Source organism: Oceanicella sp., assembly GCF_056449545.1.
The window spans coordinates 1-113104 of record NZ_JBWOMN010000064.1; the positions used below are offsets into that span (position 1 = coordinate 1).

100 protein-coding genes, 1 tRNA gene and 2 riboswitches (1 of these 103 cut by a window edge) are annotated in these 113104 nt (G+C 69.7%); of the genes, 51 read left to right on the forward strand and 50 right to left on the reverse strand.

Annotated features, from left to right (window positions below; translation table 11 throughout):
* The 8 genes from AC1HC7_RS08625 to AC1HC7_RS08660 form a co-directional block, all read right to left on the reverse strand.
* Positions 1-252: biopolymer transporter ExbD (locus AC1HC7_RS08625; RefSeq protein ID WP_479498934.1), on the reverse strand; the 252-nt coding region annotated here is incomplete at its 3' end.
* A gap of 77 nt (positions 253-329) precedes the next feature.
* The gene (locus AC1HC7_RS08630) at positions 330-719 is read right to left on the reverse strand and encodes an ExbD/TolR family protein (protein WP_479495581.1); all 390 of its coding nucleotides are present in this window, start codon (positions 717-719) and stop codon (positions 330-332) included.
* Positions 716-1450, reverse strand: a complete 735-nt coding sequence (locus tag AC1HC7_RS08635; protein WP_479495580.1) for a MotA/TolQ/ExbB proton channel family protein — start codon at positions 1448-1450, stop codon at positions 716-718. The genes AC1HC7_RS08630 and AC1HC7_RS08635 overlap by 4 nt, the downstream gene beginning before the upstream one ends.
* Positions 1437-1766 (reverse strand): hypothetical protein, encoded by a 330-nt coding sequence (locus AC1HC7_RS08640; protein WP_479495579.1) that lies wholly within the window; start codon positions 1764-1766, stop codon positions 1437-1439. Before AC1HC7_RS08640 ends, AC1HC7_RS08635 begins: the two co-directional genes overlap by 14 nt.
* A 94-nt stretch (positions 1767-1860) precedes the next feature.
* Positions 1861-2077: riboswitch (cobalamin riboswitch) on the reverse strand.
* A gap of 114 nt (positions 2078-2191) precedes the next feature.
* A complete protein-coding gene (locus AC1HC7_RS08645; protein WP_479495578.1) occupies positions 2192-2962 on the reverse strand; it encodes an SDR family NAD(P)-dependent oxidoreductase in 771 nt (256 codons plus the stop codon).
* A gap of 3 nt (positions 2963-2965) precedes the next feature.
* A complete protein-coding gene (locus AC1HC7_RS08650) occupies positions 2966-3523 on the reverse strand; it encodes a phosphoheptose isomerase family protein (protein WP_479495577.1) in 558 nt (185 codons plus the stop codon).
* 13 nt (positions 3524-3536) lie between these two features.
* Positions 3537-4916, reverse strand: a complete 1380-nt coding sequence (locus AC1HC7_RS08655; RefSeq protein WP_479495576.1) for an iron-containing alcohol dehydrogenase — start codon at positions 4914-4916, stop codon at positions 3537-3539.
* 14 nt (positions 4917-4930) lie between these two features.
* Positions 4931-5959, reverse strand: a complete 1029-nt coding sequence (locus AC1HC7_RS08660) for an ABC transporter ATP-binding protein (protein WP_479495575.1) — start codon at positions 5957-5959, stop codon at positions 4931-4933.
* A 166-nt stretch (positions 5960-6125) separates the two neighbouring features.
* On the opposite strand from AC1HC7_RS08660, the gene AC1HC7_RS08665 reads away from it, so the two are divergent.
* The 5 genes from AC1HC7_RS08665 to AC1HC7_RS08685 all read left to right on the forward strand — a co-directional run bounded on the left by AC1HC7_RS08665 (position 6126) and on the right by AC1HC7_RS08685 (position 10505).
* The gene (locus tag AC1HC7_RS08665; RefSeq protein WP_479495574.1) at positions 6126-7463 is read left to right on the forward strand and encodes an ABC transporter substrate-binding protein; all 1338 of its coding nucleotides are present in this window, start codon (positions 6126-6128) and stop codon (positions 7461-7463) included.
* 69 nt (positions 7464-7532) lie between these two features.
* A complete protein-coding gene (locus tag AC1HC7_RS08670) occupies positions 7533-8408 on the forward strand; it encodes a carbohydrate ABC transporter permease (protein ID WP_479495573.1) in 876 nt (291 codons plus the stop codon).
* Between the two features lies 1 nt (position 8409).
* Complete coding sequence (locus AC1HC7_RS08675) at positions 8410-9240, forward strand: carbohydrate ABC transporter permease (protein ID WP_479495572.1); 831 nt, start codon at positions 8410-8412, stop codon at positions 9238-9240.
* A 35-nt stretch (positions 9241-9275) separates the two neighbouring features.
* Entirely contained in the window at positions 9276-10238 is a 963-nt protein-coding gene (locus AC1HC7_RS08680) for a sugar-binding transcriptional regulator (protein ID WP_479495571.1), read from the forward strand.
* Between the two features lie 78 nt (positions 10239-10316).
* Positions 10317-10505, forward strand: coding sequence for a hypothetical protein (locus AC1HC7_RS08685; protein WP_479495570.1), 189 nt, complete (start codon positions 10317-10319; stop codon positions 10503-10505).
* A gap of 40 nt (positions 10506-10545) precedes the next feature.
* On the opposite strand, the gene AC1HC7_RS08690 is transcribed toward AC1HC7_RS08685, so the two are convergent.
* From AC1HC7_RS08690 to AC1HC7_RS08720, 7 genes are all read right to left on the reverse strand, one after another.
* Entirely contained in the window at positions 10546-11745 is a 1200-nt protein-coding gene (locus tag AC1HC7_RS08690) for a hypothetical protein (RefSeq protein WP_479495569.1), read from the reverse strand.
* Positions 11742-12875 (reverse strand): amidohydrolase/deacetylase family metallohydrolase, encoded by a 1134-nt coding sequence (locus AC1HC7_RS08695; protein ID WP_479495568.1) that lies wholly within the window; start codon positions 12873-12875, stop codon positions 11742-11744. Before AC1HC7_RS08695 ends, AC1HC7_RS08690 begins: the two co-directional genes overlap by 4 nt.
* Complete coding sequence (locus AC1HC7_RS08700) at positions 12865-14316, reverse strand: amidase (protein WP_479495567.1); 1452 nt, start codon at positions 14314-14316, stop codon at positions 12865-12867. The genes AC1HC7_RS08695 and AC1HC7_RS08700 overlap by 11 nt, the downstream gene beginning before the upstream one ends.
* A 4-nt stretch (positions 14317-14320) precedes the next feature.
* Positions 14321-15409 carry a Gfo/Idh/MocA family protein gene (locus AC1HC7_RS08705; protein ID WP_479495566.1) on the reverse strand — a complete coding sequence of 363 codons (1089 nt, stop codon included), beginning with the start codon at positions 15407-15409 and terminating at the stop codon, positions 14321-14323.
* A 64-nt stretch (positions 15410-15473) separates the two neighbouring features.
* Entirely contained in the window at positions 15474-16628 is a 1155-nt protein-coding gene (locus AC1HC7_RS08710; RefSeq protein ID WP_479495565.1) for an ABC transporter substrate-binding protein, read from the reverse strand.
* Positions 16629-16690: 62 nt separating this feature from the next.
* Positions 16691-17542: an ABC transporter permease gene (locus AC1HC7_RS08715; protein WP_479495564.1), complete on the reverse strand. Its 852-nt coding sequence runs from the start codon at positions 17540-17542 to the stop codon at positions 16691-16693.
* A gap of 5 nt (positions 17543-17547) precedes the next feature.
* Positions 17548-18315, reverse strand: a complete 768-nt coding sequence (locus AC1HC7_RS08720; RefSeq protein WP_479498935.1) for an ABC transporter ATP-binding protein — start codon at positions 18313-18315, stop codon at positions 17548-17550.
* Positions 18316-18550: 235 nt separating this feature from the next.
* Between AC1HC7_RS08720 and AC1HC7_RS08725 the strand changes: the two genes are divergently transcribed.
* Both AC1HC7_RS08725 and AC1HC7_RS08730 read left to right on the forward strand, forming a co-directional pair.
* Entirely contained in the window at positions 18551-19504 is a 954-nt protein-coding gene (locus tag AC1HC7_RS08725) for a MurR/RpiR family transcriptional regulator (RefSeq protein WP_479498937.1), read from the forward strand.
* A gap of 15 nt (positions 19505-19519) precedes the next feature.
* Positions 19520-21304 carry a flavin-containing monooxygenase gene (locus tag AC1HC7_RS08730; RefSeq protein ID WP_479498938.1) on the forward strand — a complete coding sequence of 595 codons (1785 nt, stop codon included), beginning with the start codon at positions 19520-19522 and terminating at the stop codon, positions 21302-21304.
* On the opposite strand, the gene AC1HC7_RS08735 is transcribed toward AC1HC7_RS08730, so the two are convergent.
* Positions 21289-21651, reverse strand: coding sequence for a RidA family protein (locus AC1HC7_RS08735; RefSeq protein WP_479495560.1), 363 nt, complete (start codon positions 21649-21651; stop codon positions 21289-21291). The two genes, AC1HC7_RS08730 and AC1HC7_RS08735, sit on opposite strands and share 16 nt — an antisense overlap.
* Positions 21652-21728: 77 nt before the next feature.
* Here AC1HC7_RS08735 and AC1HC7_RS08740 point away from each other — a divergent pair, with 77 nt between their 5' ends.
* Positions 21729-22508 carry an SDR family oxidoreductase gene (locus tag AC1HC7_RS08740; RefSeq protein WP_479495559.1) on the forward strand — a complete coding sequence of 260 codons (780 nt, stop codon included), beginning with the start codon at positions 21729-21731 and terminating at the stop codon, positions 22506-22508.
* Positions 22509-22589: 81 nt separating this feature from the next.
* Here the strand turns inward: AC1HC7_RS08740 and AC1HC7_RS08745 are convergent, their stop codons facing one another.
* From AC1HC7_RS08745 to AC1HC7_RS08760, 4 genes are all read right to left on the reverse strand, one after another.
* Entirely contained in the window at positions 22590-24176 is a 1587-nt protein-coding gene (locus AC1HC7_RS08745) for an aldehyde dehydrogenase (NADP(+)) (protein WP_479495558.1), read from the reverse strand.
* Positions 24177-24219: 43 nt separating this feature from the next.
* A complete protein-coding gene (locus AC1HC7_RS08750; protein ID WP_479495557.1) occupies positions 24220-25350 on the reverse strand; it encodes a mandelate racemase/muconate lactonizing enzyme family protein in 1131 nt (376 codons plus the stop codon).
* 2 nt (positions 25351-25352) lie between these two features.
* On the reverse strand, positions 25353-26252 hold the full coding sequence (gene kdgD / locus AC1HC7_RS08755) for a 5-dehydro-4-deoxyglucarate dehydratase (RefSeq protein ID WP_479495556.1): 900 nt from the start codon (positions 26250-26252) through the stop codon (positions 25353-25355).
* A gap of 160 nt (positions 26253-26412) precedes the next feature.
* A complete protein-coding gene (locus tag AC1HC7_RS08760; RefSeq protein WP_479495555.1) occupies positions 26413-27153 on the reverse strand; it encodes a FadR/GntR family transcriptional regulator in 741 nt (246 codons plus the stop codon).
* A gap of 208 nt (positions 27154-27361) precedes the next feature.
* Here AC1HC7_RS08760 and AC1HC7_RS08765 point away from each other — a divergent pair, with 208 nt between their 5' ends.
* From AC1HC7_RS08765 to araD, 4 genes are all read left to right on the forward strand, one after another.
* The gene (locus tag AC1HC7_RS08765) at positions 27362-28351 is read left to right on the forward strand and encodes a TRAP transporter substrate-binding protein (RefSeq protein WP_479495554.1); all 990 of its coding nucleotides are present in this window, start codon (positions 27362-27364) and stop codon (positions 28349-28351) included.
* Positions 28352-28500: 149 nt separating this feature from the next.
* A complete protein-coding gene (locus AC1HC7_RS08770) occupies positions 28501-29040 on the forward strand; it encodes a TRAP transporter small permease (RefSeq protein ID WP_479495553.1) in 540 nt (179 codons plus the stop codon).
* Positions 29040-30320 carry a TRAP transporter large permease gene (locus tag AC1HC7_RS08775; RefSeq protein WP_479495552.1) on the forward strand — a complete coding sequence of 427 codons (1281 nt, stop codon included), beginning with the start codon at positions 29040-29042 and terminating at the stop codon, positions 30318-30320. The genes AC1HC7_RS08770 and AC1HC7_RS08775 overlap by 1 nt, the downstream gene beginning before the upstream one ends.
* Before the next feature lie 92 nt (positions 30321-30412).
* On the forward strand, positions 30413-32137 hold the full coding sequence (araD, locus tag AC1HC7_RS08780) for an L-arabinonate dehydratase (protein ID WP_479495551.1): 1725 nt from the start codon (positions 30413-30415) through the stop codon (positions 32135-32137).
* 109 nt (positions 32138-32246) lie between these two features.
* On the opposite strand, the gene AC1HC7_RS08785 is transcribed toward araD, so the two are convergent.
* From AC1HC7_RS08785 to AC1HC7_RS08805, 5 genes are all read right to left on the reverse strand, one after another.
* The gene (locus tag AC1HC7_RS08785) at positions 32247-33110 is read right to left on the reverse strand and encodes an ABC transporter permease (RefSeq protein ID WP_479495550.1); all 864 of its coding nucleotides are present in this window, start codon (positions 33108-33110) and stop codon (positions 32247-32249) included.
* Positions 33107-34057 (reverse strand): ABC transporter permease, encoded by a 951-nt coding sequence (locus AC1HC7_RS08790; RefSeq protein WP_479495549.1) that lies wholly within the window; start codon positions 34055-34057, stop codon positions 33107-33109. The genes AC1HC7_RS08785 and AC1HC7_RS08790 overlap by 4 nt, the downstream gene beginning before the upstream one ends.
* Positions 34058-34148: 91 nt before the next feature.
* Positions 34149-35921: an ABC transporter substrate-binding protein gene (locus AC1HC7_RS08795; protein WP_479495548.1), complete on the reverse strand. Its 1773-nt coding sequence runs from the start codon at positions 35919-35921 to the stop codon at positions 34149-34151.
* Positions 35918-36964, reverse strand: a complete 1047-nt coding sequence (locus AC1HC7_RS08800) for an ABC transporter ATP-binding protein (protein ID WP_479498939.1) — start codon at positions 36962-36964, stop codon at positions 35918-35920. The genes AC1HC7_RS08795 and AC1HC7_RS08800 overlap by 4 nt, the downstream gene beginning before the upstream one ends.
* The gene (locus AC1HC7_RS08805; RefSeq protein ID WP_479495546.1) at positions 36961-37953 is read right to left on the reverse strand and encodes an ABC transporter ATP-binding protein; all 993 of its coding nucleotides are present in this window, start codon (positions 37951-37953) and stop codon (positions 36961-36963) included. The genes AC1HC7_RS08800 and AC1HC7_RS08805 overlap by 4 nt, the downstream gene beginning before the upstream one ends.
* 111 nt (positions 37954-38064) lie before the next feature.
* Between AC1HC7_RS08805 and AC1HC7_RS08810 the strand changes: the two genes are divergently transcribed.
* The 7 genes from AC1HC7_RS08810 to AC1HC7_RS08840 all read left to right on the forward strand — a co-directional run bounded on the left by AC1HC7_RS08810 (position 38065) and on the right by AC1HC7_RS08840 (position 46988).
* Entirely contained in the window at positions 38065-38793 is a 729-nt protein-coding gene (locus AC1HC7_RS08810) for a GntR family transcriptional regulator (protein WP_479495545.1), read from the forward strand.
* A gap of 16 nt (positions 38794-38809) precedes the next feature.
* A complete protein-coding gene (locus tag AC1HC7_RS08815) occupies positions 38810-40603 on the forward strand; it encodes a gamma-glutamyltransferase family protein (RefSeq protein ID WP_479498940.1) in 1794 nt (597 codons plus the stop codon).
* A gap of 163 nt (positions 40604-40766) precedes the next feature.
* The gene (locus AC1HC7_RS08820) at positions 40767-41663 is read left to right on the forward strand and encodes an ABC transporter permease (protein ID WP_479495543.1); all 897 of its coding nucleotides are present in this window, start codon (positions 40767-40769) and stop codon (positions 41661-41663) included.
* A complete protein-coding gene (locus AC1HC7_RS08825; RefSeq protein ID WP_479495542.1) occupies positions 41663-42583 on the forward strand; it encodes an ABC transporter permease in 921 nt (306 codons plus the stop codon). Before AC1HC7_RS08820 ends, AC1HC7_RS08825 begins: the two co-directional genes overlap by 1 nt.
* A 27-nt stretch (positions 42584-42610) precedes the next feature.
* Positions 42611-44239 carry an ABC transporter substrate-binding protein gene (locus tag AC1HC7_RS08830; protein WP_479495541.1) on the forward strand — a complete coding sequence of 543 codons (1629 nt, stop codon included), beginning with the start codon at positions 42611-42613 and terminating at the stop codon, positions 44237-44239.
* A 2-nt stretch (positions 44240-44241) separates the two neighbouring features.
* Positions 44242-45186: an acetamidase/formamidase family protein gene (locus AC1HC7_RS08835; RefSeq protein WP_479495540.1), complete on the forward strand. Its 945-nt coding sequence runs from the start codon at positions 44242-44244 to the stop codon at positions 45184-45186.
* Positions 45183-46988, forward strand: a complete 1806-nt coding sequence (locus AC1HC7_RS08840; protein ID WP_479495539.1) for an ABC transporter ATP-binding protein — start codon at positions 45183-45185, stop codon at positions 46986-46988. The genes AC1HC7_RS08835 and AC1HC7_RS08840 overlap by 4 nt, the downstream gene beginning before the upstream one ends.
* Before the next feature lie 87 nt (positions 46989-47075).
* Here AC1HC7_RS08840 and AC1HC7_RS08845 read toward each other — a convergent pair whose 3' ends face one another.
* The 5 genes from AC1HC7_RS08845 to AC1HC7_RS08865 all read right to left on the reverse strand — a co-directional run bounded on the left by AC1HC7_RS08845 (position 47076) and on the right by AC1HC7_RS08865 (position 52329).
* A complete protein-coding gene (locus AC1HC7_RS08845) occupies positions 47076-48026 on the reverse strand; it encodes an ABC transporter permease (RefSeq protein ID WP_479495538.1) in 951 nt (316 codons plus the stop codon).
* A 1-nt stretch (position 48027) separates the two neighbouring features.
* Complete coding sequence (locus tag AC1HC7_RS08850; RefSeq protein ID WP_479495537.1) at positions 48028-48969, reverse strand: ABC transporter permease; 942 nt, start codon at positions 48967-48969, stop codon at positions 48028-48030.
* Positions 48966-50447, reverse strand: a complete 1482-nt coding sequence (locus AC1HC7_RS08855) for a sugar ABC transporter ATP-binding protein (protein WP_479498941.1) — start codon at positions 50445-50447, stop codon at positions 48966-48968. Before AC1HC7_RS08855 ends, AC1HC7_RS08850 begins: the two co-directional genes overlap by 4 nt.
* Positions 50448-50504: 57 nt before the next feature.
* A complete protein-coding gene (locus tag AC1HC7_RS08860; protein WP_479495535.1) occupies positions 50505-51509 on the reverse strand; it encodes a substrate-binding domain-containing protein in 1005 nt (334 codons plus the stop codon).
* A gap of 73 nt (positions 51510-51582) precedes the next feature.
* Complete coding sequence (locus AC1HC7_RS08865; RefSeq protein ID WP_479495534.1) at positions 51583-52329, reverse strand: FadR/GntR family transcriptional regulator; 747 nt, start codon at positions 52327-52329, stop codon at positions 51583-51585.
* A 343-nt stretch (positions 52330-52672) separates the two neighbouring features.
* Between AC1HC7_RS08865 and AC1HC7_RS08870 the strand changes: the two genes are divergently transcribed.
* The 3 genes from AC1HC7_RS08870 to AC1HC7_RS08880 all read left to right on the forward strand — a co-directional run bounded on the left by AC1HC7_RS08870 (position 52673) and on the right by AC1HC7_RS08880 (position 55362).
* On the forward strand, positions 52673-53626 hold the full coding sequence (locus AC1HC7_RS08870) for an SPFH domain-containing protein (RefSeq protein ID WP_479495533.1): 954 nt from the start codon (positions 52673-52675) through the stop codon (positions 53624-53626).
* Position 53627: 1 nt separating this feature from the next.
* Complete coding sequence (locus AC1HC7_RS08875; protein ID WP_479495532.1) at positions 53628-54101, forward strand: NfeD family protein; 474 nt, start codon at positions 53628-53630, stop codon at positions 54099-54101.
* A 199-nt stretch (positions 54102-54300) separates the two neighbouring features.
* The gene (locus tag AC1HC7_RS08880) at positions 54301-55362 is read left to right on the forward strand and encodes a LysM peptidoglycan-binding domain-containing protein (protein WP_479495531.1); all 1062 of its coding nucleotides are present in this window, start codon (positions 54301-54303) and stop codon (positions 55360-55362) included.
* A 218-nt stretch (positions 55363-55580) separates the two neighbouring features.
* On the opposite strand, the gene AC1HC7_RS08885 is transcribed toward AC1HC7_RS08880, so the two are convergent.
* Together AC1HC7_RS08885 and AC1HC7_RS08890 are read right to left on the reverse strand one after the other, a co-directional pair.
* Positions 55581-55889: a putative quinol monooxygenase gene (locus tag AC1HC7_RS08885; protein WP_479495530.1), complete on the reverse strand. Its 309-nt coding sequence runs from the start codon at positions 55887-55889 to the stop codon at positions 55581-55583.
* A gap of 34 nt (positions 55890-55923) precedes the next feature.
* Entirely contained in the window at positions 55924-56478 is a 555-nt protein-coding gene (locus AC1HC7_RS08890; protein ID WP_479495529.1) for a gamma-glutamylcyclotransferase, read from the reverse strand.
* Positions 56479-56626: 148 nt separating this feature from the next.
* Between AC1HC7_RS08890 and AC1HC7_RS08895 the strand changes: the two genes are divergently transcribed.
* Entirely contained in the window at positions 56627-57643 is a 1017-nt protein-coding gene (locus AC1HC7_RS08895; protein ID WP_479495528.1) for a DUF2125 domain-containing protein, read from the forward strand.
* A gap of 92 nt (positions 57644-57735) precedes the next feature.
* Here the strand turns inward: AC1HC7_RS08895 and queG are convergent, their stop codons facing one another.
* Positions 57736-58935 (reverse strand): tRNA epoxyqueuosine(34) reductase QueG, encoded by a 1200-nt coding sequence (gene queG / locus AC1HC7_RS08900; protein WP_479495527.1) that lies wholly within the window; start codon positions 58933-58935, stop codon positions 57736-57738.
* Positions 58936-58976: 41 nt separating this feature from the next.
* Positions 58977-59214: riboswitch (cobalamin riboswitch) on the forward strand.
* Between the two features lie 119 nt (positions 59215-59333).
* On the opposite strand from queG, the gene AC1HC7_RS08905 reads away from it, so the two are divergent.
* The gene (locus AC1HC7_RS08905) at positions 59334-60008 is read left to right on the forward strand and encodes an energy-coupling factor ABC transporter permease (RefSeq protein WP_479495526.1); all 675 of its coding nucleotides are present in this window, start codon (positions 59334-59336) and stop codon (positions 60006-60008) included.
* An 82-nt stretch (positions 60009-60090) separates the two neighbouring features.
* Here the strand turns inward: AC1HC7_RS08905 and fzlA are convergent, their stop codons facing one another.
* Positions 60091-60759: an FtsZ-binding protein FzlA gene (fzlA, locus tag AC1HC7_RS08910; protein WP_479495525.1), complete on the reverse strand. Its 669-nt coding sequence runs from the start codon at positions 60757-60759 to the stop codon at positions 60091-60093.
* 229 nt (positions 60760-60988) lie between these two features.
* Here fzlA and AC1HC7_RS08915 point away from each other — a divergent pair, with 229 nt between their 5' ends.
* Positions 60989-61393 (forward strand): hypothetical protein, encoded by a 405-nt coding sequence (locus AC1HC7_RS08915; protein ID WP_479495524.1) that lies wholly within the window; start codon positions 60989-60991, stop codon positions 61391-61393.
* 86 nt (positions 61394-61479) lie between these two features.
* Here the strand turns inward: AC1HC7_RS08915 and gltB are convergent, their stop codons facing one another.
* From gltB to AC1HC7_RS08930, 3 genes are all read right to left on the reverse strand, one after another.
* The gene (gltB, locus tag AC1HC7_RS08920) at positions 61480-66012 is read right to left on the reverse strand and encodes a glutamate synthase large subunit (protein WP_479495523.1); all 4533 of its coding nucleotides are present in this window, start codon (positions 66010-66012) and stop codon (positions 61480-61482) included.
* 75 nt (positions 66013-66087) lie between these two features.
* Positions 66088-66519: a GFA family protein gene (locus AC1HC7_RS08925; RefSeq protein WP_479495522.1), complete on the reverse strand. Its 432-nt coding sequence runs from the start codon at positions 66517-66519 to the stop codon at positions 66088-66090.
* Positions 66520-66628: 109 nt separating this feature from the next.
* Positions 66629-68074: an NAD(P)-dependent oxidoreductase gene (locus AC1HC7_RS08930; RefSeq protein WP_479495521.1), complete on the reverse strand. Its 1446-nt coding sequence runs from the start codon at positions 68072-68074 to the stop codon at positions 66629-66631.
* Positions 68075-68404: 330 nt separating this feature from the next.
* Between AC1HC7_RS08930 and AC1HC7_RS08935 the strand changes: the two genes are divergently transcribed.
* Positions 68405-69220, forward strand: coding sequence for an undecaprenyl-diphosphate phosphatase (locus AC1HC7_RS08935; RefSeq protein WP_479498942.1), 816 nt, complete (start codon positions 68405-68407; stop codon positions 69218-69220).
* 13 nt (positions 69221-69233) lie between these two features.
* Here AC1HC7_RS08935 and AC1HC7_RS08940 read toward each other — a convergent pair whose 3' ends face one another.
* Positions 69234-70232: a complex I NDUFA9 subunit family protein gene (locus AC1HC7_RS08940; protein WP_479495519.1), complete on the reverse strand. Its 999-nt coding sequence runs from the start codon at positions 70230-70232 to the stop codon at positions 69234-69236.
* A gap of 377 nt (positions 70233-70609) precedes the next feature.
* Between AC1HC7_RS08940 and AC1HC7_RS08945 the strand changes: the two genes are divergently transcribed.
* From AC1HC7_RS08945 to AC1HC7_RS08985, 9 genes are all read left to right on the forward strand, one after another.
* Positions 70610-70696, forward strand: a tRNA-Leu gene (locus AC1HC7_RS08945).
* A 74-nt stretch (positions 70697-70770) separates the two neighbouring features.
* Positions 70771-71382, forward strand: a complete 612-nt coding sequence (locus tag AC1HC7_RS08950) for a ribonuclease D (protein ID WP_479495518.1) — start codon at positions 70771-70773, stop codon at positions 71380-71382.
* A 209-nt stretch (positions 71383-71591) separates the two neighbouring features.
* The gene (locus AC1HC7_RS08955; protein WP_479495623.1) at positions 71592-72545 is read left to right on the forward strand and encodes a KpsF/GutQ family sugar-phosphate isomerase; all 954 of its coding nucleotides are present in this window, start codon (positions 71592-71594) and stop codon (positions 72543-72545) included.
* Positions 72546-72548: 3 nt separating this feature from the next.
* Positions 72549-73196 (forward strand): LPS export ABC transporter periplasmic protein LptC, encoded by a 648-nt coding sequence (gene lptC / locus AC1HC7_RS08960; protein WP_479495517.1) that lies wholly within the window; start codon positions 72549-72551, stop codon positions 73194-73196.
* A gap of 205 nt (positions 73197-73401) precedes the next feature.
* Positions 73402-73965, forward strand: coding sequence for a lipopolysaccharide transport periplasmic protein LptA (gene lptA / locus AC1HC7_RS08965; protein ID WP_479495516.1), 564 nt, complete (start codon positions 73402-73404; stop codon positions 73963-73965).
* A 6-nt stretch (positions 73966-73971) separates the two neighbouring features.
* Positions 73972-74757 (forward strand): LPS export ABC transporter ATP-binding protein, encoded by a 786-nt coding sequence (gene lptB / locus AC1HC7_RS08970; RefSeq protein ID WP_479495515.1) that lies wholly within the window; start codon positions 73972-73974, stop codon positions 74755-74757.
* 81 nt (positions 74758-74838) lie between these two features.
* Positions 74839-76467, forward strand: coding sequence for an RNA polymerase factor sigma-54 (gene rpoN / locus AC1HC7_RS08975; protein WP_479498943.1), 1629 nt, complete (start codon positions 74839-74841; stop codon positions 76465-76467).
* Between the two features lie 159 nt (positions 76468-76626).
* On the forward strand, positions 76627-77202 hold the full coding sequence (gene hpf, locus AC1HC7_RS08980; protein WP_479495513.1) for a ribosome hibernation-promoting factor, HPF/YfiA family: 576 nt from the start codon (positions 76627-76629) through the stop codon (positions 77200-77202).
* Between the two features lie 94 nt (positions 77203-77296).
* On the forward strand, positions 77297-77761 hold the full coding sequence (locus AC1HC7_RS08985; protein ID WP_479495512.1) for a PTS sugar transporter subunit IIA: 465 nt from the start codon (positions 77297-77299) through the stop codon (positions 77759-77761).
* 174 nt (positions 77762-77935) lie between these two features.
* On the opposite strand, the gene AC1HC7_RS08990 is transcribed toward AC1HC7_RS08985, so the two are convergent.
* The 4 genes from AC1HC7_RS08990 to AC1HC7_RS09005 form a co-directional block, all read right to left on the reverse strand.
* Positions 77936-78163, reverse strand: coding sequence for a DUF1150 family protein (locus AC1HC7_RS08990; RefSeq protein WP_479495511.1), 228 nt, complete (start codon positions 78161-78163; stop codon positions 77936-77938).
* An 11-nt stretch (positions 78164-78174) separates the two neighbouring features.
* Positions 78175-78597, reverse strand: coding sequence for an Hsp20 family protein (locus AC1HC7_RS08995; RefSeq protein WP_479495510.1), 423 nt, complete (start codon positions 78595-78597; stop codon positions 78175-78177).
* Positions 78598-78755: 158 nt separating this feature from the next.
* Positions 78756-79214: an META domain-containing protein gene (locus AC1HC7_RS09000; protein ID WP_479495509.1), complete on the reverse strand. Its 459-nt coding sequence runs from the start codon at positions 79212-79214 to the stop codon at positions 78756-78758.
* A 93-nt stretch (positions 79215-79307) separates the two neighbouring features.
* On the reverse strand, positions 79308-81053 hold the full coding sequence (locus tag AC1HC7_RS09005; RefSeq protein ID WP_479495508.1) for an acyl-CoA dehydrogenase family protein: 1746 nt from the start codon (positions 81051-81053) through the stop codon (positions 79308-79310).
* A 226-nt stretch (positions 81054-81279) separates the two neighbouring features.
* Here AC1HC7_RS09005 and AC1HC7_RS09010 point away from each other — a divergent pair, with 226 nt between their 5' ends.
* Positions 81280-82059, forward strand: coding sequence for a sulfite exporter TauE/SafE family protein (locus AC1HC7_RS09010; RefSeq protein ID WP_479498944.1), 780 nt, complete (start codon positions 81280-81282; stop codon positions 82057-82059).
* Positions 82060-82062: 3 nt separating this feature from the next.
* Here the strand turns inward: AC1HC7_RS09010 and AC1HC7_RS09015 are convergent, their stop codons facing one another.
* Positions 82063-83598, reverse strand: coding sequence for a gamma-glutamyltransferase (locus AC1HC7_RS09015; protein ID WP_479495506.1), 1536 nt, complete (start codon positions 83596-83598; stop codon positions 82063-82065).
* A 160-nt stretch (positions 83599-83758) separates the two neighbouring features.
* On the opposite strand from AC1HC7_RS09015, the gene AC1HC7_RS09020 reads away from it, so the two are divergent.
* The 4 genes from AC1HC7_RS09020 (at position 83759) to AC1HC7_RS09035 (ending at position 85830) form a co-directional block, all read left to right on the forward strand.
* Positions 83759-84511 carry a heme ABC transporter permease gene (locus AC1HC7_RS09020; RefSeq protein ID WP_479495505.1) on the forward strand — a complete coding sequence of 251 codons (753 nt, stop codon included), beginning with the start codon at positions 83759-83761 and terminating at the stop codon, positions 84509-84511.
* Entirely contained in the window at positions 84501-84665 is a 165-nt protein-coding gene (gene ccmD / locus AC1HC7_RS09025; protein ID WP_479495504.1) for a heme exporter protein CcmD, read from the forward strand. Before AC1HC7_RS09020 ends, ccmD begins: the two co-directional genes overlap by 11 nt.
* 11 nt (positions 84666-84676) lie before the next feature.
* On the forward strand, positions 84677-85249 hold the full coding sequence (locus AC1HC7_RS09030; RefSeq protein WP_479495503.1) for a DsbE family thiol:disulfide interchange protein: 573 nt from the start codon (positions 84677-84679) through the stop codon (positions 85247-85249).
* 341 nt (positions 85250-85590) lie between these two features.
* Positions 85591-85830: a DUF2799 domain-containing protein gene (locus tag AC1HC7_RS09035; RefSeq protein ID WP_479495502.1), complete on the forward strand. Its 240-nt coding sequence runs from the start codon at positions 85591-85593 to the stop codon at positions 85828-85830.
* 76 nt (positions 85831-85906) lie between these two features.
* On the opposite strand, the gene AC1HC7_RS09040 is transcribed toward AC1HC7_RS09035, so the two are convergent.
* Both AC1HC7_RS09040 and speB read right to left on the reverse strand, forming a co-directional pair.
* Positions 85907-86488: a septation protein A gene (locus AC1HC7_RS09040; protein WP_479495501.1), complete on the reverse strand. Its 582-nt coding sequence runs from the start codon at positions 86486-86488 to the stop codon at positions 85907-85909.
* 122 nt (positions 86489-86610) lie between these two features.
* Complete coding sequence (gene speB, locus AC1HC7_RS09045) at positions 86611-87594, reverse strand: agmatinase (RefSeq protein ID WP_479495500.1); 984 nt, start codon at positions 87592-87594, stop codon at positions 86611-86613.
* Between the two features lie 80 nt (positions 87595-87674).
* Between speB and AC1HC7_RS09050 the strand changes: the two genes are divergently transcribed.
* A complete protein-coding gene (locus AC1HC7_RS09050; protein ID WP_479495499.1) occupies positions 87675-88325 on the forward strand; it encodes a GntR family transcriptional regulator in 651 nt (216 codons plus the stop codon).
* A gap of 101 nt (positions 88326-88426) precedes the next feature.
* On the forward strand, positions 88427-89821 hold the full coding sequence (locus AC1HC7_RS09055; protein WP_479495498.1) for an aspartate aminotransferase family protein: 1395 nt from the start codon (positions 88427-88429) through the stop codon (positions 89819-89821).
* Positions 89822-90134: 313 nt separating this feature from the next.
* On the opposite strand, the gene AC1HC7_RS09060 is transcribed toward AC1HC7_RS09055, so the two are convergent.
* Positions 90135-90350, reverse strand: a complete 216-nt coding sequence (locus AC1HC7_RS09060; RefSeq protein ID WP_479495497.1) for a hypothetical protein — start codon at positions 90348-90350, stop codon at positions 90135-90137.
* Positions 90351-90556: 206 nt separating this feature from the next.
* The gene (locus AC1HC7_RS09065) at positions 90557-94177 is read right to left on the reverse strand and encodes a hydantoinase B/oxoprolinase family protein (protein ID WP_479498945.1); all 3621 of its coding nucleotides are present in this window, start codon (positions 94175-94177) and stop codon (positions 90557-90559) included.
* 462 nt (positions 94178-94639) lie between these two features.
* Between AC1HC7_RS09065 and AC1HC7_RS09070 the strand changes: the two genes are divergently transcribed.
* Positions 94640-95086, forward strand: coding sequence for a DoxX family protein (locus AC1HC7_RS09070; protein ID WP_479498946.1), 447 nt, complete (start codon positions 94640-94642; stop codon positions 95084-95086).
* Here the strand turns inward: AC1HC7_RS09070 and ychF are convergent.
* The 3 genes from ychF to AC1HC7_RS09085 form a co-directional block, all read right to left on the reverse strand.
* Positions 95076-96173, reverse strand: a complete 1098-nt coding sequence (gene ychF / locus AC1HC7_RS09075; protein WP_479495494.1) for a redox-regulated ATPase YchF — start codon at positions 96171-96173, stop codon at positions 95076-95078. The two genes, AC1HC7_RS09070 and ychF, sit on opposite strands and share 11 nt — an antisense overlap.
* A gap of 184 nt (positions 96174-96357) precedes the next feature.
* Positions 96358-97044: an aminoacyl-tRNA hydrolase gene (gene pth / locus AC1HC7_RS09080; RefSeq protein WP_479496226.1), complete on the reverse strand. Its 687-nt coding sequence runs from the start codon at positions 97042-97044 to the stop codon at positions 96358-96360.
* A 142-nt stretch (positions 97045-97186) separates the two neighbouring features.
* The gene (locus AC1HC7_RS09085; RefSeq protein WP_479496227.1) at positions 97187-97831 is read right to left on the reverse strand and encodes a 50S ribosomal protein L25/general stress protein Ctc; all 645 of its coding nucleotides are present in this window, start codon (positions 97829-97831) and stop codon (positions 97187-97189) included.
* 206 nt (positions 97832-98037) lie between these two features.
* Between AC1HC7_RS09085 and AC1HC7_RS09090 the strand changes: the two genes are divergently transcribed.
* From AC1HC7_RS09090 to AC1HC7_RS09125, 8 genes are all read left to right on the forward strand, one after another.
* The gene (locus AC1HC7_RS09090; RefSeq protein ID WP_479496228.1) at positions 98038-98841 is read left to right on the forward strand and encodes a (Fe-S)-binding protein; all 804 of its coding nucleotides are present in this window, start codon (positions 98038-98040) and stop codon (positions 98839-98841) included.
* The gene (locus AC1HC7_RS09095) at positions 98838-100259 is read left to right on the forward strand and encodes a lactate utilization protein B (protein WP_479496229.1); all 1422 of its coding nucleotides are present in this window, start codon (positions 98838-98840) and stop codon (positions 100257-100259) included. The genes AC1HC7_RS09090 and AC1HC7_RS09095 overlap by 4 nt, the downstream gene beginning before the upstream one ends.
* The gene (locus tag AC1HC7_RS09100; RefSeq protein WP_479496230.1) at positions 100259-100933 is read left to right on the forward strand and encodes a LutC/YkgG family protein; all 675 of its coding nucleotides are present in this window, start codon (positions 100259-100261) and stop codon (positions 100931-100933) included. Before AC1HC7_RS09095 ends, AC1HC7_RS09100 begins: the two co-directional genes overlap by 1 nt.
* A 291-nt stretch (positions 100934-101224) precedes the next feature.
* Positions 101225-104671: a pyruvate carboxylase gene (locus AC1HC7_RS09105; protein WP_479496231.1), complete on the forward strand. Its 3447-nt coding sequence runs from the start codon at positions 101225-101227 to the stop codon at positions 104669-104671.
* Positions 104672-104738: 67 nt separating this feature from the next.
* Positions 104739-105761 carry a class I SAM-dependent methyltransferase gene (locus AC1HC7_RS09110; protein WP_479496232.1) on the forward strand — a complete coding sequence of 341 codons (1023 nt, stop codon included), beginning with the start codon at positions 104739-104741 and terminating at the stop codon, positions 105759-105761.
* A 201-nt stretch (positions 105762-105962) separates the two neighbouring features.
* Complete coding sequence (locus AC1HC7_RS09115; protein WP_479498947.1) at positions 105963-107888, forward strand: autotransporter assembly complex protein TamA; 1926 nt, start codon at positions 105963-105965, stop codon at positions 107886-107888.
* A gap of 14 nt (positions 107889-107902) precedes the next feature.
* Positions 107903-112717 carry a translocation/assembly module TamB domain-containing protein gene (locus AC1HC7_RS09120; protein ID WP_479498948.1) on the forward strand — a complete coding sequence of 1605 codons (4815 nt, stop codon included), beginning with the start codon at positions 107903-107905 and terminating at the stop codon, positions 112715-112717.
* Positions 112718-112887: 170 nt separating this feature from the next.
* Positions 112888-113104, forward strand: partial view of an N-acetylmuramidase domain-containing protein gene (locus AC1HC7_RS09125; RefSeq protein WP_479498949.1) — the 5' end (the start) only. The gene runs 599 nt beyond the window's last position; 217 of the gene's 816 nt are visible here — the first part of the coding sequence; it begins with the start codon at positions 112888-112890; the stop codon falls past the right edge of the window.

The window sequence follows — 113104 nt, forward strand, 5'->3', positions numbered from 1 at the left end:
GCCGCGGCGGCCCGCGCCAGCGTGCGGCGGCGTCGCGGCGGCGATCGTGGCGGCGATCGCGGCAAAGACCGCGTCGCCGCGCGCCGCGCCATAGGCGAGGCGGCCGTCGGCGGCCAGATGCAACGCCGCCCCCGGCGTCGGCCTCGCAGGAGCGCCCTCGGCCTCGGGCGGCGTGATTTCAAGGGGATCCGGCGGCGCCAGCGTCGCGGTCATCAGGAAAAAGATCAGCAGCAGGAACACCAGGTTGATCATCGGCGCGATGGCGTCGGCACGGGGGGCACGGGGGGCACGAGGGGCGCGGGGGGCGCGGATGGGGGCGTCGAAATGGATCATCGCGCCAGCACCAGCGTCGCGACGCCCCCGGCGCGCAGCAGCGCGGCGACCGACAGCAGATCCTGCAGCCGCGCATCCGGTCCGGCGCGCAGGATCACCGGCGCATCCGGCCCGGGCAGCATCGCCGTCAGCCGCCGGGCGAGCCGCGCCGGGTCCAGCGCCACGCCGTTCAGCCGCACGTCGCCGGAGCCCAGCACCGTCACCAGCCGCGGCGGCCCGCGCCAGCGTGCGGCGGCGTCGCCGCCCGTGGCCAGCGGCGCCGCGACTTGCGCGCCGAATCGCGCCGCGAGCATGAAGAACACCAGCAACAGGAACACCACGTCGATCATCGGCGTGAGGCTCGGACGGCGCGACCGTCGGTCCTCGCCGAAGCTGACGGCGCTCACGCCGCCGCCCCCGGCGCGGCGGCGCGCGCCAGCGCCGCCTGATGCGCCGCATGGGCGAGCACGCGCACCGCCATGTCCTCCATGTCGCGGCGCAATCGGGCAATCACGCTTTCGAACCAGGTCAGCGCCGCCGAAGCGGGAATGGCCACCGCCATGCCCGCCGCGGTGGTCAGCAGCGCCTCCCATATGCCGCCGGCAAGCTGCGCGGGATCGGCGCGGGCGCCCGTCGCCTGCAGGGCCTGAAAGGCGGCGATCATGCCAAGCACCGTGCCCAGCAGCCCCAGAAGCGGGGCGATGGTCGCGATCAGCTCCAGCGCGCGCAGGCCGCTTGCGGCCCGCGCCAGAACCGCTTTCGCCGTCCGCGTCGCCTCGTCGCCCGCCAGAGCGGCGTCATAGCCCTGCGCATGCAGCGCCCCGAGGGTCGCGGCCAGCATCTGCGCGCAATGTCCTGGCGCCGCGCGCGCCGCCGTCAGCGCCGCGTCGCGGCGATCGTCGAGCCAGAGCGCCACCGCCGCTTCGGCCCCGGCCCTGCGCCACGCGCCCGATGCGGCCAGGCGCCAGAGTTTCCAGAGAACGAGCGCGAGCGCGGCGACGGAAAGCGCCGCGATGGCCCAGATCGCCGGACCGCCGCGCGCCAGCAACTGGACCATGTCGCTCAGGCCCGGGAACATGGCGAACGCCGGGGCGACGCCCGGGGCAAGCGCCGGGTCGGGGGCGTCAATGGCGGCCATGGGAGAGCCCGGTGTCCGGCGCCAGCGGCGCGCGTCGGTCGCCGCGCCCGCGGCGGGCGGCTTTCGGGCGGCGTCCCGCGACCGGCGGCAACGGCAGGCTCGCCAGCCAGATCAGCCGCCGAAAACCGCCCACCGCCGGCGCCGAGGCCACGAAGGCGTGCATCCGGATCGCCGCTTCGAAAGCCGCGGCGGCGACGCTTTGCCCGGGCGGCAGGCTGCCCAGCCATTCCAGGAATCCGAGGCGGGCCATGCGATCGGCGTCGTCGCCGCGCGCATCGCTCGCCGAAAGCGAGATCAGTATTCCAGACAGGACCATGGCGCCCTCCGCGCATGGGCGGGCGATTCGGGCGGGAGCGGTTTTCGGGCGTGACCGCGGTCACATCGAAGCTCCGGCCGGGGCGCCCCGCCCGGGTTGCATCGTTGCGATGGCAGGTTTCCTGACTCGCGGGTCGCCGCTTCCCCGATCCTTCCCGGGCCTTTCGGTCCAGTGGTGATCCTCAGGGTCGCTCGCCGCCTACAGTTGCGGGGGCAGTCGCGGTATTGGCGCCAGTTCGCGGCGCCGCACCGCGTTCCCTTTTTCATCCCCGAGTCGATCGGACCCGGCGAACCATCGGCGCGCAGGGTCTGCGCCGGGCCGGCGAAAGTCAAGCGCCGGGCGGGGGCCGGGCAGGGGGTCGGGCGGGGGGCCGGGCGGGGGGCCGGGCGGGGGGCGGTTCCACGGCCCGCCCCCGGTTCGATGCTTCAGACGGCGGAGTAGCCGCCATCGATCATGATGGTGGCGCCGTTCACCAGTTCGGCGGCGGGAGAGGCGAGGTAAAGGGCCAGGTCGGCCACCTCCACCGGCTCGCCGAACCGGCCCAGCGGCAGCTTGGCCAGGAACGGCTTGCTGCGTTCCTCGGGGCTCCAGACCTCGATGCCCATGGGGGTCATCACAACCGTCGGGCAGATGGCGTTGACCTGCACGTTGTGCTGCGCCCATTCCGCCATCAGCGATTTGGTCAGCGCGTTGAGCGCCCCCTTGGAACTGGTGTAGGCGGCGTGATCCTGCAGCGCGATGACCCCGGTCTGGGACGAGATGTTGATGATCTTGCCCCAGCGCCGGGCGATCATCCCCGGGGCCAGCGCCTGGGACAGCAGGAAGGGGGCGCGCAGGTTGACGGCCATGGTCTCGTCCCACTGCGCCAGCGTCAGATCCAACGCCGGGGCGACCAGCGCCACCCCCGCCGAATTGACCAGAATGTCGATCCGGGGGGCCGCCGCCAGCGCCGCTTTCGCCGCCGCGCCGGGGCCCTCGGGGGTTGCCAGATCGGCGGTGACGACGGCGCATTTGCGCCCCTTGGCGCGCACCTCTTCGGCGACGCGCTCCAGCGCCTCGGCGTTTCGCGCCTGCGCGACGATGTCGGCGCCGGCGTCGGCGAACACCCGGCAGATCTCGGCCCCGATGCCGCTGGAGGCGCCGGTGACCAGCGCCGTGCGCCCCTCGATGGAAAATCGTTTCTGCCAGTCAGACATGGGTCACTCCAGATTGGTGTGGTTGGCGCGCATGGCCGCCGCGTCGATCCCCAGCCGCTCGGCCAGCATGAGCACCAGGATTTCGCAGGCCAGGAACTGGACGCCCTCGTAGAGCGAGCCCATGGGCAGGACCGAGCGGGAGTCGCCGCGATCGTCGGCCATGGTCTGCGCCGGCAGGATCATCGCCGTGTCGCATGTCAGCGCCGCCGCGCCGCCCGGCTGCGCGGTGAAGCAGGCGGTGGCGGCCCCCGCGTCCCTCGCGACCCCCAGCAGCCCCGCCACGGTGGAAAACATCCCCGGCCCGGCGCTGACGATCAGCAGATCGCCCGGCCCCACCGGCGGCGTCGTCATGGCGCCCACCACATGCGCGTCCAGCCCCAGATGGAAAAGCCGCATGGCGAAGGCCTTCATCATCAGCCCCTCGCGCCCGACGCCGTAAAGCGCGATTCGCCGCGCCGCGGCGACGGCCGCGACCATGGCCTCGGCCCCGGCGGGGTCGGTCGCGGCGAGGCCGGCGGCGATTTCGGCGGCCGCCTCGGCGCCTGTGCGGTTGAAATCCATGGCGTTTTCTCCTTCAGGGCGGGCCGGCGGCGATCGGCGGGTCCGTCCTCGCATCCTGTCCCGCGATCATCGCCGCGACCGCCTGATCAAGAAGCCCGGTCTCATCGAGCAGATCAAGCAGCGTGTAGCGGCTGCGGATGAACCGGGCGGCGCGCACCGTCGCCGCAAGCCGTCCGGGGCCGACGCCGATATCGGCGGCGCGGGCCGGGGCGCCGGCGGCGCGCAGCAGCCGGGCCATCTGCGGCCCGCGCAGCAGTCGGGCGCGCAGACGGTCGCGCAGCGCCGGCCAACCTGCGCGCAGCGCTGCCAACCGCTGTTCCAGCGCGGCGCGGGTCGGGTGCTTGCGGCTGGTTTCCTCATGGGCGCGGGCGGCGATGCGCGGGTCGGGGAAGGCGGCGTCGACGGCGGCGCGCCTTTGCGCCGGATCCGGGGCGGCGCGCGCCAGCGCCGCCGGGTCGATGGCGCCCAGATCCTGGTCGATCAGCCAGTCGAACAGCCCCAGCATGGCGACGCAGCCGACCGAGACGCAGGCCCCGTGAGACACCTTTCGCCCGGCGAATTCCAACCCCTGCATTTCCCACAGATGCGCGATCTGGTGATCGGCGCCCGAAGCCGGGCGGGAGGAGCCGTGAAACTCCATCGCCAGCCCGACCAGCGTCAGCCCCGCGAACAGCCGCGCGACGGCGCCCGGGTCGCCCCGCGCCAGCGCCCCCGGATCGGCGAGCCAGCCGCGCAGATTGTCCTGCACCAGCGGCCAGGCCACGTCGTCGAGCGCCTCGACCCCCAGCGCGTCGGCGATGATCCAGTCGCCGCCGGCGGGGACCTTGCCCGCCAGATCCCCATAGCCCCAGCTTGTCATGGCGCCTGGCGCGGATGCGATCACGTCGAGATCGGCGAGGATGGCGCGCGGGGCGCGCGCGGGGACGGTCATCTTGAACCCGTCCCGGATCAGCGGCGCCCCCGCCGAGGCGTAGCCGTCCATGGAGGCCGCCGTGGCGATCGAGAAATACGGGCGATTTTCGAGGAAGGCGGCGTATTTGACCAGATCGTTCACCACCCCCGAGCCCAGCGCCACCGGGATCGTATCCGGCGCGAAACCGTCGCGAAAGCTCTGCGCCAGCGCCACATCGGGCTTTGGCAGCGGGTCGGCGGGGATCACGCGACGCGTCACCGCCAGGCCCGCCGCCGCAAGGCTGCGCTCGGCGCCCGCGCCGGCGGCGGCGAACCCGGCGTCGTCGGCGAAGATCACCGCATGCCGGCCCGCGAAACGCCGCCGCGCCACGGCGCCCGCCCGGTTCAGCGCCCCGCGTCCCAGCGACACCTCGGCGAGGGTCGCGGAACGGGCCACCGCCGGGGCCAGCACCTGCTCAAGCTCGTTCTGCCAATCGCTCATGCGCGGCGCCTTCGTCAGTCGCGGGCGATGGTCAGCCCGGCCCGGTCGAACTGATGCAGGCGCTGGACCGGGAGAACCACGCCCCTGCGCGCGCCGACCTCGGTGGCGTCGTCGCCGTCGGTCTTGACCACGACGTCCCGCCCCGCGTCGGTGCGCATGTAAAGAAAACTTTCGCCGCCAAGCTGTTCCTTGACCGCCACCGTCGCGTCGAACGCCCCGGCCCCGCAATCGGCGAGGTCAACATGTTCGGGCCTGACCCCGACGCGCACGGCGTTCGCGCGCAGCGCGTCGCCGAGGCCGCCCATCTGCGCCCGGTCGATGAAATTCATCGACGGAGAGCCGATGAACCCGGCGACGAATTCGGTTCGGGGATGGTGATACAGTTCCAGCGGCGGGCCGATCTGTTCGATCCGGCCCTGATGCAGCACGACGATGACGTCGGCCATGGTCATGGCCTCGACCTGATCATGGGTCACGTAGATCATCGTGGCGCCGAGCTGCTTGTGCAGCGCCTCAAGTTCGATGCGCATCTGGATGCGCAGCTTGGCGTCGAGATTGCTGAGCGGTTCGTCGAACAGGAACACCTTCGGATCCTTGACGATGGCGCGCCCGATCGCCACCCGCTGGCGCTGGCCGCCGGACAGCTGCGCGGGCTTGCGTTCGAGGTAATCCTGCAGCTGCAGCACCCGCGCCGCCTCGGCCACGCGCCGGTCGCGCTCGGGCTTTGGCACCTTGTTGACCTTCATGCCGAATTCGACGTTCTGGCGCACGGTCATATGCGGAAACAGCGCGTAGGACTGGAACACCATGGCCACGTCGCGCGCCGAGGGCGCCACGTCGGTCACGTCCCGCCCGTCGATGCGGATGCGCCCGGAATCGACGCCTTCAAGCCCGGCGATCGAGCGCAGCAGCGTCGATTTCCCGCAACCCGAGGGCCCGACGAACACCACGAAGGCGCCGTCCTCGACCGTCAGCGAGACATCGCTCAGCGCCGGCGTCCCGGAAAACGACTTGTTGACCCCTTCAAGGGCGATTTCCGCCAATTGGTTCCTCCCGATCCCCGCCCTGTCGCCGTCCCGTATTCGCGCGGCAGGCGTCGCGCGGCATTCGCCGATGTCAGATTCTTGTTGACATGGGATCGCGCATTTACATTTGTATGAATTGCTATACAAATGGATGTCAATGAAAAACAGACGCAGGGAGGAAATTATGAAGCTCGACAAACTCGTCAGCGGCGCGGCGCTTGTCGCGGGTCTGACTTTCGGGGCCGGTCAGGCCGGCGCCTGGACGCTGGAGGAGGCGGCCAAGCCCTATGCGGGGACCACCGTCGACGTGGTGTTCCTGCTGCGGCCCGGCTACGAGGCCGCCGAGGCGATGCTGCCGGAATTCGAAGCCAAGACCGGCATCAAGGTCAACATCGTCAAGCACCCCTATGAAAACGCGCTCGGCCAGCAGGTGCGGGACTTCGTCGCCGACGGCGATTTCGACATCGCGCTGATCGATCTGGTCTGGATCGGCAACTTCGCCGAGAACGAATGGATCGTGCCGGTGTCCAAGTTCACCTCGAACCCGGATCTGGCCGACCCGGATCTCGACATGGAGGATTTCTTTCCGCTGGTGCTGAACGCGTTCGGCGGCTGGAACGGCGTGGTCTACGGCCTGCCCTTCGACAACTATTCGGGGCTGCTGTTCTACAATGAATGCATGCTCAAGGACGCCGGCTTCGACGGGCCGCCCAAGACCTGGGGCGACCTCAAGGACGTTTACGGCCCGGCGCTGACCAAGGACGGCAAATACGCCTTCGCGCTGCAATCCAAGCGCAATGAAACGCAATCCGCCGACAGCTTCGCGCGCATGCTGTGGCCGTTCGGGGGGTCGTTTCTCAACGCGGATTTCCGCTCCAACCTGCTGTCGACGCAAAGCCAGACCGGGCTGAAGTTCCGTCAGGATCTGATGAAATACATGCCCGAAGGCATCGTGTCCTATGACCATGCGGAAACCGTGAACGCCTTTGCCCAGGGCGACGTGGCCATGATCACCGAATGGTCGGCCTTCTATTCGTCGCTGAAGAACCCCGAGACCTCGAAAGTGGTCGACTGCATGAAGATCGCCCCCGAGCCCATGGGCCCGGCCGGGCGCAAGCCGGCGCTTGGCGGGTTCTCGCTGGCGGTGGCCTCGCAAGCCGACGAGAAGGAGCAGGCGGCGGCCTGGCTGTTCATCCAGTGGGTGACCTCCAAGGCCAACGCCCGCGAATATCTGGAGCGCGGCGGCGTCCCCGCCCGCCAGTCGGTCTATGAGCAGCCCGGCGTGGCCGAGAAGTTCGACTTCGTCCCGGCGCTGGTGGAAAGCTGGCAGGACGGCGTGCCGGAATTCCGCCCGCGCTTCGCCGAATGGCCCGAGATCACCGAGATCGTGCAGGAATGGGGCACCAAGATGATGCTCGGCGACGTCACCACCGAAGAGGGGGCGAAGATGATCGGCGAGCGCATGGAGGCGGTGCTCGAGGAGGCCGGCTACTATTCGGGCGACAAGCCGCTCGCCCAGTAGACGGTTCGCGACATCGGGGGGCGCCGGCGGCGGCGCCCCCCTCCAGCAATTCATTCGGATCGCGGCTTGATGCTCATCAAAACCCCTCGTTCAACGCTGTTGGGCTTTCTTGGGCCGGCGGTGATCGCGCTGGCGGTCATCGGCATCGGGCCGCTGATCTACGCGATCTACACCAGCCTGCATTTCTTCAACCTGACCAAGCTGCGCAAGGTCCGCTTCGTCGGGCTGGAGAATTACGGCGACGTGCTGTCCGACCCGGTGTTCTGGGAGGCGATGGGCCGCACCATGACCATGCTGGCGATCGCGCTGCCGCTGCAGATCGGCATCGGGCTGGGCATCGCGCTGGTGCTGCACCTGCCGGGGCTGGGGATCCTGCGGGTGCTGACGCGGCTGTCGCTGGTGCTGCCCATGGCCACCACCTACGCGGTGGTCGGTCTGCTGGGGCAGGTGATGTTCAACCTGAAATTCGGCGTGGTCAACCAGCTGATCGGGTTTCTCGGCGTCGCGCCGGTGAACTGGATCGGCGATCCGTTCAACGCCTTTGCCATGATCATCTTCTGGGACGTGTGGCAATGGACGCCTTTCGTCGCGCTTGTGCTGCTGGCGGGCCTGACCACGGTGCCCGGCGAGGTCGAGGAGGCGGCGCGGCTCGAAACCCGCAAATGGTGGGTGATCCTGCGCCATGTGCAGCTGCCCTTCCTGCTGCCGGGGCTGGTGGCGGTGCTGATCCTGCGCACCGCCGACACGCTGAAGCTGTTCGACATGGTGTTCACGCTGACCCGCGGCGGCCCGGGATCGTCAACCGAGCTGATATCGCTGATGATCCAGCGCGTCGGCTTCAGGGCGTTCGATCAGGGGGTGGCTTCGGCGCAGGCGATCATCCTGCTGGCGATCACCATCGTGCTGGCGCAGTTCTACATCAAGCTGCTTTACAAGGAGGTCTGAGATGACCGCCGCCCCCGGCGCATCGCGCTCCCTCCCCGCCCAGATCCTGCTGATGGTCGCGATCATGGCGTTCTGCGTGTTTCCGTTCTACTGGATGGTCACCACCTCGCTGAAAACCCAGGTGCTGGCGCTGGAAAGCCCGCCGGTCTGGCTGTTCGAACCGACGCTGGCCAACTACACCGCCGCGCTGTTCGAGGACGGCGTGCTGAAGACGCTGATCAATTCGCTGGTCATTGCGGTCTCGACCACCATCCTCGCGGTGCTGCTGGGGCTTCCGGCGGCCTTCGCGCTGGCCCGGTTCGAATTTCGCGGCAAGAAGGATCTGTGGTTCTGGTTCATCACCAACCGCATGGTCTCGCCCATCGTGCTGGCGCTGCCGTTCTTTCTGATCGCGCGCCAATTGGGCATGCTCGACAAGCACATCACCCTGATTCTGATCTACCTGACCTTCAACCTGCCCATCGTGATCTGGATCTGCACCGACCAGTTCCGATCGATCCCGTTCGAACTGGACGAGGCGGCGGCGCTGGAGGGCGCCTCGCAATGGCGGATATTCCGCTCCATCTGCCTGCCGCTGGCAATGCCGGGCGTGGCGGTGTCGGCGATCTTTTCATTCATCTTTTCGTGGAATGAATTGATGTTCGCGCTGGTCCTGACCCGCAACGCCGCCAAGACCGCCCCGGCGATGGCGGTCAGCTTCATGGAGGGCTACAGCCTGCCCTACGGCAAGATCATGGCCACCTCTACGCTGATCGTGGCTCCGGTGCTGGTGTTCGCGCTGATCGCGTCGCGCCACCTGGTGCGCGGGCTGACCATGGGGGCGGTGAAATGAACCCGCGCCCCCGGCGCGCCGAGGGCCTGCGCTGAATGGCCCGGCCCCCGGCCACGCCCCGTATCGACGAGGAGGAACGTCTGCTGGCGCGCATCGCCTGGGCTTGCGAGATAGAGGGCGTCACCCAGGCGACGGCGGCCGAACGCTTCGGGCTCACCCGGCTGCGCGTCAACAAGGCGCTGGCCGAGGCGCGCCGCCGCGGCATCGTGCGGGTGTCGATCAATTCGATCTACGGCCCCTGCATCGAACTGGAGGCCGACCTGATCGCGCGCTACGGCTTTCGCGCCGCCCATGTGGCGCCGACGCCCGAGGACCGGGAGGCGACCCAGCTCATCGTCGGCACGGCGCTGGGCCATTGCCTGAGCGCGCTGCTGGCGCGCCCCGAGATCCGCCTGTTCGGCATGTCCTGGGGCAACACCCTCAACCTCGCCACCCGGCAGCTGGAACCCGTCAACCGCCCGGATCTAGAGGTGGTCTCGGTGATGGGCGGGCTGACCAAGGGCTCCAGCCTCAACAGCTATGAGATCACCCAGCGGCTGTCGGATCTGTGCAACGCCCATCACAGCTACCTGACCGCGCCCATGTATGCCGGATCGGCGGAAAGCCGCGACGTGCTGATCGCCCAGGACGTGTTCCGGCGGGTGATCGAAAAGATCCGCCGCGCCGACGCGCTGGCCATGGCCGCGGGCGACATGTCGCGCAGCCTGATGATCCGCGACGGGCTGCCGGCGGAATTCACCGCGCGCGATCTGGTCGCGGCCGGGGCCGTGGGCGACATTCTGGGCTACATGCTGGACGCCGAAGGGCGGCTGATCGACCACCCGATCAACGAACGGGTGATCGGCATCAGCCTCGACGATCTCGGGGCCATTCCCAACGTGATCCTGGCCGCCGGCGGCGCCCACAAGATCCCGATCATGCGCGCCATCCTCGCGCTTGGCCATGTCAACACCCTGGTGACGGACGAGGAAACCGCGCGCAGGCTGCTGGCCGGTTGAGACCCGCGCCGCCGAAGCGGCCCGGCAAAACCGGTCTGTCCGCCAGGACGCGTCCAGCCCTCGGGAATGGATATGCGCATGACGACGAGACGCCGGTTTCCGGATGAATTCAAAGCGACGGCTGCGCCGCAAGCGCTGCGCGGCGACGGGATCGCGCAACGGATCGCCGCGATCCGCGCCCGACCCGGCAATATGCGTCGCCAGGATCAGCATCTTCACGCAACGCCCGCACGCCGCGCCTTGAGAACGAATGCCGGACGCCGTTGAGCATGTCGCCGTCCCCTCGGCGCGGGAGGGATCTTGCGCTTCAACCCCGCCGCCCCGGCCATCCGGCGTCGAGCGCGGTTCCGATCCAGTCGAGCCGCGCCGGCGGCACGAGGCCCAGATTATAGAAATTCATCCCGTCGACCGACGGCGCCGCCTGCGCGACGCGGGTCGCCAGATCCGCGCGGTCGCGCAGTGTCGGGTGGAACAGCTGGAACCCGGCGATCAGCGTGCGCGCCGGCCCCAGCAGCTTGCGCGTCGCCGCCATCAGCGGCGCGATCCGGTCCGGCGGCGTGCGGTAGGCGCAATGCAGCACCCCGTCGAGATGCGGGACCAGCCGGGGCAGGTCGACGCCGCCCGCCCATGATCCCTCGGCGTCGATCAGCAGCAGCCGCGTGTCGGGATGGGTCGCGGCTTTCAGCGCGGCGATCAGCGAGGTCACCGGCGCGCTGCGCCAGCGCAGATAGGCGCAAAGCTCCGGCAGCCGGGCGAAGGCCTCGATGCCGCGCGCGGCGAAATCCGGGAATTGCGGCTGCGGCAGCTCCCGCGCCATGGCGGCGTCGAGCAGGCCGCCCGCAAGGCGGCGCGCGTCCTTCGCCGGAACGCCGTCGGCCGCGGCGCGGGCCATGCAATGGCGGCAAAAGCAGACGCCCAGCAGGAAATCATCCTCGGGCAGCAGCCCCAGCCCATCCTTTTCGTGATGAAACCCGTGGGAAAACCCCATGAAGTCCGGGCTTTCCAATTCGATCCTGTCGGGGCGGTAGCGATGGCTGATCTCGCCGATCATGGTCGCCAGATAGGCGCGCGCGGCCTCGCTGGAGGGACAAAGCGCGTAGAGATGCGGGTCGCCCTGCGCGGTGCGCATCACGTGATCGGGATGGCCCATGCCAAGGCGGGTGTTGTGCAGGCAGACCGTCCAGCAGGACACGCCCGGCCCGCCCTTGTCGCGCCGCCGGATCAGCGCGTCCAGGCAGTCGCCCTCGCTGTCGACGATCGAGGCCATCCGGGGCCTGATTTCCCGCCCGGCCCAGCGATCGGGGTCCGGGCGGTAATAGACGGTCCCATCCTCGGGGAAATACACCCGGCGGCGGGGGTTGCCGGGCTGCAGGAAGCGCCCGGCGTGATACGAGGCGGCGAGGCTCAGCATGGCGACGCCGATCTCGCGCATGCGCGCGGCGGTCTCGGCGATCCCCAGATCGTGCAGGTCCCAGGGATAGGCCCAGAGCGAATGCTCGCCGCTCATGCGCCCGCGTCTCGCCAGACCCCGCCGATCACCATGCCCCGGGCGCTCAGGCGTTGCGGGTGCGAGACGATTTCGCCCAATACGTCCTCGAGGTCGATGGCCCGGTCCTCCAGCGCCAGCAGACTGGCGTCGCCCGCCGCGCCGGGGCGCAGGGTCCCGAGGTCGGGGCGGCGCATGGCGGCGGCGGGGCGCCGGGTGGCGGCGTCGACGATTTCGGGCAGCGCCATCCCCAGCGCCAGAAACTTGGTCATGGTGCGCGGCAGGTCCCAGGCCGGGCCGTTGATGCACATGGCGTGCACATCCGATGAAATGGTGTCCGGCCAGAACCCGGCCGCGGCCATGGCGCGGGCGGTGTCCCAGGAAAACGACCCCATGCCGTGGCCCACGTCGAACATCACGCCGCGGTCCCGGGCGCGCAGCACCGCCTCGCGGACGCGCCCGTCGCCATGCATGGGCGCGTTGGGAAAGGGGCGGAAGCAATGGGTCAGCACGTCGCCCGCGCGCAGCTTGTCAACGACCGCCGCGTAGGTGGGCGGCGGTTCGTCGATATGGCACATCAGCGGCAGCCCGGCGCGGTCCGCGACGTCCAGCGCCACGTCGAGCGGCGCGCTGGCGTTGGGGCCGCTGGCGTGGCGGCCCACCCGCACCTTGATGCCGATGATGCAGTCGCGGTTGTCTTGCGCCACGGCCAGCGCCTCGCGCGCCGCCATCAGGCGCATGTCGTGGCTCTCGCCCACCATGATCGTCGGCGAGAACGCGAAGATCCCGGCGAAGGACACGTGCAGATAGACCAGCACCCGCGCATCCGCCCGTTCGATCACATGCGCCCGGAAACCGGGGAAATTGCCCGGCCCGGCGCTGCCGGTGTCGACGCTGGTGGTGACGGCGGCCTGGCGGGCGTAGGCGTCGGCCTCGACCCCGATCGACGTGCCGCCCCAATAGACATGGGTGTGCAGGTCGATCAGCCCCGGGGTGACGATCAGGCCCGCCGCGTCGCGCTCCGCGGCGCCGGTCAGCCCGTCGCCCAGCGCCGCGACCTTGCCGGCGGCGAAGCCCACATCGGTCACCCGGTCGATCCCCTGCGACGGGTCGAGGACCCGGCCGCCCTTCAGGACGAGATCATGTTGCATGGGCGTTTCCTTGTTCCTGCGCGCCGGGGCGGCGATCGCGCCACGGCATTTCCTGCTCCAGCACCGTGGCGATGGCGAGCAGCGTCGCCTCGTCGCCCTGCCGCCCGACGATCTGCGCGCCGATGGGAACCCCGCCGCCGGTCATCCCCAGCGGCAGGGACATCGCCGGCTGCCCCGAGACATTGAACGGATAGCCGAACACGCTGTCGCCCCAGAGCGCGTTATAGGCGTCGAGATCGGCCATGCCCATGTCGTAATGGCCGACCGGGCGCGGCGGCCGGGTCAGCGTCGGGGTCAGATACAGATCGTAGGGCAGCAGGTCCTGCACGATGGCGCGGGCGCTCTGGCGCACGGCTTCGACCCGCCCGGCATGGGCGACGCCGCTGGTTTCGCGGCCGCGCCTGATGATCTGCCAGGTGACGGGCTCCACATCCTCCGGGGTCACCGGGCGGCCCACCGCGGATTCCATGAAATCGAACATCGCCGCGGTCTCGACGCAGGTCATGTCGGTGTAGGTGCGCCACAGGGCGCCGGCGTCCAGCGCCATGTCCTTTTCCTCGACATGGTGGCCAAGCCCGGCGAGCGCGCGCGCGACCCGCTCCACCAGCGCCTTCACCTCGGGGTCCATCGCCCCGCCATCGGGCGGCGTGACCGTGTAGCCGACGCGCAGGCCTTCGGGCGCGCGCCGGGCCAGCGCCGAAAACGGCGCCGACGGCGGGGCCACGGGGTAGGGGTCGCCGGGCAGCGACCCGGCGACCGCGTCCAGATAGGCGGCGGTGTCGCGCACGGTGCGGGTGTTGCAGAGGAAATACGCCCCCCCGGCCCAGTAGTCGGCGAAAGGCGCGAGGCTGACCCGCCCGCGCGAGGGCTTGAGCCCGACCACGCCGCAGCAGGAGGCCGGGACCCGGATCGAGCCGGCGCCGTCGCTGGCCTCGGCGATCGGGACCATGCCGGCGGCCACCGCCGCGCAGCTGCCGCCGCTGGAGCCCCCGGCGGTGACGCGCCGGTCCCAGGGATTGACCGTGGCCCCGTAAAGCGCCGGTTCGGTGGTGATCGACCAGCCGTTTTCCGGCGCGTTGGTCTTGCCGAGCAGGGTCAGCCCGGCGGCCTTGATCCGGCCCACGAGGCGACTGTCGGCCTGCGCGACCTGATCCTTAAGGAAGCGGCTGGAATTGGTGGCCTGAACCCCGGCCCAGCTCGACGCCAGTTCCTTGAGCAGGAACGGAACCCCCGCCAGCGGCGCCGCGCGATCCGCCTTGGCGGCCTGCGCGCGGCCCAGATCGTAGAGCTTGCAGATCACCGCGTTCAGATCCGGGTTCAGGGCCTCGATGCGGCGGATCGCGGCTTCGGCCACCTCGCCGGCCGAAACCTCGCCCGCGCGGACGTGACCGGCGAGCGCCACCGCGTCCGCCTCCCGGTAGAGATCGTCGATGCCGCCCATGGCCTTACTCCTGATCGAGCCTCACCACCCGCTCCTCGGCGATGCTCTGTTCCGCCGCCAGCACGATGCGCAGGGAATTGACCGCCGCATCCATGGACTCGCTCAGATCCAGATCCTCGTTGATCGCCTTCAGGAAGAAATCCTGTTCGCGGTCGCACAGATCCTGATGCCCCGGCTCGTCGGCCATGGACAGGATGTCGTCCTTGCGGGTGAAATTCTTGTCGTCATCCACATCGGCGTAATGCACGCGGATGGCGTCGGTCCTGGTGTGCTTGTCGATGTCGGCGCTGTCGGACAGGTCATCGGCGCCCTGGCGCGCCTCGTCGTCGGGGACCAGCGACACCGCGCCCCTGGGCCCGACCACGTCCTTCACGAAGAACGCGGTTTCGGACATCATCGGGCCCCAGCCGGCCTCGTACCAGCCCACCGAGCCGTCGTCGAAGGTCACGTGCAGATGGCCGTAATTCTGCTTGTCGGCCGCGCCCCACAGCGCGGCGCCGATGCCATGCACCCGCACCGGTCTGGCGCCGGTCAGCTGGCACATCACGTCCACGTAATGCACCCCGCAATCGACGATGGGGATCAGGCTGTCGATCAGGTTCTTGTGCCACATCCAGGCGTCGCCCGAGGATTGCTGGTTGAGATTCAGGCGCATCACCAGCGGCTTGCCCAGGGTTCGGCCGATCTCGATGAACTTCACCCAGGACGGGTGCACGCGCAGGATATAGCCGAGCACCAGCTTGCGGTTGGCGGCGCGCGCCGTCGTCACCACGCGTTCGGCGTCCTCGATATTGGCGGCGATGGGCTTTTCCATGAACACATGGGCGCCGGCCTGCATGGCCTGAACGGCGAAATCCGCATGGGTGTTGGGCCAGGTGTTGATCGACACCGCGTCGGGCGCGGTCTCGGCCAGCGCCGCCGGGTAATCCTCGAACAGGGGATAGCCCTGCAATTCATCCGGGATGGTCCTGGACCTGATGGTCCGGCTGACCAGCCCGACGATCTTGAATCCCGGATTTCGGTGATAGGCCGAGGCATGGGACGCGCCCATGTTCCCAAGCCCGACGACCAGAATGCGCACCGGTTTCGTCATCTTCGCTCCCCCTGTTTGCTGGCGCTGCGCGCGCAGGCGGCTGCGGGCCGCCCGCGCGGGTCGATCAGGACCGGATTTCCTGATCGAACATGCTGGCGCGGATGGCGTCCACGTCCACCGCCGCCATGTCCGGGGACAGCGTCGCCGCCGCCGCGTCGGCCTTGATCCTGGCGAGGTCGAAATCATTGGCCCCGGCGATCAGGTCGTTGGTGCAGACCTCGGCCGCCTGGATCGGGTTGGCATTCTGCCCGATCTTCGCCGACAGGTCGAAGAAGGCCTGCCACGAGCCCATGTCATGCCAGCCCCAGCCCTGGCGCTTGTCCCAGTCGCCGCGGAACACGTTCATCTGCTGCAGGATCGAAGTGGTCCCCAGCTCCGGCCCGGTGTTGGAGCCCAGCGTCGGGAACTGGTCATAGACCATCTGCACCGCGGCGCGCGGGTTGTGTTCGGCGAATTCCATGCCCATGGCCCAGCCGCGCAGGTATTTTTGCAGGAACGCGACCTTGTCGGGGTCTTCGAGGTCTGCGGCGCGGACCACGAAGGTGTTCGCGGGCAGCGGCGAATTCTTCACGCCAAGCCAGTATTCGAACTCCAGCCCGGTGGCGATCCATTCGGCGCGCAGCCCTTCCCAGGCCAGCGCCGCGTCGCCCTGTCCGGCGGCCAGCGCCGTGCCCCAGGTGGGCCAGCCGGCCTCGACATAGGTGACCTTGGAGATGTCCACGCCCTGCGCCGCCAGCATGGGATCGACGATCGGCTGCCAGGCGGCGGAGCCCAGCAGGATGGTCTTGCCCTCGATCCCCTTGATGTCGCGCGGCCCCTCGCCCTTTCGGAAGGCCAGCGAAAACGTGTCCCGCGCCCCCATGTGGAACACCGATTTCAGCTTCATGCCGTTCTCGATGGCGAAGGAAAACACCCCCGGCGACGGGAACCCCATGTCCGCCTGCCCCACGGCGACGAATTTCACCGTCGCGGTGCCGTCCGACGGCCCCGGCTGCATGTCCACGTCGAGATCGCCGAAATAGCCCATCTTCCTGCCGACCCAGAAACCGTAATCGTCCAGCACCTCCAGCGTGCCGCGCGGCGAAATCCAGGTGAAGGCCCGATCATAGCCAGCGGCGCGGGCCGGCCGGGCCGGTCCCATGGCGCTGACGGCGACTGCGCCCGCCGACGAAATCTGCAGCATGCGGCGGCGGGTCATCCCGGCATTGAGGTTGGTCATGTCTGTCACTCCCTGTTGATGCATGTCTTGTCGATGCATGTTCATTGTCCGGGATCGCGGCCTCACGCCTCCCAGCTTGCCCATTTCTTGCCGATCAGAAAAAACAGCACGTAGATCAGGATGCCCAGGGTCGAGAGGATCACGATCACCGCGAAGAATTCGGGCATGTTGATCATCGAGGAATAGGTGGTGAGCCGGTTGCCCAGGCCGAAGCCGCCCCCGACCATCTCGGCGCCGACGGCGGTCAGCAGGCCGAAGATCGCCCCGATCATCAGCCCGACCAGGATCATCGGCAGCGCCATGGGGGCCCGCACCTTCCAGAATATCTGCAGCGTCGAGGCGCCGTAGGATCGGGCCAGCGCGATCTTGGCGGCGTCGACGCGGCGGAATCCGGTGGCGGCGTTGATCATCACCATGGGCCCGGAGGCGAGCGCCACGGCGATGATGCGCGGTTCGAACCCGAAGCCGAAGCGCAGGATCAGCAGCGGCACCAGCGCCAGCATCGGGGTGGTGACCAGTATCAGGATATAGGGGGCGATGATCTTTTCCGCGAAGGGGAACTGGGTGATCACCGCGGCGAGGATCAGCCCGATGGTCGCGCCGAAGAAGAACCCGCCGAACAGTTCGATCAGCGTGTAGCCCAGATGCGGGGCGATCAGCGGGAATTCCCTGATCAGCGCCGCGCCGACCGCCGAGGGCGTGGGCAGGATGTAATGGGGCACCTCGAACCAGCGCAGCGCCAGCTCCAGCGAGCCGATGACAATGACCGCGGTGAGGATGATGGCGCCGATCTCGGCCCAGCTGCGCGCGCCGCTGCCCGAGGCGAAGACCGAAACGCCGCTCAGGCCGACCTGCCCGCTTTCCGTCTTGTCGAAACCGGGGGCCTTGTCGAACTTGGGAATCGCGTCGCTCATCGCGCTCACTCCGCCGCCGCCGAAAGGGGCGGATCAATGCCGTAGATGTCGGCCTTGATCCGGTTGGTCAGGTCGAAGACCTCGCGGCTCGCCATGGTCTCGACGCTGCGCGGGCGCGCGAAGGGCGACGCGTGTTCGGAGCGCACCCGGCCCGGGCGCCTGCTCAGCACGATCACCCGGTCCGACAGGAAAATCGCCTCCTCGATCGAATGGGTGATGAACACGATGGTGGTGCGGGTTTCCAGCCAGATCTCCTCGACCAGCCGGTTCATCTCCTCGCGGGTGAAGGCGTCAAGCGCGCCGAAGGGCTCGTCCATCAGCAGCACCTCCGGGCGCAGCGACAGGGCGCGCACGATCGAGGCCCGCTGCTGCATGCCGCCGGACAGTTCATGGGGGAATCGTTGCTCGAATCCCGTCAGCCCGACCCGGTCGATCAGGTGGTCGATCCAGGGCTGATCCGGCTTCATGCGCTTGATTTCGAAAGGAAATCGGATGTTGTCGGCGAGCGTGCGCCAAGGCAGCAGGTTGGCCTCCTGAAACACCAGCCCGATATCCGGGTGCGGCCCGTCGATGGGTTTTCCGTCCAGTTCCACCGTCCCGCTGCTCAGCGCGTGCAGGCCGGACATGGACCACAGCAGCGTGGTCTTGCCGCAGCCCGAGGGGCCGACGATGGACAGGATGGACTCGGCCGCGACATCGAAACTGCAATCCCGCAGGGCTTCGAGCGCGCCGTAGCGCTTGCCGGCGTTCCGGATCGACATTCTTACCGTCACGACATCGCTTTCCTTTCGCGCGACTGATCGGGCGCGCCCGCTGGCAGGTCGTTACGCAAGTCATCAAATTGTGTGACTAACCAACAAGCCTGTCAACGATTCGGAAATGCGCCGCCCTTGCGGCCACGTTCGGGACGTTTGATGCGATCAATTCCTGTAAGTTTCCTACATTTGCTTGACATGGGCGGGGTTTCCGCCGGATGCTGCCGGGCGGCAACGGGATTTGGGGCGGGCGATGGACCAGACCAGGGCGATGGACCAGACCGGGCGGGCGCAGCCTCCCGAACGCGCCCGCCGCCGGCGGGCGCCCGACATCATCGCCAAGATCAAGGACAGCTACGCCTCGCTGCGCCCCGCCGAGCAATCGGTGGCGGATGCGGTGCTGTCGGACATCCCGGCGGCGCTCGACGCCTCCAACGGCGAGATCGCCGTCAAGGCCGGGGTCAGCCAGCCCACCGTGACCCGGTTCTGCCGCACCATCGGCTGCGAAGGGGTGCGGGATTTCCGGCTTCAGCTGGCCCAGAGCCTGGTGGTCGGAGAGCTGTTCCTGGAGGCCGATCAAGGCGCCTGGCGCCCGGCCCCCGGCGACGACCTGCCGCCGTTCTGGGGTTCGGTCATCGGCGAGGCGCGCATGGCGCTGCGCGAGGTCGAGGCGCAGCTCGACGCGGCGCTGGTGCTGGAGGCGGCCGCCCGCATCGCGGCGGCGCGGCGGGTCATGGCGCTCGGGCTCGGCGGCAGTTCGTCCTCGCTGGCCGAGGAGGCCCAGAACCGCCTGCTCCGCTACGGCGTGCCAATCATGGCCTGCCGGGATCCGTATTTCGCCAACATGACCGTGGCCACCTTCCGCCCCGGCGACGCGGTCATCGCGGTGTCCGCCACCGGGCGCACCGCCGAGGTGGTCGAATGCGTCGAACTGGCGCGCAATTACGGCGTCTGCACCATCGCCGTCACGGCGCCCGACAGCGCCCTGTCCGACGCCGCCGATATCGCGCTGACCGCCCGGGTCGCGGAATACCCCGATGCGCTGACCCCCTCGGCCTCGCGCTTCGCCTTCCTGACCATCATCGATCTGGTCGCCGCCGCCACCGGCTATCAGATGGGGCCGCAGGCGCGCGAAAATCTGCGCCGGATCAAGTTCAACCTGGTGGAGCAGCGCGCCGCCGGATCCTTCGAACCCCTGGGCGACTGACGGGAGCGGCGCGCCATGACCGATGCGCGGGCACTGACGGACTGGCTGGCGGCTTTCGACGCGGCGCTGGCGGCGGGCGACGCGGCGACGGCGGCGGCGCTGTTTCACCCCGACGGATGCTGGCGCGACCTGCTCGCCTTCACCTGGAACATCAAGACCATGGAGGGGCGCGACGCCATCGCGCGCATGCTGGGGGCCACCCTGGCGCGGACCGCGCCGCGCGGCTGGGCGATGGACGGCCCGCCTGACTCCGGCGACGGGCAAAGCGCCTGGCTGACCTTCGAGACCGCCGCCGCCCATGGCGTCGGGCGGGTGACGCTGGACAACGGCCTGTGCCGCACGCTGCTGACGGCGATGGATGATCTGCGCGGCCATGAGGAGCCCCGCCGCAAGACCCGGCCCATGGGCGTCGCGCACGGCGCCGACCGCGATCGCGCGACCTGGCGCGAGACCCGCGCCCGGGAAACCGCGCGCCTCGGGGTCGAGGATCAGCCCTATGTGCTGATCGTCGGCGGCGGGCAGGGGGGGCTGGCGCTGGGCGCGCGGCTGCGTCAGCTCGGCGTGCCGGCGCTGATCGTGGACCGGAACCCGCGCGCCGGGGACAGCTGGCGCAACCGCTATCGCAGCCTGGTGCTGCATGATCCGGTGGGCTACGACCACATGCCCTATCTGCCCTTTCCGGAAAACTGGCCGGTGTTCACCCCCAAGGACAAGATGGGCGACTGGCTGGAATGCTACGCCCGGATCTTCGAACTCGATATCTGGCAGTCCACGACCTGCGAGCGCGCCGATTTCGACGCGGCGGCGGGCGCATGGCGGGTGCGGGTGACGCGGGACGGCAGACCGGTCGCGCTGCGCCCCAGTCATCTGGTGTTCGCCACCGGCGCCTACGGGCCGCCGCGTCGGCCGGACTGGCCGGGGCGGGACGGTTTCCGGGGCGACTTGCTGCATTCCAGCGACTATCGTCACGCCGCCGATTGCGCGGGCAGAAGCTGCGCGGTGATCGGCGCCGGCAGCTCGGCCCATGACATCGCCGTGGATCTGTGGGAGGCGGGCGCCAAGGTCACCATGGTGCAGCGGTCATCCACGACGGTGATGCGCTCCGACACCCTGATGGAGATGGGATTCGGGCTGTATTCCGAGGACGCGCAGGCGCGCGGGATCAGTGTCGACAAGGCCGACATGATCGCCGCCGCCACGCCCTATGCGCAATTCTGCGAGGCGCAAAAGCGGCTCTGCCGCCAGATCAGGGCGCGCGACGCCGATTTCTACGCCCGGCTGGCGGCGTCGGGCTTCGCGCTGGATTTCGGCGAGGATGACAGCGGGTTGATGATGAAGGCCCTGCGCACCGCGTCGGGCTATTACATCGACGTGGGCGCCTCGGAGCTGATCGCCTCGGGCGAGATCGGCGTCGCCACGGGCGCCGGGGTGGCGGCGCTGACGCCGGGCGGGGTCAGGCTGGATGACGGGCGCGAGATCGACGCCGAAATCGTCATCGCCTGCACCGGCTACCAATCCATGCACGAGACCATGGCCGGCATCGTGTCGCGCGCGGCGGCCGACGCGACCGGGCCCTGCTGGGGGCTCGGCTCCGGCGTGCGCGGCGATCCGGGGCCGTGGCAGGGCGAATTGCGCAACATGTGGAAGCCGACCGCGGTCGACTCCCTGTGGTTCCACGGCGGCAATCTCGCCCTGTCGCGGTTCTATTCGCGGTTTCTGGCATTGCAGCTCAAGGCGCGGATGGAGGCCGTGGCGACCCCGGTCTTCGGGCGCCCCGCGCCGCTTCAGAGCGGCTTGTAGGCGATGGCCTCGATCTCCACCGCGATGTCGAACATCAGGCGCGATTCGGCGGTGGAGCGCGCCGGGGGCTCGGTCGGGAAATATTCCGCGTATGCGGCGTTGAACGCGGCGAAATCGTCGCGGTCGCGCAGCCAGACCGTGGTCTTGATCACGTCGTCGAGCGTGCAGCCCGCCAGCGCCAGCGCCGCCCTGAGATTGTCGAGAACCGCGCGGGTTTCGGCGCCGACGCCGCCGGGCACGATCTGCCCGTCGACCAGGGGCACCTGCCCCGACGCATATACGAAATCTCCGGCCCGCACCGCTGGCGACAGCGGCACGGGAGCGGTTCCGAACACTTGCTTGGGCATGGTGTCGATCCTTCTGGATTGCGCTGGTCCACAGCATGCCGAAGACCATGCGCATTGCAAGGGGGAGGGGGCCTGACGTGACCGGATTTCAGGGCCGCAGGGTGGTCGTCACCGGCGCCGGCGGCGGCGTCGGGCGCGCCCTGACCGCGGCCTTCGCGGCGCTGGGCGCCGAAATCGTCGCCTGCGACGTGGCGAAACCTGGCGGGGCGGAACCTGGCGGGGCGGAACCTGGCGGGGCGGGGATCGGGGAGTTCCACGGCTTTGATCTGCGCGATCGCGCGGCGACGCTTGAGGCGGCCGCGGCGATCGCCGCTGGCGGGGCTCCGGCGGCGGTGATCCTGAACGCCGGCTGGACCCGACAGGAAACCCTGGCCCAGGCCACGCCCGAGGGCATCGTCGCCGAGATGGAGCTGAATTTCACCGGCGCGGCGCTGCTGTCCCACGCCCTGCTGCCGGCGATGCGCGCCGCGTCGGGGGATCGGGCCTTCGTGTTCGTGTCCTCGGTCAACGCCGTGGCCCATCACGGCAACCCGGCCTACGCCGCCGCCAAGGCCGGGTGCCTCGCCTGGATGCGCGCGCTGGCGGTCGAGGAAGGGGCGCATGGCATCCGCGCCAACGCGGTGGCGCCCGGGTCGATCCGCACCACTGCCTGGGATCGCCGGCTGAAGGAGGATCCGGGGCTGCTGGAACGGCTCGCCGCCTTGTATCCGCTGGGCCGGATCGTGACCGCGGACGAGGTCGCGAACGCGGTCACGTTTCTGGCCTCGCCGGCGGCCAGCGGCATCACCGGCGCGACGCTGAACGTCGATGCGGGGCTGCTGGCCGGCAATCTGCCGTTTCTGGAAGGGATCAGGTAGACGGCCCGATCCCGCCGATGTCCCCGCCCATGTCCCCGCCGATGTCCCCGCCCATGTCCCCGCCGATGACCCCGCCCCGCGTCAGGCGCCGCCGGTCTGCCAGCGTCCGTCCACCAGGCGCAGCAGGCCCAGCGGGTTGGCCTCCTGAAGCGCCGGCGGCAGCAGCGCGTCGGGCAGCCCCTGATAGGCCACCGGGCGCAGGAAGCGCCTGATGGCGAGCGTGCCCACCGAAGTCGTTCCGGCATCGGTGCTGGCCGGATAGGGCCCGCCATGCACCATGGCGTGGCAGACCTCGACGCCGGTGGGAAACCCGTTGGCCAGCACCCGGCCCGCCTTGTCCGCCAGCAGCGCCAACAACGGGGCCGCGGTTTCGCTGTCGGCGGGGTCCATTTGCACCGTCGCGGTCAGCTGGCCGCAAAGCGACGCCGCCACCGCGCGCATCTGTTCGATATCGTCGCATTCCACCATGATCGCGCTGGGGCCGAAGATCTCCTCGCTCAGATCGGGGCGGTCCAGCCATGTGCGCGCGCTGACCTGAAATATCCCGGGCGCCGCGTGGAAGGACTGCGCGTCCGGGCGCGGCGCCAGCAGGCAGGCGATGTCGTCGTCGCCTTCATGGCGCGCGGTCTGTGCGTGGTAGGCGTCGGCGATGCGGCAGGTCAGCATGGCCTGCGGCGCCACGGTCGCGAGCGCCTTGAGCGCGGCGTCGCGGAACGCGTCCGCCGGCGCGCCCCCGAGCATGACGACGACGCCGGGATTGGTGCAGAACTGCCCCACGCCCATGGTCAGGGACTGGACCCAGGCCTCGGCGATGCCGACGGCGCGGGCCGCCATGGCGGCGGGCAGCAGGAACACGGGATTGTTGCTGCCCAGTTCGCCGTAGAAGGGGATCGGCTCGGGGCGGCTGACGGCGATGTCGAACAGCGCCCTCCCCCCGGCCAGCGAGCCGGTAAAGCCCACCGCCTTGACCCCCGGATCGGCGACCAGCGCCTGACCCACGGTGAAATCGCCGCCCTGCAGCATGGCGAAAACGCCGCTGGGCATGTCGCAGGCGGTCATGGCGTCGTCGATCGCCTGCGCCACCAGTTCCGACGTGCCGGGATGGGCGGGATGCGCCTTGACGATCACCGGGCAGCCCGCGGCCAGCGCCGATGCGGTGTCGCCGCCCGCCGTCGAGAACGCCAGCGGGAAATTGCTCGCGCCGAACACCGCGACCGGACCCAGCGCCCTGTTGGCCGAGCGCAGGTCGGGTTTCGGCGCCGGCGCGCGGTCCGGGTCGCCATGGTCGATGCGCGGCTCCAGCCAGGAGCCCTCCTCGATCCAGTCGGCGAAGAAGCGCAGCTGCCCCACGGTGCGTCCGCGCTCGCCCTCCAGCCGTGCGGCGGGCAGGGCGGTCTCGGCGCCCGCCACGCGGGTGAGCGCCTCGCCCCGCGCGTCGATATTGGCGGCGATCGCGCGCAGGAACCGGGCGCGCGCGGTCAGCGGCGCGGCGGCGAACTCCGCGAATGCCCGCTGCGCCGCCGCAACGGCCTGGCGCACATGCGCGGGGCTGGCGTTGAAGAACCCGGGCTCGTTGCTGGCGCCGGTGGCCGGGTTGTCGGCGTGAAAGCGCGCGCCCTCGCCCAGCCAGACGCCGTCGATGAGGTGTTTTCCGCTCAGATCGGTCATGTCGTTCGCATTCCTCAATATGCCGCAGGGCGCGGTCGGCGGGCTATTTCGGGGCGTAGGCCGCCAGCGCGTCGCGGTTGATCTCGATCCCCAGCCCCGGCCCGTCGGGCACCGCCACCACGCCGTTCTCGTGTTCGATCGGGCGGGTGACGATGTCCTGACGGAACGGGTTCGGGGTGCGGTCGAATTCCAGCCGGGGCGAGCGCGCCTCATGCGCCGGCGGCGACGGCGGCAGGATGGCGTGGAAATGCAGCCCCGCGGCCAGCGCCACCGCCGTGCCCCAGACATGGGGGACCAGCCGCACGTGATGCACATCGGCCAGGGTGATGATCCGGCGCGCCTCGCTGAGCCCGCCAACGCCGCAGACATCGGGCTGAAGGATGTCGATCGGCGCCTGTTTCAGCGCCTCCTCCACCGCCCAGCGGCCATGCCAGGTCTCGCCCGCGGCGACCGGGATCGGCTGGCTGGCGCGGATCCGCACATAGGCGGGCAGGGCTTCGGGGATCACCGGTTCCTCGAACCAGGCGATGTCGTGGCGGGCGGCGGCGCGGCCGATGGCGATGGCGTCGACGGCGTCGTAGCCGTGATTGGCGTCGATCATCAATTCCACATCCGGGCCGATCGCGGCGCGCACCGCGCTGATCGCCGCGAGGTCGCTGTCGATGCCGTAGCCGATCTTGATCTTGACCGCGCCGAAACCCTCGCGCGCGTAGGCGGCCATTTCGGCGGCGCAGGCGGCGGCGTGATCGCCGCCCTCGGGACGGAAGCCGCCGGTGGCGTAGGCGGGGATGCGCGTGCGCCAGGCGCCGCCCATCAGCCGATGGATCGGCGCGTCGAAATGCTTGCCGGCGATGTCCCAAAGCGCGATGTCGATGCCGCTGAGCGCGCAGTGGATGACGCCGCGCTGCCCCTGATCGCGATACTGGTTGTAGGTGTCGAGCCAGATCGGTTCGATGTCCAGCGGGTTGCGCCCGATCAGCAGCGCCGCCATGGACCCGACCGCGGCGGCGTTGACGTCGGCGGGGCCGAGGCATTCGCCCCAGCCGGTCAGGCCGTTGTCGCAGACGATCTCCACCAGGCAATGGAACCGCGCCCGGAACGTCGAGAACGACGACTGGAACGGCTGGTCCAGCTGGTGGCGGAGCAGGTGGGTCTTCACCTCGGCGATGCGCATCGTCAGCGTCCTTCCACGAGATCCCTGAGCAGGGCGACCTCCGCCTCCGTCAGGTCGGTCAGCGGCGGACGCACCGGGCCGGGGTCGCGCCCCACGGCCCGCAGCCCGCCCTTCACGATCGACACCGCATAGCCGGGCGCCCGGTCGCGTATGTCAAGGAACGGATAGAAAAACCCGCGCAGCAGGCGGGTCATGACCGCCGTGTCGCCGGCGCGCAGGGCGCGGTGGAATTCCAGCGCCAGGTCGGGCACGAAATTGAACACCGCCGAGGAATAGGTGGTGACGCCCATGGCGTCATAGGCCTCGGCATAGGTTTCATGGGTCGGCATGCCGCCCACATAGGCCAGACGGTCGCCGCAGCAGGCCACCACCTTGCGCACCAGGTTGATGTCGCCGCTGCCGTCCTTGAAGCCGATCAGGTTGGGGCAGTCCTCGGCCAGCCGCGCCACGGTGTCGGCGCTGGCCAGCGAATTGGCGCGGTTGTAGATGATCACCCCGAGGCCGGTGGCCTCGCACACCGACCGGATATGGGCGTAGAGCCCGTCCTGCGTGGCGCCGATCAGGTAATGGGGCAGCAGCAGGATGCCGTCGGCGCCCTGCCGTTCGGCCTCCCGCGCGATGTCGGCGGCCATGCTGGCCCCATAGCCGCAGCCGGAGATGATCGGCGTGTCGCCCGCCGCCTCCTTGGCGGCGCCGGTCACGGCGGCGATCTCGTCGGGGGTCAGGGAAAACATCTCGCCGGTGCCGCCGGCGGCGAACAGGGCGGCGGCGTCGTATTGCGCCAGCCAGGCGACATGGTCCTGGTAGGCCTCCCGGTCAAAGCTCAGATCGTCGCGAAAATGCGTGACCGGAAACGAGAGCAGCCCGGATCCGATGGCTTTCTTCAGGTCTTCAGGGGTCATGGGGCGGATATCCCGGCTTGAAGCGGCGAGGTCCCGTCCGCCGCCCGGGCCGTGATGGGCCGTCATGGACGGACGCGGCCGGTATGGGGCCGGTGCGGGGCTGGCGCAATCATACGTGGCCGGCAATCGCTGTCAATATTCATATGATGAATTTGGCAAACTACGCCATTTGCGCCTGACGCGCCAGGGCGCGGTATCGCGCCGCGCCATGGGTCAGATGGGTGCGCATGGCTTCGCGCGCCGCCTCGGGGTCATGCGCGGCGATCGCCGCCGCCAGGGCGTCGTGTTCGTGCAGGATCCGCTCCTCCAGCGCCGGTTCCGTCTGCAGGTTGGCTTTCGAGCGCAGTTCGGAGCGCGGGATGACGTTGCGCCCGAGCAGGGTCAGGAAATCCACGAAGCGGCGGTTGTTGGTGGCTTCGGCGATGGCGACATGGAAGGCGAAATCCTCCTGTTCGGAGACCTCGCCCGCCAGCACCTTCTTGCGAAAATCATTGTGCTTGGCGTAGATCTCGGCCTCCTGCGCCGGCGAACAGCGCCGGGCGGCCAATTCGGCGGCGCCGATTTCGACCGCCGCGCGCAGTTCCAGCGCCTCGATCACGCTGGCGATGGTTCTGGGGTTGCCGCTCAGCAGCGCCATGGCCTCGTCCTGCCTTTCGGGGGCCAGCACGAACACGCCGGCGCCCTGGCGCGAGGACACCAGCCCGTCGGCCTTCAGGCTGGAGATGGATTCCCGGATCACCGTGCGGCTGACCCCGAATTCGGCGATCAGCATCTGTTCCGTGGGCAGCTTGTCGCCGGGGCGCAGCTTGCCGCCCTCGATGCGCCGGCGCAGGGATTCGATGACCGCGTGGGTCAGGTTCCGGCGCGCGGGCCTGCCTTGTCTCGATGCTGAATCCGCCATGCTTCCCTCGCGCGTTGCGGGCCCGACTTCCCGGGTGGGACGGCCCCGCCGGGTGTGAGCCTAGCAGAGTCGCCAAGGCAAGCAAAATAAATCGCATATTTGTATGATGACTTTTCACAAAGCATCTTACATCGCGGACTGGTTCTGCTACTGTGCGCGGGCGTGCAGCCCGGGCGAACGCCGGGCGCGCTTCAGGGAGGAGACCCCAATGACCAGACTCATGTCCAAGAAATGCTTCGCGGCGGCGGTCGTCGCGACCGGAATGGCGCTGGCCGCCGGCGCCGCCAGCGCGGAATGGCGGGGCTGGAACATCCATGTGCCCAACTACCCGGTGTCCGTCGCCATGGACAAGTTCACCGACCTCATCGCCGAGCGCACCGGCGGCAGCGTCACCGGCAAGACCTATCACGGCGGGGTGCTGGGTTCGCAGCCCGACGCGATCACCCAGGTGGCGGTCGGCGGCATCGATTTCGCGGTGTTCAATCTCGGGCCGCTGGGGCCGGTGGTGCCCGAAACCAACGTCGTTTCCCTGCCGTTCATCTTCAAGAGCCTCGATCACATGCACCGCGTGATGGACGGCCCCTTCGGCGACAAGCTGAGCGCGGCCATGGAGAAGAAGGGCCTGGTGGCCCTGGCCTGGTATGATTCCGGCGCCCGGTCTTTCTACAATTCCAAGCGGCCGATCAACACGCCCGGCGATCTTGACGGGCTGAAGTTCCGGGTCATGAACAACGATCTGTTCGTGGGCATGGTGGAATCGCTGGGCGGCAACGCCACGCCGATGGCGTTCGCCGAGGTGTTCCAGTCGCTCAAGACCGGCGTCATCGACGGCGCCGAGAACAACTGGCCCTCCTATGAATCCACCAACCATTTCGAGGTCGCCGGCTATTATTCGCTCAGCCAGCACCTGATCCTGCCGGAATGCCTGTGCGTGGCGAAATCCTCGTGGGACCGGCTGTCGGACAGCGAACGGACCATCGTGCGCGAGGCCGCCCGCGAAAGCGCCGTTCTGCAGCGCAAGCTCTGGGCCGAACGCGCCCAAAGCAGCCGCGAGAAGGTCATGGCCGCCGGCGTCAAGTTCAACGAGATCGCCGACAAGGCCCCGTTCCAGGCCGCCATGGAGTCGGTCTATGCGGGCGCCGTCGCCAAGAACCCGGCGCTGGCCGAATTGATCGCCGAGATCAAGGCGGTCGACTGACCCGAACATGGCCGCCTCCCGCGTGGGGGAGGCGGCCCCCCTTGCCCCGCCCCCGCCCGCCGGGATTGCGTGCGATCCCACCGTCAGGCAGGGCAGGGTCGGGCAGGGTCGGGCGTCTGGCCGAAATCCCCGAGCGATCCGGTGAAAACATGGGCGTCAAGCCAAGTCTGTTTCAGGTCATCGACCGGTCGCTTGCGGCGCTTGCCCGCCTGTGCGTGGTCATATCGGGCCTGTGTCTGGTGACGCTGGTCACGACCTTCGGCTGGCTGGTCTACGGGCGCTACGTGCTCAATGCCACGCCCACATGGGTGGAGCAGCTTTCGCTGCTGCTGGTGGTGGTGATCACCTTCCTGTCCGCCGCGGTGGGCGTTCGCGACAACACCCATCTGAGCGTCGAGATCCTGCCCAACGCGCTGTCGGCGGCGTGGCGATCGCGGCTGGCGATCCTCATCAACCTCATCCTGATCGGATTCGGGCTGCTGATGGCGCTGAACGCCTACACGCTGACCAGCTTCACCTGGGGGCAGGAGATCCCGCTGCTGAACGTGCCCGAGGGGCTGCGCAGCCTGCCGATGGTGATCAGCGGCGCGCTGATGACGCTGTTCGCGGCGGGAAACATCGCCCGGGAACTGGATCCGGCGCGCGCCGGCGCGGCTGCTGGCGGGGCCTCGACAAAGGACATGCCGTAATGGGGCTGATCATTCTTCTGGGGCTTTTCGCGCTGCTGATCGCCATTGGCGTGCCGGTGGCCTACGCCATCGGGCTGTCGGCGGTCGCCGCCTTCGCCCATGAGGGGCTGCCGCTGCTGATCGCCTTTCAGCGCATCGTGTCGGGCGTGTCGGTGTTTTCGCTGCTGGCGATCCCGTTCTTCATCTTCGCCGGCGAGCTGATGCTGCAGGGCGGCATCGCGGCGCGGCTGGTGCGGCTGGCCTCGTCCTCGGTGGGCTGGATGCGCGGCGGGCTGGGGCAGGTCAACGTGTTCTCCTCCATGCTGTTCGGGGGCATATCCGGCTCGGCCGTGGCGGATGTCTCGGCGTTGGGCTCGCTGCTGATCCCGGTGATGAAGGAAAAGGGCTACGAGGCCGATTACGCGGTCAACGTCACCGTGACATCGTCGATCGCCGGCATCCTGATCCCGCCCAGCCACAACATGATCCTGTTCGTGGTGGCCGCGGGCGGCGGCATTTCGGTGTCAAAGCTGTTCATCGCCGGCATCGTGCCGGGGGTGATCATGTGCCTCGGCCTCGCCGTCGCCGCGCGCTGGCTCGCCATCCGCCGCGATTATCCGGTGGAGCCCTTCGCCGGCTGGCGGGTCATCGCGCTGGCCTTCGTCACGGCGCTGCCGGGGCTGTTCACCGCGGTGATCATCGTCGGCGGCGCGCTGTCGGGGGTGTTCACGGTCACCGAATCCGGGGCCATCGGCGCCATCTACGCCATCGCCGTCACTGCGATCGCCTACCGGTCGCTGTCCTGGGCGGCGTTCTGGACCGCCGTCACCCGGGCGGTGCGCACCACCGGGATGGTGATGATCCTGGTGGCCTGCGCCTCGGCCTTCGGTTACCTGCTGGCCTTCTATCAGGTGCCCGCGCGGCTGACTTCGGCGCTGTTCTACGTCTCCGACAACCCGATCGTGGTGCTGCTGATCCTCAACCTGATGCTGCTGGCGCTGGGCATGATCATGGACATGGCGGCGCTGATCCTGATCTGCACGCCGATCTTCCTGCCGGTGGCGACCGGGCTGGGCATGGATCCGATCCAGTTCGGGGTGATGATGATGATGAATCTGGGGCTGGGCCTGTGCACGCCGCCGGTGGGCGCCTGCCTGTTCGTCGGCTGCGCCATCGGCGAGGTGCCGATCGAGAAGGCGGTGAAAAGCATCTGGCCGTTCTACATCGCCATTCTGGCGGCGCTGATGCTGGTCACCTTCGTGCCGGCGATCTCCATGACTCTGCCCGGCATGATGGAGTGATCGTTGACCCCGTCGGCGCGAAGCGGCATCACGGCGGGGATGAAGGCGGCGCAGGCGCGGGCAACCCCGGGGCGACAGCGAGGCGGCGGAACATGACCGAAAAAACCCTGCGCAGCGCGCGCTGGTTCGACGCGGACGACCTGCGGGGCTTTGGCCACCGCTCTCGCCTCATGCAAATGGGCTACGGGCGCGAGGACTGGCACGGCCGGCCGGTGATCGCCATCCTCAACACCTGGTCCGACATCAACCCCTGCCATGCGCATTTCAGGCATCGGGTCGAGGACGTGAAGCGCGGCGTGCTTCAGGCCGGCGGCTTTCCCCTCGAATTGCCGGCCCTGTCGCTGTCCGAGACCTTCGTGAAACCCACCACCATGCTGTATCGCAACATGCTGGCCATGGAGGTCGAGGAGCTGCTGCGCTCCCACCCCATCGACGGCGCGGTGCTGATGGGGGGCTGCGACAAGACCACGCCGGCGCTGCTGATGGGCGCGATCAGCATGGACCTGCCGGCGATCTTCGTCCCCGCCGGGCCCATGCTCAGCGGCGATCTGCGGGGCGAGACGCTGGGCTCGGGCTCGGACACCTGGAAATACTGGGACAAGCGGCGCGCGGGCGAGATCGACGCGCAGGAATGGCAGGCGGTCGAGGCCGGCATCGCCCGCAGCTACGGCCATTGCATGACCATGGGCACCGCCAGCACCATGACCGCCACGACCGAGGCGATGGGCATGTGCCTGCCGGGGGCTTCGTCGATTCCGGCGCCCGACAGCAACCATGTCCGCATGTGCGCGGCCTCGGGGCGGCGGATCGTGGCGATGGTGCGCGAGGAGCTGAAGCCCTCCGACATCCTGTCGCGGGCCTCGTTCGCGAACGCCATCCGGGTCGCCATGGCGATGGGCTGTTCGACCAACGCCGTCATTCACCTGATCGCCGAGGGGCGGCGCGCCGGGTTCGACATATCGCTGGAGGATTTCGAGGCGGTGAGCCGCTCGACCCCGGTGCTGGCCAACATACGCCCCTCGGGCGACAGGCATCTGATGCAGGATTTCCACCGTGCCGGCGGGCTGCGTGCGCTGATGGCGCGGATGCGCGGCCTTCTGGCGCTGGACGCGCGGTCGGTGAGCGGGGCGACCATCGGCGACGGGCTCGCGGGGGCCGAGGTCTGGAACGACGACGTGATCCGCCCGCTCGACAACCCGGTCTACGCCGAGGGCGCGCTGGCGGTGCTGCGCGGCAATCTGGCGCCCGACGGCTGCGTCATCAAGCCCTCGGCCTGCGCCGCGCGGCTGCTGAAGCATCGCGGCCCGGCGCTGGTGTTCGACAGCTACGCCGAGATGAAGGCGCGGATCGACGATCCCGACCTCGGGGTCACTGCGGACACGGCGCTGATCATGCGCGGCGCCGGGCCCGTGGGCGGCCCCGGGATGCCCGAATGGGGGATGCTGCCGATCCCGAAAAAGCTGCTGAAGGCCGGGGTGCGGGACATGATCCGCATTTCCGACGCGCGCATGAGCGGCACCAGCTACGGCGCCTGCATCCTGCATGTCGCCCCCGAGGCGCATCTGGGCGGGCCGCTGGCGCTGGTGCGCACCGGCGACATGATCGAGGTGGACGTGGACGCGCGCAGCATCCGCATGGACGTGCCCGAGCCCGAGCTCGCCGCCCGCCGCGCCGCCTGGCGCCCCCCCGAACCGAAATTCCAGCGCGGCTACGGCTGGATGTTCGCGCGCCACGTGACCCAGGCCAACGAGGGCTGCGATTTCGACTGCCTGGAAACCGGGTTCGGCGCGGCGCCGCCCGAACCGGAGATCCTCTGATCGCTTGACGCGCCGCCATCCGTCGGGCGGCGCGCGCCGGCGCCGTTCGGGGGGGCTCGACGACGCGGCGCAGGGCGACGTGACGCCGAGCGTTGCGCGGGGCCGAGGCTCAGACGCCCTGGCGCACGTCCAGCGCGTCGCGCAGCCAGTCGCCGATGAAGTTGATCGACAGCACCACCAGCATGATGGCGACGCCGGGGAACACGCCAAGCCACCAGGCCTGCGTCACGAACCCGCGCCCGTCGGCGAGGATCAGCCCCCAGGTCGGCGTGTCGGCATCGACCCCGAGCCCGAGAAACGACAGGCTGGCCTCGCCGAGAATGGCGTAGGAGACGCTGACCGTCGCCTGCACGATGATCGGCGCCGCGGCGTTGGGCAGGATGTGGACGAACAGCGTGCGCATGTCCGAAAAACCCATGGTGCGGGCGGCGTCCACGTATTGCTCCTCGCGCAGGGTCAGGGTCATGGACCGCGCGATGCGGGCGAAATCGTCGACGAAGGCCAGCGAGATGGCGACGATCACGTTGAGCAGCCCGGTTCCGAACACCGCCACCAGGTAGACCGCGATGATGAAATTCGGGAACGCCCATTGCAGGTCGATGTAGCGCATGATCACCAGATCGATCCAGCCGCCGAAATAGCCCGCGATCAGCCCGAGCGCGAGCCCCGCCGCCAGCGCCAGCGCCACCGTCGACACGCCGATGAACAGCGAGATGCGGGCGCCGTAGAGGATGCGGCTGAGCAGGTCGCGGCCCAGATCGTCGGTGCCCAGAGGATGGGTCCATGACATGCCGATCATCATGTCGAAGGTCATCTCGTTGGGATCGAAGGGGGCCAGCATCGGGGCCAGCAGCCCGCCCAGAACGATCAGGCCCAGCACCGCCAGCCCGACTTGCGCCTTGCGGTCCTGCGCCAGCAGGGCGCGCAGGCGCGATCGGCGGGGCGCGGGGACGGGGATCGCGGCGTCGGTCATTGGGTCAGCCTGATGCGCGGGTCGATCACGCCGTAGAGCAGATCGACCAGCAGGTTGGAAAACACGAAGATCGCGGACACCACCAGCACCGCGCCCTGCACCACCGGGTAGTCGCGATTGAGGATGCCCTGGATCAGCACCCGGCCCAGCCCCTTGATGGCGAACACGTTCTCGACCACCACCGCGCCCGAGATCAGCAGCGCGAAGGCGATGCCGATCACCGTGATCACCGGGATCATGGCGTTGGGCAGGGCGTGGCCCAGCATCACCATGCGCGGGGTCAGCCCCTTGGCGCGGGCGGTGCGCATGTAATCGGCCTTCAGGACCTCCAGCAGGGACGATCGGATCATGCGCGCGATGATCGCCGAGAACGCCGTGCCGATGGCGATGGCCGGCAGGATCAGGTGGCGCAGCCACGGCCACAGCCCCTCGCTGAGCGGCGCGTAGCCGATGGCGGGCAGCCATTGCAGATTGGCGGCGAAGACGATGATCAGCAGGATCGCCAGCCAGAAATCCGGCATCGACAGGCCAAGGAAGGCCAGCAGCGACACGCTGTTGTCGGTGGCGGAGTTGCGTCTTGTGGCCGACAGGATCCCCGCGGGCACGGCGATGGCCAGGGCGATGAAGAACGCCAGCAGCGACAGCGAGATGGTGCGCGGGAAGGCTTCCTCAAGGATCTGGCGCACCGGCGCCCGGCTGCCGTAGATCGAGGCGCCCAGATCGCCCTGCAGCATGTTGGTGAACCAGATCCAGTATTGCACGAACACCGAGCGGTCGAATCCGAGGCTGCGCTTCATGGCGGCGATCTCGTCCGGCCCGCCGGCGTCGGCGAGCATGGCGGCGATCGGGTCGCCGGGCACCAGGCGCAGCATGAAGAACACCAGCGTCGCCACCGCCCACATCACCAGGACGGCGCCGATCAGCCGGCGCAGCATGTAGGTGGTCAATTGCGGTCTCCCTGATCGCGGCGGGGGATTGGGCGGGCAGGCGGGCGGGTCGCCGGGCCGTCGCGCGGCCCGGCCCGGTCGTCGGCGCGGATCAGCCGATGGTCACCCGGTCGAAATCATGCAGGCCGGGGATGCGGCCGATCCCCGGCACGGTCACCGAGGCATGGTGCACCAGCACGTCCACCGGGTGATACAGGAACCCGCAGGCCACCTTGTCCGAGGTGATGCGGTTGGCCTTGCGCACCAGCGCGCGACGGGCTTCGAGATCGGCGGTCACCGATTCCTCGTCGATCAGCGCGTCGGCCTCCGGATCGCTGAAATAGCCGAACGGGTATTTGGTCGTGTCGCGGGTTCGACCGTTGAATTTCGACGTGGTCTTCATCCAGTCCACCAGCCCGTCATCGGGGTCGTAATCCCCGCCCGAGCCGCCGAGCCGCATGTCGAATTCCATCTTGTTGAAATCCTCGATGCCCACCGAGAATTCCTTGGGCGTGACCCTGACGCGGATGCCGAGCACGGTCTTGTAGATGTTGGCGATCACCAGCCCGTTGCGCTTTTGCGCCGGGGTGGTGATCAGCTCCAGCTCCGGAAAGCCCTCGCCGCCGGGGAACCCGGCTTCGGCCAGCAGGGCGCGGGCGCCCGCGGGGTCGTAGGTCTGTTCGGAGATCTCGGAAATCCCCGCGTCGTAGTAATAGGCCATGGCCGGATTGATTGACCCGAAGCCCGGCGCCGCGTAGCCGAAATGCGCCTGCTTCACATAGGTGTCGCGGTCCAGCGCCTTGGCCAGCGCCAGACGCACCATGAAGCCCTTGTCCTTCTTCAGCTCGGCCAGCGGCTTGTCAAAGCTGGTGACCCGCATGGGGTCGCGCCACGGGTTCATCCACACCGCCTGAAAGCCCGGCCCCGGCTTGATGTCCACCACCAGATCGGGATTGGCCTTGAAGCGGTCGATCAGCTGCGCGGCGATGCCGTTGCCGCCGATATACTGGATGTCCCCGGCTTCGAGCGCCGCGGCGATCGGCTCCACCCCGTCGATGGGGCGGATGATCACACGGTCGAGCCTGGGGCGCTCGGGGTCGTGGTAATCGGCGAATTTCTCCAGCGTGACGCCTTGGCCCAGCACATGCCTGGCCACCCGGAACGGCCCGGTGCCCACGGGCGCGAGCCCGTAATCGGCGGCGCCCATCTTTTCCAGCGCCCCGCGCGAGACGATGGTCATGGCCCGCCCCGAGGCGCGCTCCAGCGTCTTGGTCAGGAACGAGGCCTGGGGCTTCTTCAGCGTGAAGCGCACCTCGTGCGCGCCGAGTTTTTCCAGCTTCTCGACATTCTTCAGCACCTTGGAATGGATCGAAATTTCCGGGTTCGACGAGCGTTCGAAGGTGTAGAGCACGTCGTCGGCGTCAAATGGGTCGCCGTTGTGGAAGGTCACGCCCCGGCGCAGCTGGAACGTGTAGATCCGGCCGTCGTCGGAAACGGTCCAGTTTTCCGCCAGATCGCCGCGCGGCACCAGGTCGGAATCGATATGCATCAGCCCCGACAGCACGTTGGAGGCGATCTGGAATTGCAGCACCTGGCCGATGCGGGCCGGATCCAGGGTCTGGATCTCGGCCACCCCGGCCCAGCCGCAGTTCAGCGTGCCGCCGGCGGCAGCGGCCTGCGCCCGGGGCGCGGCGCCGGGCAGCAGATGCGCCGCCGTCAACGCGCCGCTGGCCGCCAGCAGGCGCAGCGTGGCGCGGCGCGACAGGCTGGGCCCGGACATTTCCCGCGCGCTCAGCCCGAACATCGGGTCGCGCGGATCGAAATCATGGGCTTCGCTCCAGAGCGCGCGGATTCGCTTGAGAATGTGGGAGTCGGCGTTTTTCATGGAACAGCTCCTGCGCAATCGGTTTCACGGGGTGGTTCGGTCGGATTTCGGTCGGGGCGCGGCGCGGCGCTCTCCGCGTTCCAGCAGGCGGCCGCGTGCGCCGGCGCGACGGGGGCCAGTTTCGGCGCCTCCCGGGCGCAACGGGCGGTGGCGACGGGGCAGCGCGGATGGAACACGCAGCCCGAGGGCGGGTTGACCGGGCTCGGGACCTCGCCGCGCAGCGGCTCGACGACGCGGTCGGCCTCGGATTCCGGATCGGGATTGGGCACGGCGTCGATCAGCGCCTGCGTGTAGGGATGATGCGGCGCGGCGAACAGCGGGTCGGAGGGCGCGGTCTCGACGATCCGGCCCAGATACATCACCGCCACCTGATCGCAGAGATGGCGCACCACCGACAGGTCATGGCCGATGAACAGGTAGGTGAGGCCGAATTCGCGTTGCAGGTCCTCGAGCAGGTTGAGGATCTGCGCCTGGATCGACACGTCGAGCGCCGACACCGCCTCGTCGCAGACGATCAGCTCCGGCCCCATGGCCAGCGCCCGGGCGATGCCGATGCGCTGGCGCTGGCCGCCGGACATCTCGTGCGGGTGCAGTTCGGCGAAGCGCGCGGGCAGCCCGCAGATGTCGAGCAGACGCGCCACCTCGCCCGCCACCTCGCGCAGGGGCTTCAGGCGGTGCACGCGGATCGGTTCGCCGATGATGCGCCCGGCGGTCATGCGCGGGTTCAGCGACGACTGCGGATCCTGAAAGATCGCCTGCACCTTGCCGCGAAACCTGGCCAGCCCGGCGCCCTGCATCCTGGCCACGTCCTCGCCGTCAAAGCGGATCGCCCCGGCGCTGGCCTCGACCAGCCGCAGCACGGCGCGCGCCACCGTGGTCTTGCCGCAGCCGGATTCGCCCACCAATCCGAATGCCTGCCCCCGGGGGATGGAAAAGCTGACGCCGCTCACCGCCTTCACCTCGCCGGTGACCCGCTGCAGCAGGCCCGAGCGGATGGCGAAGCGCACATGCAGGTCTTGGATTTCCAGCAGCGGCGCGGTCATGCCACCGCCTCCCGCGCCGGGGCGGGCGCCGGATCGGCGCGCCAGCAGGCGACTTCATGGCCGCCGCTGGCCTGCATCGGCGGGATGTCCGCGCGGCACCGGTCCGTGGTCAGCGGGCAGCGGGGGTGGAACGGGCAGCCGCTCACCGGCTGCGTGGGATCGGGCGGCGCGCCGGGGATCGGCTTCAGCGGCAGGTGGCGCGGCAGGTCGAGGCGGGGCGCCGAATCCAGCAGCCCGCGCGTGTAGGGATGGGCCGGGTTGCGATAGAGTTCCGGGGCCTCGGCGCGTTCCACCACCCGCCCGCCATACATCACCGCCACGCTCTGGGCGTAGCGCGCCACGATGCCCAGATTATGGGTGATCAGCACCAGCCCGACCCCGTGATCCCGGCACAGCCGCGCGGTCAGGGTCAGGATCTGCGCCTGGATGGTCACGTCGAGCGCCGTGGTCGGTTCGTCGGCCAGCAGCAGGCGCGGTTCGCAGGACAGGGCGATGGCGATCATCACCCGCTGGCGCATGCCCCCCGACAACTGGTGCGGATACTGGCGCAGGCGGCGTTCGGGCTCCGATATCCCCACCTCGCCCAGCAGGTCCAGCGCCCGCGCCGCGGCGGCGCGGCGGCTGAGACCCAGCTTCAGGCGCATGCCCTCGGTGAGCTGGCTTTTGATGGATCGCACCGGGTTCAGCGAGGTCATGGGGTCCTGAAACACCATGGCGATGTCGCTGCCGCGCAGGGCGTTCATGTCGTGCGGCGACAGGCGGGCGAGGTCGCGCCCGTCGAACAGGATTTCGCCGCCCGCGACGCTCAGCCCCTCGTCGAGCAGCCCCATGATCGCCAGCGCGCTCAGGGATTTGCCGGACCCGGATTCGCCGACGATGGCGAGGGTTTCGCCGCGATCGAGCGCGAAGCTCGACTCATGGACCAGACGGCGGCGCCGGCCGTCGCGCGCCACGTCGATCGCCAGGTTCTCAACGCGCAGAAGCGTCATCGGTGTCGGCCCCCCCCCGGGGGGCGACGCCCGCCCGGAAACCGGGCTGGACATCGCGGAATCGTATCGTTATCGTTATCGATATTAGAGGCGAGCGAAATGGCCCTGTCAATGCTGTCTGAAACCGATATCGGGAGGCTCGCGCCGGATTTTCGCCGCATCGGCGGCAAGAAATCCGATCAGGTCTACGGGATCATCAAGAAGGCGATCCTGTTTCGCCATTTCGTCCCGGGCGCGCAGTTGCGGGAGCAGAACCTCGCCGGGAATTTCGGCTGCAGCCAGAGCACGGTGCGCGAGGCGCTGCTGCGGCTCGACGATGACGGGCTGGTGAAGCGCTCCGGCTATCAGGGCACGCGGGTCACCGACACCAGCCTGGCCGAGGCGGTGGAAATGGTGCGCGCGCGCCTCTCCATCGAGCGCGGCGTGGCGCGGCGGCTGGCGCGGGTCGGGGTCGGTCCGCATATGGCGGCGCTGGAGTCGCTGGCCGCGCAGGTGGACGAATCCAACGGCGTCGAGGACCTCTACCGCAGCGCCGAGATGGACCGCGCCTTTCACGCGCTGCTGGCGCGGGCCTCGGGCATGGGGCTGCTGTCGCCGCTGCTGACGCGTTGCGCGCTGCACATCCACCGCTTCACGCTTGGCGGCGTCGAGGTGTCGCGCGACCTTTATGACGAGGCCGTCGCGGGCGACGAGCACCGCGCGCTGCTCGCCGAAGTCACCTGCGGCGACGCCGACCGCGCCGAAAAAGCCATCGTCGGGCATCTGCATCTGGTGCTGTCGCGCTGGTCGCCGTCGCTGATCGAGGCCGTCGGCCCCGAGACCTTCAGGACCCCGGACTAGCAACAGGAGCGGGTGCATGGCCGCATTCACCACTCGCCCGGAGATCGCGGGCACCTTCGGCATCGTCGCCTCCACGCATTGGCTGGCCTCCGCCGTCGGGTTCGGGGTGCTGGAAAAGGGCGGCAACGCCTTTGACGCCGCGGTGGCGATGGGGTTCGTCCTGCATGTGGTCGAACCGCATCTGAACGGCCCCGGCGGCGAATTCCCGGCGATTTTACACATCGCGGGCGAGGACCGGACGCGGGTGCTCTGCGCCCAGGGCGTCGCCCCGGCGCGGGCCACGATCGACCATTATCGCGGCGAGGGGCTGGACCTGATCCCCGGTTCGGGGCTGCTGGCGACGGTGGTTCCGGGGGCGTTCGACGGCTGGATGCTGATGCTGCGCGACTACGGCGCCATATCGCTGCGCGAGGCGCTGGCCCCGGCGATCTTCTACGCCCGCCACGGCCATCCCATGCTTGGCTCCGTGTCCGGGGTGATCGCCGGTCTGGCGGACATGTTCCGCGCCGAATGGCCGAGTTCGGCGCAAACCTGGCTGCCCGGCGGCGTCGCGCCGGCGCCTGGCGCGCTGTTTCGCAACCCGGCGCTGGCGGACACCTGGGACCGGGTGCTGCGCGAATCCGAGGGCGCGCGCGGTCGCGAGGCCCAGATCGAAAACGCCCGCGCGGCGTTTTCCAGCGGCTTCGTCGCCGAGACCATCGACGCCTATCTGGCCCATGCCGAGGTCATGGACGGGACCGGCGCGCGCCGCCGCGGGGTGCTGACCGGCGCCGACATGGCCGCGTGGCAGGCAAGCTACGAACCCCCGCTGACCGGCGATTACGGCGACTGGACCCTGGCCAAGACCGGCCCCTGGGGGCAGGGGCCGGCGCTGTTGCAGGCGCTGAAGATCCTCGACGGGTCCGGCATCGACGCCATGGCGCCGCTGGGCGCGGATTTCATCCACGCAACCGTCGAGGCCCTGAAGCTCGCCTTCGCCGATCGCGAGGCGTTCTACGGCGACCCGGATTTCGCCGACATCCCCATGGAGACGCTGCTGTCCGACGCCTATGCCGCCGCGCGGCGCAAGCTGATCGGCGCGACCGCCTCGCTGGAACAGCGCCCCGGGCGCATCCCCGGATTCGAGCGCCTGGCCGACGCCGCGATCGCGCGCGCGGCGCGGGCGGCGGATGCGTCGGTCGGCGCGGACGCGGGCGAGCCGACCATGGCGCATCTGGTCAACCGGCGCGGCGACACGGTGCATCTCGACGTCATCGACCGCTGGGGCAACATGGTGTCGGCGACGCCGTCGGGGGGCTGGCTGCAATCCTCGCCGGTGATCCCGGGGCTCGGGTTCCCGCTGAATTCGCGGGCGCAGATGTTCTGGCTCGATCCCGGCCTGCCGTCGAGCCTCGCGCCAGGGCGGCGGCCGCGCACCACGCTGACCCCGTCGCTGGCGCTGCATGAAGGCCGGCCGCGCATGGCCTTCGGCACCCCGGGGGGCGATCAGCAGGACCAGTGGCAGCTGATCTTCTTCCTGCGGCTGGTCCATGGCGGCATGAACATGCAGGAGGCGATCGACGCGCCGCTGTTCCATTCCCAGCATTTCACCGCCTCGTTCTGGCCGCGCCTGGCGGCGCCGGGGCGGATGATGATCGAGGCCTCGGCCGGGGCCGGGGTGATCGCCGACCTGCGCGCGCGCGGGCATGAGGTGGAGGCTGCCGAGCCCTGGAGCGTCGGGCGGCTCACGGCCGCGTCGCGGGGCGGCGACGGCGTCCTGCGGGCGGCGGCGACGCCGCGCCAGATGCAGGCCTATGCGGTCGGTCGCTAGGGGGCGGCGGCGGCGGACATGTCGCGATCATGCGTCTTTGATCCCGGATTGTCGGGACATGCCGCGGGAGGGGGCGGATTGAACGCCATATCGAATGAAGTCGGAGCCATGCCATTGACCAACAGCGAAAATCGCGACGCGCGCAGCGCCCGGGCCGCGCCGGATGTCTGAATCGCGCGCCGGGTCCGGGGCCGCCGCGACGCCCCCGCCGGCGTCGGCGCTGCGCGCGCTGCTGCGTCGGCCGCGCTCGATCTTCGCGCTGGGGGTCATCGGGCTGCTGTTCGGCGCCGCCTTCGCGGCGCCGTGGATCACCCCCTACGATCCCTATGACCAGATGTTCGACGGGCTCAGCATCGAGGGCGCGCCGCTGTCGCCCTCGGCGGATTACTGGCTGGGCACCGACCTGCTGGGGCGGGACCTGTTCTCGCGGCTCGTGCTCGGGGCCCAGACCTCGCTGATCATCGGGTTGCTGGCCAATGGCATCGCGGTGCTGTTCGGGGCCTCGGTGGGCATCGTCGCGGGGTATTTCGGCGGCGTCCTCGGCGGCGCGCTGATGCGCTTCACCGACCTGATGATGGCCTTTCCGGCGCTGCTGCTGGCGATCGTGCTGGCGGCGATCTTCAAGCCTTCGCTGCTGATCGTGGCGCTGGTGATCGCCATGGTCAACTGGGTGCAGATGGCGCGGGTGATCTACACCGAGACCCGGGCCATATCGCAGCGCGAATTCATCGACGTGCAGCGCGCCATCGGCGCGGGAAGCCTGCGCATCATCTGGAAACACATCCTGCCGCACCTGATCTATTCGATCATCGTCTTCGGCACGCTGGGCATATCGACCACCGTGCTGCTGGAGGCGACGCTGAGCTACCTTGGCGTCGGCGTGCAGCCGCCGACCCCGTCCTGGGGCAACATCATCTTCGAGAACCAGACCTATTTCGCAACCGCCCCCTGGCTGGTGTTCTTTCCCGGATTGCTGATCGTGTTCCTGGCGCTGTCCTTCAACCTGCTCGGGGACGCGCTGCGCGACGTGCTCGACCCCAAGCTGAAGGGGCGGCACTGATGGGCGCGTATCTGATCAGGCGCATTGGCGAGACCCTGCTGATCCTGCTCGGCATCACCTTCGTCACCTTCATCCTGCTCTACCTCGTGCCCGCCGACCCGGCGCGCCAGATCGCCGGGCGCAGCGCCACGCCCGAAACCGTCGCCAACATTCGCGCGCAACTGGGGCTCGATCAGCCGTTCTACGTGCAATACGGGCGCTATCTGGGCGCCCTGCTGCAGGGCGATCTGGGGCGATCCTACCTGCAGCGCACCGAGGTCGCGACGCTGATCGCCGCGCGCCTGCCCGCCACGCTGCTGCTGATGTTCGGGGCCATCGTCGCGGAACTGGTCATGGGGCTGAGCATGGGCGCGATCGCGGCGCTCAGGCGCAACACGCCGCTGGACCAGTCGCTGATGGTGTTTTCCTTCGTCACCATCTCGGCCCCGCAATTCGTCGTCGGCATCCTGCTGCTTTACGTGTTCGCGGTGCAGCTCGCCTGGTTTCCCATCGGCGGCTACGGCACGTTTGCGCATCTGGTGCTGCCGGCGATGACCATCGGGCTGCTCGGCGCCGGCTGGTATTCGCGGATGATGCGATCCTCGATGATCGACGTGCTGGGGCGGGATTTCGTGCGCACCGCCCGGGCCAAGGGGCTCGGCAAGCTGCGCATCGTGCTGCGCCACGTGGTTCCCAACGCCATCCTGCCGATCATCGCCATGATCGGCATCGACATCGGGCTGTTCATGTCCGGCATCGTCGTGGTCGAGAGCGTCTTCGGCTGGCCCGGCATCGGCCAGCTCGCCTGGCAGGCGATCCAGCGCATCGACATCCCGATCATCATGGGGGTCACGCTGGTCTCGGCCTGCTTCATCGTGCTGGGCAATTTTCTGGCGGACATGATCGCGCCGCTCGTCGATCCCCGCATCAAGCTGAAATAAAACACCGACACAGGGAAAGGAAACACCATGAAAACGATACTGGCCACCAGTCTGGCGGCGCTGAGCGTCGCCTTCGCCGCCAACGCCCAGGTCACGGATTTCTCCGGGATCAAGCAGGGCGGCTCGATGATCGTCACCTACAAGGACGACGTTTCGACGCTGGATCCGGCGATCGGCTACGACTGGCAGAACTGGTCGATGATCAAGAGCCTGTTCGACGGGCTGATGGATTACGAACCCGGCACCACGATCCTGAAGAAGGACCTGGCCGAGGATTACACGATCTCCGACGACGGCCGCACCTTCACCTTCAAGCTGCGCGAGGGGGTGAAATTCTCCAACGGGCGCGAGCTGATCGCCGATGACGTGAAATATTCGCTCGACCGCGTGACCAACCCCAGGACCCAGAGCCCCGGCGCCGGGTTCTTCGGGTCCATCGAGGGCTATGACGCCATGTCAAGCGGCGAGGCCGACAGCCTGTCCGGGGTCGCCGTGCTCGACCGCTACACGGTGCAGATCAAGCTGTCGCGCCCCGACGCCACCTTCCTGCATGTGATGGCGATCAACTTTTCCTCCGTGGTGCCCAGGGAGGAGACCGAGAAATACGGCCCCGATTTCGGCAAGAACCCGGTGGGATCGGGCGCCTTCACGCTCGCCGAATGGACGCTGGGCCAGCGGCTGGTGTTCGCGCGCAACAAGGATTACTGGAACGCCGGCGCGCCCAAGCTCGACCAGATCGTGTTCGAGGTCGGGCAGGAACCCATCGTGGCGCTGCTCAAGCTGCAGCAGGGGCAGGCGGACATCCCCGGCGACGGCATTCCGCCGGCCAAGTTCCTCGAGGTGACCCGCGATCCGGCGTTCAAGGATTTCGTCATCGAGGGCGGCCAGCTGCACACCGGCTACATCACCATGAACGTCAAGATGCCGCCTTTCGACAACGTCAAGGTGCGCCGCGCGGTGAACATGGCGATCAACAAGGAACGCGCGGTGCGCATCATCAACGGCCGCGCGGTGATCGCCAACCAGCCGCTGCCGCCGACGATGCCGGGATACGCGGATGATTACGCGGGCTATCCCTTCGACCCCGAGGCGGCAAAGGCGCTGCTGGCCGAGGCCGGGTTCCCGGACGGGTTCGAAACCCGGCTTTTCGTCTACAACACCGATCCGAACCCGCGCATCGCGCAATCCTTCCAGCGCGATCTGGCGGCGATCGGCATCAAGGCGGAAATCCGGTCGCTGGCGCAGGCCAACGTGATCGCCGCGGGCGGCGAGCCGGATCAGGCGCCGATGATCTGGTCGGGCGGCATGGCCTGGATCGCGGATTTCCCCGATCCGTCCAACTTCTACGGCCCGATCCTGGGCTGCGACGGCGCGGTGCGGGGCGGCTGGAACTGGGCCTGGTACTGCAACCCGGAGCTTGACGCCAAGGCGGTCGAGGCCGACGCCATGACCGATCCGGCCATGGCCGCCGAACGCGAGGCGAAATGGCGCGAGATCTACCTCGCGATCATGGAGGACGCGCCCTGGGCGCCGGTGTTCAACGAACAGCGCTTCACCATGCGTTCGGCGCGGCTGGGCGGTCCCGACGCGATCTTCGTGGATCCGGTGCATGTGCCGGTCAACTACGATTACGTCTATTCCAACGACGTGCAGTAGCCATGTGCAACGCTCCTGACTACACGATCCACGGGCGTCATCATCACTTCGGGTGGGATCATGCGATCCCGCCCGTCGCCACCGTGGCCCCGGGCGCGTCCCTGCATTTCGAATGCCTGGACAGCTCGGGCGGGCAACTGACCAGGGACAGCGTGGCGGGGGACATCGCCGGGCTGTCATTCGACAGGATCAACCCGGTGACCGGGCCGATCCATGTGGACGGGGCCGAACCCGGGGACATCCTGAAGATCGGCATCGAGGGGTTCGAGCCCTCGGGCTTCGGCTGGACCGCCAACATTCCGGGATTCGGGCTGCTGGCCGATCAGTTCGACGAACCGGCGCTGAAGATCTGGTCCTATGACTCCGACGCCATGACCCCGGCGCTGTTCAGTTCGCTGGCGCGGGTGCCGTTGAAGCCGTTTGCCGGGACCATCGGGGTGGCGCCGGGCGAACCGGGGCTGCATTCGGTGGTGCCGCCGCGCCGGGTCGGCGGCAATCTCGACATCCGCGACCTGGCGGCGGGGTCGGTGCTGTATCTGCCGGTGGAGGTCGCGGGGGCGCTGTTCTCGATCGGCGACACCCATGCGGCGCAGGGCGACGGCGAGGTCTGCGGCACGGCGATCGAAAGCCCGATGAAGGTCAATCTGACGCTCGACCTGATCAAGCGGACGCCGCTGAAATTCCCGCGCTTCACCACGCCGGGGCCGGTGACCAGCCATCTCGACGCCGGCGGCTACGAGGCCACCACCGGCATCGGCCCCGACCTGATGAGCGGCGCGCGCGACGCGCTGTCGGCGATGATCGATTTCCTGTGCAAGACCCACGGGTTGAGCGCCGTCGACGCCTACATGCTGTGCTCGGTCTGCGGCGATCTGCGGATTTCCGAGATCGTCGACATGCCCAACTGGGTGGTGTCCTTCTACATGCCGCGCATCGTTTTCGAATGAGCGCGGCTGAAGACGGCGCCGGGCGGGATGCGCCCCGCCCGGCGCTCAGCGTTCGGGGCCTGAGCATCCAGGTGGCCACGACCGAGGGCCCCAAGCTGGTGGTCGAGGACATGGGGTTCGACCTTCTGCGCGGCGAGACCCTGTGCCTTGCCGGCGAAAGCGGGTCGGGCAAGTCGATGACCGCGCTGGCGGTGATGGGCCTGCTGCCCCAGCCCATGGCGCGCATCGCCAAAGGCTCGATCCGGCTTGCCGACGGGACCGAACTGGCGGGGATGAGCGAGGCGGGCCTGCGCAAGATCCGCGCCGCGCGCATCTCGATGATCTTTCAGGAACCCATGACCTCGCTCAACCCGGTGATGCGCATCGGGCCGCAACTGACCGAAGCGCTGCTGGAACACGGGGTCTGCGCGCCGGGCGCCGCGCGGGCCCGGGCGCTGGACCTGCTGCGCGACGTGCGCATCGCCGACGCCGAACTGCGCTATCGCCAGTATCCGCATGAATTATCCGGCGGCATGCGCCAGCGGGTGATGATCGCCATGGCGCTGGCCTGCGAGCCCGAAATCCTGATCGCCGACGAACCCACCACGGCGCTTGACGTGACCGTGCAGGCCGAGGTGCTGGACCTGATCCGCGCCCTGCAGCGCGAACACGGGACCACGGTGCTGATGATCACCCATGACATGGGCGTGGTGGCGGAAATGGCCGACCGGGTGATCGTCATGCGCGAGGGGCGCGAGGTCGAATCCGCCCCGGTGCGCACCCTGTTCGCGGCGCCGAAATCCGCCTACGCGCGCGAATTGCTGGCCGCCGTGCCGCGGCTTGGCGATGCGCCGCCGCGCCCGGTCCCGGATCGCGCCATGACCGTGGTCAGGGTCGAAGATCTCTGCGTGCGCTTCGATCTGCGCGGCGGGCTGCTCAACCGGGTGCGATCGCGGGTGCACGCGGTCGAACATGTGAGCTTTTCCATCGCGCCGCGCGAAACCCTGGCGCTGGTGGGCGAATCCGGCTGCGGCAAATCCACCATCGGCAAGGCGTTGCTGGGGCTGGTGGACTGGAGCGGCGGCATCGAGATCGCCGGGCAGGCGGTCGCCGGGCTGGGGCAGCGCGACCTGCGCGCGGTGCGGCGCAACATCCAGATGGTGTTTCAGGACCCGGGCGCCTCGCTCGATTCGCGCATGACGGTGGGCGAACAGGTGGCCGAGCCGCTGGTGGTGCACGGGCTGGCCTCGGGGTCGGAATTGCAGGATCGCGCGGCGTGGCTGTTCCGGCGGGTGGGGCTGACGCCCGATCACCTCGGCCGCTACCCGCATGAATTCTCCGGCGGCCAGCGCCAGCGCATCTGCATCGCCCGGGCGCTGGCGCTGCGCCCGCAGGTCATCGTCGCCGATGAATGCGTCTCGGCGCTCGACGTGTCGGTGCAGGCGCAGGTGCTGGACCTGCTGCGCGAATTGCAGGCCGAGGAAGGGCTCGCCTACCTGTTCATATCCCACGACATGGCGGTGATCGACCAGATGGCGGACCGGGTGGCGGTGATGAACATGGGCCAGATCGTCGAGAGGGGCGGGCGCGAGCAGGTGCTGCGCAACCCCGCGCACCCCTACACCCGCCGGCTGCTGGCCGCCGTGCCGAGTCCGGACCCGTCCCGCAAGCGCATGCCGGCGCCGCCCCGCGCCCGCGACCCCGGATCCCCGATCTGGTCGGCGCGGTCCGGCCCGGCCCGGCTGCGTCTGACGCAGATCGCCGAGGATCACTGGGTGGCGCGCGACGACGCGCCGCAAGGGGCGCTGGCCGGGGCGGTCTGAGCGGCCGCGCAGGGCGGCCGCCCCTCGGCGGCGGTTGAACGGCGCATGTCTTGGATGACCCGGGCGGCGCCGTGGCAAGCCCCCTTGTCAGCGTTCCGGTTCGTCGCCGCCAGCCGCGGTGATCACGGCGACGATGATCAGCCCGGTCATGATCAGCCGCACCCCGGCGCTGGCGCCGAAGATGTTGAGCATGGTGACCAGCAGAAACAGGAACATCGCCGCGCCCCAGATCCCCGGAGCGTTGGCCCGCCCGCCGGCCACCGAGGTGCCGCCGATCACCACCACGGCGATCGAGGCCATGAGGTATTCCTCGCCCATGTTCAGCGACGCGCCGCCGGAAAACCCGGCCAGCAGATAGCCGCAAAGCGCCGCCAGCGTGGCGCTCAGCGCATAGGTGGCGAAGCGGACCCTTTCGACGTTGATCCCGGCCAGCGCGGCGGCGCGCGCGTTCTGCCCGATGGCCAGCACCGAACGCCCGTAGAGCGTGCGGTGCAGCAGCACGCTCATGACCACGGCCAGGCCGATGACCGCGATGGCGAGGATCGGCGCGCCCAGCACCTGCGCGGTGGCGAATTCCGCCAGCAGCGGCGGCGGCTTGATCTTCAGCCCGCGTCCGTAGGCGATGGCGGCGGACAGCACCAGGAAGCTCGCGGACAGGGTGGCGATGATCGGCGGGATGCGCAGCGCCCGGATCAGCAGGTAGTTGAACGCCCCCACCCCCAGCCCGCAGCCCAGCGACGCGACGAGCCCGATCGGCAGCATGGCGTCGGATCCGTCCATGATCTTCATCGCCACCGCCCCGGACAGCGAGATCGTCGCCGGAATCGACAGGTCCACATTGCCCGGCCCGGTGGTGATCACGAACATCTGGCCGATGCCCACGATCACCGTGAAGGTGGCGAAGGACAGCGCCGCGCTCAGCACCTCGGCGCCGCCCTTGCCGCCGGTGAAGGCCACCGTCGCCAGCCAGACGGCGATCATGCCGACATAGGACCAGATCCAGGGTTTTCGCCACAGGGTCTTCAGGGTCGCCGGCATCTCAGGCCTCCCGCCGGTTGATGAGCGCGCGCAGCGCCAGCACGATGATCAGGATCCCGCCCTGCGCGCCGATCTGCCAGTCGGGCGAGATGCGCAGGAAAATCAGGAACGATCCGGTCAGCGTCAGCGTCAGCGCGCCGAGCACCGCGCCGATGGGCGACACCCGCCCGCCGACGAATTCGCCGCCGCCGAGGATCACCCCGGCGATGGCGTAAAGCGTGTAGCGGTCGGCGATATGCGCATCCGCCGCCGAGGTCAGCCCGATCAGCGACAGCCCCGAGAGCACCCCGAAAAGCCCCGCCGCCGCATACATCGCCACCTTGATCTTCAGCAGCGACCAGCCGGCGCGGCCGATGGCCCTGGGATTGCCGCCGGCGCCGCGCAGCACCGCGCCGTAGCTCGAGGTCATCAGCAGCGCATGCACCGCGACCCCGGTGACGATGGCGGCGACGATGGGGAACGGCACAAGGGGCGTCTTCACGTGGACGATGGCGCTGACCCAGCCCGGCGCCGTGCCGCCCGGGGTGGGCAGGATCAGCACCGCGACGCCGAGCCACACGAAGGACATGCCCAGCGTGACCACGATCGAGGGCAGGTTGCGCCAGTGGATCAGCGCCCCGAGCGCGCCGTAGGCGGCGATGCAGCCCAGCAGCGCCAGCGCGCCCAGCGCCGGCGACTGGGCCAGCAGCGTGGCCCCTATGCTGGCGGTGAGCCCGACGAAGGCGCCGATCGACAGGTCCAGATCGTTGACGGTGATGATGAACATCTGCGCGATGGTCGCCAGCGCGATCGGCACCGCGTATTGCAGCATCAGGTTCAGGCCGAAATAGCTCATGGCGCGCGGCTGGATGTAGAAGATCGCCGCCAGCAGCGCCGCCAGCGACGCGGCGGGCAGCGCGGCGCGCAGCGTCCGTGGCGAGGTCAGCCAGGCCAGCGCGGTCATGCGCTGTCCCGGAACGAGGATTGCAGGACCTTCTCCTCGGTCAGCTCCGCGTTCGACATGTCGGCGACGATCAGTCCGTCGCGGAACACGTAGGTGTGGTCGCAATTCTTCAATTCGTCGATTTCCGTGGTGTACCAGAGGAAAGTGCGGCCGCGTTCGGCCTCGGCGCGGATCAGGTCGTAGACCTCGCGCTTGGTGCCCACGTCGACGCCGCGCATGGGGTCGTCCATCAGGATCACCGTCGCGTCCGAGGCCAGCGCCCGCGCGAACAGCGCCTTTTGCTGGTTGCCGCCGGACAGGGACAGGATGTTGTCGTTGACGTCGGGGGTGCGGATGTTGATCCGCTCCTTCCATTCGGCGGCCATCGCCGCCTCGGCGCCCGGGTCGATCAGGCCGCGCCGGACCATGGCGGGCAGCGAGCGGACGCAGATGTTGGCGGCGATGGACCACAGGTGAAACACCCCGTCGGCGCGCCGGTCCCCGGCCACCAGCGCCATCTCGCCGTCGACCCGCGTCGCGCCGCGGCGTTTCGAGGCGGCGCGAAAGATCTTCAGCAGCATCCGGGTCTGGCCATGCCCGGCGAGCCCGGCAAGCCCGACGATCTCGCCGCGATGCGCCAGCAGCCGGCCGGCGGGATCGTCGCGGGTCCCGTCGGGACTGGCCTCGACCGTCAGCGGCGCGACGCCGCGCAGCTGCGCCCGGGCCGACGGCGCGCCCTTGTCGCGGGGGGGCGCCACGGCGCCCATCTCCGCCACCAGCGAATCCCGGTCGAAATCGGCCGCCGGGCGCTCGGCCACCACCGCGCCGTCCTTCATCACCACGATGCGGTCGGAATGGTCGAGAACCTCGCCCAGCACATGGGTGATGAGAATGCAGCTCAGCCCCCCGGCCACCGCGCGGCCGACGAATTCCAGCAATTGCCGCGCCGTCACCACGTCCAGCGACGAGGTCGGTTCGTCGAGGATCACCAGATGCAGCGGCGCGTCGGTGACCGTGAAGGCGCGCGCGATCTCGATCATCTGGCGCTTGCCGATGGCCAGGTCGCCGACCACCTCGCCGGGCGACAGGCCGTGGCCGGGAAAAATCTCGTCCAGCTTGTCGGCGATCAGCCGGCCGGCCCGCGCCTTCCAGCCCCAGCCTTTCAGCGAGGGGTGAAAGATCCGGGCGTTTTCGGCCACCGTCAGGTTGGGACAGAGCGACAGTTCCTGAAACACGCAGCGGATGCCGTTTTCATTGGCGCCGCCCACCCCGTAGCCGGTTTCCAGCGGCTTGCCGTGGATGGCGATGGCGCCCTCGTCGGGCGCCAGGGCGCCGGCAAGCACGTTCATCAACGTGGATTTGCCGGCGCCGTTATGGCCGACGAGGCCGAGGCGCTCGCCGGATCTGACGCGCAGGGAGACGCCGTCGAGCGCCCGCACCGCGCCGAAGCGCTTGGCGATGGCCTCGAGTCTGACGATGTCGCGGTCAGTCGCGGTCATGCGCCCGCTCCCGTCTCCGTCCCCATCCATCGGAATCCGCGCGCCCGGGGGCGCGGCCTACTTGCCGGCCACCACCGCCTTGGCGTCCTCGAGCGAGTATTCCACGTTGGCGACCCCGCCCGCCTGGGTGTTGGCGAGGCTTTCCTCCAGCGTGTCCTGGTTGATCTGCAGGAACGGCACCACCAGATCCCGGGGCACCTCGGCGCCGTCGAGCACCATCTTCGCCACCCAGAAGGCCAGGGTCGAGACCCCGGGCGCGATCGACACCGACATGGTCTCGTAGCCGTTGGCGTCCTTCTGCTCCTTCCACCAAGTCAGTTCGTCATGGCGGTTGCCCATGATGATGATCGGGGTCGGGCGCCCGGCCGCCGCGAAGGCCTGCGCCGCGCCGTAGCCGTCGCCGCCCTGGGTCGCCACCGCGACGATTTCCGGCAGCGAGGGCAGGATGCCCGCGACCGCCTTCTGCGCCACGTCCTGCGCCCAGTTGCCATGCACCGAGCCGACGATCTTGAATTGCGGATGCAAGGCCGCGCCCGCATGGATGCCGGCGCTGATCTCGTCATCCACGAACACCCCCGCGAGGCCGCGGATCTCCAGCACGTTGCCGCCCGCGGGCAGGCGTTCGGCGAGGTAGTCGAGCTGGATGGCGCCCATGCCCTTGAAATCCACCGCGATGCGATAGGCGCAGGGCGCGGTGACGATGCCGTCGAAGGACACCACCACGATGCCCGCGTCGCAGGCCTGCTGCACCGCGCCGTTCAGCGCGTCGGGCGAGGCGGCGTTGATGACGATGGCGTCATAGCCCTGCAGGATCAGGTTCTGGATCTGGGCGGCCTGCTCGGTCACCTGGTTCTCGGCGGTGGTGAAGGCCGGGGCCTCGGCGACGACGCCCTCGGCCACCGCCGCGCCGGTCACCTTTTCCCAGCTCTGCAGCATCGCCTGGCGCCAGGAATTGCCGGCGTAGTTGTTGGACAGGGCGATCCGCTTGTCCGCGGCGCCGGCCATGGCGACGCCCGCGGTCAGGCTGAGCGCGATTGCGCCCATCAATGATTTCTTCAGCATCTTGTTCCTCCGTTGGGTTTGTTCTCGGGTGGTCTTTTATTGTCCGGCGCTCGGTCCTCGGCGCCGGTTTCGGTCAGGTTTCGGGCGCGCCGCCGTGAAGCGGCAGCGCGGCCTCGATGTCCTCGCGGGCGCTGATCAGCAGCGTGGTCATGGCCTTGCGCGCCTTGCCGGGGCGGCCGCGCTCGATATGGCGCAGCACCTTTTCATGCAGCGCGTTCGAGGTTTCCGCGGCGCCGGGAAGCTGCGCCGAAATCGCGAAGCTGCGCGCCAGCAGCGCCTCGACCACATAGATCAGCGAACTCAGCAATTCGTTGCCCGAGGCCCGCAGCAGCGCCGCGTGAAAGGCCAGATCCGCCAGCACGTTTTCGCGCGTGGTCGGCGCCGTGGTCTTCATGTCCGCCAGCGCCCGGCGGATCTCGGCGATTTCGGCGGCCCGCCCCCTGGCCGCGGCCAGTTCCGCGGCGGCGGGCTCGAACACCAGCCGGAATTCGAACAGCGCGTCGGCGAAGGCGCAGGTCAGCCCGGATTCCGTCGCCCAGGACAGGATGTCGGGGTCCAGCATGTTCCATTCGGCGCGCGGGCGCACCCGGGTGCCGACCCTTGGCCGCGAGGCCAGCAACCCCTTGGCGGCCAGCACCTTTACGGCCTCGCGATAGGCGGTGCGGCTGACGTTCAGCTCGGCGCTGGCGGCGTCTTCCCGGGGCAGGATCTCGCCCTCGGCGATGCGCCCGGTGACGATGCGCCGGCCCAGATCGATGGCGACCTGACCATGCAGTCCGCGCCGCGAGAATGTCCTGCTGCCGGTTTTTCCCGCGAACATGGGTCCGATTCCAAGATCGCGCCCCGCCGGGGGCGCCGAGGACGGTCAATACTCATACAATATGAATAATGCGCCCTGGCGGCGGCGGGTCAACCGATCTTTGCCCTTGACGGGCCGATCGCCGGGGCTGGCCGGGGCGCGGCGCCGGCGGCCTCAGGTCGAGCCCGTCCCGGATATGCTGCAAATGGGCGCGACTCAGCGATTCCCCCCCGCCGCCGCGCGCCCCGCCCGTTTCGCAAGCCGTCGTGGCGGCGGGAATCATGCGCGCGCGGCCCGCGGCGATTGCGTTGCGGCCGTTGCGGCGCCACATAAGCGGTAGCCGATATTCCTTTGGGAGACCTCGATGCTCGAAAACCTGTTGGTCGATTCCACCTCCATCACCGCGCTGGCGGTGCTGGCCTTCGCCCTGATCCTGATCTTCCTGATGGTGCAGACCGTGTCCCAGGGGGAGGAATGGACCGTCGAACGCTTCGGCCGCTACACCCGCACCCTGCGCCCGGGGATGAATTTCGTGGTCCCGATCATGGAGCGCGTCGGCGCCAAGCTCAACATGATGGAGACCGTGCTCGACATCGACAGCCAGGAGGTCATCACCCGCGACAACGTGCAGGTCGAGGCCGACGCCATCGCCTTCTACCAGGTGGTGGACGCCGCCGCCGCCGCCTACGAGGTGCGCGATCTGACCCGGGCGCTCAACAACCTGACCATGACCAATATCCGCACCGTGATCGGCTCCATGGATCTGGACGAGGTGCTGTCCAACCGCGACGCCATCAACGGCAAGCTGCTGGGCGTCATCGACGCCGCCGCCAGCCCCTGGGGCGTGAAGGTCACCCGCATCGAGATCAAGGACCTGAGCCCCCCCGCCGACATCAACGAGGCCATGGCCCGCCAGATGAAGGCCGAACGCCTGAAGCGCGCGGAGATCCTGCAGGCCGAGGGCGAGAAGCAGGCCGCCATCCTCAAGGCCGAGGGCGGCAAGGAGGCCCAGGTGCGCGAGGCCGAGGGCCGCCGCGAGGCCGCCTTCCTCGACGCCGAGGCCCGCGAGCGCGCCGCCCAGGCCGAGGCCAAGGCCACCGAAATGGTGTCGCGCGCCATCGCCGAGGGCGACGTGCAGGCGATCAACTACTTCGTCGCCCAGAAATACACCGAGGCCCTGCGCGACATCGCCAGCGCGCCCAATTCCAAGACCGTGATGATCCCGCTGGAGGCCGCGGGGCTGATCGGTTCGATCGCCGGCATCGGCGAGATCGCCAAGCAGATCGGGCTCGGCAAATCCGGCGGCGGGGCGGCCTGACATGGGAGGCAATGACCTGTTCGGCCTGCTGACAGGCATCTCGCCCTGGATGTGGATCGCGCTCGGGGTCGCGCTGGGCGCGGTGGAAATGGCCAGCATGTCGTTCTTCCTGATCTGGCCGGGGCTGGCGGCGGTGGCCATGGGGGTGATCCTGTGGCTGGTCCCGGACCTGAGCGGCGCCGCGCAGGTGACGGTCTTCGCCGCCATGGCGGTGGCGCTGACGCTGGTCGGGCGCTGGATCATCCGCCGCTTCGGCCAGGCGCCGTCGGACCGCCCGGATCTCAACCGCCGCTCGGCGCAGCTCGTCGGGCGGCGCGGCGCGGTGCTGAGCCCCTTCGAGGGCGGCGAGGGCGCGGTGGAGATCGACGGCGTGCGCTGGCAGGCGCGCGCCACGGGCCCCGACGCGCCGGCCATCCGCGACGCGGTGCGGGTGACGGGCGTCGAGGGCATGGTGCTGATCGTCGAAGCGGAATGAATTTTTTCATGAATCGCATCGGCCTGCACGGCGCCGGGGGGCGCCTTTGGTTGGGATTTGACGGCGCGATGGGGTAGGGTGACCGGGTAAGCGGCGCCGCAGGGATGACTCGTCGCGTCGGGCCGCCATGTGGGCGCCCCGGGGCGCGGGGGTGGATGGTTGCGTGGCGCGGGGCCGCGGAGTCGGGAAGGAGAAAGCGATGCGCGTTTTGGCATCGGCGGCGGTCATCGCCGTTTTCGCCGGCGGCGCGGGGGCCGCTGCGCAGACGCTGCGCTGCGGCGGCGACTACACGGTGGCGCCCGGCGACACGCTGGCGGTCATCGCCCGCAAGCATTACGGCGCCGACAAGCGCGGCTATCTGCGGATCTACGCCCGCAACCGCGCGGTGATCGGCCCCAGTCCCAACAGCATCGAGGTCGGCCAGACCTTTTTCATTCCCTGTCCGGACGCCCGGGCCGCAAGCGCCGATCCCGCGGCGCCCGAAAGCCCCGCCGCCGGACCGGGCGTCGATCAGCAAGCCGACCCGAAGGCCGATCCTGCGCCGACGCCGACGCCGGCCGATGGCGAACCGGCGATCCGGCTCGCGACCGGCCCCGAGAGCGCGCCGTTGGCCAGTCTGATCGCCGCCGCCCTGACCCGCGCCGAGCCGGCGCAAAGCTTCGAGATCGTCGCCCGCGACGACCGCGCGCCGCGCCCCGGCGACCTGCAGGCGGGCGGCTTTGACCTCGGTTTCCCGTGGATCCGCCCCGATTGCGATCGCAGCGACGCGCTCAGCCCGGCGCTGCGGGCGCGCTGCGGGCAACTGGCCTGGTCGGCGCCGCTGCGCAAGGCGACCATCGCCTATGTCACCGGCGCCCATGGCGACTACGCCGCCGCAAAGACCCACGCGGCGCTGTTTGGCGCCCGCATCTGCCGCCCGCGCGCCATGTTCGCGGGCGATCTGCAGGCGGCGGGGCTGGTGGAGCCCACCATCTCGCTGGTCGCGTCGGACTCGCTGGACTACTGCATCCGCGCCCTGCGCATCGGCGAGGTTGACGTGGTGAGCGCCGAGCGCGAGGCTTTGGCGCGGGAAGTCGAGCGTCAGGGCGCCGGGCGCGCGGTGGTTGCGCTCGGCGCGCTGGAAACCGTGCAGACCCTGCGCGCCGCCGGGCCGCGCGGCCGGCGCAAGACCCGCCGCGCCATCGCCCTGATCGATCAGGGCCTGAAGGAACTCCGCAACGGCGGCGATCTCGCCGAGGCTGCGCCGGGGCCGGATCACTGACCCCGACCGAAGGCCCCGGCCCACGGCCCCGACCGAAGGCCCCCACTCACGGCCCCGAATCACGGCCCCGGCCCACGCCCCCACTCACGCCCCCGACTCACTGCCCCGACCGTCTGGCCGCCGCGCCAACACCCGATCGAACCGCGAACGAGGCCCCCGCGACAAGGGCCGCGTCCCGGGACCGCCTTGCCGCCCCGCCCTGCGTCAGCCGCCCGGCGTCACCCCAGCGGCGACACGTCCGCGTCCTTCACGACCATCTTCTTCAGATCCCGGCTCAGCAGCGTCACCCCGGCCAGAACCTCGCGCCACGCGGCCATATGCGCCGAGGCGGCATGGGCCGCGAGGCTCTGCGCATCGTCCCATTCCTCGTAGATCTGGATGCGCCCCGGCTGCATGATGTCCTGGTAGAACCCGTAATGGCGGCAGCCCGCCTCCTTGCGGGTCTCCTCGATCATCCGCCGCCCGGCGGGCAATATTTCCGCCAGATCCTTCTCGTCGAAGACGACGCTTCCCGCTATGACCAGCATGGCGAATTCCTTCCATTGCAGTGACGGCAAACCCTCAATCCGGCTGAGCGGATCCGCGCCGCGCGCGCACCAGACGATCCAGCGCTTCCAGTTCCGCGTCGCGCACGCCCAGGTCGATCAGATGCGCGACGGTGTTGTGCAGATAGTCGCGATTCGGCCCCGCCGGACCGTGGGCGCGGGCGATGATGTCGGCCTGCGCCTCCAGCGACAGCAGCGCGAAATGCGCATGCGCCTCGTTCATCACGTAACACAGCGCCGGCGCCGGGGCGAGCCCCGGCGCGGCGATGGTCTGGAAGGTCTCCAGATAGCTGTCGGTGTCCATCTCGCGATGGAACAGATAGGCGCGCACCTCCGCCACCCGCGCCGGGGCCACGCGAAACGCCACGCCCTCGCAACTGGCCCCGGCGCGCCGGTGCAGCGCCAGCACCAGCCCCGGGGCCTCGGGCGTGCCGCGATAGCGCACCGAGCGCAGGCAGAAGGCGCGCCGGAATCCGTCGAGCCGCGCCACGATGCGCTCCTCGAAGGCAAAGCCCGGCCGCCAGATCAACGACCCGTAGCCGAACACCCACATGCCGTCATCGCCGCGCACCGCGTCCTCCCGGTTTTCGCCCGGCGCATGTTTTCGGTCGCCACCGATGCGCGCGGGCTCTATATCTCGCCGCCAATGTTTCGCCATGACCGCGGGCCCCTATAGCGCATGGGCCCGACGAGCGCGAGGCCTGGGGCGGGAGCCAGCCATGTGGAAAATCAGGATCCTGATGAGCGTGATCCTCGTCGCCTTCGGCGCCTGGAGCGCCTGGTGGTGGATCGGGGCCACGGCGCAGGAAAAGGCGGTGGAGGCCTGGTTCGCGGATCGTCGCGCCGCGGGCTGGGCGGCCGAGGCCGACAGCCTGACCGTCACCGGCTATCCCAATCGCTTTGACACGGTGCTTGAGGGCGTGACCCTGGCCGATCCGGCCTCGGGCTGGGCCTGGCGGGCGCCGGAATTCCGCATCGCCATGCTCTCCTACCAGCCCAACATGGCGATCGCCACATGGCCGCCCCGCCAGACCATCGCCGCGCCGGGCGAACGGGTGGCGGTCACGTCGGACGCCATGCGCGCCTCGCTGACGCTGATCCCCGAGACCCGGCTGGGGCTCGATCGCGCGGTCGTCGAACTCGCCGGGCTGACGCTGACTTCCCAGCGCGGCTGGAGCGCGGCGCTGGGCTCGGGCCAGCTTTCGGTGCGCCGCGCCGAGGCCGAGCGCGGCCGCGCCAACGCCTATGACGCGGTGCTGGAGGGCGCGGATCTGCGCCTGCCTGAAGGCCTGCGCGCCCTGCTCAGTCAGGACGGCGCGCTGCCCGACCTGATCCAGACCCTGCGGCTGGACCTCACCGCCGCCTTCGCCGCGCCGCTGGACCGGCTGGCGCTGGAAGGTCCGAAGCCGGAGTTGCAGACGCTCTGGCTGCGCAGATCGGCGTTTCACTGGGGCGAGGTGGCGCTGGAGGCAAGCGGGCGCGTCGATTTCGACGCCGAAGGCGTGCCCGACGGCAAGATCTCGTTCCGCGCGCGCAATTGGCGCGCCCTGCTCGACGCCGCGGCGGCGGCGGGGGCGATCGACCGGGGGATGGCGGACGCCCTGCGCCAGGGGCTGGACTTCGTCGCCCTGCTGTCGAGCGACGGCAAGGCGCTGGAGGCGCCGCTGATCTTCAAGGCCGGGCTGATGTTTCTGGGGCCGGCGCCGCTTGGCCCGGCGCCCCGCCTGCGCCGCTGATCGTTTTTGCCGCCGCCGGCCGGCCCGGGTCCTTCCCGATGCGGCGCAGCCGCGAGCGCCGGGCCTGACGGGCGACCGCCGCCCCCGGCTGTTCAGGCGGATCGTGGCGAGGGCGACCCGGGCGCGGCACCCGCCCCAAGCCCGTCATCGCCCGCATCGTCTTCGAGCGCCGCGCGCCATTCCTCGGCGACCTCCGGGTCGGCGTCCGGGCGGGCCAGCGCCGCCAGCGCGGCGCGCGGGATCAGCCGCGACAGCGCCCAGACCGCCGCGCCGCGCACCAGCGGTTCGGAATCGTCCAGCCGGGCGCGGGCCGACGGGGCCAGCGATTCCATGCCTGAATTGCCGATCGCGGTCAGCACGTTGCGCAGGAATCGCGCGCGCCCGATGCGCTTGATCGGCGACGCCCGGAACATGTCGCGAAACCCGGCCTCGTCCAACCCGGCGAATTGCGCCAGCAGCGGCCGCGTCAATTCCACCCGCGCCAGATACCCGGCCTCCGAGGCGGCCTGCGCGAACTTGTTCCACGGGCAGACCGCAAGGCAATCGTCGCAGCCATAGATGCGGTTGCCGATCAGCGGGCGCATCGGGCGCGGGATCGGGCCCTTCAGCTCGATGGTCAGGTAGGAAATGCAGCGCCGCGCATCCAGTTGAAACGGCGCCGGAAACGCCGCTGTCGGGCAGATGTCGAGACAGCGCCGGCACGACCCGCAACGCTCCGCCCCCGGCGGATCCGGCGGCAGATCCAGCGTGGTGAAGATCGCGCCCAGAAAAAACCAGTTGCCCAGATCCCGCGACAGCAGATTGGTGTGCTTGCCCTGCCAGCCCAGCCCCGCCGCCGCCGCCAGCGGCTTTTCCATCACCGGCGCGGTGTCGACGAACACCTTGATGTCGCCGCCGGCCCGTTCGATCAGCCAGCGCCCCAGCCGTTTCAGGCGTTTCTTCAGCGGGTCGTGATAGTCGCGATTGCGCGCATAGACCGAGATCGCGCCCCGGTCCCGGTGATCGAGCAGCGCCAGCGGGTCGTCGCGCGGCGTGTAGGGTTCGGCCAGCATCGCCACCGCGCGCGCCTCGGGCCACAGTGCGGCGGCGGAGCCGCGCCAGGTCTCGCGCGCCGCCATCCACTGCATGTCGCCATGGCGCCCCTTGTCGAGAAAGGCGCGCAGCCGCGGCGCCGCAAGCGGCGTCGCGTCGGGGCGGCAGACGCCCATGGCCGCAAAACCCTCGCGCCTTGCCTGCGCCGCCAGCGCCGCCTTCAGCTCGGCCCCCGGGGCTGCGGCGTCTGGTCCGGTCATCGCCGGCCCTCCGGGTCTTGACGAACCTTCCCGGCGCTGAAACCTTGCCCGGGCCTTTCGGCGCCCCGAGGCCTCGCGGCCGCCAAGGGCGAAACGGGAAGCCGGTGACCCCCGCCGCGCGCATCGCGCCGGCGGGTCAGTCCGGCGCTGCCCCCGCAACGGTGGGCGAGGACAGCGATGCCATCATGCCACTGCGCGATGCGTGGGAAGGCGGCGTCGCCGGCGGTCGCGGGACCGCTTCTCGCAAGCCCGGAGACCGGCCGAAAAGCGTTGGCGCGCGCGATGCGGAGGGCGTCGCGGGCGCGGTCGCGCCCGGCGCGCGGCCGCGTCCCGATCCTTCCATCGCGCATCATCAAGGCCGCGCGGGGCATGCGCGGCGTCAAGGAAGGACCACCATCATGCATATCGAACCGGGACTCGTCGTCGGCGCCAAGGCGGCGCTCGGCTACGCCGCGGCGGCGGGGGCTTTCGGGCTTGCCGCCCGCGCCGGCCGCCAGACCATCCGCGATGCGGGGCTCGGCGGGTTCGCCGCGCGCAGCGGGCTCGCCGCCGCCGCCGTGTTCTGCTTTTTCGAGGTGATGCCCCACTGGCCGGTCGGGGTGTCCGAGGTGCATCTGATCCTCGGGTCGACGCTTTTCCTGATCTTCGGCGCCGGCCCGGCGGCGATCGGGCTGGCGACAGGGCTGCTGATCCAGGGGCTGTTCTTCGCGCCCGCGGACCTGCCCCAATACGGGATGAACGTGGCGACGCTGATCTTTCCGCTGTTCATGATGCGCGGGCTGGCGGCGCGGATCATCGCGCCGGGGCTGCGCTACGCCGATCTGGGCTACGGGCAGGCGCTGGCCCTGTCCGCCGCCTATCAGGGCGGGGTGGTCGCCTGGGTGGCGTTCTGGGCCTTCTACGGGCAGGGCTTCGGGGCCGAGTCCGTCGCCGCCGTGACCAGCTTCGGGGCCGCCTACATGCTGGTGGTCGTGCTCGAACCGCTGGTGGATCTGGCGGTGCTGGGCGGCGCCAAGGCGGTTCGCGGGCTCGAGCGGTCCGGCCTGGTGACGCCCCGGCTGCTGTCGGCCTGACCGGCCCGACCGGTTGCGCCCACCGTTTCGGCGGCGCCGCGCGGCGCCGCCGGAATCACGGGGGGCGGCGCGCGCGCGCAGCCTAAAAATCCAGATCGGCGTAATGGGCCGGGGGCGGAAAGCCCGACAGGTGATCCGACAGGATCGAGCGGAACGCCGGGCGCGACTTGATGCGCGCATACCAGTCCTTGGCCGGGGGCGAGACGCGCCAGTCCACGTCGCCGATGTAGTCGAGGCAGCTCAGATGCGCGGCGGCGGCGAAATCGGCGATGGTCAGTTCCTCGCCCGCCAGCCATTTGCGCTGATCCACCAGCCAGCCGATGTATTCCAGATGCACGTTCATGTTGCGCGACCCGGCGCGGATGCGGGCGCTGTCGGGGTGGCCGCCGCCGCGCATCTTCTTCATCACCCGCTCCTCGACCAGATTGGCGGTCACCTCGGCCTGCATCTTGTCGTCGAACCAGGCCACCAGCCGCCTTGTTTCGGCGCGCGCGGCGGGGGCCTTGGGCAGCAGCGGGCGTTCGGGGCGGGTTTCCTCCAGATATTCGGTGATGGCGGCGCTGTCGGCGACGATCGTGGCGTCGTCATCGACGAAGACCGGCACGCGGGCGGCCGGGTTGAGGCGCAGGAAATCCAGCTCGCGCTGCCATGGCGCCTCCTCGACCAGTTCCACCTCGATGCGCTTTTCGGCGAGCGCGAGGCGGACTTTCCGACAGAACGGCGACAGGGGCAGGTGGTGGAGACGGCGCATGGGGCAAGCATCCGGGAACCGGGAACGGGGTTTGCGGAAACTGCATCTTCGCGCCGCGCAATGCAACCGGAGACCGCGCCGCGGCGAAAGCCCCGCGCAGCGGCGCCTTGTCCCGCGCGCCGGGAGGCCCTAGCCTTGGCGGGACGGTGTTTCGTAGCCTGCCCAATCTCGCGCGCCAGGTCCTGCGTTTCGGCCCCCGCGCGCGCCCCGAACGACGGACGGAGACATCATGCTCTATGGCAAGCTTATCATCTGCGGCGCCGCGCTCGCCGTCGCGGCCGCCTGCACGGCGCCGCGCCGCGAACACAGCTCCATCGGCTATGCCGGGCTCACCGCCATCGCCGAATGCGATTTCGAGGCGGCGGAGCTGCTTTACACCCGCGCCTCGCGCGATGCGCCCGAAAACCCGTATTACCGGCTTGGGCTGGGGGTGGCGCAGCAACGGCTGGGCAAGACCGATCTGGCCGCGGCCAATTACCGGAAGGCCATCGAGCTGGGCGCCGATCAGCCGGTGGGCAGCGCCGCCGCGCCCTGTTCGAAGAAACCCGGCGAACGCACGGTGATCGCCAAGGCCAACACCACGGTGGGCGACATGGCGCGCGAAAACCTGGCGATGATCAACGGCGGGCAGTGAACCCCGCCGCCGGGCGTCAGACCGGGAAAAACCGATAGATGCCCCCCCCCGATCCCGAGGGTCGGGGTCGGAGGGGGGGGGGCGCGTCAGGCGATCGCCGCCTCGGGCTCGTCGGACAGCGGATGCGCGATGCGGTCCACCATTTCCTTGGGGCAGATCTGCAGGAACCGGCTGCGCACCAGATCCCAGTCGCGCAGGATCTGCGCCGCGTGGGGCGAGCCGGTCTGCGCCAGATGCGCCTCGATCAGGCCGCGCAGCACGCTTTCCCAATGCGCCGCGCGCAGGGGCTGGATCACCAGCGTTTCGGGGTTGGCGCGGGCCTCGAAATCCCGGTCGCGGTCATAGACGAAGGCCATGCCGCCGCTCATGCCCGCGCCGAAATTGTCGCCCACGCGGCCCAGAATCACCGCCGTGCCGCCGGTCATGTATTCGCAGCCGTTCGAGCCGCAGCCCTCCACCACCACGTCGGCCCCGGAATTGCGCACGCAAAACCGTTCCCCGGCGCGGCCGTTGGCGAACAGCTTGCCCGCCGTGGCCCCGTACAGCACGGTGTTGCCGATGATGGTGTTGTCCTGGGGGACCAGCGGGCTGTTGAGCGGCGGGCGCACCACGATCACGCCCCCCGACAGCCCCTTGCCCACGTAGTCGTTGGCGTCGCCGAACACCTCCAGCTTCAGCCCCGGCGCGGCGAAGGCCCCCAGCGACTGCCCGGCCGATCCGTTCAGCCGCACGGTCAGGTGATCCGCCTGCAGATCATTGCGCATGCCGAAGCGGCGCACGATCTGGCTCGACACCCGCGCGCCGATGGTGCGCAGGGTGTTCTGCACCGTGTAGCTCAGCTCCATCTTCTCGCCGTCCCTGAAGAACGGCTGGGCGTCGGCGACGATCTGCGCGTCCAGCGTGTCGAGCACCGTCTGGCGCGGGCGGGCGCGGTCGTAGTCGATGTCGTGGCCCTCGTCGATCTTGATCAGCATCGGGTTCAGGTCGAGATCGTCGAGATGCGCCGAGCCCCGCGACACCTGCGTCAGCAGGTCGGCGCGCCCGATCACCTCGTTCAATGACCGCGCGCCGATCGCGGCGAGGATCTCGCGCACCTCCTGCGCGTAGAAGGTGATGAGGTTGACCACCTTGTCGGCGCTGCCGGTGAATTTTTCGCGCAGGCGCGGGTCCTGCACGCAGACCCCCACCGGGCAGGTGTTGGACTGGCACTGGCGCACCATGATGCAGCCCATGGCGATCAGCGCCGCGGTGCCGATGCCGTATTCCTCGGCCCCCATCATCGCCGCGATGACGATGTCGCGCCCGGTGCGCAGGCCGCCGTCGGTGCGCAGCGTCACCCGGTCGCGCAGGTTGTTGAGCGCCAGCACCTGATGGCCCTCGGACAGACCCATTTCCCAGGGCAGGCCCACGTATTTGATCGACGTCGCCGGGGACGCCCCGGTGCCGCCGTTATGCCCGGAAATCAGGATCACGTCGGCCTTGGCCTTGGCCACCCCGGCGGCGATGGTGCCGACGCCGGAGGCGGCCACCAGCTTCACGCAGACCTTGGCGTCGGGGTTGATCTGCTTGAGGTCGTAGATCAGCTGCGCCAGGTCCTCGATGGAATAGATGTCGTGATGGGGCGGCGGCGAGATCAGCGTCACGCCGGGGGTCGAATGGCGCAGGCGGGCGATCATCTCGGTGACCTTGAAGCCGGGCAATTGCCCGCCCTCGCCGGGCTTGGCGCCCTGGGCCACCTTGATCTCGATCTCCTCGCAATGGTTGAGGTATTCCGCCGTCACCCCGAATCGGCCCGAGGCCACCTGCTTGATCTTGGCCGAGGGATTGTCGCCGTTGGGCTCGGGGTGGAAATGCCTGGGATCCTCGCCGCCCTCGCCGGAATCGGACTTGGCCCCGATGCGGTTCATGGCGATGTTCAGCGTCTTGTGCGCCTCGGGGCTGAGCGCGCCGAGACTCATGCCCGGGGTCACGAACCGCTTGCGGATCGAGGTGATGCTCTCGACCTCGTCCAGCGGCACGGGCCCGCCCGAGGGCTTGAAATCCAGCAGGTCGCGCAGATGGATCGGCGGCAGCGCCCGCATGCCCTCGGAATACTTGCGCCATATGGCGAAATCGCCGGTGTCGCAGGCGTTCTGCATCATGTGCATCAGCCGCGCGCCCCAGGCGTGGGTCTCGCCGTTGCGCCGCGCCTTGTAGAGCCCGCCGATGGGCAGGATGTCGCGCCCCTGCCGGTAGGCGCTGTCATGCACCGCCTGCATCTTGCGCTGGATGCCTGCGACGCCGATGCCGGAGATGCGGCTCTGCATGCCCGGGAAATATTCCGCCACCATGGCGCGGCTCAGCCCCACGGCCTCGAAATTCAGCCCGCCGCGATAGGACGAGATCACCGAGATCCCCATCTTCGACATGATCTTCAGCAACCCTTGGTCGATCGCCTCGCGATACCGCGCCACGGCGGTCTTCAGCGACATGTCGAGCAGCCCGCGGTCGATCCGGTCGGCCAGCGAATCCTGCGCCAGATAGGCGTTGACCGTGGTCGCCCCGGCGCCGATCAGCACCGCGAAGTAATGCGGATCAACGCATTCCGCCGAACGCAGATTCAGCGAGCAGAAGGTGCGCAGCCCCTTGGCGGTCAGCCAGGAATGCACCGCCGAGGTGGCCAGAATCATCGGCATCGCCGCGCGCGCCTCGCAGCTGTTCGCGTCGGTGAGGATCAGATGCCCGAGCCCGGCGCGCACCGCCTCCTCGGCCTCGGTGCGGATGCGGTGCAGTTCATGGCGCAGCGCGCCGGGCTCGCCCATCGCGGGGAAGGTGCAGTCGATCTCGCGCACGCTGTCGCCGAAAGCCGATTTCATCGCCTCGAATCGGCCGGTGGACACGAACGGGCTTTCCAGGGTCAGGATCTCGGTCTGCGAGCTGTCCTGATCGAGCACGTTCTTGAGATTGCCGAAACGGGTCTTCAGCGACATCACCCGGTGTTCGCGCAGGCTGTCGATGGGCGGGTTGGTCACCTGGCTGAAATTCTGCCGGAAGAAATGGCTGAGCGGGCGGTAGCGTTCCGACAGCACCGCCGAGGGCGTGTCGTCGCCCATGGAGGCGAGCACCTCCTTGGCGTCCTCGGCCATGGGGTGGAGGATCATCTCCAGCTCTTCGATCGAATAGCCCGCGGCGATCTGGCGGCGGCGCAGCTCGGGGCGGTCGAACAGCCGGGGTTCGGGGGCGTCGGCGACGGTGGTCTCCAGGTCGGTGACCTTCTCGATCCAGTCGCCGAAGGGCGAGGACTGCGCCAGTTCGTCCTTGATCTCGGCGTCGTGCAGCAGCACGCCGCGCGCCATGTCCACGCCCAGCATCTGCCCCGGCCCCAGCGCGCCCTTTTCCTTCACCTCGGTTTCGCAGATCGGCACCATGCCGGTTTCCGACCCGGCCACCAGCAGCCCGTCGCCGGTGACCACGTAGCGCAGCGGGCGCAGCCCGTTGCGGTCGAGCCCGGCGCAGACCCAGCGCCCGTCGGTCATGGCCAGCGCGGCCGGGCCGTCCCAGGGCTCCATCACCGAATTGGAATAGGCGTACATGTCCGACCAGGCCTGCGGCATGCGCGACGCGGTCTTGGACCAGGCTTCGGGCACCATCATGGTCTTGGCCATGGGCGCCGGGCGCCCGGCGCGCACCAGCACCTCGAACACCGCGTCCAGCGCGGCCGAATCCGACGCCCCCTGCGCCACGATCGGCTTGATGTCCTCGGCGAGGTCGCCGAAATAGCTGCTGGCCATGCGGATCTCGTGGCTCTTCATCCAGTTCATGTTGCCCTTCAGCGTGTTGATCTCGCCGTTATGGGCCAGCATGCGGAACGGCTGCGCCAGCCACCATTGCGGGAAGGTGTTGGTGGAATAGCGCTGATGATAGATGGCGAAGGCGGACGCGAAGCGGTCATCCTCGAGATCGGGGTAGAACACGCTCACCTGCTCGGCCAGCATCATGCCCTTGTAGATCACCGAGCGGCAGGACATGGAGCAGACGTAGAACCCGTTCACCTGCGCCGCCGCCACCGCCTTCTCGATGCGGCGGCGGATCACGTAGAGCTCGCGCTCGAAGGTCTCCTCGTCGACGCCGGTGGCGTTGGAGATCAGGATCTGCTCGATTTCGGGGCGCGTGGCGTTGGCCTTTTCGCCGAGCACCGAGATGTCCACCGGCACATGGCGCCAGCCGTAGATGTAGTGCCCCATGCGCAGCACTTCGCTTTCGACGATGGTGCGGCAGGTCTCCTGCGCGCCGAAATCGGCGCGCGGCAGGAACACCATGCCCACGGCGATCAGTTCGCCCCCCGGTTCATGCCCGGTGCGCCGGATCTGGTCGTGGAAGAAGCGCAGCGGGATCTGCACATGGATCCCGGCGCCGTCGCCGGTCTTGCCGTCCGCGTCCACCGCGCCGCGATGCCAGACCGCGCTCAGCGCGGCGATGGCGTTTCTCACCACCTGGCGGCGCGGCTTGCCGTCGATGGCCACCACCAGCCCGACGCCGCAGGACGAATGCTCGTCCTCCTCGCGATACAGGCCCGTGCGGGCGATCTCCCGGCGGCGGGCGTCGTGGTCAGCGGCCCATCTGGCGTCGTATTCGGTCATGCCGGAAGCTCCCGTTTCTCAAGTCTGGTCTGGTTCGGTTGCGCGTTCAGCCGCGCGGGGCGGGCAGGGCGCCCGTCACCCCTCGCCCGAGGGCGCGAACATCGCGAAGGCCTCGGCGCCGGTCATCTTCTTCGTCGCGCCGGCGAAGGCGTAGCCGGCGGGTTTTTCGTCCACGAAAAGTTCCGACGCCAGGGTCATGCCGCCCATGTCGTCGAGCGCGCCCACCGACAGATGCACGTCGCCCGCATGGGCGCCCGGCGCGGTCACCCGGTAAAACAGGCTGGTCCCGCATCTGGCGCAGAAACAGCGCTCGGCCCAGTCCGAGGATCGAAAGGCGGCGATGTCGGCCTCGCCCCGCAGATCGGTCAGCTTCGCCTTGGCGGCGAGGAAGGGCCCGCTGGTCCAGCGCCGGCACATGGCGCAGTGGCAGGCGCTGAAATTCGAATCCATGTCATTCGCGGTGAAGCGCACCGCGCCGCACAGGCATTTGCCGGTTCTCGTGGTCATGCGAGGTCTCTCCGTGCTTGCCCGCGCCGTGACGCGGCGCCGGCGCAGACTGCGCCCCCCCTGCCGACGGCGCCCGTCGGCGGTCTCGCCGCTGCGGCCCCGGCGCGGCTCACTCCGCCGCCACCGCCCGCGCGGCGTCGAGCCGGGTCGCGATCGCCTGCGCCGCCTCCTGCCCGTCGCGGATCGCCCAGACCACCAGCGACGCGCCGCGCACCACGTCGCCCGCCGCGTAGACCCCGGGCAGCGAGGTCGCGTGGCTGCGGAAATCCGTCTTCACCGTGCCCCAGCCGGTCAGCTCCAGCGCCGGCTGCGCCCAGATCTCGCCCAGCGGCTCCGGCTCGAAGCCGAGCGCGGTGATCACCAGATCGGCCTTTTCCACGTAATCCGACCCCTCGATTTCCTCCGGCGCCCGGCGCCCCGACATGTCCGGCGCCCCGAGCCGCATGCGGATCGCCCTGACCCCGGTCACCGCGGCGTCGCCGTCGAAGCCGCGCGGGGCGGCGAGCCAGACGAACTCCACGCCCTCCTCCTCGGCGTTGGCGACCTCGCGCATGGAGCCGGGCATGTTGGCCCGGTCCCGCCGATACAGGCATTTCACCGATGCCGCGCCCTGGCGAATCGCGGTGCGCACGCAGTCCATCGCCGTGTCGCCGCCGCCGATCACCACCACGGCCTTGCCCGCGGCGTTCAGCGCGCCGCTCTCGAAGTCCGGCACATGGTCGCCGAAGCTGCGGCGGTTGGCGGCGATCAGGTAGTCGAGCGCCTTCTCGATCCCCTTCAGCCCGGCGCCCGGCCCGCCAAGGGCGCGCGCCTTGTAGACCCCGGTGGCGATCAGCACCGCGTCATGTCTTTCGCGCACCGCGTCGAAAGCCAGATCGCCGGGCCCGTCGCCGCCGATGTCGCAGTTCAGCGCGAATTTCACCCCGCCGGCCTCCAGCTGCGCGTTGCGGCGCATCACCACGGGCTTTTCCAGCTTGAAGCTGGGGATGCCATAGGTCAGCAGCCCGCCGGCGCGGTCGTGGCGGTCATAGACCGTGACCTGAAAGCCGTCGCGGCGCAGGGCGTCGGCGGCGGCGAGCCCGCCCGGCCCGGCGCCGATGATCCCGACGCTTTCAGGGCGCTCGAGCGTCGGGACGATGGGTTTCACCCAGCCGTTTTCCCAGGCCGTGTCGGTGATGTATTTTTCCACCGAGCCGATGGTCACGGTGCCGTGGCCCGACTGCTCGATGACGCAATTGCCCTCGCAGAGCCGGTCCTGCGGGCAGATGCGGCCGCAGATCTCGGGGAAGGCGTTGGTGGCCTGGGACAGTTCGTAGGCCTCCTCCAGCCGGCCCTCGGCGGTCATGCGCAGCCAGTCGGGAATGTTGTTGTGCAGCGGGCAATGGGTCTGGCAGAAGGGCACGCCGCATTGCGAACAGCGCGCGGCCTGCTGCGCGGCGCGCGCGGCGGCGAATTCGCGGTAGATCTCGTGAAAATCGTCGCGCCGGTCTTCGGCGCTGCGCTTCTCCGGCATCTCGCGCGGCACATCGACGAATTTCAACATCTTCTGGACCATTTTCGCCTCTCCAAATCCGTCAGACGGCAATACCGCCCGCATCGCTCGCCCGATGCAGGCGTCCCGGGGTTCTATCGCAGCGATGCGCGAATGAAAAGTCATGACTGCTGACATAATGCCGCCGCAGCGCCGTTGGCTCCGGGCGCGCGCCGGGGCGTTGATGGGAAATAGTATCGTTTTGCTTACGACCCCGGCCTTGACGCCGATTTAATTTTTTCGACGCAAGGTCGCGCCGACTTACAGGCGCCGCCGATCCGCGCTAGACCATGCGCCAGAGCGCGGGCCGCGGGTCCGGGCCGACCCGGAAACCGCAAGAAGGCGCCGCTGCGCATGTCCGAACTCAACCTGCTGCTCACCGCGCTCATCCAGGGCGTCACCGAATTCCTGCCGATCTCGTCCTCGGCGCATCTGATCCTGTTCCCGGCGCTGACCGGGGCCGAGGATCAGGGGCTGCTCATCGACGTGTCGCTGCATGTGGGCACGCTGTTCGCGGTCATCGTGTTCTTTCGCAAGGAGGTCGCGGGCGCGCTGGTCGGGGCCGGGCATGTGCTCACCGGCCGCTTTCGGACGCCCCAGGCGCGGCTGGCGCTGATGCTGGCGCTGGCGACGGCGCCGGTGATGGTCGCCGGGCTGGCGATGAAGATCACCGGCCTGCACGAGGCCATGCGCGCCGAGGGCGTGGCAGTCGAGATCATCGGCTGGACGACGCTGGTCTTCGGCGTCGTGCTGTGGCTCGCCGACCGCTTCGGGCCGCAGGTCCGGGACTGGGAAAGCTGGACCTGGCGCGACGCGGCGCTGATGGGGCTGGCGCAGGCGGTGGCGCTGATCCCCGGGGTGTCGCGTTCGGGCGTAACCATGACCGCGGCGCGGGCGCTGGGCTATGACCGGGTGGATTCGGCGCGGCTGTCGATGCTGATGTCGATCCCCACCATCATCGCCGCCGGGGCGCTGCTGTCCAAGGATCTGATCGAAAGCGGCGACGCGGCGCTGCGGCTCGATTCGGCGCTGGCGACCGGCATGTCGTTCGTCGCCGCGCTGACGGCGCTGACCCTGATGATGCGCATGCTGAGCGTGACCAGCATGACGCCCTTCGTCATCTACCGGCTGTTTCTGGGCGTCGGCCTGCTGTCGATGGTCTATCTGTAAGGCCGCGCCCCGCTCAGGCCCTGAGGTTGCGGGCGCTGGCGGTGATCGCCTCGTACTGGCCATAGGGGCGGTAGGGATAGAGGTAGCTTTCCAGCACCGCCTCGGGGGCTACCGGGGCGACGCCGATCTCCGCGAAGCCCCGCGCCCCCGGCGCAACCACGTTGTCGCTCGCAAGCAGCTTGATCTGGTCGCGGGTCAGCACGTGATTGGGAATCAGCCCGAAATTCAGCTTCTGCATCAGGTCCATGGCCCAGGCCACGGGCTGCGCCGCGCCCGGCGGCACGTCGATCAGCAGCGCCCGGCGGCGGATGACGCCGAGCATCAGCTGCATCCATTCGCGGAAAGCGGCGATTTCCGGCCCGCCCAGTTCGTAGAGCCCCGGCGCCGCCTCGCCGGTCGCGGCGCGGGCCGCGGCCTCGGCCACGTCATCCACATAGGCGGGCTGGAAGCGGGTGTCGGCGCCGACCAGCGGCAGCGCCGGACACCAGCGCGCCAGCGCCGCGAAGCGGTTGAAGAAATCATCCTCGGCCCCGAACAGCACCGAGGGGCGCAGGATCGTCGCGCCCGCCCCCGCCGCCGCCGCCAGCACCGCCGCCTCGCCCGCCGCCTTGGAGCGCGCATAGGCGCTTTCGCTGTTCGCGTCGGCGCCGATGGCCGACACATGGACCAGCCGCCGCGCCCCGGATTCGGCCGCCAGCCGCGCGATGCGCGCGGCGCCGGCGGCGTGAACGTCGTCAAAGCTCTGCCGGCGGTCCTCGTAGAGAATGCCCACGCAGTTGATCACCGCATCGGCGCCGGCGATGGCGGCGCGGCACGAGGCGTCGTCGCGGATATTCGCCTGGATCGGCTGCACCTGCCCCACGTCGCCATAGGTCTGCACGAACATCGCCTCGTTGGGACGGCGCGCCGCGACGCGCACGCGCCAGCCGCGCCTGGCCATGCGCTGCGTCACGTAGCGGCCGAGAAAGCCGGCGCCGCCGAACACGGTCGCGATGGGGGTCGAGGCGGTCATGCGAACCTCTCCTTGGATGGCTGCGCCGGGGCTTGTCGTCGCCCGAAACGCCGCGCGGGGCGGCGAAGCGGACGGTCCGGGGCGGGTGTCTGCGCGATATGGGCCTGAAGCCTGAATATTCCGTGCCGGGCCAGGGAACAAGTCGTTTGAGTGCGACAGTTGGGTGCGCCGCGCGCCGGGGCGCCCCGCCCCGGGGCGCGGCGGCGCGCGCGCGGGTCTCCGGCGGGCCCCCGGCCAACCCCTGCCAAACCCGGTCAGACCCGGGGACAGGCCCCGGGCGGGGCTGGCGCCGGGCCGCGGGACCGCGGCGCGAGCGGCGTTGAAAACCGCCGTTGACACCCCCCGCGCCCTCCCCTAAAAGCCGCCCCACGACACCTGCCCAGGTGGCGGAATTGGTAGACGCGCTAGCTTCAGGTGCTAGTGTCCTTATGGACGTGGAAGTTCGAGTCTTCTCCTGGGCACCATGACTTTCCTGAGGCCGGGCCGGCGAAATCGACGTCGGTCCAGGCGAGACCCGGCAAGCAGGGGCGAGGAAAGCATGACGGTTCATTCCCACACGGGCGATCTTCCCGACGGTCTCGACCTTGGCCCCGTGGTGGCCATCGATTCCGAAACCATGGGGCTCAACCCGCATCGCGACCGGCTTTGCGTGGTGCAGCTTTCGGCGGGCGACGGCGACGCGCATGTGGTGCGCATCCCGCAGGGCGCGACCGAGGCCCCCAATCTGGTCGCCATGCTGGCCAATCCCGAGCAGCTGAAGCTGTTCCATTTCGGGCGCTTTGACATCGCGGTGATGGCGCATCGCTTCGGGGTCGTGGCGCGCCCGGTCTGGTGCACCAAGATCGCCTCCAGGCTGGTGCGCACCTACACCGACCGCCACGGGCTGAAGAACCTGTGCCACGAACTGATCGGCGTCGATCTGTCCAAGCAGCAGCAATCCTCCGATTGGGGCGCCGGGACCCTGAGCCAGGCGCAGCTCGACTACGCCGCCTCCGACGTGCTGTATCTGCACCGCCTGAAGGCGGAGCTGGAAACCCGGCTGGCGCGCGAGGGACGGACCGACATGGCGCGGGCCTGTTTCGACTTTCTGCCGGATCGTGCGATGCTCGATCTCGCCGGATGGAACGATCTGGACATTTTCGCGCACTAGACCGCTGCCGGAAGGGCCCCATGTTCCGGCAGGCGGCGCCTGATGATTTGCATGGGCGATTCGACGGCCCGGCGCGAATCGGAGGGCGCCGGGGGCGCGGGCGCGGCAAGGACCAGCGGTAAGGATCAGACGTGAGCGACAGCCAGACCGAAGCGGACGCGCCGGGCGCCGAATCCGCCGCGACCCCGGAATTCGAGGCGCAGGCGGACATCGCCGCCGGGCGCCGCGTGCTGCAGATCGAATCCGAGGCGCTGGCGCTCTGCGCCCGTCAGCTCGATGACGGTTTCGCGCGCGCCGTGGCCATGATGCATGACTGCGCCGGGCGCATCGTTGTGTCCGGCATGGGCAAGTCCGGGCATGTGGCGCGCAAGATCGCCGCCACCCTCGCCTCCACCGGCACCCCGGCGCAGTTCCTGCACCCCGCCGAGGCCAGCCATGGCGATCTCGGCATGCTGACCCGCCATGACGTGGCGCTGGTGCTGTCCAATTCCGGCGGCACGCCCGAACTGGCCGACGTGATCGCCCATTCCCGCCGCTTCCGCATCCCGCTGATCGGGGTGGCGAGCCGCCCCGAAAGCCCGCTGCTGCTGGCCGCCGACGTGGCGCTGCGCCTGCCGCGCGCGCCCGAGGCCTGTTCCGTTGGCATGGCGCCCACCACCTCGACCACGCTGACCATGGCGCTGGGCGACGCGCTGGCGGTGGCGCTGATGCGCCGCCGCCGCTTCACGGCGGAAAATTTCCGCGTCTTCCACCCCGGCGGCAAGCTTGGCGCGCAGCTGGTGCGGGTGGCGGATCTGATGCATCCGCGCGAACAGCTGCCGCTGGTGCGCGCCGACACCCCCATGTCCGAGACCCTGCTGGAGATCAGCCGCCGCAGCTTTGGCGTCGCCGGCGTGGTGGACGACAGCGGCGCGCTGATCGGCGCGGTCACCGACGGCGATCTGCGGCGCAACATGGAGGGGCTGCTGGATCGCGTCGCCGGCGAGGTCGCCACCGCCGATCCCGCCTCGATCGCCCCGGGGCGGCTGGCGCAGGAGGCGCTGGCGCTGATGAACGCGCGCAAGATCACCTCGCTGTTCGTGGTCGATCCCGATTCGGGGCCCCGGCCGCTGGGCATCCTGCATGTGCATGATTGCCTGCGCGCCGGGCTGGATCAGGGCTGAGCCGTGCCGCGCCGGGACCGATCGACCTATTCGCGCGCCGTGCGCTGGCTGAAGATCGGGCTGCCGCTCGTGGCGCTGGGGCTGCTGAGCGCGCTGTTCCTGTGGCCCAAGGATACGGGATTCGATTTCGGGCTGATCTATTCCACCGCCGACCTGATCGCGCTGGGCGAGGGGCTGTCGGTCTCCAACCCGCGCTTCGCCGGGTCCACCGAAGACGGCGAGCCGTTCCTGATCCGCGCCGATTCGGCGACCCCGGACCAGCCGGACCCCGAACTGGTGACGCTGGATGCGGTGCAGGCGGATCTGGACCGGCTGGACGGGCGAAACGTGCGGCTGACGGCCGCCAGCGGCGCGCTGCGGCCCAAGGCCAACACCCTGACCCTTGAGGGGCGCGTGAAGATCGTCACCTCGGACGGCTACGAGGTGCGCACCGAACGGATCGAGGCCAGCATGCGCGACCGCGCGCTGCAGGCGCCCGGCGCGGTGCGGGTCGAAGGCCCGGACGGCAGCATCGCCGCCGGATCCTTCCGGGCGCGGCGGATATCCGAGAAACAGGCGCTGCGCGATCCCGACGGGTTGCCCGCGGGCGACTACTTTTGGTTCGAGAACCGCGTTAAGGTGAATTTCCTGCCGCGAAAAAGCGCCAGGTGACGTTTTGGGCGGCGTGATGGCCGGGCGGCCGCGGCGCTTGGGCGGTCGCGACGGATGGACAGGCGGGGGGCGCTGCGTATTGAGTGTCGGGCGGACCCGGCATGGGCGTCGGGGGCGGCGTCGGGGGCGGCGTCGGGGGCGGCGGGCGCCCGGCGACGAATGGCGAATGACGAATGACGAATGACGAAAGATGGGGACAACGGCGATGATCAAACCGGCATGCAGGGCGCTGACGGGGATGGCGCTTGCGGCGCTGACGCTGATCGGCGCGGCGGGGATCGCGGCGGCGCAGAGCAGCAGCCCCTTCGGATCGTTCAAGCATGACGCCACCCTGCCCATCGAAATCACCGCCGACAGTCTCGCGGTCAACCAGAGCCAACAGGTGGCGACGTTCTCGGGCGAGGTGGTGGCCGGGCAGGGGACCCTGCGCATGACCGCCGACAAGATCATCGTCTCCTACGCGGGCGAGGGCGGCGGGGACACCGGCAAGATCGACAAGCTGCGCGCCGAGGGCAAGGTTTTCCTCACCAACGGCGCCGAGACCGCCAAGGGCGACTGGGCCGATTACGACGTGACCGCCGGGCGGGTGACCATGGGCGGCGGCGTGGTGCTGACCCAGGGCGAGAACGCCATTTCCGGCGAACGCCTGACCATCGACATGAACACCGGGATCGGCAAGATCTCCGGCGGGCGGGTGAAGTCGATCTTCACCCCCGCCAAATCCGGCGCCGAGCCCCCCGCCGCGCCTCCCGCCAAGAAAGAGAACTGAGCCGAGATGGACGGCAACCCGCGCGAGGATCACGACCTGACCGCGCAGGCCCTGCGCCCGGCCCCGGGCGCGCCGGGGCTTGTGGCGCGCAGCATCGGCAAGACCTTCCGTCGCCGCCCCGTGGTGCGCGACGTGTCGCTGGAACTGCACCGGGGCGAGGCGGTGGGGCTGCTCGGCCCCAACGGCGCCGGCAAGACCACCTGCTTTTACATGATCACCGGGCTGATTCCGGTGGATTCGGGCATCATCGAACTGGACGGGCGCGACGTCACCGGCCTGCCGATGTATCGCCGCGCCCGGCTCGGCATCGGCTATCTGCCTCAGGAGGCGAGCATCTTCCGCGGCCTCACGGTCGAGGAGAACATCCGCGCCGTGCTGGAATTGTCGGCGCCCGATCGCGGGCGGCGCAACGCCCGGCTCGACGAATTGCTGGCGGAATTCTCCATCACCCATCTGCGCCGCACCCCGGCGCAGGCGCTGTCGGGGGGCGAAAGGCGACGCGTCGAGATCGCGCGCTGCCTGGCCTCGGATCCGGCCTATGTGCTGCTCGACGAACCCTTCGCCGGGGTCGATCCCATCGCCGTGGGGGAAATCCGGGAACTTGTCTCGCATTTGAAGGAACGCGGCATCGGGGTCTTGATCACCGACCATAATGTGCGCGAAACTCTGGGAATCATCGACCGGGCATATATCTTGCATGACGGTCATGTGATGATGAGCGGCGCCCCCGAGGAGGTCGTCGCGGATGAAAACGTGCGTCGCGTCTATCTTGGCGAGGGCTTTCGGATCTGAAACGCGGTTTCGGATCCGGGCCGGTTGATCTGGGCCCCCTCGCCAGAGATCAAGCGCCGGGGTCGTAACCGGAGAGCCTGAATGTCCATCGGTCCGCGTCTGGAGCTGAGGCAGAGCCTCCAGCTCACCATGACGCCCCAGCTTCAGCAGGCGATCAAGCTTCTGCAGATGACCAGTTTCGAACTGGGCGCATATGTGGAGACCGAGCTTGAGCGCAACCCGTTGCTGGAACGCGCGCCCGATGACGATGCGGACCCGGGCGAGGGCGCGCCCGACCGTGAACGAGACCCCGAACGAGACCCCGAACGAGACCCCGAACGAGACCCCGAAACCGGGCCCCGGACCGACGCCGCCCGCCAGGCCGAGCCCCTGGAGCCCGCGATCCGGCCCGATCCGGCAACCGGCGAGCCGGGGCGCATCGACGCGGTGGTGCGCGAGGGCGACCCCGCCGGCGTCGAAACCCCTTTCGACACCGGCCTGGAAAATCTTTACGAGCCCGACCGCGCCGGCCCGACGCCGGGCCCGACCCCCGGCCTAGGCGGCGGCGCGGGGGGCGGCGCGGGGGGCGGCGGGGCGGCCTGGGACGGCGAGGGCGCGCCGCTCGAGGAAATGCTGGCGCAGCCGGTGACGCTGCTGGACCATCTGGAATCCCAGATCAACCTGCTCGACGCCCCGGATTTCGACCGCGCCATCGCCCGCGCCCTGGCCGCCGACATCGACGAGGCCGGCTATCTGCGCGCCACCCTCGACGGCGTCGCCGGGCGGCTCGGGGTCACCCCGGCGGAAGCGGCGCGGGGGCTGACGCTGCTGCAGAGCTGCGAACCGGCGGGGCTCGGGGCCCGGGACCTGTCCGAATGCCTGGCGCTGCAATTGCGCGACCTGAACCGGCTCGACCCGGCGATGCAGGCGATGCTCGACAACCTGCCGCTGCTGGCCAAGGCGGATTTCAAGGCGCTGGCGCGGGTCTGCGGCGTCGGCGCGGCGGATATCGCCGACATGGCGTCCGAGATCCGCGCGCTGGACCCGCGCCCCTGCGCGGCGCTCGGCGCGCCCGCCGCCCAGGCCGCGATCCCCGACGTGTTCCTGCGCGCCGCGCCGGGCGGCGGCTGGCTGGTGGAGCTGAACGGCGAGGCGCTGCCCCGGGTGCTGATCAACAACGCCTACGCCACCCGGGTCGCCGGCGGCGGCGACCGGGAAACCCGCGCCTTCATCAGCGAATGCCGCCAGAACGCCAACTGGCTGGTGAAAAGCCTCGACCAGCGCGCCCGCACCATATTGAAGGTGGCCACCGAACTGGCGCGCCGGCAGGACGCGTTTTTCGCGCGCGGCGTGGGCGCGCTGCGCCCGCTGACCCTGAAAGCCGTGGCCGAGGCCATCGGCATGCACGAATCAACCGTCAGTCGCGTCACCTCCGGCAAATACCTGTCCTGCGATCGCGGCGTGTTCGAACTGAAATTTTTCTTCACCCAGGCCATCGCCGCGACGAATGGCGGCGAGGCCCATTCCTCCGCCTCGATTCGTCACCATATAAAGGCGATGATCGACGCGGAGAATCCGAAAAAACCCCTCTCGGACGAAAAAATCGTCGCCAGCCTGCGCGAAAGCGGCGTGGACATTGCGCGACGCACCGTGGCGAAATATCGTGAGGCCATGAACATCCCTTCGTCGGTGCAGCGCAAGCGTCTCAGATCCTCGGCCCTGTCAGGCTGACCGGAGGCGTCAAGACCGGATCGGGGGATGGTTTCTCCCCCCGGTTGACACTTTCGAGCGCCGCTCATAGTGTCCGCGCGCTTCGCGGAGGGTGGTTCAGAACAAGCCAGTCGGGGTTGATCCCGGCGACCATCGCAACTCCGAAGCATGGGAGAAAGCATGTACATTCAGGTCAAGGGCAAGCAGTTCGACGTGGGCGACGCCTTGCGCACGCATGTCGAGGAGCAGTTCAGCGCCGCGATCGAGAAATATTCGGAGAATCCCATCAACTGCACCGTGACGTTTTCGCGAAGCCGTCACGAGATCATCTGCGACGCCACGGCGCATCTCTCCACCGGGCTGACCGCCCATGCCAAGGGCCGCGCCTCGGATCCCTACGTCGCCGCCGCCGACGCCTGCGACCGGCTGGAAAAGCAGCTGCGCCGCTACAAGCGCCGCTTGAAGGATCATCATCGCAGCCGCACCTCGCCCATCGAGGCGCATGAGGCCGCGTCCTATGTGCTGCAGGGCCATGACGAGACCAACGAACCCGAGACCCTGCAGCCGATCATCGTCGCCGAGATGAAGGCCAAGATCAAATCGCTCACCGTGGGCGAGGCGGTGATGCAGATGGAAATGGCCGACGAGCCGTTTCTGATGTTCAAGAACCATTCACACGGCGGCCTGAACGTGGTATTCAGGCGGCCTGACGGCAACGTGGGCTGGATAGATCCCGCCAATCTTTCTGACGGCTGAAAACCCGACCGAAGCATGAGAAGCGGCGCCGCGCGCCGCTTCGCCACCAGGGGGCGCGTAAGAACGCCTCTTTGCACAGGGCGTTGAATCCGCAATGAATCTAGAACAATTGATCCGCCCCGGCGACATCGCGCCGGCCCTGCGGGCGTCAAGCAAGAAGCAGCTCCTGCACGAATTGTCCGGGCGCATCGCCGACAGTCACGATCTGGATTGCCGCACGGTGTTCGAATCACTGATGGAGCGCGAACGCCTCGGGCCCACCGGCATGGGGCGCGGCGTGGCCATCCCCCATGCGCGGCTGGCCGGGGTCAACCGCATGATCGGGTTCTTCACCCGGCTGGAAAAGGGCGTGGATTTCGACGCGGCGGACGGCGCGCCGGTGGATCTGGTGTTCCTGCTGCTGGCCCCCGAGGACGCCGGCGCCGACCATCTGCGCGCGTTGGCGCGGGTGTCGCGCCTGCTGCGCGACGAGGGGCGCTGCGCCAAGCTGCGCTCGACCTCCGAGGCGGCGGCGCATTTCGCGATTCTGGCCGAGGATCTGTCAAGCCACGCCGCCTGAGCGCGCCGCCGGCGGCGCAATGCGATGCGGAGGCCTCACGGCCTCCGCTTTCGCATTCCGGGGCATCGATGCGGGGCGGGTTTGGCGGGTTTGGCGGGGGTTCGCGGGGGGGGGGTGCGGGGTGCATTCGCGGGGCCGTTCACGGGGCGCGCCGCCCGCCGTCGCCCCGTCGTTTCAGTGCACCGACACCGGCGTGCGGTCATGTTCGCGCGCCAGCACGAAGGCCAGGCGGCGATCGTCGGTCAGCGCCAGCCGGGCGCCCGAGGCGTCGTGGATCGAATACAGCTTGTGGGTCCCGCCGGGCGGCATGGCGCCCTCGGGCAGTTCGTCCGCCTTCACCTCGCGCACATAGACGATGCGCGCCTCGGCAGTGTTCGGAAAATCGGCTTCGCCGTGTTCCATTGTCGCCTCCTTTACGCCTTGTCCCGGGAAATCGTGATCGTCTGCACCACGGACTCGGGCTGGGCGCGGTTGAGATCCACATGCAGCAGCCCGCAATCGAGGCTGGCTCCTTCGACCTCCATGCCGTCCGCCAGCACGAAGCTTTTCTGGAACTGCCGCGCGGCGATGCCGCGGTGCAGGAACATGCGCTCGTCGGTCTCGTCATCGGTCTGACGACCGCGGATCACCAGTTGCGCGTCCTCGATGGTGATCGCCAGATCCTCCTCGGAAAATCCGGCCACCGCGAGGGTGATGCGGTAGGCGTTGGGCCCGCGCTGTTCGATATTGTAGGGCGGGTAGCCGTCATTGCCGGATTTCACGGTGCGTTCGACCAGGCGGTCAAGCTGCTCGAAACCCAGCAGGAAGGGGTGAGAGGCAAAAGTCATTCTCGGCATCGGCGTCGTCCTCGGCTGTCCTTGTTGCAAGCGACCTCGGCGCGCGGCCCCGTGACTGGCGACCGCGTCCTCTCAGAATATGGGGTGAAGTGTGAACAAATGCAAACCGGCGGTTCGGAGTCGCCGGCGCGGGCCGCGCCCGACCCGCCGCGCGCGGTTCAGCCGTTTTCCGGCGTGAACACCAGCCTGGGGCCCTCCGGGGACGCTATGCTCAGCCGCCCGTCGCGCACCGTCGCGGTCTCGGCCAGCAGCAGCCCGTCGAGCATGGCGTTTTCGACGCTCAGCCCCGGGCAGGCGCGCTTGGTCGACAGCAGCGCGGCGATCACGAACCCGTCGCCGACCCGGTCGTAACGGCCCTGAATGGCATTGCAGGGGCCGCTGCCGTTGATGCGCCCGTCGCCGATCACGAAGCGCGCCTCGGCGCCGGCGGGGGCGCCGTCGATGCTGAACAGCATCCACACCGCGTCCTCGATGGCCAGCACCGGCAATGGCGGGGCCTTGGCGGCCGGCCCTGGCGTTGGGCTCGCGCAGGCCGCCAGCAGCAGACCGGCGCCGGCAAGCGGGGCGAGATGGCGGATGCGGCGCGATCCGGCGCGGCGGGTCTGCGGGTCGATCATCGGGGGGTCCTTTGCGGCGGGTCGGTTTTGCCTAACCCGCGACGCCCCGGCGCGCAAGGCGCGCGCCCGTCGCCGCGCCCCGATTGCAAGAGATCAGTTGCGGGTTTCGAGCACGCGCCGGGCGATCACCTGCGCCTGAATCTCCGCCGCGCCCTCGAAGATGTTGAGAATGCGCGCGTCGCACAGCACCCGGCTGATCGGGTATTCCAGCGCGAAACCGTTGCCGCCATGGATCTGCAGCCCGTTGTCGGCGCAGCTCCAGGCGATGCGGGCGGCAAGCAGCTTGGCCATGCCCGCCTCCAGATCGCAGCGCCGCCCGGCGTCTTTCTCGCGCGCCGAGTGATAGCTGAGCTGGCGGGCGAACATGATCTCCACCGCCATCATCGCCAGCTTGGCGTAGACCCGGGGGAAGGCGATCAGCGGTTTGCCGAACTGCTTGCGGTCCTGCGCATAGCGCAGCGCCAGCTCCATGGCGCATTGCGCCACGCCGATGGCGCGCGCCGCGGTCTGGATGCGGGCGCTTTCGAAGGTCTGCATCAATTGCTTGAACCCCTGGCCCTCGACCCCGCCCAGCAGGTTGTCGGCATCGACGCGGAAGCCGTCGAAGCCCAGCTCGTATTCCTTCATGCCGCGATAGCCGAGCACCTCGATCTCGCCCCCGCTCATGCCCTCTGCGGGGAAAGGATCGGCCTCGGTCCCGCGCGGCTTTTCGGCCAGCAGCATGGACAGGCCGGCGTAATTCGCGGTTGCGGGGTCGGTGCGCACCAGCAGGGTCATCAGGTCGGTGCGCGCAGCATGGGTGATCCACGTCTTGGCGCCGGTGACAACGTAATCGTCCCCGTCGCGCGTGGCGCGGGTGCGCAGCGATCCCAGGTCGGATCCGGTGTTGGGTTCGGTGAACACCGCGGTGGGCAGGATCTCGGCCGACGCGATCATCGGCAGCCAGCGGGTTTTCTGGGCCTGCGTGCCGCCGCACAGGATGAGTTCGGCGGCGATTTCCGAGCGCGTGCCCAGCGACCCGACGCCGATATAGCCGCGCGACAGTTCTTCGGAGACCACGCACATCGCGGTCTTGCCCATGCCGAAGCCGCCGTATTCCTCGGGGATGGTGAGGCCGAACACCCCAAGTTCGCCCATCTGTTCCAGAATTTCCATGGGGATGAGCCGGTCCTTCAGGTGCCACTCATGGGCGAAGGGCGCGACCTTGTCGTCGGCGAAGCGGCGGAACTGGTCGCGGATCATCTCGAAGTCTTCGTCGAGCCCGCTGGCGCCGAAGGTCGCGGCGCCGGATTGCTCCACCATCAGTTCGGCAAGACGGCGGCGCGCCGCGTCGCTGTTGGCGCGCCGGGTCAGGGTCTCCACCGCGTCGTTCATCAGCGCGCGGCGGATCTCCGGCCCGGCGCCGATGTCCTGAAGGCGGGCGATCTCGCCCTGGCTCATGGGGATGCCGCCATGGATCTGGCTGAGGTATTCGCCAAAGCCGATCTGCAGGATCAGCTTCTCGATCTCCCCGAACCGCCCGCCGGCGTCGAGCCGCGCCGCCCAGCCCTGCATCTGGCGCAGGCTCTCCACATAGGTGGCGAACCAGCTCAGCGCGTGGGCGGCGAACTGGCGCGCCTCCAGCCTGGCGGCGGAGGGGCGGCCGTCCACCACGACCTCGGCGGCGAGCGCGCGGCGCGCCTCGCCGAGCGCCACCGCCGCCGCGTCGCACGCGGCGGCGGTCAGGGCGAGCAGATCGGGCAGAATGACGACTGGGGATTCGGGCGTGGATTCGCGCGTGGATTCGGGCGCGGATTCGGGCGTGGAACCGCGGGGCGAATCGGGCGCGGGCTGGGTCATGTGGGCGTCTCCGGCGAGAGGGCGCCGCACCATGTTCATGTTGCGGCGCAGAATCCATGCTGCATCGCGACGGAAGCTACCGGGCGCGCCATAACGCGTCAAGCGAGAGACATATAATTTTGCCGCGATCCCGACGCCGGGAATTTTGTTGCGCGAAACCGGCGAGCGCCGAGGCCGCTGACTCGCGCCTGTCATCGGGTCCGGGCGCGGTCTATAGGCTGGATGCATGGACGCGTTCTTGGGCTATTTCGGGGATATGAAACTCGCGCCGCTGGCCATCGCGGTCGCGGTGATGTTCGGGGCCGGCTTCGTCAAGGGCTCGGTGGGGTTCGGGCTGCCGATGATCGCGATCTCCGGCATCGGATCGGTGCTGCCGGCGCCCATGGCGATCGCGGCGGTGATCGCGCCGTCGCTGGCGGCCAATCTGTGGCAGGCGTTCCGGCAGGGGCGCGGGCCGGCCTGGCGCACGCTGCGCGAATTCTGGCTGCTCAACCTGGTGATGTTCGTGATGATCGCGCTCAGCGCGCAGCTGGTGCTGATCCTGCCCGAACGCCTGCTGTTCCTGATGCTGGGCGGGGTGGTGTCGCTGTTCGGCGCGGTGCAGTTCCTGGGCTGGAAACCGCCGCGCCCGGTGCGTTTGCGCAAGGCGGTCGAACTGGCGGTCGGGCTGGTCTCGGGGTTTTTCGGCGGGCTGACCGGGGTCTGGGGGCCGCCGATCCTGCTGTATCTGATCGCGCTCGACACCCCCAGGCAGGCGCTGGTGCGCGCGCAGGGGGTGTCGTTCCTGATCGGGTCGATCATCCTCAGCGGCGCCCATGTCCGCTCGGGCCTGCTGCTGGGGCCGGGGGGGGTGTTTTCGCTGTCGCTGGTGATTCCCTGCGCGCTGGGCATGGGGCTGGGGCTGGCGGCGCATGACCGCATGGATCAGCGGCTGTTCCGCCGCGTGATGCTGGCGGTGCTGGTGCTGGCCGGGCTGAACCTGCTGCGGCGCGGGATCATGGGCTAGGGGTCAGCCGGTGATCGCCACTCCGTCGCGGCGCGGATCGCCCGCCGCCTCGACCGCGCCGTTGGCGGCGCGGCGCACCGCGTGCACGCCGCCGAAGAACATCGAATCGGCTTTCCAGCCCCGCGCCTCGGGATAGGCGTCAAGCAGGGCGGCGCGCGCGCCCTCGGGCAGACGGTCCTCGAAATCCACCTGCGGGGCGGCGGCGCCCTCCACATGCAGGCGCGGGGCCAGAATGGCGTCCTCCAGCCGCGCGTCGCCGTCCGTGAGCCGCGCGATCACCTGCGCCAGCGCCGAGCGGATCCGATTCGACCCCCCGGATCCCAGCATCGCCGCGCCGCCGTCGGGCCACTCCAGGGCGCTGGGCGCCATCATCGAGGCCAGCCGCGCATCCAGCGGCCAGGCGTCGAAACCGTTGGGGCAGAGATCCGCCTCGCCCAGCATGTTGTTGGGCATCAGCCCGACGCCCGGCGCGATCAGTCCGCAGCCCTCGCCGTTGGACAGGGTCAGCGCCGCCGCCATGCCCTGCCGGTCCACCGCCGATATATGCGTGGTGCCCCGCGTCGCCGCCGCCGCGCCCTGCAGGCGGTCGCGATACAGGGCCAGGGTCTCGGGGGCCAGCAGCCGCGCCGCCCCCGCCGCCGGCTGGCGGTCGAGATCGACCTCCAGCCTTGCGCGCGAGGTCAGCGCCAGCGCCCGCGCGACCTCGACCGGCGCCGCGCCGCGCGCGGTCAGCTCCAGCGCGAAGGCGACCAGCACGCCGCCAAGCGCCGGCGCCGGATTCAGGGTCAGCCGCGCCGCGCCGCGCCGCACCGCCAGCGGCGCGCGCCAGATCGCGCGGTAGTCCTTCAGATCGTCGGCGCGCAGATGCCCGCCCTCGCGGGTCAGCGACAGCACCGCCTGCGCCACCTCCCCCTCATGCACGAAACGGTCGCCCTCGCGGGCGAATTCCTCCAGCACGTCGGCGAGCGCCGGATTGACCAGCGTCTCGCCCGGCTTCAGCGGCTGATCGCCGCCGCCGCAGAACAGCGCCCGGGATTCGGGCGTCGCGACGTAGATCGGCGCGACGATGGCCAGCACCCCGGCCTGAAACGCGTCCAGCGCCAGCCCCTCGCGCGCCGCGCGGATGGCGGGGCCGGCAAGTTCGGGCATGGGGACGCGGCCGTAGCGGGCGTGGGCCTCGACCAGCCCGCGCGCCACGCCGGGCGCGGCGATCGACCCGGCGCCGATGTGAAAGCCCTGCGTGGTCTCGCCGAAATCCGCGTGGATCTCGCGAAAATCCAGGTCGGCCCGCCCGGTGCGGCGTTTGGGCGTCTGCACGAAGAAATCCAGCAGCCGGGTCTCGCCGCCGGCCTCGCGCACCATCAGGAACCCGCCGCCCAGGATCGAGGCCAGCACCGGCTCCGCCACCCCCGCCGCCAGCGCCCCGGCGATGCAGGCGTCAACGGCGCCGCCCCCCGCGCGCAGGGCGTCGGCGGCGGCGGCGGCCGACAGCGGATGCCCGGCGGCGACGGCGAAGCTGGGCTGGGCGGCGATAGGCATGGCGCGACTCCCGATCATCTGCGCCGTTGTTTAGCGCGAACCCCGCCCCCGACTAAAGAGGGCGCGACAATCCGGCGGCGCCGCGACCGAGACGATTGGGCGCGCAGAAGTGAGCGAACAGCCGTTGCGGCGCCCGCCCGGCGTCGCTACATGTCTGGCCATGAAATCGATATGGGAACTCGCAAACCCCGTGCGCTTCATGCGCCTGTCCGGCGCCGTCCTGCCCTGGACGGCGGGCGGCGCGGTGGCGGCGATGGTGGTGGGGCTGGTCTGGGGATTCTTCTTCACGCCCGACGACTACAAGCAGGGCGCCACGGTCAAGATCATCTACATCCACGTGCCTGCGGCGATGATGGCGGTGAACATCTATGCGATGATGGCCGTCACCTCGCTGATCTGGCTGATCCGGCGCCACCATGTGAGCGCGCTGGCCGCCAAGGCGGCGGCGCCCATCGGCGCGGCGATGACGCTGATCGCGCTGATCTCGGGGGCGCTGTGGGGCCAGCCCATGTGGGGGTCGCCCTGGGAATGGGACCCGCGCCTGACCTCGTTCCTGGTGCTGTTCCTGTTCTACATCGGCTACATCGCGCTGTGGGAGGCGGTCGAGGACCCCGACGCCGCCGCCGACCTCACCTCGGTGCTGTGCCTGGTCGGATCGGTGTTCGCGGTGATTTCGCGCTACGCGGTGCTGTTCTGGAATCAGGGGCTGCATCAGGGAGCGTCGCTGTCGCTCGACGAAAAGGAAAACGTCGCCGACGTGTTCTATTTTCCGCTGCTGGTGATGATCGCGGCCTTTGCGCTGTTTTTTCTAAGCCTGCTGCTGCTGCGCACGCGCACCGAAATACGCCTGCGCCGGGCCCGCGCGCTGCGCCTTGCGGCGGGCGACGGGCAGGGGGAAGCGGATGCTGCCTGATCTGGGAAAATACGCGGTCTACGTGCTGTCGAGCTACGGCGCCGCGATCGCCATTCTCGCCGCGCTGCTGGCGGCGAGCCTGCGCGCCTCCGCCCGCGCGCGCCGCGAGCTGGCGGCGCTGGAGGCCCGCAACGGGCCAAGACGCAAACGCTGAGGACCCACGCCATGCCCGAAACGCCAGACCCCGCCGCATCGACCCGTTCGCGGCTGTGGGTGACGCTGCCGCTGATCGTGTTCGTCGGCATGGCGGCGATGTTCTTCCTGGGCCTCGGGCGGGACAAGACCACGCTGCCCAGCACGCTGATCGCCAAGCCGGTCCCCGAATTCTCGCTGCCGGGGCTGCGCAAGGGCGATCCGGTTTTCGACACTGCGGTGCTGCAGCGCCCCGGGGTCAAGCTGGTGAACATCTGGGCCAGCTGGTGCGGCCCCTGCCGGGTCGAGCATCCGTTTCTGCTGCGGCTCAAGGACATGGGCGTGACGCTCTACGGCATCAACTACAAGGATTCCAACGCCAACGCGCTGGGTTTTCTGGCCGAGCTGGGCGACCCCTACACCGGCGTCGGCGCTGACGAAAAGGGCCGCGCCGGGATCGAATGGGGCGTCTACGGCGTGCCCGAGACCTTCATCATCGATGGCGAGGGGCGCATCGCCTACAAGCATGTGGGGCCGATCCAGAACGACGATCTGGAACGCAAGATCCTGCCCGCCATGCGCGCCGCCGGCTGGCAGGGCGGCTGAGCCGCGATACGGCCGCGTGCCGGCCCCGATCCGGGGGGGGGGGCGGCGCGATACCGGGGGGATGGAGGCCCCGGCGCTGTCGCAATCGTGATGCGCCCGCCCGTCCGGCGCGGCTATCCTGCCCGCGTCGGAGATCGGCCGGCCGACGCCGCTGATCGGGACCGGTTTCCGGGCATTGCGCATCAGCGAAAGGATGGCCTGCGATGACCGCCCAGCCCCATACCCCCCGCCTGTCTCCGCCCCGATTCTCACCCCGACTTTCCCCCCGACGTTCCCCCCGACTTTCACCGTGCTTTTCGCCCCGTCGCCGGCAGGCGCGCGGGTTCGGCGCCGCGCCTTTCGTGGCGCTGCTCGCGGCGCTCGCCGCCTGCGCGCCGCAGACCGGCGCCGCGCCGCGCCCCGCCTTCATGGCCATGAATGAATGCGACAGTGCGGACTGGTTCCGGATCGGGCTTGCCGAGGGCGCGAGAGGCCTGTCCGAGGACTGGTTCCAGAGGCACCAGAAGGATTGCGGCCTGCATGGCCTGCTGCCCGACGAACAGGCCTATCGCCAGGGCTACGCGCAGGGCGCCGCCGGCTGAGAGTCGCAGGCGCAGGGGGCGCGCCCCCGTTCAGGCCGATTGGCGGCCGGGCTGCTGACGGTCAAGCCGTTGACGGTCAGGCGTCGGTTTCGGCCTCGGCGTCCTCATCAAGCTCGTGGCGGCGCAGCAGCGGGAACTGGCTGGCGACGAAGGCCAGCGAAATCACCGGACTGCCGAACGTCTTGAAGGCGACCCAGAAGGATTCGGTCTGGGTGCGCCAGGTGATCTCGTTGACCGCCGCCATGAACACGAAGAACAGCGCCCAGCGGCGGGTGAAGATCATCCAGCCCAGATCGGTCAGCGGCAGCGCGTCGCCCATCAGGTATTTCAGGTAGGACTGGCCGCGCATCAGCCCCCAGCCCAGCATCGCCGCGAAGATCAGGTTGATGACGGTGGGCTTCATCTTGATGAAGGTGGCGTCCTGCAGCCACAATGTCAGCCCGCCGAAGATCACCACCACGATCGCCGTCACCACCGCCATGCGCGGCAGGTGATGGGTGAGAATCCAGCTCAGCGCCAGCGCGCCGAGGATCACCGGGATGAACACCGCCGTGGCGAAGAATATGTCGGTGCGCGTGTAGACCAGGAAAAACACCCCCAGGGGGCCGATCTCCAGCGCGATCTTCAGGAACGGGTTGATGTGCTTCTTTTCTGCCATGGCCCTGACTTAGCGCGAACCGCGCGGCAGGTCGACCCTGCGCGCCCTCTCTCAGGGTGAACGGGCGCGGGGGCCCGATCGGCGGGGCGGGCGGGCGAGCGGCGCGCGGGCGGGCGCGCGGTTCAGCCGCCCCGCGCCGCGTGCAGGCACAGCAGTTGCAGCGCGATCGTGGCCCCGGCCAGCGCGGTGATCTCGCCCACGTCATAGGCGGGGGCGACCTCGACCACGTCCATGCCGGTGACGTCCAGCCCCTCCAGCCCGCGCAGGATCGCCAGCGCCTGCCAGGTGGCGAGCCCGCCGCAGACCGGCGTGCCGGTGCCCGGCGCGAAGGCCGGGTCGAGGCAGTCGATGTCGAAGGTGACGTAGCACATGGCGTCGCCCACCCGATCGCGAATGGCCTTGACGGTCGCCGCCACGCCCTGTTCGTGCACCTTGATCGCGTCGAGGATCTCGACCCCCATGGGCGCGTCGTTGGTGGTGCGGATGCCGACCTGTATCGAGGTCGCGGCGTCAATGACCCCCTCGTTGATCGCGGTGTGGAACATGGTGCCGTGGTCCAGGCGTTCGCCGTCGGCCTCCCAGGTGTCGGTGTGGGCGTCGAACTGGATCAGCGACAGCGGACGGCCGAGCCTGGCCGCATGGGCGCGCAGGCTGGGGTAGGTGGTGAAATGATCGCCGCCGATGGCCAGCGGCGTGGCTCCGGACCAGAGAATGTGGCTCATCGCCGCCTCGATCTGTTCGCGCAGCCCGGTCGGGCGGCCGGGATTCAGATGCACATCCCCCCAATCCACCACGTTCAGGCGTTCGAACGGATCGAAGCGCGACGGCCAGGCCCGCGACCAGCCCAGCTGCGTCGACGCCGCCCGCACCGCGCGCGGCCCGAACCGCGCCCCGGGGCGATTGGTCACCGTCACGTCGAGCGGCACCCCGACCACCGCCACATCCACGCCCTTGAGGTCGCGAGCGTATTTGCGCCGGCAAAAGCTCAGCGCCCCGGAATACATGTTTTCGTCATGGGTGGTCGCGCGCGCGTCGTCGGCGAGAAAGGCGTAGTCGCGCCGATGCTGGTCCGGCAGGCCGGGCGGGATCTGCGTGGTGTCTTGCATCGGAGGCTCCCATTGACTTTTGGCGGCTTTGTGATCACAAAAGCAGATCGGCTGTTCGAAGGCAACATGGAAGCGGATCGATGGACGAAACCGGCGGCACGGCGCATGAGCGGGTCTACAAGGCGCTGCGCCGGCGCATCCTGCATGGCGAGATGGCGCCCGGCGATCCGCTGACCCTGCGCGGGGTGGCCGCCGATCTCGGCGTGTCCATGACCCCGGCGCGCGAGGCGGTGCGCCGGCTGGCGGCGGAAGGGGCGCTGGCGATCTCGGCCTCGGGGCGGGTTTCGGCCCCGGTGCTGACCCCCCAGCGCATCGAGGAGCTGGCGGCGATCCGCGCCCTGCTGGAACCCGAACTCGCGGCCCGCGCCCTGCCGCGGGCGCATTTTTCGCTGATCGAGCGCCTCAAGCGCATGGATGCGGAGATCGACGCGATCCTGATCCATGGCGACGCGGCGGGCTATGTGCGCGCCAATATCGACTTTCACCGCACCCTGTATCTGCGCGCCCACGCCCCGGCGATGCTGGCGCTGGCGGAAACCGTCTGGCTGCAGATGGGTCCGTCCATGCGCGCGCTCTACAGCCGCATCGGCATGGGGCGGGTGATGGATTTTCACCGCAAGGCCATCGCCGCGCTCGCCGCCGGGGACGAGGCCGGGCTGCGGCTCGCCATCCGCGCCGACGTGCGCCAGGGCCTGACGCTGCTGTCATCCGAGGGGCTCGACGCCGCCTGAGCGCGCCCCCCCCCCCCAGGGCCCCCCAGAGCCCCCCGGACAGGCGATCACACATACAGGACAACCGCCGCCGCGACGGCGCGCGCAAGCAGGAACCGCCCATGACCATCCAGTCAAACATCCGCTCCACGGCCGAATACCAGGCCATGGACGCCGCCCATCACTGGCACCCCTTCAGCGACACCAAGGCGCTGGCCGCAAAGGGCGCGCGGGTGATCACCGGGGCGGACGGCGTCTGGCTCACCGACAGCGACGGCAACCGCATCCTCGACGCCATGGCCGGGCTGTGGTGCGTCAATATCGGCTACGGCCGCCACGAGATCGCCGACGCGGTGCACCGCCAGCTGCGCGAACTGCCCTATTACAACACTTTCTTCGGCACCACGCACCCGGCGGCGGCGGAGTTTTCCCAAGCCCTGTGCAAGCAGGCGCCGGCGCATATGAACCGGGTGTTCTTCACCAATTCCGGCTCCGAGGCCAACGACACGGTGTTCCGGCTGGCGCGGGTCTACTGGGACTGCATGGACCAGCCCGGGAAGAAGATCTTCATCAGCCGCCACAACGCCTATCACGGCTCCACCGTCGCCGCCGCCAGCCTGGGCGGCATGCGCTACATGCACGAACAGTCCGGCCTGCCGATCGAGGGCGTCGCCCATATCAACCAGCCCTACTGGTTCGGCGAGGGCCGCGACACCGGCATGACGCCCGAGGAATTCGGCCTCGCCCGCGCCCGCGAACTGGACGCCAAGATCGACGAGCTGGGCGAGGACAACGTCTGCGCCTTCATCGCCGAACCGATCCAGGGCGCCGGCGGCGTGGTCATTCCGCCCGCCGCCTACTGGCCCGAAATCGCGCGCATCTGCAAGGCGCGCAACATCCTGCTGGTCTCTGACGAGGTGATCTGCGGCTTCGGGCGCACCGGCAGGTGGTGGGGGGCGGAGGCCTTCGGCGTCGAGGCCGACCTGATGCCCATCGCCAAGGGCCTGACCTCGGGCTATCAGCCCATGGGCGGGGTGTTCATCTCGGACCGGGTCGCCGGACCGGTGATGGAAAAGGCCGGCGCCTTCTTTCACGGCTACACCTATTCCGGGCACCCGGCGGCCTGCGCCGCGGGGCTGGTCAACCTGCGCATCATGCAGGAGGAAAAGCTGGTGGAGCACGTGGCCGCGGTCGCCGCGCCGCGGCTGTCGCAGGTCTGGGGCGGGCTGGGCGATCACCCGCTGATCGGCGAATCGCGCAGCTTGGGGCTGGTCGGCGGGCTGGAGCTGGTGAAGTCGAAAACCGACATGTCGCGCTTTGACGAGGACATCGAAATCGGCGTGCTGTGCCAGGATCTGGCCATGCAGAACGGCCTGGTCATGCGCCCGGTCGGCGACGTGATGGTGATCTCGCCGCCGCTGTCGATCTCCGCCGACGAGATCGACGAAATGGGCGCGCGGGCGAAAAAGACGCTGGACGATCTGGCCGACCGCATGACCCGCGAAGGCCATTTCTAGGGGGCCCGGGCCGGCGGCGTCGGGACGCGGGCGTCCGCTGCGCCGGCCGTTCAGCGGGGCGCCGCCATCAGCGCGCAGGCCCCGATCAGCGCGCCGGGCGCGCAGGCCAACGCCGCCGGGGGCCGCGCGCCGGCGCTTGCCCGGCGAGCACGAAAACGCTCGGCCCCGGCGGGGGAGGACAGGGCGCGCGGGCTCGGATATCTGGCGGCCGGGGTTGGGGTCGGGGTCGGGGTCGACCTCGCGCTGATCGCAAGCGCGGCGCTGCCGTTCGGGCCGCGCGCGCCCCGCCCGCCATCGGCGCCCAGGACAGGACTCAGCCCAGGACCGCGCCGACCACCACCAACGCCAATCCCAGAAACGCGAAGGCCATGGACCCCATGTTGACCGCGATCACCATCTGCATGGCGCGCTTGGCGTCCTCGGGCGGCGGCGGCGACTTGCGGATGAACATCGCCTTGCGCATGCACCAGCCCAATCCGACGAGCCCCAGCAGCGTCAGCGCCGTTCCGATCCAGAGCAGCATTTCCATCGCATCATCCTCCCCGCCCGCGCGGGCTTTGACCCCGGGCGACCTGCGCCGCGCCCGATCCCGCGCCGGGCGCTTCTTCGCCCTTGCGCCCGCAGGGCGCAAGGGCGGGTCGCGCCGGCGCCTGACCGGCGCAGCCGGGCATGCGTCGCGCGAAACCACGGCGCCGCGCCGTCCGTTCGCGCCGCGCCGCCCGTCCGTTCGCGCCGTCACGCCGGCTTGCCGCAGCCCCCGCCCGTGGGCGTGTCGAGCCAGAACACGTCGCCCGCCGCCATCTCCCGCTGATCCGCCGAGCGCAGCTCCTCGACCGACCCGTCGGCGCGGATGATGCGCGAACGCCCCAGCGCGCCCGGGTCGCCGCCGTCCAGCCCCGGCGGCGGCGTCACCCGGTGCCCCGACAGGATCGCCAGCGTCATCGGCGCCAGAAACCGGATCTTTCGCCGCGTGCCGTCGCCGCCATGGAACAATCCGCCCCCGCCCGAACCGCGCCGGATCGAAAATTCCTCCAGCAGCACCGGAAAGCGCCATTCCAGCACCTCCGGATCGGTGAGCCGCGAATTGGTCATGTGGGTGTGCACCGCCGAACAGCCATTGTGCCCGCGCCCGTCATTGAGCCAGCCGGCGCCCGATCCGCCGCAGACGGTCTCGTAATACTGGTAGCGATCATCGCCCCAGGTGACGTTGTTCATGGTCGATTGCGCCGCCGCCATCACCCCGAGCGCCAGGAACAGCGCCGAGGTCACCGCCTGCGAGGTCTCCACATTGCCCGCGATCACCGCCGCCGGGTATTGCGGCGACAGCATGGTGCCCTTGGGCAGAATCACGTTCAGCGGCTTCATCACCCCCTCGTTCATGGGGATCGCGTCATCCACCAGACAGCGGAACACGTAAAGCACCGCCGCCCGGGTCACCGGTTCCGGCGCGTTGTAGTTGGTGGCCAGCTGCCCCGTCGTGCCGGTGAAATCGATGGTCGCGGCGCGCGCGGCCCGATCCACGGTGATCTTCACGCGTATCTCGCGCGCGCGGCCGTCGAAATCCGGGTCCATGGGGTAGACGTATTCGGCGTCCTTCAGCCGGGTGATCGCCTGGCGCACGCATTCCTCGGCGTTGTCCTGCACGTGGCGCATATAGGCCTGCACCACGTCGAGCCCGAAATGCGCCACCATGCGGCGCAATTCCTGCGCGCCCTTCTCGCAGCTTGCCACCTGCGCCTTCAGATCGGCGATGTTCACGTCCACCGCGCGCACCGGGTAGTCGCCCGACAACAGCAGCGCGCGGGTCTCGTCCTCGCGAAACCGCCCCTTGTCGATGAGCTTCCAGTTGTCGATCAGCACGCCTTCCTGTTCCACCACGCGCGAATCCGGCGGCATGGATCCCGGCGTCAGCCCGCCCACGTCCGTGTGGTGCCCGCGCGCCGCGGCGTAAAACAGGATGTCCATGCCCGCGTCGTCCCAGACCGGGGCGACCACGGTGATGTCGGGCAGATGCGTGCCGCCATTGTAGGGCGCGTTCAGCACATAGACGTCGCCGGGGCTCATGTCCGGATTCTGGCGCATGATCGCCTTCACCGAGGCCGCCATCGAGCCCAGATGCACCGGCATGTGGGGCGCGTTGGCGATCAGGTCGCCCCTGGCGTCGAACACCGCGCAGGAAAAGTCCAGCCGTTCCTTGATGGTCACCGACACGGCGGTGTTTTCCAGCACCGCGCCCATCTGCTCGGCGATCGACATGTAGAGGTTGTTGAACACCTCCAGCATCACCGGGTCGGCCTCGGTTCCCACGGCGCGGGCGTCCTCGCGCGGGCGGATGCGGGTCAGGCGCACATGGTCGTGGCGGGTGATTTCCGCCCGCCAGCCATCTTCGACGACGATCGAGGTGTGCCGCTCCACCAGCACCGCCGGGCCGGTGAGCCGGTCGCCCGGGGCCATGGATCCGCGCCTGACGAAGCGGGCTTCGCGCCAGGCGCCGCCGCTGAAGATCGGCGCGCTCAGCGCGGTCTCGTAGGCGCTTTCCTCGCGCGTCTCGGTCGCCAGCTCCGGTTCGCCGAGATCGGCGGCCTGGCCGATGGCCTCGCTGGAAATCGCCTCGATGATCAAAGGCTTGTCGCCGGGGTCGAACCCGAAACGGTCGCGATGATCGGCGGCGAAACGGGCGCGCATGTCGGACTCCGTGCCGAAGGGGATCGGCAGGGCGGTGTCCGTGCCCTCGACCTTGAGCATCAGCAGCGGAACCAGCGTCACCTTGGCGGGGTCGACGCCCTGGGCCTCGACCTCGGCCATCACCGCCACCGACAGCCGGTCCAGATCCGCCGCCGCCTGCAGGCGCGATCCGGCGTCGAGCCGCGCCTCCACCGCCTGCTGGCGCGCGGCGCGGATCTCCGCCAGCCCCATGCCATAGGCCGACAGCAGGGACGCCAGCGGGTGGATCAGGCAACGATCCATGCCCAGCGTGTCGGCGATCATGCAGGCGTGCTGCGCCCCGGCGCCGCCGAACACCGTCAGGCAGTATTCGGTGACGTCATGGCCGCGCTGCACCGAGATTTTCTTGATCGCGTTGGCCATGGCCCCGACGGCGATGCGCAGGAACCCGTCGGCGGCTTCCTCCGGGGTCTTGCCGATGTCCCGGGCGATGGCTTCGAACTTCGCGCGGGTCGCGGCCGCGTCCAGCGGCTGGTCCGCGTCCGGCCCGAAGATCGCCGGGAAGAAGTCCGGGCGCAGCTTGCCGGTCATCACATTGGCGTCGGTGACCGCCAGCGGCCCGCCGCGCCCGTAGCAGGCCGGGCCGGGATTGGCGCCGGCGCTTTGCGGCCCGACGCGCATGCGCGCCCCGTCATAGGACAGCAGCGATCCGCCCCCCGCCGCCACGGTGTGGATATGCATCATCGGCGCGCGCATGCGCACGCCCGCGACCTCGGTGTGCAGCACCCGTTCGAACTCGCCCTTGAAATGGCACACATCGGTGGAGGTGCCGCCCATGTCAAAGCCGATGATCTTCTGCTCGCCGGCGATCTGCGAGGTGCGCGCGGCGCCGACCACGCCGCCCGCCGGGCCCGACAGGATCGCGTCCTTGCCCTGAAACAGCGTCGCGTCGGTGAGCCCGCCGGAGCTTTGCATGAACATCAGCTTGCCGGCCGTGTCGCCGTCGAAGGCGGCGGCCACCCGATCGACATAGCGGCGCAGGATCGGCGACAGGTAGGCGTCGACCACCGTGGTGTCGCCGCGGCTGACCATCTTCATCAGCGGGCTGACCTGATGGCTGACGGACACCTGCCCGAAGCCGGCCTCGCGCGCGATCTCGCCGGCGCGCCTTTCATGGGCGGTGTGGCGGTAGCCATGCACGAAGACCACGGCGCAGGCGTCGATGCCGTCGGCCCTGGCCTGCGCCAGCGCGGCGGCGAGCGGGGGTTCGTCGAGCGGGATCTCGACATGGCCGTCGGCATGGACGCGCTCATCGGCCTCGATGACGCGCTCGTAAAGCTGTTCGGGGAGGATGATCTCGCGGTCGAACAGGTTGGGGCGGTTCTGATAGGCGATGCGCAGCTGATCGGCGAGGCCGCGGGTGATCACCAGCACGGTGCGATCGCCCTTGCGCTCCAGCAATGCGTTGGTGGCCACCGTGGTGCCCATCTTCACCGCGCGGATGCGCGACGCGGGGATCCTTTCATTGGCCCCCAGGCCAAGAAACCGGCGGATGCCGGCCAGCGCCGCGTCGTCGTATTGCTCGGGGTTTTCCGAAAGCAGCTTGGCGGAATGCAGCGCGCCTGACGGGTCGCGCGCCACGACATCGGTGAAGGTGCCGCCCCGGTCGATCCAGAAATCCCAAAGCTCCATCGCGGCGGCTCCCGTTTTGTCGTGGCGTTGCTTGCGGCTTGCGCGCGCTCCTGCGTATCGTTCCTGACCGGAGCGCGCAATGCGAAGCCGTCGACGATGCGGATCAGGCCCATGGCGCGCGGCGATCCGGGGCGGCGCCGCGACCTTCGCCGCCGAATTGCCCCCTCCGGCGGGGCTGGCGGCCTGGCTTGCCGCGGGCGGCCGGCTCAGGCCGGGCGAAAATTCGGGCGATGGCGGGATCCGGCGTTCATGCGGAAAATGCTCTGAGCGCCGCCGACCCGCCCGTTGATCCCCGAATTGGCGACGATATTTTTCGATATGCGGTATTTGTCCGCGAAACCGCGCCCATTGGATGCAGGGCGGGCGATGACGCCTGTGGGAAACAACGCCGCGCGGTCCCGGACATCCCTTGTCGCGAAACAGCCGATCCGGCGGGACCGTCGCCGGGCCCGGAGACACCGAATGCAAGACGTCATCAAGACATATGGCAGTCTGGTCGGGCGCGTGCTGATCAGCGCGACCTTTCTCACCTCCGGGCTCGGCAAGATCGCCGACTACGCCGGGACCCAGGGCCATATGAAGGCCGTGGGCGCGCCCGGCATCCTGCTGCCGCCGGTCATCGCCACCGAGGGGCTGGGCGCGGTCGCGATCATCGTCGGCTACCAGACAAGGATCGCGGCGTTTCTGCTGGCCGGGTTCAGCCTGTTCTCGGCGCTGCCGTTCCATTTCGACTTCGGCGACCAGATGCAGAGCATCCAGTTCATGAAGAACGTCGCCATCGCCGGCGGTTTCCTGTTTCTGGCGGTGCACGGCGCCGGGCCGCGTGACTGCGCGCCGTCGGGCCGGCGCGGCCCGGGGGCGTTTTGCGGCGTTTTGCGGCGTTTTGCGGCGCGCCGGCTCAGGTGTTGAACAGGAAATGCAGCACGTCGCCGTCGGCGACCTCGTAGGCCTTGCCCTCGACGCGCAGCTTTCCGGCCTCGCGCGCGCCTTGTTCGCCGCCCAAGGCGATGAAATCATCGTAGGCGACGGTCTCGGCGCGGATGAAGCCGCGTTCGAAATCGCCGTGGATCACCCCCGCCGCGCGGGGCGCTTTCGTGCCGGCGGCGATGGTCCAGGCGCGGGCCTCCTTGGGGCCGACGGTGAAATAGGTGCGCAGGCGCAGCAGGTCGTAGCCAGCGCGGATCAGCCGGTCGAGCCCGGGCTTTTGCAGCCCCAGATCGGCGAGGAATTCGGCGCGTTCGGAATCGTCGAGCTGGGCGATCTCCTCCTCGATGGCGGCGGAGATCACCACATGCGCGGCGCCCTGCCGCGCGGCCAGTTCGGCGACCTGATCGGACAGCGCGTTGCCGGTCGCGGCGGAGTCTTCCTCGACATTGCACACGAACAGCACCGGCTTGGCGGTGAGCAGTTGCAGGCCCTTCCAGGCCAGCGCGTCGTCGGGGTTGATCTCGACCGCGCGCGCCGGGCGGCCCTGTTCCAGCGCCGCCTTGGCCAGGCGCAGCAGGCGGTCCTGCGCGATCGCCTCCTTGTCATTGCCCTTGATCTTGCGCGCGAGGCCCGACAGGCGCTTTTCGACGCTTTCCAGATCGGCCAGCATCAATTCGGTCTCGATGGTTTCGGCGTCGGCCACCGGGTCCACGCGGCCGTCCACATGGGTGATGTCGTCATCCTCGAAGCAGCGCAGCACATGGGCGATGGCGTCGACCTCGCGGATGGTGCCGAGAAACTTGTTGCCCAGCCCCTCGCCGCGCGACGCGCCTTTGACCAGCCCGGCGATGTCGACGAAGGTCAGCCGCGTGGGGATGATCTGCTTCGATCCGGCGATGGCGGCGAGCTTTTCGAGGCGTTCGTCGGGCACCGGCACCTCGCCCACATTGGGTTCGATGGTGCAGAAGGGAAAGTTCGCCGCCTGCGCCGAGGCGGTGCGGGTGAGCGCGTTGAACAGCGTGGATTTGCCCACGTTCGGCATGCCGACGATGCCGCATTTGAAACCCATTGCACTCTCCTGTTGCGGTTTGCCCGCGCATGGCATGAGGCGGGGGGCGGGTCAAGGGGAGGAGAGTCGAGGGCGCGGCGCGCGCGGCGCAGGGACGGGCCGCGCGCCGACCCGGCGGCGACGACCCGCCCGCCCACCCTCGCGCCGCCGGACCGGCGCGCGGCCCGTCCCCTTGGGGGAGGGGTCAGGAAAAATGCCGTTTCAGCTTGTCGAGCAGGGAGGCGGGTTCGGGCGGCGCCGCCGCCCGCCGGGCGTCGGGGTCTGTTCCGGCGGGCCTGGGCTTGGGCGCCGGCTTGGGGCGTTGGGGCGCCGCGCGCAGGGCGACGGCGTTCATGAACCCGGACGCGTCCCCCGCCGCCAGCTTCGGCGCGCCGTCGGAGACGCCGGTCAGCACGTCTTCCAGCCACTCCGCGTCGGCGCGGGCGAAATCATGCAGCACGTAGCCCGACACCCTGGACTTGTCGCCGGGATGGCCGATGCCCAGCCGCACGCGCCGGTAATCGGCGCCGATATGCTGGTGGATCGAGCGCAGCCCGTTATGGCCGGCATGGCCGCCCCCCTGCTTCACCCGGCATTTGCCCGGGGCCAGGTCCAGTTCGTCGTGAAACACCGTCACGTCGCCGGGGGCGAGCTTGTAGAACCGCATGGCCTCGCCCACCGACTGGCCCGACAGGTTCATGAAGGTCGCGGGCTTGAGCAGCGTCACCTTGCGCCCGCCAAGCTGGCCGGTCGTCACCTGGCCCTGGAACTTGGCGCGCCAGGGCGGGAAACCGTGGTCCCGCGCGATGCGCTCCAGCGCCATGTAGCCGATATTGTGCCGGTGGCCGGCGTATTTGCCGCCCGGATTGCCGAGTCCGACGAACAGGCGCATGGCGGGTCTCCCGTGATGCTCGGGGCTTGATACGCGCCCGGCCCGGTTTTGAGAAGGGGGCAGACGAAAACCGCCGCCCCGGGAAGGGCGGCGGCGCGTGCGTCAGGCGGACGGTCCGGGGCGCGTCACGCGTGAAAGGGGGTCACGCCTCGGCGGCGTCCTCGGCGGTTTCGCCCTCGGTCTCGGCCTCGGCCTCATCATCGGCGTCGGCGGATTTCAGGCCCGACGGCGCGGAGACGTTGGCGATGACGAAATCGCGGTCGGTGATCATCGCGCGCGACCCCTTGGGCATGTCGATGTCCGAGATGTGGATGACGTCGCCGATATGCACCTCGCCCAGATCCACCACCAGTTTTTCGGGGATGGATCCGGCGGTCACCTTCAGTTCGACCTCGTTGCGCACCACGACCAGCGCGCCGCCCTTCTTCAGGCCGGGGCAGGTGTCCTCGTTGATGAACTCGACGGGCACGTAGAGGTTGATGCGGCTGCGCTCGGACAGGCGCAGGAAATCCACATGGGTGGGCAGGTCGCGCACCACGTCGCGCTGCACGGCGCGGCAGATCACCCGGTTGTCCTCGCCGTCGATCCTGAGGTTGAGCAGCGTGGACATGAACTTGCCGGCCCGCAGGGTCTTGAGCAGCACGTTGAAGCGGACGTTGATCGCGACCGGGTCCTTGCCCCCGCCATAGATCACGCCCGGCACGAAACCATCGCGACGCGCGGCGCGGGCAGCCCCTTTGCCCGTGCCCTCGCGGGATGCGGCTTCGAGAATCGGCATCTCGGCCATTTGAAAATCTCCTGAGTTGACATGCGGCGATCCTCCAGGGGTGTAAGCGCCGCGACCGCGGGCTTATAGGCGGTTCGGCGGGGAAAGCAAAGGGGGCGCGTGCATCGCGCCCCGCCCGCGCGCCGCCCGCGCCCCGCCCGCGCGCCGCTTGCATCCGGGGCGCGCGAATTGGTAAGTAATTATCACCAATTTCGATCGGAGGCCCGATGCCCGAATCCAACCGCCCGCGCGTGGCGCTGTTCGTCACCTGTCTCGTGGACATGTTCCGCCCCTCGGTCGGTTTCGCGACCATCCGCCTGCTTGAGGAGGCCGGCTGCGACGTGGAGGTCCCGGAGGCGCAGACCTGCTGCGGCCAGCCGGCGTGGAATTCCGGCGACCGCAAATCCGCGCAGGCGATCGCCAGGCAGGTGATCGCGGCGTTCGAGGGATTTGACTACGTGGTCGCGCCCTCGGGCAGCTGCGCGGGGACCATCATGCGGGACTACCCGGAGATGTTCGCGGCGAACGATCCGTGGCGCGCGCGGGCCGAGGCGCTGGCCGGGCGCACCCATGAGATCGTGTCGTTCCTGACGGATATGCGCGGGCTGAAAGGCGTGCGGGCGAAGCTGGCGGCGGGGTCGGGGCAGGGGATCGTCACCTATCACGACAGCTGTTCGGGGCTGCGCGGCCTCGGCGTCAAGGACCAGCCGCGAAAGCTGCTGCGATCCGTCGACGGGCTGGAATTGCGCGAGATGAAGGACGCGGAGGTCTGCTGCGGCTTCGGCGGCATGTTCTGCGTGAAGTATCCGGACGTGTCCAACAAGATGGTGGGCGACAAGACCGAAAACATCGTCGCCACCGGCGCCGGGCTGCTGCTGGCCGGCGATCTGGGCTGCCTGATGAACATGGCCGGCAAGCTCAGCCGCGAGGGCGCGGCGGTGAAGGCGCGCCATGTGGTCGAGGTGCTGGCGGGGATGACCGACGGCCCGGCGATCGGCGACTCCGATGCGGATGCGGAGGGCGGCGCATGAACCCCGAACAGGCGACGACGCGGCAATTCAAGGCCAACACCAAGGCCGCGCTGGCGGATCCCGACCTGCAGATCGCGCTCGGCGGCTCCGGGGGCAATTTCACCGAGAAACGCGCCAGGGCCCGGGCCGGGGTGCCGGAATTCGACGCCATCCGCGACGCGGCGCGGGATCTGAAGGATCACACGCTGGCGCATCTGGATCTGTATCTGGAGGCATACGAGCGCAAGGTGATCGCCGCCGGCGGCCATGTGCACTGGGCCGAGACCGCCGAGGACGCGCGGCGCATCGTGCTCGACATCTGCCGCGGGGTCGACGCCAAGATCGTCAACAAGGGCAAGACGATGATCTCGGAGGAATGCGGGATCAACGACCATCTGGCGGCCAATGGCGTCAAGCCGGTGGAAACCGATCTGGGTGAATACATCATCCAGCTGCGCGGCGAGATCCCCAGCCACATCATCGCCCCGGCGGTGCATGTCACCGTCGAGCAGGTGCGCGAGGAATTCCGCAAGGCGCATGCGCATCTGCCCGAGGGCCGCAATCTGGAGGGGCTCGACACGCTGCTGTCCGAGGCCCGCGGCGTGCTGCGCGAAAAGTATTTCGAGGCCGAGGTGGGCATCACCGGGGCCAACATGCTGATCGCCGAGACCGGCCAGTCGGTGATCGTCACCAACGAGGGCAACGGCGACCTGTCGCAATCGCTGCCCAAGGTGCATATCGTCATGGCCAGCCTGGAAAAGATCGTGCCGACGCTGGAGGATTCCTCGACCGTGCTGCGGCTTCTGGCGCGCTCGGCCACCGGGCAGGAGATGTCGGTCTACACCACGTTTTCCTCCGGGCCGCGCCGCGCCGCCGACCCGGACGGGCCCGAGGAATACCACGTGGTGCTGCTCGACAACGGGCGCTCCAACATGATTGGCGGCGATTTCCAGGACATGCTGCGCTGCATCCGCTGCGGCGCCTGCATGAACCATTGCCCGGTGTATCAGGCGGTGGGCGGGCATGCCTATGGCTGGGTCTATCCGGGGCCCATGGGGGCGGTGCTGACGCCCTCGCTGATCGGGGTGGAGAAGGGCGGGCAGCTGCCCAACGCCTCGACTTTCTGCGGGCGCTGCGAATCGGTGTGCCCGATGCGCATTCCGCTGCCGAAGATGATGCGCCACTGGCGCGAGCGGGAATTCGAAAAGCGCCTGACGCCGGGGACGACGCGCGCCGGGCTTGGCCTTTGGGCGTGGGTGGCGCAGCGCCCGGCGCTTTATCGCGCGGCGACGCGGGCGGCGATGGCGGGGCTGGGCCTGCTGGCGCGCGGGGGGCGGATCCGGCGGCTGCCCATGGTCGGCGGCTGGAGCGATCACCGCGATTTCCCGGCGCCCGAGGGCGGCGGGTTCATGGCGCGCTACAAGCGGGGAGAACGCTGATGAGCGCGCGTGAGCGGATCCTCGCCCGCCTGCGGCGCGCCGCGGCGCAGGGCGGCGACGCAGCCGGCGCCGGGGACCGCCTGGCGGCGGTCAGCGCCCGATTGGGCGCAGCGGGGGCGCAAGGCGCCCCCGCCCCGGCGCAGAGCCGCACCTCCGGCGCGCAACGCCGCGTTCAGTTCGAGGCCAAGCTGGCCGGCGTTGACGCCAGCGTCACCCATGTCGCGACCATGGCCGACCTGCCCGAAGCGCTGGCGGCGCAGCTGCGCGACCGCAATCTGGCGCGCGCGATCCGCATGGGCGACGAGCCCGATTTCGCCGAGCTCGACTGGTCCGGCTTCGAGGCCACGCGCGGGCCCGGGCGCATTGAAGAGCCCGCGACCCTGTCGCGCGCCAGCTTCGGCGTCGCCGAGACCGGCACGCTGGCGCTGCTGTCGGGGCCGGACAACCCGGTGACGCTGACCTTTCTGGGCGAGACCCATTTCGTCGTCCTCGGCGCGTCGCAGGTGGTGGCCGGGCTTGACGATCTTTGGGCCGGGCTGCGTGTCTCGGGCGCCGATCCGCGCACGGTCAATCTGGTGACCGGGCCGTCGCGTTCGGCCGATATCGGGCAGGTGCTTCAGCTTGGCGCCCATGGGCCGGTGGCGCTGCATGTGTTCGTGGTGGATGACGCCTAGGCGGGCTCAGGCGCGGATCTTCGGCCAGATCGCGGCGGATCGGCAATTGACGGCGGCGTCGGTCATGGGCGCCGGCTTGCCCCTGGCGCCGTTGCGTCGCTCATGCATGACATCGGGTTGCGCCGGGGCGCCGCGTCCGGGCCCGCAAGCGGCGCGGTCCAGCTTGCCCTCGCGCCGCCGCCTGTGCATTGTGCGGCGCAACGCGCGAGGGGGGGAGGCCATGGCGGATCGCAAACCGCCCGCAACGGCGCCGCGCGCGGTCAGACCACTGAAGAAACCGGCGGACAGATCATGACCGAATTCAACAAAATTCTTATCGCCAACCGCTCGGAGATCGCCATACGGGTGATGCGCGCCGCCAATGAACTGGGCAAGCGCACGGTCGCTGTCTACGCCGAGGAGGACCGGCTTGGCCTGCATCGCTTCAAGGCCGACGAGGCCTATCGCATCGGCGAGGGGCTGGGCCCGGTCGCCGCCTATCTCAGCATCGAGGAAATCATTCGCGTGGCCCGCGACTGCGGCGCCGACGCGATCCATCCCGGCTACGGATTGTTGTCCGAAAACCCGGATTTCGTCGATGCCTGCGCCGCCGCCGGCATCGCCTTCATCGGCCCGAAGGCGGACACCATGCGCCTGCTCGGCGACAAGGCCAGCGCCCGGCGCGCCGCCATCGCCGCCGGGGCGCCGGTGGTGCCCGCCACCGAGGTGCTGCCCGACGACATGGACGCGGTGCGCGAGATGGCCGAAAAGGTCGGCTACCCGCTGATGCTGAAAGCCAGCTGGGGCGGCGGCGGGCGCGGCATGCGGCCCATATTTTCCGCCGACGAGCTGGAGGACAAGGTCCGCGCCGGGCGGCGCGAGGCCGAGGCCGCCTTCGGCAATGGCGAGGGTTTTCTGGAACGCCTGATCCAGCGCGCCCGCCATGTGGAGGTGCAGGTGCTCGGCGACAGCCATGGCTCCATCGTGCATCTGTTCGAGCGCGACTGTTCGGTGCAGCGGCGCAATCAGAAGGTCGTGGAGCGCGCCCCCGCCCCCTATCTGAGCGAGAAGCAGCGCGCCGAGGTTTGCGAACTGGGCCTGCGCATCGCCCGTCACGCGGGATACGAGAACGCCGGCACCATCGAATTCCTGATGGACATGGCGACCGAGGAATTCTTCTTCATCGAGGTCAACCCCCGGGTGCAGGTCGAACATACGGTGACGGAAGAAGTCACCGGCATCGACATCGTCAAGGCCCAGATCCGCATCGCGGAGGGGGCCAGCATCGCCGAGGCCACCGGCGTGCCCGGCCAGCACGCGATCCAGCTGCGCGGCCACGCCCTGCAATGCCGGATCACCACGGAAGACCCGCTCAACAACTTCATCCCCGATTACGGGCGCATCACCGCCTATCGCGGGGCCACCGGCTTTGGCATTCGCCTCGACGGCGGCACCGCCTATTCGGGCGCCGTCATCACCCGCTACTACGATTCGCTGCTGGAAAAGGTCACCGCCTGGGCGCCGACGCCCGGCGAGGCGATCGCCCGCATGGACCGCGCCTTGCGCGAATTCCGCATTCGCGGGGTGGCCACCAACATCGCCTTCGTCGAGAATCTGCTGAAGCATCCGAAATTCCTCGACAACAGCTACCACACCAAGTTCATCGACGAGACGCCGGAGCTGTTCCGCTTCACCAAGCGCCGGGACCGGGCGACCAGGCTGCTGAATTTCATCGCCGACATCACCGTCAACGGCAATCCGGAGGTCGCGGGGCGCGCCCGACCGCCCGCCCATGCTCGCCTCCCCAAACCCCCGGCGCCATTGGGCGATACGCTGGCGCCCGGCACGAAAACCCTGCTCGACGCCGAGGGGCCGCAGGCGGTCGCCGACTGGATGCTGGCGCAGAAAAAGCTGCTGATCACCGACACCACCATGCGCGACGGGCACCAGTCGCTGCTGGCCACGCGCATGCGCACCCATGACATGCTGAAGGTGGCCGACGCCTACGCCCACAACCTGCCGGCGCTGTTCTCGGTGGAATGCTGGGGCGGGGCGACCTTCGACGTGTCCTACCGGTTCCTGCAGGAATGCCCGTGGAAACGACTGGTGGATCTGCGGCGAAAAATGCCCAATGTGCTGACCCAGATGCTGCTGCGCGGATCAAACGGCGTCGGCTACGCCAACTATCCCGACAACGTGGTGCAAAAATTCGTCGCCCGCGCCGCCGAATCCGGGGTCGACGTGTTCCGGGTGTTCGACAGCCTCAACTGGGTCGAGAACATGCGCGTGGCCATGGATGCGGTGCTTGAAAGCGGGCGCATCTGCGAAGGCGCGATCTGCTACACCGGTGACATTCTTGACCCGGACCGGGCCAAATACGACCTGAAATACTATCTCGGCATGGCGCGGCAGCTGCGCGACGCGGGCGCCCATGTGCTCGGGCTCAAGGACATGGCGGGGCTGCTGAAACCGGCGCAGGCGCGGATTCTGGTGAAGGCCCTGAAGGACGAGATCGGCCTGCCGGTGCATTTCCACACCCACGACACTTCGGGGATTTCCGCCGCCACGGCGCTGGCGGCGGCCGAGGCCGGGGCCGACGCCGTGGACGCGGCGATGGATTCGTTTTCCGGACTGACCTCGCAGCCCTGCCTCGGGTCGATCGTCGAGGCCCTGCGCCACACGGATCGCGACACCGGGCTGGACCCGGCGGCGATCCGCGCGATCTCCGACTACTGGGAACAGGTGCGCCTGCAATACGCGGCTTTCGAGACCGAGATGCGTTCGGGCGCCTCGGAGGTCTACCTGCACGAGATGCCCGGCGGCCAGTTCACCAACCTGAAGGCGCAGGCGCGGTCCATGGGGCTGGAGGAACGCTGGCACGAGGTCGCCGCCACCTATGCCGAGGTGAACCAGATGTTCGGCGACATCGTCAAGGTGACGCCCTCGTCGAAAGTGGTGGGCGACATGGCGCTGACCATGGTCGCCGCCGGGCTGACCCGCGCCGACGTGGAGGACCCCGACAAGGAGATCGCCTTCCCCGAAAGCGTGGTCGGCATGATGCGCGGCGATCTGGGTCAGCCGCCGGGCGGTTTTCCGCCGGCGCTGGTCGCCAAGGTCCTGAAGGGCGAGCCCCCCGTCACCGAACGCCCCGGCGCGCGTCTGCCCCCCGTCGATCTGGAGGCGGTGCGCGCCAAGGTCTCGGCCGATCTCGGCGGTTTCGCGGTCGATGACGAGGACCTCTGCGGCTACCTGATGTATCCCAAGGTCTACATGGATTACATGGAGCGCCATCGCGGCTACGGCCCGGTGCGGGTGCTGCCGACGCCGATCTTCTTCTACGGCATGGAGGTGCAGACCGAGACCGCCATCGAACTCGAGCCGGGCAAGACCATGCAGGTGCGCCTGTCGGCGATCGGCGAGACCTCGGACGAGGGCATGGTCAAGGTGTTCTTCGAACTCAACGGCCAGCCGCGCGCCATCACCGTGCCCAACCGCCACGCCGCGGCCAGCGTCGCCCGCCGCCCGAGGGCCGAGGACGGCAACCCCGCGCATGTGGCGGCGCCGATGCCCGGGGTCGTGGCCTCGGTGGCGGTGAGCGCCGGGCGCAAGGTGACCGCCGGCGACCTGCTGCTGACCATCGAGGCGATGAAGATGGAAACCGCCATCCACGCCGAACGCGACGGCGTGATCAAGGCGGTTCACGCGGCGGCCGGGACGCAGGTGGACGCCAAGGACCTGCTGGTGGAATACGAAGCATGACCCGCGCGGGCGCGGGCGTTGACGCCGGGGGCTGGCCCGGCGGGCCGCGATCTGATAGGCGCCGCTGATGTTCGATCCCATGACCCTACTGGCCGCGCCGTTCCTGTCCGGCGCGCTGCCCATGCCCGGCGCGCGCGGGCTGGCGGTGCTGCGCGCCCGCCCCTTTGCCGATTTCCCGGTCGAATCGCTGGTCTGCGAACAGGGGATGCGCCCCCTGCATGACGCGCTGGCGGCGCAGGGGGCCGCGGTCGCGCCCCGCATCGACGGGGCGTTTCCCGCCGCCGCCGCCGTGCTCACCCGCCACCGGGCCGAGAACCGCGCCAATTTCGCCCGCGCCTGGGGGCTGGCGCAGCCCGGCGGCGCGGTGCTGGCGGTCGGGGCCAAGACCGACGGCGTCGAAAGCCTGCAGCGCGACATTCGCAAGCTGGTCGATCTCGACGGCGTGCAGCCGAAGAATCACGGGCGGGTGTTCTGGGTCGCGCGCGGCGAAGCCACGCCCGACATTTTCGCGCAGTGGCTGGCCGAGGCCGCCCCGGCGCCGCGCGTCGCGCGCCCCGGCGGCGAACCCTACGTCACCGCCGCCGGGATGTTCAGCTGGCGCGAAACCGACCCCGGTTCGCGCCTGCTGGCCGAAACCCTGCCGCCGCTCAAGGGCGTGGCGGCCGATCTGGGCGCCGGCTGGGGGTATCTGTCGGACGCCATCCTGCGCAGCGCCGCCGTGACGCGGCTTGATCTGTGGGAGGCGGAAAAGACCGCCATCGACTGCGCCCGGCGCAACATCGACGACCCGCGCGCCGCCTTCCACTGGGCCGACGCCACCGGCCCCGACCTGCCCCGCGGGGTCTATGACTGGGTGATCTCCAACCCGCCCTTCCACGAAGGCCGCGCGGTGTCGCTGGCGCTGGGCGAGGGGTTCCTGGCCGCCGGCGCACGGGCGCTCGCCCCCAAGGGGGCGCTGCTGATCGTCGCCAACCGCACGCTGCCCTACGAAAAGCCGCTGGAGGCGCTGTTCGCCAAGATCGAGGAACTGGCCCTCACGCCGCGCTACAAGATCCTGAAGGCCAGCCGCCCCAAACCGGCCCGCCGCTGATCCGCGATCACGCGGGCGGGCGCATCGGTTGCGGCGCGATCAACCGTTGCGTCGCCCCGCAATCGACGCAATTCTGACGAGGATCGCGCCAATGGCGACGAAGCGAGTCGCTACGCCGCGCCGGGGGTCGCCTCTTCGGCGCCGGCATGGACGGCCCCGGCGCGTCAACGCCCCGGCGGTCAGGGCGAGGAAGGCTGTTCGATGCTCCGCACCGCGATGCGCGCCATGTTCGCCGGGCTGACGCTGGTGGCCCTGCAGGGCTGCACTTCGGCCGATGAGGGGCTCGAGGACAGCGCGCTGGAATTTGAAGACACCGCCGTGCGCATCGATTACGACGTGGCGCTGGACGGCGTGCCCGATGCGGAGATGCGGGACCTGCTGGAACAGTCGCTGGGCCTCTACCGGTTTCAGGACAAGGGCGCGCAGTCGCTCGCCTTCCTGCGTCGCCGGGCCGAGAAAGACACCGAAATCGTCCAGAAGATCCTGCGCGCGCAGGGCTATTACGAGGCGAAGATCGCCGTCGAGGTGATCGCGCCCGGCGACGCCCCGCCCCCTGTCCGGCAAGGCGGGCCGGACCCCGCCGCCTCGCCGACCAGGGCGCCGCGCCCCGATCCCGACCCCGATCCCGGCGCCCGGACCCCGCGCGCGGTCGCGCATCTGACCCTGATCCCGGGGCGGGCCTTCACGCTGATCGCGCATCGCTTCATCGTCGCCGATCAGGGCGAGGGCGCCCCCCCCGGCCTGCCCGACGCCGCCGCGCTCGGCTCGCCGGTGGGCAAGCCCGCCGCCGCCGCCGCGATCATCGCCGCCGAGGCCCGCGCGGCGGACGCCCTGCGCCGCGCGGGCCGCCCCTACGCCGCCGTGCGCGGGCGCCGGGCGATCGCCGACATGGACAAGGCGGAGCTGGAGGTCGAAACCACCATCTCGGCCGGGCGCGCCTATCGCTTCGGGGACATCGAGGTGGCGGGGCTGAAGGACGTGGACGCCGACTACGTGCGCTCCTACCAGACCTGGGACGACGGCGCCCCCGCCAACCCCGAAACCCTGCGCGACTATCAGCAGGACCTGATGCGCACCAGCCTGTTTGACGGCGGATCGGCCCGCTTTCCGGACGACCCGCCCGAAGGCGACGCCCTGCCGGTCATCGTCACGCTGGAGGAAGGCCCGCCGCGCACCGTCTCCGCCGGGCTGCGGCTGTCCACCGACACCGGGCCCGAGGCGCGCGCCGCCTACACCCACCGCAACCTGTTCGGCGCCAACGAAACCGTCGACCTGATCCTCGACATCGGCCTTGAAATCCAGTCCTTCAAAACCGAATTGCGCAAGCCGCAATACCTGCGCCCCGGGCAGGCCCTGCAGGCCTCGTTTGAAATCCGCAACGTCATCGAGGATGCATTCGACGAAGAGGCCGTCACCCTGGCGCTGGGGCTGGAACGCGAATTGAGCGACAAGCTGACCGTCGGGGCCGGCGGGTTGCTGGAAATCTCGAATGTGACCGATCGCGGCGTCGATCAGGACGTGCGCCTGGCCGGGCTGCCGACTTTCCTGCGCTATGACGGCTCCGACGATCTGCTGGACCCCTCCCGGGGGGTGCGCATCGGGTTGTTCGCGACGCCGTTCATGGGCTCCATCGACGAAGTCTACGCGCCCTTTGCGGTGCTGGACGCCCGGGGCTCGACCTATTGGGACCTGTTGGGCGATCGCCGCTGGGTGCTGGCGGCGCGCACCCGGCTGGCCGTCATCCCCTCGGACAAGCTGTCCTCGGTGCCGGCCCCCCGGCGGCTGTATTCGGGGGGCGGCGGGTCGGTGCGCGGCTATCGCGAAAAGATCATCGGCCCGCTGGATTCCAAGGGCGATCCGGTGGGCGGGCGCTCGGCGGTGGAATTCGGCGCCGAGATCCGCGCCCGGCTCTGGGGCGATATCGGCGTGGTCGGCTTCGTCGACGCGGGCGCGGTGTCCACCGACATCGTCCCGAGCTTGGAGGACGGCTTCCAGTTCGCCGCCGGAATCGGGATGCGCTACCACTCGCCGGTGGGGCCGCTGCGCTTCGACGTCGCCGTGCCGCTCAACCCGCGCGACATCGACGACGCCTTCCAGATGTACATCTCCATCGGGCAGGCCTACTGATGGCCCCCCGGCGGATGGGATTCAGGCGGGCGGGTTTCAGGCGGGCGGCGCTGGGCGCGGCGCTGGGGCTGTCGCTGGCGGTCGCCGGGGCGCCGGCCTCGGCGCAGATCTCGCTGCTGGGGCTGAAGAACACCCTGGTGCAGTTCGCGCTCGAACGGATATCGGTCCCCGGCAGCTTCGAAATCACCGCCGAAGGGGTGACCGAACCCGAGGACGGGGTCACCGAATTGCAGGGCCTCGCCATCGCCGATGCCGACGGCGTGTGGTTCCGCGCCGAGGCGGTGTCGCTGAAATGGACCCCCAGCCGCATCCTGGCCGGGGCGCTCGACATCGACAGCCTGGCGGCGCGCAACGTGCAGGTGCTGCGCAGACCCCTGCCGGTGGCGGTGGAAATCAACCCGGAGTCCGAACTGGCGCAGGACCGCGCCCCCTTCAGCTGGCCGCGCGCGCCGATCGCCACCCGCATCGGCGAATTGCGGCTCGATCACGTCGCGGTCGCCGCCGGGGTGATCGCCGCGCAATCGCTGGATTTCGACGCCTCGGGCGCGGCGCGCGACGAGGGCGACATCCAGGCCCTGACCTTCCAACTGACCCGCAGCGACGCGGTGAGCGGCGCCATTTCGCTGGCCTACGAGCGGGATTTCGCCGCCGACACGCTGACCATGCGCCTCACGGCCGACGAGGCGGCGGGCGGGCTGGTGGCCGAACTGGGCGGGCTGCCCGATGACAGCGCCAGTTCGGTGCGGATCGACGCCGAAGGGCCGCTCAGCGGCTGGAAGATGCGCCTATCGGCCTCGGTCGAACGCATGATCGACGTGGCCGGGCGCGCCACGCTCGACGTGCTGGCCCCGGTGAGCGGCGAGATCGCCCTGACCCTGACCCCCGGCCCGGCGCTGTCGGCGGCGGCGCGCGCGGCGCTGGCTCCGGCGGCGCAGCTCGACCTGGCGGTGTCCGAGGGCGAGGCCGGGGTGATCCGCATCGAGCGCGGCGTCATCGCGTCGGCGGCCCTGAGCATGACTGCCTCGGGCGACTATGTCCGCGACACCGGCGCGGTGGCGCTGGATGTGGCGCTGGAGGCAAGGCGCGCCATGGCGGCGCTGATCGAGGGCGTGGATTTCGCCAGCGTCGGCTTTGACGGCAAGGTCGGCGGCCGGCTCGATGATCTTGACGCCAGCGGCGCGCTGACCCTGGCCGAACTGACCACCGCGCCGGCGGATGTGGGCGCGGCGCGGCTCGACATGACCGTCAACGCCGTGACCCGGGCGAACGCCCCCGCGCCGCGCGTGACCCTGCGCATCAGCGGCGAGGCGGAGGCGCTGCGCCTTGACCGCCTCGGGCCCGAAATCATCGGGCGCGCCGATCTTCGCGCCAGCGGCGTCTATGACGGCGCCGTGGCCGAATTGTCGGCGCTGGATTTCGTTTCGCCGCTGCTGACCCTGGGCGCGCGCGGCCGGGTGGATCTGGCGGCGCAGGCGCTCAGCGCCGAATACCGGCTGCAAACCCCGGATCTGGCGGGTGTGGCGATGGCCTACGGGGTCGACGCCGCCGGGCGGGCCAACGTCGCCGGCACGGCCGAGGGACCGGTCGCCGCCCTGCTGCTCGACGGCGAGGCGCGGCTGGAGGATCTGGCGTTTGAGGGCGACTCCTATGGCGCGGTCTCGCTGCGCCACCGGGTCACGATCGCCGGGACCATCGCCGGCAACGCGGCGCTGAAGGCCGGCGGCTCGCCGCTTGGCCCCGTCTCCGCCGGCGGCGATTTCAAGCTCGACGGGCAGGTGCTGACGCTGACCGGCCTGACCGCCTCGGCGCTCGACACCGATATCGCCGGCGACGCGACGATCCGGCTCGACACCCGGCTGGTCGACGGCGCCCTGACGCTGGAGGCCCGCGACCTCGCCGCCTATGAGGCGCTGACGCCCTTCGCCGGGACCGCGCTGGCCACGCTGGGCGCCCCGGACCTGGCGGGGACGCTGTCGGGCGACGTGGCGCTGCGCGTCGAGGACGGCAGGCAGGCGGCGCGCCTGAAGCTTGCCGGCGCCGGCATCGCCGGCTTCGGCGCGCGGCTGCGCCGCCTCGACCTTGCGGGCGACGTGCAGGACGCCTTCGGCGCCGCCTCGGCCTCCGGCGCGGCGCAGATCGCCGGGCTTGATCTGGGCCCGCTCGGCGGCGGCGCGCGGCTCGCGGATCTGGACCTGGACGGATCGCTCGACGATCTCGGCGGCGCCGGGACCGTCAAGGCGCGCATGGCGGCGCGCGGGCTGGAGCTTGGCGAGACCGCGGGCGGCGCCGGCGCGGCGCGGCTCGACCTGCGGCTGACGGCGCGGGATCTGACCGGCGCCCCGGGCGCGACCGTGGAGCTCACCGCCGAGGACCTGGCGCTGGGGGCCCTCGCGGGCAACGGCGCGCTGGCGCGGCTGACCCTGAGCGGCGAGGGCCGCGACCTGCTGGCCAGCCCCGCCGGCGCCCTGCGACTCACCGCCGAGTCGCTGGATTTCGGCGACCTCGCCCCGGGCGGTCGCATCGCGCGGCTGAGCCTTGACGCCACCGGCACGGACCTGACCGGCGCGCCCAGCGTCGTCGCGACCCTCATCGCTGACAACATCGCGCCCGGCGACCTCGCCCCGGGCAAGGGCGTTGCCAAGGCGACCCTCGTCGCAAAAGCGCGCGACCTGATCGCCGCCCCCGCCGGAACCGCCCGCCTGCGGCTCGACGATCTCGACCTCGCAGGGCTGCGCGCCGGGCTGGTCGATCTCGACGCCACGCTGGCGCGGGAGTCCGCCGGCGCCCGCCTCACCGCCAGCCTGAGAGCGCCCGACGCGACGGCCGAGGGGCTGCAGCTGCGCGGCGTGGCGCTCGACGCGGATCTGCGCGACGCGCTGGGCGCGCCGGTGCTCGACGTCACCGCCGGCGCCGCGCGGCTGCGGGCCGGGACGCTCGATCTCACCCGTCTGAAGGCGGCGGTGAAAGGCCCGCTGGAGGCGCTGGTCGCCACCCTGGCGCTCAGCGGCCGGGCCGGCGACGCGCCGGTGTCGGGCACGGCGCGCGCCACCCTGGACGTGAGCGACGCGGACGGCCCGCAAGGCGAAATCACCCGGTTGGACCTGCGCCGCGGCGAGGCGCGCATCGCCCTGCGCGCGCCGCTGACCATCGCCCGCGCGCCCGACGGCACGGCCCTGCGGAACATCGACCTGCGCTTGCCCGGCGGCGGGCTGCGCGGCGAGGTGACCATCCACGATTCCGGGCTGTCGGGCGATCTGCGCCTGCGCCTGCCCGACCTGCCGGCGGCGGCGAAACTGGTGGGCGCCCCCATGCGCAGCGGCGATCTCAGCGCCAGCGCCCGCTTTGACACCCGCCCCGAGACCCCCGGGGCCGACCTGGCGCTCGACCTCACGAAACTGCAATTCGAGGCGGCGCTGTTCGAGGGCGAGTCGCTGGCCCTGGACCTGAAAGCCGCATGGGACGGCGCCAGGCTCACCGCCGGGGGCGCGCTCAGCGGGCCCTTCGGCGATCCGCTGCGGCTCTCCGCCGCCCTGCCGCTCAGGCCCGCCGGCATGGTCCCGGCCCCGCCGCCGGGCGCCAGGCTGGATGCGCGACTGCGCTGGAACGGCGAAATCGGGGCCTTCTGGGGGCTGGTCCCGGCGCCCGACCACGTGCTGAACGGGCGGCTGGATCTGGACGTCGGCGTCAGCGGCCCGCTCGACAACCTGCACCCGGCGGGGCGGGTCAACCTCGCCGACGGGCGCTATGAGAACCTGGAGACCGGGACCATCCTCACCGACCTCACGGTGACCACGCGCATCGACGGGAAGGCCGATCTGGCGCTGGACCTGTCGGCCTCGGACGGCTCCGGGTCGCGGCTGACCGCCAGGGCGGCGCTGTCGGGGGACGCGATCGACGCCGCGCTGCGCGCCGACAACGCCATTCTGGTGCGCCGCGACGACGTGGCCGCCGCGATCAGCGCCGATCTGACGGTGAAGGGGCCGCTGGTTGCGCCCGCCATCGCCGGCGAGGTGGTGATCGAACGCGCCGAGATCCGGCTGATCAACGCCGCCCCGCCCTCGGTCGCCGATCTGGGCGACATCGAAATCAGGGGCGCGCCGCGCGAAAAGGCCAGGCCCGGGCGCGGCGGCGGGCCGACGCTTGATCTGGGGATCCGGGCGCCGGACGAAATATTCGTGCGCGGACGCGGGCTCGACAGCGAATGGATGATGGATCTGCGGGTCAAGGGCGCCGCCGCCGACCCGGCGATCACCGGGCGGATCGAAAAGCGCCGCGGGCGGCTCGATTTCATCGGCCATGACTTCGATCTGGCGACCGGCAAGCTGACCTTCGGCGGCGCCCGGCCCCCGGACCCGGAAATCGACGTGGCGATGGAACTGGAAAACAACGGCATCCTGGGGCGGATCGCGGTGCGCGGCTTCGCCTCTGACCCCGAGATCGCCTTCGAATCCCGCCCCGGCCTGCCCGAGGACGAGGTGCTGCCCCGGCTGCTGTTCAACAATTCGCTGCAATCGCTGAGCGCCGCGCAGGCGGTGCAGATCGCCGCCGGAATCGCCACGCTGATGAGCGGTCAGGAGGGCGTGCTGGGCGGGGTGCGCGCCGCCGCCGGGCTCGACGTGCTCGGCGTGGATCAGCAGGATGGCGAGACCTCGGTGCGGGTCGGCAAGAACGTCGCCGAAGGGGTGTTCGTGGGCGCCAGGCAGCCGGTGAACGGCGGCGGCACGGTGATCGAGGTCGAAGTCGAGATCTTCGACGATTTCATCGTCGACAGCGAAGTGAGCGACGAAAAGGGCGCCACGCTGGGCATCCAGTGGAAGAAGGATTTCTGAGCCGCCCCCGGGCGCAGGCCGGGCATTTGAATCAAATGCCGTTGACCGGATCTCAACCATTCCCGGCTAATGCCTTTGACCGGGACTCGCGCAGGCCGCTTGCCACGCCACTGATTCGGCATGATTCCCGCACCGGGATCCGGTCCTGCCAGGATCGAGAGGTTTTGCGTATGCTAGGTTTCAAGGGATCGGCGCTGCCGATCCGAACGGAGGCGCCCTATGCAGCGCTCGCCGCCGATTTCGGCTGCGAGCTTGCCGTCATCAGGGCGGTCGCCGACGTGGAAAGCCGCGGGGCGGCGTTTCTGCCCGACGGCCGCCCGGTCATCCTGTTCGAACGCCATGTGTTCCGCCGCCTGACCGGCGGCGCCCATGACGCGGCGGCGGACA

Coding starts and splice junctions, on each gene's coding strand:
- ccmD (WP_479495504.1), top strand. CDS start 84,501: ATGCTGCCTGATCTGGGAAAATACGCGGTCTACGTGCTGTCGAGCTAC.
- AC1HC7_RS08655 (WP_479495576.1), bottom strand. CDS start 4,916: ATGAGCGATTGGCAGAACGAGCTTGAGCAGGTGCTGGCCCCGGCGGTG.
- AC1HC7_RS08895 (WP_479495528.1), top strand. CDS start 56,627: ATGTGGAAAATCAGGATCCTGATGAGCGTGATCCTCGTCGCCTTCGGC.
- AC1HC7_RS08995 (WP_479495510.1), bottom strand. CDS start 78,597: ATGCCGAGAATGACTTTTGCCTCTCACCCCTTCCTGCTGGGTTTCGAG.
- AC1HC7_RS08805 (WP_479495546.1), bottom strand. CDS start 37,953: ATGACGCTTCTGCGCGTTGAGAACCTGGCGATCGACGTGGCGCGCGAC.
- AC1HC7_RS08925 (WP_479495522.1), bottom strand. CDS start 66,519: ATGACCACGAGAACCGGCAAATGCCTGTGCGGCGCGGTGCGCTTCACC.
- AC1HC7_RS08715 (WP_479495564.1), bottom strand. CDS start 17,542: ATGAGCGACGCGATTCCCAAGTTCGACAAGGCCCCCGGTTTCGACAAG.
- ychF (WP_479495494.1), bottom strand. CDS start 96,173: ATGGGTTTCAAATGCGGCATCGTCGGCATGCCGAACGTGGGCAAATCC.
- AC1HC7_RS08875 (WP_479495532.1), top strand. CDS start 53,628: ATGGGAGGCAATGACCTGTTCGGCCTGCTGACAGGCATCTCGCCCTGG.
- AC1HC7_RS08785 (WP_479495550.1), bottom strand. CDS start 33,110: ATGACCGACGCCGCGATCCCCGTCCCCGCGCCCCGCCGATCGCGCCTG.
- AC1HC7_RS08680 (WP_479495571.1), top strand. CDS start 9,276: ATGGCCCGGCCCCCGGCCACGCCCCGTATCGACGAGGAGGAACGTCTG.
- AC1HC7_RS08820 (WP_479495543.1), top strand. CDS start 40,767: ATGTCTGAATCGCGCGCCGGGTCCGGGGCCGCCGCGACGCCCCCGCCG.
- AC1HC7_RS08665 (WP_479495574.1), top strand. CDS start 6,126: ATGAAGCTCGACAAACTCGTCAGCGGCGCGGCGCTTGTCGCGGGTCTG.
- AC1HC7_RS08860 (WP_479495535.1), bottom strand. CDS start 51,509: ATGCTGAAGAAATCATTGATGGGCGCAATCGCGCTCAGCCTGACCGCG.
- AC1HC7_RS09000 (WP_479495509.1), bottom strand. CDS start 79,214: ATGATCGACCCGCAGACCCGCCGCGCCGGATCGCGCCGCATCCGCCAT.
- AC1HC7_RS08695 (WP_479495568.1), bottom strand. CDS start 12,875: ATGCAACATGATCTCGTCCTGAAGGGCGGCCGGGTCCTCGACCCGTCG.
- AC1HC7_RS08675 (WP_479495572.1), top strand. CDS start 8,410: ATGACCGCCGCCCCCGGCGCATCGCGCTCCCTCCCCGCCCAGATCCTG.
- AC1HC7_RS08645 (WP_479495578.1), bottom strand. CDS start 2,962: ATGTCTGACTGGCAGAAACGATTTTCCATCGAGGGGCGCACGGCGCTG.
- AC1HC7_RS08905 (WP_479495526.1), top strand. CDS start 59,334: ATGCATATCGAACCGGGACTCGTCGTCGGCGCCAAGGCGGCGCTCGGC.
- AC1HC7_RS08990 (WP_479495511.1), bottom strand. CDS start 78,163: ATGGAACACGGCGAAGCCGATTTTCCGAACACTGCCGAGGCGCGCATC.
- AC1HC7_RS09060 (WP_479495497.1), bottom strand. CDS start 90,350: ATGGAAATGCTGCTCTGGATCGGAACGGCGCTGACGCTGCTGGGGCTC.
- AC1HC7_RS08750 (WP_479495557.1), bottom strand. CDS start 25,350: ATGCGCATCGCCGAGGTGAAGACCCACCTGCTCCGCCACCAGCTGGAC.
- AC1HC7_RS08700 (WP_479495567.1), bottom strand. CDS start 14,316: ATGGGCGGCATCGACGATCTCTACCGGGAGGCGGACGCGGTGGCGCTC.
- lptA (WP_479495516.1), top strand. CDS start 73,402: ATGATCAAACCGGCATGCAGGGCGCTGACGGGGATGGCGCTTGCGGCG.
- AC1HC7_RS08950 (WP_479495518.1), top strand. CDS start 70,771: ATGACGGTTCATTCCCACACGGGCGATCTTCCCGACGGTCTCGACCTT.
- speB (WP_479495500.1), bottom strand. CDS start 87,594: ATGCAAGACACCACGCAGATCCCGCCCGGCCTGCCGGACCAGCATCGG.
- AC1HC7_RS08915 (WP_479495524.1), top strand. CDS start 60,989: ATGCTCTATGGCAAGCTTATCATCTGCGGCGCCGCGCTCGCCGTCGCG.
- hpf (WP_479495513.1), top strand. CDS start 76,627: ATGTACATTCAGGTCAAGGGCAAGCAGTTCGACGTGGGCGACGCCTTG.
- AC1HC7_RS09115 (WP_479498947.1), top strand. CDS start 105,963: ATGCTCCGCACCGCGATGCGCGCCATGTTCGCCGGGCTGACGCTGGTG.
- AC1HC7_RS08685 (WP_479495570.1), top strand. CDS start 10,317: ATGACGACGAGACGCCGGTTTCCGGATGAATTCAAAGCGACGGCTGCG.
- gltB (WP_479495523.1), bottom strand. CDS start 66,012: ATGACCGAATACGACGCCAGATGGGCCGCTGACCACGACGCCCGCCGC.
- AC1HC7_RS09015 (WP_479495506.1), bottom strand. CDS start 83,598: ATGCCTATCGCCGCCCAGCCCAGCTTCGCCGTCGCCGCCGGGCATCCG.
- AC1HC7_RS08850 (WP_479495537.1), bottom strand. CDS start 48,969: ATGACCGCGCTGGCCTGGCTGACCTCGCCACGGACGCTGCGCGCCGCG.
- AC1HC7_RS08935 (WP_479498942.1), top strand. CDS start 68,405: ATGTCCGAACTCAACCTGCTGCTCACCGCGCTCATCCAGGGCGTCACC.
- AC1HC7_RS08705 (WP_479495566.1), bottom strand. CDS start 15,409: ATGACGAAACCGGTGCGCATTCTGGTCGTCGGGCTTGGGAACATGGGC.
- AC1HC7_RS08795 (WP_479495548.1), bottom strand. CDS start 35,921: ATGAAAAACGCCGACTCCCACATTCTCAAGCGAATCCGCGCGCTCTGG.
- AC1HC7_RS08730 (WP_479498938.1), top strand. CDS start 19,520: ATGACCGATGCGCGGGCACTGACGGACTGGCTGGCGGCTTTCGACGCG.
- lptB (WP_479495515.1), top strand. CDS start 73,972: ATGGACGGCAACCCGCGCGAGGATCACGACCTGACCGCGCAGGCCCTG.
- AC1HC7_RS09070 (WP_479498946.1), top strand. CDS start 94,640: ATGCAAGACGTCATCAAGACATATGGCAGTCTGGTCGGGCGCGTGCTG.
- AC1HC7_RS09065 (WP_479498945.1), bottom strand. CDS start 94,177: ATGGAGCTTTGGGATTTCTGGATCGACCGGGGCGGCACCTTCACCGAT.
- araD (WP_479495551.1), top strand. CDS start 30,413: ATGACCGAAAAAACCCTGCGCAGCGCGCGCTGGTTCGACGCGGACGAC.
- AC1HC7_RS08635 (WP_479495580.1), bottom strand. CDS start 1,450: ATGGCCGCCATTGACGCCCCCGACCCGGCGCTTGCCCCGGGCGTCGCC.
- AC1HC7_RS09105 (WP_479496231.1), top strand. CDS start 101,225: ATGACCGAATTCAACAAAATTCTTATCGCCAACCGCTCGGAGATCGCC.
- AC1HC7_RS08825 (WP_479495542.1), top strand. CDS start 41,663: ATGGGCGCGTATCTGATCAGGCGCATTGGCGAGACCCTGCTGATCCTG.
- rpoN (WP_479498943.1), top strand. CDS start 74,839: ATGTCCATCGGTCCGCGTCTGGAGCTGAGGCAGAGCCTCCAGCTCACC.
- AC1HC7_RS09050 (WP_479495499.1), top strand. CDS start 87,675: ATGGACGAAACCGGCGGCACGGCGCATGAGCGGGTCTACAAGGCGCTG.
- AC1HC7_RS08985 (WP_479495512.1), top strand. CDS start 77,297: ATGAATCTAGAACAATTGATCCGCCCCGGCGACATCGCGCCGGCCCTG.
- AC1HC7_RS09010 (WP_479498944.1), top strand. CDS start 81,280: ATGGACGCGTTCTTGGGCTATTTCGGGGATATGAAACTCGCGCCGCTG.
- pth (WP_479496226.1), bottom strand. CDS start 97,044: ATGCGCCTGTTCGTCGGACTCGGCAATCCGGGCGGCAAATACGCCGGC.
- AC1HC7_RS08855 (WP_479498941.1), bottom strand. CDS start 50,447: ATGACCGCGACTGACCGCGACATCGTCAGACTCGAGGCCATCGCCAAG.
- AC1HC7_RS09090 (WP_479496228.1), top strand. CDS start 98,038: ATGCCCGAATCCAACCGCCCGCGCGTGGCGCTGTTCGTCACCTGTCTC.
- AC1HC7_RS09030 (WP_479495503.1), top strand. CDS start 84,677: ATGCCCGAAACGCCAGACCCCGCCGCATCGACCCGTTCGCGGCTGTGG.
- AC1HC7_RS08710 (WP_479495565.1), bottom strand. CDS start 16,628: ATGACCAACCTCAATGCCGGGATGACCCGCCGCCGCATGCTGCAGATT.
- AC1HC7_RS08940 (WP_479495519.1), bottom strand. CDS start 70,232: ATGACCGCCTCGACCCCCATCGCGACCGTGTTCGGCGGCGCCGGCTTT.
- AC1HC7_RS08650 (WP_479495577.1), bottom strand. CDS start 3,523: ATGGATTTCAACCGCACAGGCGCCGAGGCGGCCGCCGAAATCGCCGCC.
- AC1HC7_RS08830 (WP_479495541.1), top strand. CDS start 42,611: ATGAAAACGATACTGGCCACCAGTCTGGCGGCGCTGAGCGTCGCCTTC.
- AC1HC7_RS09040 (WP_479495501.1), bottom strand. CDS start 86,488: ATGGCAGAAAAGAAGCACATCAACCCGTTCCTGAAGATCGCGCTGGAG.
- fzlA (WP_479495525.1), bottom strand. CDS start 60,759: ATGCGCCGTCTCCACCACCTGCCCCTGTCGCCGTTCTGTCGGAAAGTC.
- AC1HC7_RS08690 (WP_479495569.1), bottom strand. CDS start 11,745: ATGAGCGGCGAGCATTCGCTCTGGGCCTATCCCTGGGACCTGCACGAT.
- kdgD (WP_479495556.1), bottom strand. CDS start 26,252: ATGACCCCTGAAGACCTGAAGAAAGCCATCGGATCCGGGCTGCTCTCG.
- AC1HC7_RS09055 (WP_479495498.1), top strand. CDS start 88,427: ATGACCATCCAGTCAAACATCCGCTCCACGGCCGAATACCAGGCCATG.
- AC1HC7_RS08930 (WP_479495521.1), bottom strand. CDS start 68,074: ATGGTCCAGAAGATGTTGAAATTCGTCGATGTGCCGCGCGAGATGCCG.
- AC1HC7_RS09100 (WP_479496230.1), top strand. CDS start 100,259: ATGAGCGCGCGTGAGCGGATCCTCGCCCGCCTGCGGCGCGCCGCGGCG.
- AC1HC7_RS08810 (WP_479495545.1), top strand. CDS start 38,065: ATGCTGTCTGAAACCGATATCGGGAGGCTCGCGCCGGATTTTCGCCGC.
- AC1HC7_RS08880 (WP_479495531.1), top strand. CDS start 54,301: ATGCGCGTTTTGGCATCGGCGGCGGTCATCGCCGTTTTCGCCGGCGGC.
- AC1HC7_RS08745 (WP_479495558.1), bottom strand. CDS start 24,176: ATGACCGATCTGAGCGGAAAACACCTCATCGACGGCGTCTGGCTGGGC.
- AC1HC7_RS08840 (WP_479495539.1), top strand. CDS start 45,183: ATGAGCGCGGCTGAAGACGGCGCCGGGCGGGATGCGCCCCGCCCGGCG.
- AC1HC7_RS08815 (WP_479498940.1), top strand. CDS start 38,810: ATGGCCGCATTCACCACTCGCCCGGAGATCGCGGGCACCTTCGGCATC.
- AC1HC7_RS08865 (WP_479495534.1), bottom strand. CDS start 52,329: ATGTTCGCGGGAAAAACCGGCAGCAGGACATTCTCGCGGCGCGGACTG.
- AC1HC7_RS08765 (WP_479495554.1), top strand. CDS start 27,362: ATGACCAGACTCATGTCCAAGAAATGCTTCGCGGCGGCGGTCGTCGCG.
- AC1HC7_RS08870 (WP_479495533.1), top strand. CDS start 52,673: ATGCTCGAAAACCTGTTGGTCGATTCCACCTCCATCACCGCGCTGGCG.
- AC1HC7_RS08760 (WP_479495555.1), bottom strand. CDS start 27,153: ATGGCGGATTCAGCATCGAGACAAGGCAGGCCCGCGCGCCGGAACCTG.
- AC1HC7_RS09020 (WP_479495505.1), top strand. CDS start 83,759: ATGAAATCGATATGGGAACTCGCAAACCCCGTGCGCTTCATGCGCCTG.
- queG (WP_479495527.1), bottom strand. CDS start 58,935: ATGACCGGACCAGACGCCGCAGCCCCGGGGGCCGAGCTGAAGGCGGCG.
- AC1HC7_RS08735 (WP_479495560.1), bottom strand. CDS start 21,651: ATGCCCAAGCAAGTGTTCGGAACCGCTCCCGTGCCGCTGTCGCCAGCG.
- AC1HC7_RS08640 (WP_479495579.1), bottom strand. CDS start 1,766: ATGGTCCTGTCTGGAATACTGATCTCGCTTTCGGCGAGCGATGCGCGC.
- AC1HC7_RS08725 (WP_479498937.1), top strand. CDS start 18,551: ATGGACCAGACCAGGGCGATGGACCAGACCGGGCGGGCGCAGCCTCCC.
- AC1HC7_RS08775 (WP_479495552.1), top strand. CDS start 29,040: ATGGGGCTGATCATTCTTCTGGGGCTTTTCGCGCTGCTGATCGCCATT.
- AC1HC7_RS09110 (WP_479496232.1), top strand. CDS start 104,739: ATGTTCGATCCCATGACCCTACTGGCCGCGCCGTTCCTGTCCGGCGCG.
- AC1HC7_RS08885 (WP_479495530.1), bottom strand. CDS start 55,889: ATGCTGGTCATAGCGGGAAGCGTCGTCTTCGACGAGAAGGATCTGGCG.
- AC1HC7_RS08670 (WP_479495573.1), top strand. CDS start 7,533: ATGCTCATCAAAACCCCTCGTTCAACGCTGTTGGGCTTTCTTGGGCCG.
- AC1HC7_RS09120 (WP_479498948.1), top strand. CDS start 107,903: ATGGGATTCAGGCGGGCGGGTTTCAGGCGGGCGGCGCTGGGCGCGGCG.
- AC1HC7_RS08835 (WP_479495540.1), top strand. CDS start 44,242: ATGTGCAACGCTCCTGACTACACGATCCACGGGCGTCATCATCACTTC.
- AC1HC7_RS09095 (WP_479496229.1), top strand. CDS start 98,838: ATGAACCCCGAACAGGCGACGACGCGGCAATTCAAGGCCAACACCAAG.
- AC1HC7_RS09005 (WP_479495508.1), bottom strand. CDS start 81,053: ATGACCCAGCCCGCGCCCGATTCGCCCCGCGGTTCCACGCCCGAATCC.
- AC1HC7_RS08800 (WP_479498939.1), bottom strand. CDS start 36,964: ATGACCGCGCCGCTGCTGGAAATCCAAGACCTGCATGTGCGCTTCGCC.
- AC1HC7_RS08770 (WP_479495553.1), top strand. CDS start 28,501: ATGGGCGTCAAGCCAAGTCTGTTTCAGGTCATCGACCGGTCGCTTGCG.
- AC1HC7_RS08845 (WP_479495538.1), bottom strand. CDS start 48,026: ATGCCGGCGACCCTGAAGACCCTGTGGCGAAAACCCTGGATCTGGTCC.
- AC1HC7_RS09085 (WP_479496227.1), bottom strand. CDS start 97,831: ATGGCCGAGATGCCGATTCTCGAAGCCGCATCCCGCGAGGGCACGGGC.